We start from the raw sequence: 111,544 nt of genomic DNA on the forward strand, positions 1-111,544 counted from the left end.
ATATTTCCGCGATTGGCCGGGCAGCGATACGCATATATCGTTCAGCAGCTAAGCTATCTGCATGATGGAAACCGGGTGAATCCCATCATGCAGCCAGTGGCAGAAAAGCTGACAAACCGGCAAATGCAGGATGTGGCGGCTTATCTGTCCGGTCTGCATTGAGATCAATGAGATGCGGTGGAGGCGCAGATTCTGGCACGCCCGGTGTGGGCCATGTCAGGTCTGCCGCCATCTTATACCAGATGCTCCCCGGCCAGCTTGCAGGGATGGCCCGGATCGCCTGTTTCCACTTGCAAGGTAGGATGGACGATCTGAAAATGCGCGCGCAATTCCTCACCGATTTCATGGAGCAGCGCATCGCCGGGATAGCAGTCGGGCATGACCAGATGCGCAGTCAGCGCAGTTTCGGTGGTGCTCATGGCCCAGATATGCAGGTCGTGCACGGCCGTGACGTTGGGTATCCCAAGCAAATAAACCCGTACTGCGTCGATGTCGATACCCGGGGGACGCCGTGCAGCGCCAGATGGGCGGAGTCACGCAATAAACCCCAGGTAGCCATCACAATCAACGCGCTGATCAGCAGACTAGCTGCAGAGTCCAGCCAGAACCAGTGGGTGAACAGCATCACGATCCCCGCCACCACTACGCCCAAAGAGATCGCTGCGTCGCCTGCCATGTGCAAAAACGCCGCACGGATATTCAAGTCGCCTTTTCGTCCCGACATGAAGAGCAGGGCCGTCCCCGTGTTGATCACTACCCCGAAGGCCGCCACACCGATTACGACGACACTTGCTACGGAGGCCGGGTGCAGCAGCCGCTCAATGGCTTCCCAGGCGATGCCGCCGGTGACCACCAACAGAAAGACGGCGTTCGCCAGCGCCGCGAGAATGGACGAACTGCGTAGTCCATAGGTAAATCGCCCCGAAGGGGGCGGTTGGCGAGGGCACTCGCTCCCCAGGCCATGAGCAGCCCCAGAACGTCACTGAGGTTATGGCCGGCATCTGCCAGCAGCGCGAGGGAATGCCCAAGCACCCCGAACACCGCCTCGGTCAATACGAAGCTCAGATTGAGTCCAATGCCGATCGCAAAAGCACGGCCATTCACGGGGGCATGACCATGTGCTCCATGGCGGTGCCCGTGATCATGAGGGGGCGCATGGGTATGCGGGGATTCTGCATGATCGGTGTGGTTGTGTGCCATATGGCATTCCTCCGCGTTTTGGTTGAATATGACTCATTAAAAGCCCTGGCGCCACTGCCGGGATCTGGATATGCCTCTGGCCGATAGTCAGCGCCTTTTGCATCTGCTGGATCATCCTATGGAGGGAGACGTATGAAAAAATCAGGTTTCGTGGTCATGGTCGGCTTGCTTCTCGGGGCGGGCGCGGGTTGCGCCGTATACCCCACCGGCTATGATTATTATGCTTATGGGGGCCAAGGGTATTACAGCGGTTACCCTGCGGTTGGCTACTGGTATCCACCTGGTGCTTACGCTCGGTACTACACCCCGCAATTATATTTTCAGACCCAACTGTGGAACTACTATCCACGGTCCTATTATTACCGTTATTTTGCGGCGCCGCCGCCCCTGCGCCGCGGCATACCGCTGCCGCCCAGACCGCCCGTGGGTGTACCTTTGCCGCCGCCACCGCGCGTACCCATGGGTGCGCCGGGGGGATTCGTTTCACCTCCTCCGCAGGCTTTCCCAGGGTACAGGGCGCCGGGCCCGGAAGGGCAGCGGCCACGCTTCGCGCCACCTCCACAGCGCCCCGGGCAGCATTCAGATCGGGGGCCTCCGGACAAGTCGCGGCGGCCACAAGGCGGTCCCTGATGTCCTTCTGGATAGCCCAGTGCTTTGTCTGGACATGGCCGTCACCATTTGTCACTCGTAATGGGTAATCTGTTCTGTTAGAGTGCGCTTGCCGTCATGCCTCAGTCTGCATGACGCGCGTCGCACTGGTCCCTACCTTTATGAAGCGTCTGCCATAGACTGGCGCCCTTGTGGCGAGGCCGGTGTTTTCGGAGTAAAACTTATGTCGTCTTTTGAATCTCTGGGTCTTTCTGAGCCTATCTGGCGTGCGGCTGCCGAACGTGGCTACACCAGTCCCACCCCTATTCAGGAACAGGCCATCCCGGTAGTCATGTCCGGTGTCGACCTGCTGGCGGGCGCACAGACGGGTACCGGCAAGACTGCCGCGTTTGCCATGCCCATCCTGCACAAACTGGCGGCTACTTCAGGTAGCGCGTCATGCGCTCCTTCCAGTGTGCGTGCGCTGATTCTGGTTCCCACCCGCGAACTGGCGGCGCAGGTGGAGGCGAGCGTGCAATTGTACGGGCGCTATCTTCCCCTGCGCTCCCTGGTGCTCATCGGTGGGGTCAAGATCAATCCCCAGATGCAGAAACTGCGCCGCAGCGTGGATGTCCTGGTAGCCACCCCCGGTCGCCTGCTGGATCATATCCAGCAGCGCAGTGTCGACCTCTCTCACGTCGAAATTCTGGTGCTTGACGAAGCCGATCGCATGCTCGACATGGGCTTTATTCGTGATATCCGGCGCATCCTTGCGGTATTGCCGAAAAAACGCCAGAACCTGCTGTTCTCGGCGACGTTCTCGCCGGAAATCCGTGGGCTGGCCGATGGCCTGCTGAACAACCCGACCAGTGTTGAGGTCGCGGCGCGCAATGCTACTGCCGATAATGTCGCCCAGCGGGTTTTTGCCGTCGATCAGGACCGCAAACGCGAGCTTCTTTCCCATCTGATCGAAGAACATCAATGGGGGCAGGTGCTGGTTTTCACTCGCACCAAGCATGGTGCCGACCGCCTTGCCAGGCACTTATCGCAGGATGGCATGCAGGCTATGGCAATCCATGGCGATAAGAGCCAGGGCGCCCGTACCCGCGCCCTGGCGGAGTTCAAGGAAGGCAAAGTGCAGGTCCTGGTGGCGACGGATATCGCTGCCCGCGGTATCGACATCAGCGAGCTGCCCCACGTGGTGAACTTTGAACTTCCCCATGTGCCGGAAGATTATGTCCATCGTATCGGGCGGACCGGTCGCGCCGGTAACAACGGCCAGGCCGTATCGCTGGTGAGCAGCGAGGAGCGTAAGCAGTTACAGGATGTGGAGAAGCTCCTGCGTCGCTCCTTTGACCGGGAGATCGTCGTCGGTTTCGAGCCGCGACAGTCTTTCTCCGGTCATGCACCGTCAGGGGTGCCGCGTCGTCCGGCTCAGGCCGCAGGGCGGGGTCGGCCCGGTTCAGGAGCGGTGCCTTCGGGTCGTGCCCGCCGCACCTGAGAACATGATTCTTCCCATCCTGTACTGACGGGGTTATTTTGGTGTGCAACGCCTTGGCATTCCGCCAGGGCTTGCGCCACAATAAGCGGACGATGGGCGTGTCCGGGCAAAAGGCAGGTATGGACGAAGACAAGGTATCCTCCCGTGTCCTGGTAGTGGAGGATGAGGAAGGCATTCAGGAACTTCTGCGCGTTACCTTGGAGCGTAATGGCTTTGACGTTCGCTGTGAGGGCAGCGTCGAATCGGCGGAAGCGGTACTCCAGACCTGGGGGCCGCAGTTGCTGGTGCTCGACTGGATGCTTCCCGGCAAAAATGGCTTGGTATGGTGCCGTATGCTGCGCCGTCGTGAAGAGACCCGGAAGCTGCCCATCATCCTCCTTACCGCACGCGGTGAAGAGGGTGACAGGGTGCATGGTCTGGAGTCAGGTGCGGATGATTATCTGGCCAAACCCTTTTCTCCGCGGGAACTGGTGGCGCGGGTCAATGCCCTGCTGCGGCGCAGTTACGGTGGCACGGCGGCGGGCCGGGTACGGCTTGGCGATCTGCAGGTGGATCTGCGCGCGCATCGGGTCTACGCCGGTGAGGTACAGGTTCATCTCGGGCCTACCGAGTTTCGTCTTTTGCGTCTTTTTGTGACCAACCCGGAACGGGTCTTTTCGCGGGATATGCTACTCGATCAGATCTGGGGGCGGCAGAGTTTTGTCGAAGAGCGTACGGTCGACGTCCACATTCGCCGCTTGCGTCGGGGGCTGGAGCACCACGGTTACGCCCAGATCATCGAAACTGTCAGGGGCGAAGGCTATCGCTGTAGCGCCTTGGGTTTTCAGCGAGAAGTGGTGGACGAGCGATGACTGGTGTGGCGGCTTTCGCGCATTCAGCAGGCCGCAGCACACCCCGGCATATCTTTCCGGCGTGAAGTACCTCCGTGCCTGGTTTTACCCCTTGGCGCTCTGGGCGTTGATTCCGATTTTTCTGGCCGCCGATGATCTGCACGCCTGGTCCTACCTCCCACTGGTGATCATCGCTTTCTTGCTAGCGCTCTGGGTCGGCTGGCATCGCCAGCAATCCCTGAATTTCAGCGCTTGGTTCCGTAACCCGTATACCTCGTTGCCACCGCTGGCGGGGGGGATATGGGAGGAGACCTTTGCCGAGGGCTACCACTGGCGGCGTGATCAGGAGGCGCAGCACCGCCAGCTCAGTGCCCAGATCGTACAGTTGCGTGACGCCTTGCAGGCGATGCCCGACGTTGTGGTATTGATGGACGAGCGTGGCCAATTGCTCTGGGTGAATCCTTCGGGTATCCGCTTGCTGCAACTGCAATGGCCCGATGACGCGGGTAAGCCGCTGGCTTTCTGGCTGCGAACTCCGCATCTGCGCGCCTTTCTCGCCGGCGAAGGGCCACCCAGCCTGCAGCTCCCGGCCCCGGCAGATGCACAACAGATTTTGGAGGGCATGCGCTATCCCCTCGCCGATGCGGGTGCTTTGGTTATCTTCCGGGATGTGACCCGTATCCGTCAGCTTGAACAGGTCCGTCAGGACTTCGTAGCCAATGTCTCCCATGAGTTGCGCAGCCCGCTGACGGTAGTGCGCGGTTTCCTGGAAAACATGCTGGACAGTCCTATCGCTGCCGACGATGAGGTGAGTAGTCAACTCCGTCTCATGGAACAGCAGACGCTGCGCATGCAGTCTTTGGTCGAAGACTTGCTGTCTCTGGCACGTATGGAGGCCGCCGAGGCGAATCCGGAACACTGCGAAACGCTCATGATCGCGACTATGATACACAACACGCTGGATACCCTGGCGCCCGCCATAGTGCAAAAACGGTTGCAGATCGACACGGCGCTGGATGGCGACTTGGGCATTTTCGCAGAAACCATCGATCTGACCAGTATCATCCGAAACTTGTTGGAAAACGCCATCAAATATACCCCGGCAGACCGCGCCGTCAACGTGCGCTGGGAGCGTCGCTCGGGCGATCTGCGTTTGGTGGTGCAGGATACCGGTGATGGTATCGCTGCCGAGCACTTGCAGCGTATCACCGAGCGTTTTTATCGGGTGGACAAAGGTCGCTCCCGACGCATGGGAGGTACGGGGCTGGGATTGGCCATTGTCCGTCACGCTGTCGAGCGTTATCAGGGGCATCTGGAAGTGACTAGTGAAGTGGGTAAGGGAACCACTTTTACTGCGCATTTTCCGCCCCATCTCGCCCGCAGTTTTCCCTCCGACTCCGCAGTGTCATAAAACGGTAATAAAACCTTGCTATAGTCCCTATGCAGCTTTTAACTAAACCTGTATAGGGGGCGTGATATGATGAAGACCAAGGGTGTGGCTTTTGTGTTGGGCGTGATGAGCCTGGGTGTAGCAGGGCTGGCGCAGGCGGAGACCATTTCCGCCGCAGGTGGCACGGCCATTTATCCCGTCCTGTCCAAATGGGCGGAAACTTACAAACAGAAAACCGGCATCATGGTGAATTATCAGGCCATCGGTTCTGGTGGCGGGATTGCCCAAATCAAGGCAAAAACCGTCGCTTTCGCCAACAGCGACATGCCTCTCCAGCCTGAATACCTCAACAAAGACCATCTCGTCCAGTTTCCGGCTGTGATTATTGGCATTACCCCCGTCGTGAATGTCCCCGGTATAAAGCCCGGTGAACTGACCTTCAACGGCACCGTGCTCACCGGTATTTACCTGGGCAAGATCAAGAAATGGAACGACGCAGCCATTGCCGACCTCAATAAGGGCGTTAAGCTGCCGGATATGAATATCACGGTGGTCCATCGTTCTGACGGTTCCGGCACCACCTTCAACTTTACCAATTATCTAGCCAAGGTCAGCCCGGAATGGAAGCAACGTGTAGGTGATAACACGGCTGTTTCCTGGCCCGTCGGTGTGGGTGGCAAGGGTAATGCGGGCGTCGCTGCATATGTACAACGGATTCCTGGTGCCATCGGCTACGTGGAATATGCCTACGCCAAGGAAAACCACCTGGCTTACGGCAAAATGATCAATGCCGCGGGCAAAGTGGTGGCCCCTGATCTGGCTACTTTCCAGGCCGCTGCGGCGAATGCGGACTTTACCAAGGTGGAGGATTTCTACATGATTCTCACCAACCAGGCGGGTGCCCAGAGTTGGCCCATTTCCGCTGCGACTTACATCCTGATGCGCCAGGATGCCGATAAGGCGGTCAATGCCGGAGTCCTGGCGTTTTCGCGCTGGTTCCTGACAGCCCCGCAGGCGCAAGCGGAAGCCAGGAGCCTGGATTATGTGCCATTACCAAAAACTACGGTGACGCAGATTGAGACGTACTGGAAAAGGAATCTGGGCCAGTGAGCTGAGATATGGAAGATACCCGCGACGCAGAGTTGGGAGTGCGGATGGTGGTGCCGTCCCCCGCTGTGCCACCTCGCCATAGTCCTGCGCGACCGCGACGCTTGCATGCCATGGATCGGAGCTTCCGCGGACTGACGGCCGGACTCGCCTTTTTGGTCCTGCTCCTGCTGGTCGGGGTGGCATTGTCCCTTTTTTTGCGCGGGTGGGAAGCTTTTCATCGGTTTGGCTTCGCTTTTTTCTGGAGTGACACCTGGGATCCGGTTACCGAGAACTTCGGCGCTCTGGTACCGATTTATGGAACTTTGGTCAGCTCCGTGATCGCCCTGCTGATCGCCGTGCCCATCAGTTTCGGCATCGCGTTATTTATCAGTGAACTCGCACCCGAATGGTTACGCCAACCGGTCGGCAGCGCCATTGAACTGCTGGCGGGTATCCCCAGTATCATCTTCGGCATGTGGGGTCTTTTCGTCTTTGCACCGGTTTTGGGCAGTGCAGAGCCTTGGCTCAATGACCATCTGGGTGCTCTGCCCGGTATCGGGACACTGTTTCGCGGTCCGCCGATGGGCATTGGTATGCTGACTGCCGGTATTATTCTGGCCATCATGGTGATCCCCTTTATTTCCGCGATCATGCGCGATGTTTTTCTGGTTGTGCCAGAGATGCTCAAAGAGTCGGCCTATGGCCTGGGTGCCACGACTTGGGAAGTGGCACGCCATGTGGTTCTCCCTTATACCCGTACGGCGGTAGTCGGCGGGGTGTTCCTTGGTCTGGGTCGTGCCCTTGGTGAAACTATGGCGGTAACCTTTGTGATCGGTAATGCCCACGACCTCCATATCTCTTTGCTCGACGCCGGAAACTCCATCGCCGCCGCGCTGGCAAACGAGTTTGCGGAGGCCTTTTCACCCATGTACAAGTCGGCGCTCATGGCCTTGGGTTTCATTCTCTTCATCATTACCTTCGTGGTGCTGGTGCTGGCCAAACTGATGCTCTGGCGTCTCGGTCGGGGACAAGGGAAGGTGGGTTTATGAATACGGCCAGGAGCGCCCATTATCTGCGCCGTCGCTTCTGGAATATCTTCAATCTGGGTATGGCCATGGCAACGACGCTGTTTGGCCTCTTCTGGCTGGTCTGGATTCTTTGGACCACTCTCGCTTATGGTGCTGGCGCCCTCAACCTGGAACTGTTTACAGGTGACACGCCGGCGCCTGGCAGTATCGGGGGCTTGCGCAATGCCTTCGTGGGCAGCCTGCTAATGATCGGCGTGGCGGTGATGATTGGCACCCCTGTGGGAATCCTGGCCGGCACCTATCTCGCGGAGTTTGCGCAAGGCAGCCGACTTGCGGCAGTCATCCGTTTTTTTAATGACATTCTGCTCAGTGCACCATCCATCGTGATCGGTCTGTTTATTTACGCAGTGGTGGTGGTGCCCATGGGGAGTTTCTCGGGTCTTGCCGGGGCCTTGTCGCTGGCTATTTTGCTTTTACCGGTCGTCCTGCGCACTACGGATGAGATGCTGGGCATGGTCCCCGGCACCATGCGCGAGGCGGCTCTGGCCCTGGGGGCGCCTCACTGGAAGATGATCGTTCAGGTGAGTTATCGGGCCGCACGTTCTGGTATACTCACCGGGGTTCTGCTGGCGGTGGCGAGAATCAGTGGCGAGACCGCACCACTGCTGTTCACGGCGCTTAGTAATCAGTTTTTCAGCACGAATCTGGACAAGCCGATCGCCAATGTCCCGGTAGTCATTTTTCAATTTGCCATGAGTCCCTATCCAGAATGGCAGCATCTGGCCTGGGCGGGCGCGTTGATAGCTGCCATGGCTGTGCTAGTCTTGAGCCTTGTGTCCCGCTTCCTTATCAAAGACAGGAGCCCGCGTTGATGTCGGAACCCCAGAAAACCAAAATATCCGTCCGCCACCTGGACTTTTTTTATGGGAGCAACAAGGCCCTCATAGATATCAATCTGGAAATACCCGAGAATCAGGTGACCGCGTTCATCGGGCCGTCGGGCTGCGGCAAGTCGACGCTTCTGCGGGTATTTAATCGCATGTATTCTCTATACCCTGGGCAACGGGCGACCGGCGAAGTACTGCTGGATGGTGAGAATATTCTCGCTCCCGGCATGGATGTGAACATGCTGCGCGCTAAAATCGGCATGGTATTTCAGAAACCAACGCCTTTCCCCATGTCCATCTATGACAATATCGCCTTTGGCATCAAACTTTATGAAAAATTACGCAAGGTGGAGATGGACGAGCGGGTGGAGCAGGCGTTGCGTCAGGCCGCTCTCTGGGAAGAGGTGAAGGACAAACTCAAGACGAGCGGGCTGGGGTTGTCCGGTGGGCAGCAGCAACGCCTGTGTATCGCGCGCGCGGTGGCGGTGAAACCGGAGGTGATCCTGCTCGATGAACCGACCTCCGCACTGGACCCCATCGCCACCCTCAAGATTGAAGAACTGGTGAGCGAACTGCAGAAACAGTTTACCATCCTGATCGTCACCCACAACATGCAACAGGCAGGGCGAGTATCTGATTATACAGCATTTATGTATATGGGCGAGATGGTGGAATTTGATTCCACCCATCAGTTATTCACTAATCCCGGCAAGAAGCAGACCGAAGACTACATCACGGGTCGCTACGGTTAAGGAGCGCAGCTATGGACAAAGAACCACATATTTCCCAGCGTTTTGAAGAAGAACTCCATGAGGTCCACGCCCTGGTGCTCGCCATGGGTGGGGTGGTGGAGGAGCAGATCACGAATGCCATCAAGGCACTGCAGGAGTCAGATGCCGAACTGGCCCGTGAAGTGATCGGGCGTGACCACGAGGTGAATGGTTACGAGGTGCGTATTGAAGAGGAGTGCATCAATATTCTGGCTACGCGTCAGCCTGCCGCCAGCGATCTGCGTCTGGTGATGACCCTGATCAAGACTATCGCGGATCTGGAGCGTATGGGCGACAAGGCCAGCAAGATTGCCGATATGGCCTTGGCTATGGGACATGGCGCGCGTAACGACAATCCGGCCTTTCTCAGAGACGTGGGCGTGATGGCCGACTATGCCTTGAATATGTTGCGCCGCGCCATGGATGCCCTGGCCCGTGCGGATGCGGAGGAAGCCATTGCCGTCGCCAAAGGCGATGAGGTGCTCAATCAGGAATACCGCTCTGCCTTGCGCCGTCTGATTACCTACATGATGGAAGATCCGCGCACCATCACCCCGGCCATCGATGCGCTCTTTATCGCCAAAGCCATCGAGCGTATTGGAGATCATGCTCGGAACATTTGCGAATACGTCATTTATCTTGCCAAAGGGAAAAGTGTCCGGCATCTTCCGTTGGACGAGGTAGAACAAAGCATCCAGGGGAAATAGCGGTGGCAGAATCCGCAGCCACAGCAGGGCTCGAAAATTTTCTGGCGGCGGTGGACCTGGGTTCCAACTCTTTTCATATGGTGGTAGCAGAAGAAGTCGGCTCTGATATCCGTCTGCATGATCGTTTGCGCGAAGGCGTTCGGCTGGCGGAGGGCTTACGCGACGACGGCAGTCTCGATCCGGAAGTCGAAAAACGCGCGCTGGATTGTCTGGCCCGCTTCGGGCAGCGTCTACGGGGCATTCGTCCGGAGCGGGTACGGGTAATCGGCACCAATACCCTGCGTCAGGCGAGCGCTACGGAAGGCTTCATCCGTGCTATTGAAAACACCCTCGGCTATCCGCTGGAAATCGTGGCCGGCCGTGAAGAAGCCCGTCTGGTCTATCTGGGCGTTGCGCACAGTCTTGCGGTGGACGCCCGTGAACGACGTCTGGTAGTGGATATTGGAGGGGGCAGCACCGAGTTGATCGCGGGCCAAGGGTTTATCCCTGACCTGCGGGAGAGTCTGCATTTCGGCTGCGTGGCCTCCACCCGAGCCTATTTCCCCGATGAGCAGATTACGGCGCCTGCCTGTGAGCGCCTGGAAAAGCGGGTACGCATGGCGGTGGAACCCATGCTGGAGGATTTTGCCAGCCACGGCTGGGATCAGGCGGTGGGTTCATCAGGCACGATCAAGTCGATTGGCCGTATCCTTGCCGAGGGCGGTCAGGGCCCGCGCATCACCCGCGCAGGCCTACATTGGCTGCGTGAACAGATGATGCGTCTTGGTTCGGTGCGTGCGCTGACCCGGTTGAAAGGCCTGAAGCCCGATCGTGCTGCAGTCTTCCCAGGCGGCTTCATCATCCTTTTTGCGCTCTTCGAGTCATTGGGCCTGCAGGAAATGCGCTTTTCCGAGGGGGCATTGCGCGAGGGGGCCATTTACGATCTGCTTGGCCGCATCCATCAGGAAGATACCCGAGAGATGAGCATCTGCAGCCTGCAGGAACGTTTTCACAGCCAGGTATTGCGTAATCAGAGCGTGGCGCGGTGGGCGGAACGCTTTTTTACCTCTGCGACCCGGACCTGGCCGCTCCACGGAGGGCATCAGCAATGGCTGCACTGGGCGGCCTTAACCCACGATATCGGTCTGGACATCGCCCATTCAGGATTTCACAAGCATGGTGAATATGTCTGGCGGAACGCGGATATCGCGGGTTTTTCGCGTCGTGAGCAGGGTGTCGTTGCGGCGTTGCTCCGTGCCCAGCGTAAACGCTTGCCTGGTCTTGCCCAGTTGCGTTCTTTGGGAGTCGCTGCCGAGGATGTGGCGCCTCTTCAGCAGTTAGCGATCCTGCTCCGCATGGCCATCCTTTTTCATCGGGGCGCGCTCCCGCTGGCGGTTCCGCCGGAGTTGACGGTGACTGGTCGGCATGTCGTTCTGCACCTGCCAGCGCGCTGGCTGACGGATATGCCGCTACTGGCCGCTGATCTCGAACAGGAGCAGGAATGGATCACGCCGGATTTCCACCTGCAGTGGTAACCGCTGGCGGCAAGTCCGACCTGGCGGCAATTGGCGAGTTTTTCGCTGGAGGCCATGGCCAGCACCTTGCCGGTACCGGCCTACGATACCGCTGGAGTCAATGAACATTCTAGCGGATGGCGACGCAGTCTTGATGGCGTTGATTGATCGGCCCCCGAACCAATTTGCGTCTGTCGGCACCTTTGTTATTGTTGCCCATGCCGGAGACGCTCCCGGCCGATCGGGGAGGATGCAACCATCGATGTGATCAACGAGATGCTGAGCTGGCTGCGTCTTCAACCCATTACCCTGGAGATGATCGTCACCTTTCTGCGCCAGTATGGTTACTGGATTCTCTTCATTGGTACGCTGCTCGAGGGGGAGGCGGTCGTGATTATCGCTGGTGCCCTGGCCCATGCCGGAGTGCTGGATCTCCCCCTGGTGATATTTGTCTCCTGGTTGGGCAGTACTCTCAATGATCAGGTGCTTTATCAGCTTGGTTACCGGTATGGCGGACGCCTGCTGAATATGTTGCCGCGCTTTCTGCGCCGCCACGTGGATCAGGCCGAGGGTTTGATCCGCCGCTTTGGTGACTGGGTGACGCTGTTTTTCCGTTTTATCTATGGCACCCGCACCATTACCCCCATCCTGCTGGGGGTGCATCGCTATCCAGCGCAGCGCTATCTGTGGATGAACCCGGCTGCCGCAGCGGTGTGGGCGGCCGCCATCGCCGGGATCGGGTATGCCCTTGGTGCCTCGCTGCGGAGTCTGCTGAAAAGTGTTCAACATGTGCAGATTGTGCTCCTGCTGCTGTTGATCGCGGTAGCGTTGGCGTACTGGTGGTGGCATCGGCGCCATGGTGAATGAAGCGCCGCGGTCGTACCAGCGGGGCAGGGCAGATGCTTGATTCGCATACCTCGGATGATTTGCCAGAGCCCCCGGTTTTATGCTAAAAAGCGCTGGGCTTAGGCCTAATACTCACACGTGCCAATACAGGGCAGCCGGGTGTCCGTAAGGATGGCTGCATGGGGCGCGTGGCGGATCATAACCCTGAATACTGGAGAAAACCTATGAGCAGCAATGTTACCATGCGCGCCCTGTTGGAAGCCGGCGTCCACTTTGGTCACCAATCCCGTTACTGGCACCCGAAAATGGCACCGTACCTTTTCGGTGAGCGTAATCGCATTCACATCATCAATCTCGAACACACTTTGCCCATGCTGCGCACGGCGCTCAGCTTTGTCGAACAGATTTCCCGCAAGCACGGCCGCATCCTTTTTGTCGGTACCAAACGCCAGGCGCGCGAGGCCGTCGAGCAGGAAGCTCGACGCAGCGGCGCCTTCTTTGTGAATCAGCGCTGGCTGGGTGGTACCCTGACCAATTTCAAGACCATCCGCCAGTCCATTCGCCGTCTTGATGAACTGGATCAGATGACGGCTGATGGCACTATGGAAAAACTCACCAAAAAAGAGGGGCTCACCCTGACCCGCGAGCGCGACAAGCTGGAGCGCAGCCTCGGTGGCATCAAGGATATGAATGGTCTGCCGGATGCCATCTTCGTCATCGATGTTGGTCATGAAAATATCGCAGTTCTGGAAGCTCGAAAGCTGGGTATCCCGGTGATCGGTGTGGTGGATAGCAACTGTGATCCGTTGCTCATCGACTTCCCCATCCCCGGTAATGATGATGCCACCCGCGCCATTCGCCTGTACGCCTCGCTGGTAGCCGATGCCATTCTCGATGGTCGTCAGGGTGGAGAGTCCGGGCTGCTTGACGAGTTTGTCGAGGTGGACGAAGAAACCATCGAAATCGACGCAGACTAACCCATTCATCATAACCAAGGAGCATTCATGGCTATCAGTGCACAACAAGTCAAGGAACTGCGTGAGCGCAGCGGCGCCGGCATGATGGAATGTAAAACGGTGCTGACCGAAGCCAATGGCGATATGGAGGTGGCTATCGACCTTTTGCGCGCACGCGGTCTGGCCAAGGCCGATAAAAAGGCGAACCGGGTGGCCGCAGAGGGCGTCATCGTCACCGCCCTCAGCGAGGATCAAAAGCGGGGTGTCGTTCTCGAGGTCAACTGCGAAACGGATTTTGTCGCCAAAAATGAAGATTTCCTGGCGCTGGCGAAGGACTGCGTCGGGCAGGCCTTGGCGCAGGGGCTCAAAGATGCCGAAGCCCTGCTCGCGGATGCCGGAGTGGAAGAGCGGCGTAAAAGTCTGGTCAGCAAACTGGGCGAGAATATCAGTCTGCGTCGCCTGCAGCACCTACAGGTCATGGATGGTGTGATCGGTGCCTATGTTCACGGCAGTCGCATCGGTGTGCTCGTGGCCCTGGAGGGCCGGGCGGCCACCAGTGAACTTGGCCGCGATGTGGCCATGCATGTGGCTGCGGCGCGCCCCGAAGTGATTCATCCCGGCGAAGTATCCCCGGAACGTCTGAATCGTGAAAAGGAAATTTTGATCACCCAGGCGGCAGCCAGCGGCAAGCCGGCAGACATCATTGAAAAGATGATCTCCGGACGTCTGAACAAACTGCTCAACGAAATCGCCCTTACCGGACAGCCGTTTGTCAAAGACCCTGACCGCAGTGTCGGCCAGTTGATACAGAGCTTTCCTGGCGTCGAGGTGCTGGAGTTCGTCCGCTTTGAAGTGGGGGAGGGGATAGAAAAGGCCCCCACCGCAGATTTTGCGACCGAGGTCATGGCGCAGGTCCGGGGGTCCTGAGTGGCGGCGCCCTTGTATTCCCGCATTCTCCTCAAGCTTAGCGGCGAGGCGCTCATGGGCGATGGTCAGTACGGTGTGGACCGTGAGGTCGTACAGCGCATAGCCAGGGAAGTCAAGGATGTCTCCGACACCGGAGTACAGATCGCCATCGTGATCGGTGGCGGTAATATTTTCCGGGGTATGGCCAAGGCGGCCGAAGGTATGGACCGCGCCACCGCCGACTACATGGGTATGCTGGCGACGGTCATGAATGCCCTCGCCGTGCAGGATGCCCTGGAGCACCTCGGTCTGCCGACCCGGGTGCTGTCGGCGCTGCATATCGAACAGGTCGCGGAGCCTTATATCCGGCGGCGTGCTATCCGCCATCTGGAAAAGGGACGGGTAGTCATCTTCGGCGCTGGTACCGGGAATCCCTTTTTTACCACCGATACGGCGGCCAGCCTGCGCGCGGTGGAAATCAATGCCGAACTAGTGCTCAAGGGGACCAAGGTAGACGGTGTTTACACCGACGATCCCGTCAGCCACCCCGAGGCCATGCGCTACCGGGAACTGTCCTATAGCCAGGTGTTGGAGCAAAACTTACAGGTTATGGATGCGACGGCTATCACCCTCTGCCGCGATAATGACATGCCGATCATCGTTTTTTCCATCAACAAATCCGGCGCATTGATGCGGGTGATGCTGGGTGAAGAGGAAGGCACTTCCGTGCGCAGAGAGATTGCATGACTATTCAAGGGATCAAGAAAGATTCAGAAGCCCGGATGAAGAAGAGCATTGAGTCGCTGAAGGGCGAGCTTACCCGGCTGCGTACTGGCCGGGCCAGTGCCGGTCTGCTGGATCACGTACAATTGGACTACTACGGGGCGCCGACGCCACTGGCGCAGGTCGCCTCGGTTTCGGTGGCGGATGCTCGTTCACTGCTGGTGACTCCGTGGGAAAAGAACCTGATTCCCAAAATTGACAAGGCCATTCGTGACGCCGGTCTGGGGCTCAATCCGGTGGCGGGTTCGGATAATGTTCGCGTGCCCTTGCCAGCGCTTTCAGAGGAACGTCGTAAGGAAATGGTAAAGGTGGTCCGGCAGGAAGGGGAGGGCGCACGCGTGGCGATTCGGAACATCCGTCGCGACAGCATTTCTCAGGTCAAGGAACTCCATAAGCAGAAGACCATCTCCGAAGATGAAGAGCGACGGGCTGAGGAAGAGTTTCAGAAGCTGACGGACCGTTATATTGACGAGGTGGATGCTGTGGTGGAGGCCAAGGAAGCTGACCTCATGGAGGTCTGAGCCATGCCTTCCGCCGACCTGACCCCGCCTGCCATGCCCCGCCACATTGCCGTCATCATGGATGGCAATGGTCGGTGGGCGTACCGTCGGCACTTGCCACGGGTGGCCGGTCATCGCCGCGGTGCCGAGGTGGTCCGGGAGATGGTGCAGTCCTGCGCGGATCTCGGTATTCCCTACCTGACGCTTTTCGCTTTCAGCACCGAGAACTGGCGACGTCCAGCCATTGAGGTTCGTTTGCTGATGAATCTGTTCCGTCTTTTGCTGCGGCGGGAAGCACGCAAGTTGCATGAGAATGGCGTTCGTCTGCATATCATCGGTGATCGCAGCGCACTGGATCCGGAGATATGCCAGCTCATCGATGAGGCGGAGACGCTCACCCGCAACAATCAGCGACTCCAGCTCAATCTGGCGGTGAATTATGGCGGACGTTGGGATATTGCACAGGCAGCACGAGCGGCGATGGCGGCGGTACAGGCGGGGGATCTCTCCCTTGAAGATTTCTCCGCCGCACATATTGCCCGGCATCTTTGTCTGGCAGACATCCCCGAGCCCGACCTGCTGATCCGTACCGGTGGCGAGGAGCGTATCAGTAACTTTCTGCTTTGGCAGTTGGCTTATACCGAGTTTTACTTCAGCGATACGCTGTGGCCGGATTTCAACCGCGCAGCTCTGGAGCATGCGCTGCATTCTTTCGCGCATCGGCAACGGCGCTTCGGACGGACGGGCGATCAGGTGCTGGAGGGCGATTGCTCCGTCAGCGACTGATTACCGCTTCTTTGTTATTCCTGCTGGTTCTTGTGCTGATCTTTTGGGCACCTTTCCTCGTTTTCCTCGTTTTCCTCATGTTGCTGGCGTTCCTGGCAGGACAGGAGTGGGGTCATCTCAGTCTGATAGCCTGGCCAAACGGGCTGGCGCTGGTATTGGCAGCACTGCCTGCGATGCTCATCTTCTCGCAGCATCTTCCCTGGTACACCCTGGCACAGGGCAGCGTGATCTGGTGGGTGTTACTCGCGGTGTTGCTGATGCTGATGCCGCCCTCTCTGTTACGCGGGGCCGCGGCCTGGCAGCGTCCGGTGAGCGCTATGGCGGTCTTTCCTGTGCTTTTGCCTGCTTTGTTATTCAGTCTGTCCTTGCAGCAGCGTGCTCCACAGTTTTTGTTATGGGTGATTCTGGTCATCAGTGCGGATGATGTAGGTGCGATGACATTTGGTAAAATCTGGGGGCGTCACCGATTAGTGCCACGTATCAGCCCTGGCAAGACTTGGGAGGGCTTACTGGGCGGCTTGCTTGGCAGCGCCATTATGGGCACACTGGGCGCGTGGATATGGGTAGGTGCGGCCACGCCGATACTCCTTTCCGGCACCTTCTTGGGTTTGATTACGGGTGCTTTCGCGATCTTGGGAGATCTTTCCGAGAGTTTTTTGAAACGCCGCGCCGATTGCAAGGATAGTGGCCAGTTGTTGCCGGGGCATGGCGGCCTGCTGGATCGCTTGGACAGCATGAGCGCAGGCATCCCGGTGTTTGTCGCCGGGCTTTATTATCTGGATTGGTGGAAATGACACGAGGCATCTGCATACTCGGGGCTACGGGCTCCATTGGCAAAAGCACCCTGGATGTGGTGTCGCGCCACCCGGACCAATTCCGGATCGTCGCGCTTACCGGCAATCACCGTGTGGCAGAGATGCAGTTGCTTTGTCAGCAACATCATCCCGAGTTGGTGGTTATGGCTGCCCCGGAAGCGGCGCAGCAGTTGCGGATGGGGCTAGGCGATGCTGGCCTCAAGAACATCCAGGTGGAGAGTGGCCCGGAGGCGCTTGCCGAAGCGGCGCGCATGTCCGGCGTCGATGAGGTGATGGCAGCCATTGTGGGCGCTGCCGGTCTGTTACCGACCCTGGCCGCCGTAGAAGCCGGGAAAAAGGTCTATTTGGCTAACAAGGAATGTCTGGTGATGGCGGGCAACCTCTTCATGGAGCGCGTGCGACAGCATCAGGTGACGTTGCTTCCCATCGATAGTGAGCATAATGCTGTATTCCAGTGCTTTGCAGATGGCAAAGGCGTGCGCCGTATTCTGCTGACGGCTTCCGGAGGACCGTTCAGGACCTGGTCGGCGGAGCATCTGGCGGTGGTGACGCCGGACCAGGCCTGTGCCCATCCCAACTGGGTCATGGGCCGAAAAATCTCCGTAGACTCTGCAACCATGATGAATAAGGGGCTGGAGGTCATCGAGGCGCATTGGCTCTTTGACCTCCCCGCCTCCCGGATCGACGTGCTGATTCATCCTCAGAGCATTATCCATTCCATGGTGGAATATGTGGATGGTTCCGTGCTGGCGCAATTGGGCAACCCCGATATGCGCACTCCCATTGCCCATGCTCTGGCTTTTCCAGAGCGCATGGAAAGTGGGGTTTCGTCTCTGGATCTGGCGCATGGGCCGGACCTTCAGTTCGAGACACCAGACTTACAGCGGTTCCCTTGCCTGGCCCTCGCCTTTGATGCCCTGCAGGCAGGGGGAGCCGCAGCGACGGTGCTGAACGCGGCGAATGAGATTGCCGTACACGCCTTTCTGGAAGGATACCTGCCGTTTCTGCGAATTGCGGCCGTCGTTGAAGATACCCTTGGTGAATTGCAGCCCGCCGCCCCGAACTGTCTGGACGATGTGCTGGCTATCGACCAACTGGCACGGGAGGTGGCGCTCCGCCACCTGGCCCGGCATGGATCGGGTATGCAGTGATTCCTCTGACCGCGCATGCAGATTCTTGAGACCATAGGGGCCTTTATTCTGGCTATCGGCACCCTTGTGCTGATTCATGAGTCGGGCCATTTCATCGTCGCCAAAACAATGGGCGTCAAGGTGCTCAGGTTCAGCATCGGTTTTGGACCGGCCCTGATTAGCCATCGCTGGGGAAGGGATCAGACGGAGTATGTGATTGCCGCGCTTCCCCTCGGTGGCTACGTCAAAATGCTCGGTGAGCAGGAGCAGGAAGGTGAACCGGTTTCGGCGGAGGACAGCAAACGGGCCTTTGTCAACCTTGCTCCCGGCAAACGTTTTCTGATTGCGCTGGCGGGACCGTTGGCCAATCTGCTTTTTGCCGTGGTTGCTTATGCGGGTGTGGCGTGGCTCGGCATTCCGGGTTTGGCGCCCATTGTCGGTCTGGTACAGGATCATTCTCCGGCGGCCCACGCGCAGTTGCAGCCCGGCGAACGCATCGCGACGCTCAACGGACAGGCCGTACATACCTGGGAGGATGTGCGTCTGGGACTGCTGTCTGCGGCTATTGCGCGTACCCCGGTGACCCTGCAGACGATAGGTGGCAACGGCGCCCGGCTCAACCATGTGCTGCGCCTGCAGACCCTTACCGCAGATAGTGTCGGACCGGATTTTGTCAGTAAAGTCATTGGCATGGAGCCATACCTGCCGGCCGTCATCGGCGCCGTGCAGCCCCATAGTCCGGCGCAGCAGGCCGGGTTGGCGGCGGGAGATCGCATCCTTGCGGTCGATGCGCAGGAGATTTTCAGTTGGGAGGGGTTGGCGCGGCAGGTCGAGTCCCATCCTGGCAAGGCCATCCAGTTGCGTTATCTGACCGCGCAGGGTCTCGCGAAAACGGTGCATCTCACTCCACAGATGTTTCTCGACAAGTCCGGAAAGCCCGTTGGTCGTATTGGTATCCTCATGGCGCCGTTGCCCGAAAACCTGATCGTTCTGCGGCAACGCGGCCCTCTGGAGGGGTTCATCTACGGGGCGCGAACGACCTGGCAAATGTCGCTGATGACTGTCGTGATGATCGTGCGAATGGTGCAGGGCTTTGTTTCTCCGTCCAATATCAGTGGACCCATCACCATCGCGGAGTATGCCGGGCAGTCGGCGCATGCCGGTCTCGCGCCGTTTTTATCCTTTCTCGGGTTGGTCAGTATCAGTCTGGGGGTGCTCAACCTTCTCCCTATTCCGATTCTGGATGGCGGGCATCTGATGTTTTACGCCGTGGAGATGGTGCGCGGCAAGGCGCTCCCTGCGGTAGTGGTGCAAAAAGCGCAGCAGATCGGTATAGTGCTGCTTCTGATGCTCATGTCCTTCGCCTTCTACAATGATATTATGAGATTGCTGACACCGTGAAAAAATTCAGCCTCAGCTCCGCCCCCGTCATCCTCCTTTCCGCCGGAGTGGCTTGTGTCACCGCCGCATGGGCAGCACCGGCCTGGGCATTTACGCCCTTTACGGTCAGGAATATAGAAATTCGTGGTCTGGAGCATATCGCACCGGGCACGGTCTACAACTACCTGCCCATTCACATCGGCGAGCAGGTGGATGATCAGAAGGCGCAGCAGGCCATCAAGGATCTCTATTCCACGGGATTCTTCAAGGATGTGACCATCGCCCGTTCTGACAACAATCTGCTGGTCATCGTGCAGGAGCGACCCATCATCTCCAGCATCAAGATGACGGGCATCAAGGCTTTTTCCAAAAGCGAAGTGAACGGCACGCTCAAGGGCGTCGGTCTGGTGGATAGACACATCTTCAATCATTCGATCCTGGATCAGGTGATTCATGGTCTGCAGGAACAATATGAGGGCATGGGCTATTACAACGCCCGGATTCATGCGCGGGTGGAAAAATTGCCGCGCAATCGGGTGGCCATCCATATCGACGCTAAGGAAGGCGAGCAGGCGACCATTAAGCAAGTGACCATTGTTGGTAATCATGCCTTCAGTGAAAGCCGTTTGCGTGGCCTTTTTAGTATCGGTGCGCCGGATGCTTTTTCCTTCTTCACCAAAAATGATCGTTATTCGCGTGAAAAACTCATGAAGGGTCTGGAGAAACTGCATAATTTTTATCTGGACCGGGGCTATCTCAACTTCGATGTTGAATCCACTCAGGTGCAGGTGACGCCGGATCGCCGCTTTGTGTATATCACCGTTAACGTGCATGAGGGTAGTCTCTATCATATCCAGTCGGTGGGCCTGACGGGTAACCTGATCGTGCCGAGGCCGGAACTGGAAAAACTGGTGGAGATCAAACCTGGCGAAGTGTTTTCCCGGGCTAAAATCAACGACACCAATAATGCCATTGCAGATAAGCTTGGAAACCTGGGTTACGCGTTCGCCAATACCACACCGGTGCCCAAGGTGAATGAAAAAACGCATGAGGTGGCGCTGAACTTCGAGGTGGATCCCGGTCGCAAGGTCTATATCCGCCGCATCGAGATCACCGGCAATGACAAAAGCCGGGACTATGTGGTCAGGCGCCAATTCCGGCAGATGGAGGGTGCGCTTTATGACGGCTCGCTGATCCGGCGTTCCAAGATGCGTCTGCAGCAGACGGGTTTTTACGACAAGATCGATACAAAAACCGTACCGGTCCCGGGGCATCCTGACCAACTGGACCTGGATGTTCACGTGAGCGAAAGGCCTACAGGCAGTTTCAGCATCGGTGTCGGCTATTCCAATGCCCAGGGTATCCTATTCAACGGCTCGATCAGCCAGAACAACTTTATGGGTACGGGTAACGCCCTGGCGTTCTCGGCTAACGTAGGCGGTCTGGGGACGGCGTATAACCTGTCTTTTACCGATCCGTATTTTACGCCGGACGGCATCAGTCTGGGCGTTAATCTGTATCGCAACGATACCAACCTCTCTACCCTGATGGTGGCACCATATCAGGAGATCGATTACGGCGCGACCGTTACCCTGGGTATTCCGGTGATGCAGTATGTCTATGATTACATGTCGTTGGGGTTCAGTAATACGAATATCAATCTGACTTCTGGAAGTCCACAAATATATACTGACTATGTAAACACGTTTGGCAATACCGCCACTGCGGTGACGGTTGGCAACGATCTTACCTATGACAGCCGTAACTCACCGATTTTTCCCACCAAAGGGGTTTATGGGACTTTATCGCTGAGGGCTGCAGTACCTCCTGCAAAGCTCCGCTGGTATAAGGCGGAGATCAAAGGGGAATATTATCATCCCATTACCTCCTGGCTGACGGGCGGATTGAGCGGGCGTTATGGTTTTATCAACGGTTATGGCGGGCTAAAGGTGCCATTCTTTAATAACTTCTATCTGGGTGGTCCGACCACCTTGCCGGGTTATCAGACCTACTCGTTGGGCCCACAGATAGGTGGTTATCCAGTGGGTGGCACGCGCGAGCTACTTTTTAACGCCAATCTGTATTTCCCGCTGCCGGGTCTGGCGGATAATAACAACTTCCGGATGTCGGTATTTCTCGCAAGTGGTTGGGTCTATGGCGTGAATTCCAACACGAGTGGTTCAATATATAATTATAGCAATAATTACTTCCCGAATTTAAGCGAAATGCGGACCACAGCGGGCATCGGCTTCATGTGGATCAGCCCGATGGGGCCGCTGCGCCTGTCTTTGGCCGTCCCGCTGGACAAGAAGCCGGGTGACCTGACCCAGCCCTTGCAGTTTACTGTGGGTAACAACTTTTGACGGTGTGGTGTCGGGGTATGGGTATGAAATGGCGACTGCGTCTCGGGGTGGTTCTCCTGTTTACGCTGACGTCTGTTGCAGCGTGGGCGGACCCGCTGAAGATCGGTTTTGTGGATCTCGACCGCGCGTTGCGCGAATTGCCTGAGGCACAGGCTGGCGCAGCCAGCCTCAACAAGCAGGTAGAGGCGAAGCAGAAAGAGATGGAGGCCAGGCGCCAGCAGATCGACGCATTGCAAAAGACCCTGGAAAAAGATTTTCCACATTTGACGAATGCACAGCGGCAGGAAAGGGAGGCGCAATTGCAGGGCATGATTCTCCATTTGCAGCAGTTCCAGCGCCAAGCCCAGGATAGCCTCAATTATCAGCGTAATCAGATTCTGAAAAGCATTCAGGACCGGTTGGTCAAAGTGGTGAGCAGGATCGGGCGCGCCGGGCATTATACGGTGATCCTCAATGACAAGTCTGTGCTTTATGTCAATGGCGCCATCGATATCACTCCGCAGGTGGTGGCAGCGATGGAGAACAAACTTGCCACCGGTAAAATGAACGGTGGTAAATAGGGTGGCGCGCGGGGTGTATCTCCTAGGTGATCTTGCGCAGGTGGCGGGCGCTGAATTGCGCGGCGACGCCGGGTATCAGATCAGCGCTGTGGCGCCGCTCGATACAGCCGGCAGTGGAGATCTCACTTTTTATCACGACATGCATTTGCGAGGTCTGTTAAAATCGAGCAAAGCAGGCGCCATACTGATTGCTCCCCAGGATGCGGAGCAGTTTTCCGGAAACTGCCTTTTGACGGACAATCCCTACGCGGCATTTGCGCGAGTCATGCAGCACATCTATCCGCAGGTCGCCCCTCGGCCCGGATTGCATCATACGGCACAACTGGCGCGTGACGCCCAGGTGGATCCGGACGCGCGCATCGATGCGTATGTACAGATCGGAGCCGGGGCGGTGATAGCGAAAGGTGTCTGGCTGGAGGCTGGTACCTTTGTTGGCGCGGGTGCGGAGGTGGGGCAGGGGTCGCATCTTTATCCCGGCGTGAAGATTTATGGGGGCTGCAAAGTGGGCGCCGACTGCGTCCTGCATGCGGGTGTGGTGATTGGCGCCGATGGTTTTGGTTTTGCGGAGGCAGACGGCCGCTTTTTGAAGATTCCCCAGGTGGGTCGGGTACTTATTGGAAATAACGTGGAGGTTGGCGCCAACTCCTGTATCGACCGCGGTGCGCTGGCAGATACGGTGATCGAAGACGGGGTGAAAATAGACAATCTGGTGCAGATCGGACACAACGTCCAGATCGGCGCCCATACGGTGGTCGCCGGACAGACAGGAATTGCGGGGAGCGCGCGGATTGGCCGGCACTGCCGTATCGGCGGCCAGGTGGGTATTGCCGGTCACCTGGAAATCGCCGATGGCTGTGTGATCGCCGGGCAGAGCGCGGTGACCCATTCCTTGCGTCGCGCTGGTGTCTATTCGGGGGTGATCCCGGTACAGGAGGCAAGCCACTGGAGACGTATCGCCGCGCGTCTCGACGGACTGGACACCCTGTTCCGCCGAATGAAGCGCGTCGAGCATACACTTGAACAGGATTTATCTACCAACGGAGAGCCCCCTGACCGTGAATGAGCTGAATATTCAGGATATTCTTAAACGCTTGCCACATCGCTACCCATTTCTGCTGGTGGATCGTGTCGTTGAAATGGAGATAGGAAAACGTTTGCGCGCACTGAAAAACGTCACCATGAACGAACCGCATTTTCAGGGGCATTTTCCGGGATTTCCGGTGATGCCGGGCGTACTCATCATTGAAGCGCTTGCCCAGGCGGCGGCGATCCTTGCCTTTGTTTCCGAGGATAAGTACGGAGACAATGCGGCTGTTTATTTTGCCGGGATCGACAAGGCCCGCTTCCGCAGACCGGTGACGCCGGGTGATCAACTGGAGCTCATCGCCAACGTGAGCCGCCGGCGTTCCGGCATGTGGCAGATGGAAACGGCGGCGCTGGTCGACGGGGAGGAAGTCGCCTCTGCATTGCTGATGGCCACCTTGCGCGAGCATGTCCAATGACGGTGCAGATTCATCCACAGGCCATCGTCGACCCCTCGGTTCAGATTGGAGAAGGATGCGCCATCGGACCTTTTGCCGTCATTGGGGCTGGAGTGGAAATCGGCGATCACTGCAGGATCGGCGCGAATACGGTCATCGAAGGCCCTTGCCGCATCGGTGCCCATAACCAAATTTTTCAGTTTGCGTCCGTCGGCACGGCTCCACAGGATCTGGGCTACGCGGGTGAACCTACGATACTCGAAATTGGATCGCATAATACGATACGCGAGTTTGTGACCATCAATCGCGGCACTGTGAAGGGTGGCGGGATAACACGGATCGGTCATCACAACCTCCTCATGGCTTACTGCCATGTGGCGCACGACTGTTCTATTGGCGATCAGGTGGTAATGGCCAATGCCGCAACGCTTGCTGGTCATGTCCGTGTCGAAGATCACGCCATCCTCGGCGGCCTGTCGGCGGTACATCAGTATGCTCGGGTGGGGGCGCACGCGATATTGGGCGGCGGGACCATGGCACCTTTGGATATTCCACCTTTTATGATGGCAGCAGGCAACCATGCCAGCCTGCATGGGATCAATGTACGCGGCCTCGCACGTCGCGGTATTCCCCGGGAGACCATCTTGCAGATCAAACGGGCGTATCGCCTGCTTTTCCGTTCCGGGCTGAGACTGGAGGATGCCATGGATGAGGTGTCGCAACGTGGTCTGAATGCGCCGGAAGTCGCCTATCTCCTGGACTTTATTCGTAATAGCCGACGCGGGATTACCCGGCCATGATCCATATGAGAACCGGAGTCATCGGTGTGGGCCATCTGGGGCGCTTTCACGCGCAGAAATATGCCGCAATCTCACAACTCGCAGGGGTTTTTGACGAGAACGCGGAACGGGCCACAGAGGTTGCCGCCGAATTGAGGTGCCGTGCTTTCCCGAGCGTTGATGCGTTACTGGCTGAAGTGGATGCGGTGTCCATTGTCACCCCCACCTCCACCCACTTCGCGGTAGCGGAAGTGGCGATGCAGGCAGGGGTGCATTGTCTGATCGAAAAACCCTTTACCCTGGATACCGAAGAAGCAGATGCCCTGATTGGTATGGCGCAGGAGCGCCATCTGGTGCTGGCGATTGGTCATATCAAGCGGGTACACCCAGCCATTCAGTACTTGCGGCAGGCGAGCTTTGGTGCGCCCCGCTACCTGGAGGCGGAGCGCCTGGCGCCTTTCAAGCCACGCTCGCTGGATATCGACGTAATCATGGATCTGATGATTCATGATCTGGACCTGACATTGCTGCTGACCGGTGCCGAACCCGTGGACGTGCGTGCCGTGGGGGTCGCGGCGGTAACGGACAAGGCGGACATGGCCAACACCTGGATGACCCTGAACAACGGTACCGTGGCCAACCTGGCGGCCTCTCGGGTAGTGCGGGAGCCTGCGCGGCGCATGCGTATCTTTTGGCAGGATCGTTATGCTTCGGTGGATTTCCTCAACAATACCCTGCATATCTACCATCGCGGTGCGGGAACCGTGCCGGGAATTCCCGGCGTACGTGATGAGGCTGTGGACCTGCCCAAACGCGATGCCCTGGCGGCGGAGATCGAGGATTTCCTGAACGCCATCGTAGCGCACCGGCCGGTGTTTTGCGATGGCGTCGCGGGTCGGCGGGTGCTGGCCGCGGCGCTGCAGGTGCGGGTAGCCGTGGAGGCCTTTCTGCAGCATTGAGCGTATGCCGGTGCGGGTTTTGACGTTTCTTTCGGACGGTGATGCATGACTCAAAATACAGCAATTCCCATGGTCGATTTGCGTGCGCATTTTGCGCCGCTGCGGGATGAAATATTGACGGGGATAGGGAAAATTCTCGACGATGCTAGTTTTATCCTGGGAAATCAGGGGCGTGCGCTGGAGGCGGAGGTGGCGGGTCTTTCCGGTGTTGCCCACGGTGTGGGCTGTGCTTCCGGTACGGACGCCCTGACGCTGGCCCTGCGTGCCCTGGAAATCGGTCCCGGCGACGAGGTGATCGTCCCCACCTTCACCTTCATTGCGACTGCGGAAGCGGTTCTTTATGTGGGTGCCACGCCGGTTTTTGTGGATGTGGATGATCGTTTTTACGCCATGACAGTGGCCGGTATCGAGGCCGCCATTACGCCGCGGACCAAAGCGATCATCCCTGTACATCTCTACGGATTACCGGCAGATATGCCCGGCATCATGGCGCTTGCTCACAAGCATGGCTTGCGGGTGATTGAGGATTGTGCCCAGGCTATTGGTGCCCAAATTAACGGACAAGGGGTGGGCAGCTTTGGCGACATCGGTTGTTTTTCTTTTTTCCCCAGCAAAAATCTTGGCGCTGCCGGAGACGGCGGCATGGTGGTAACGGCGGATGCGGAGCTGGAACGCAAATTGCGCGGGCTGCGCAACCATGGTTCCTGGCAGACCTACCATCATGACGTATTGGGCTATAACAGTCGTCTCGACGAAATGCAGGCGATGATTCTTCGGGCGGAGTTTCCACATCTCGCAGCCTATAACGACGGACGGCGGCAGGCGGCAGGGTGGTACGCCGAGCATCTGGTGGGTCTCGACCTGCAATTGCCGGAAGCTCCAGCAGGTTATCACCACGTATTCCATCAGTTCACCATTCAGTTGAATGCGCGGGATGCGGTGAAGACCGCCCTCCATGCCGAAGGCATTGCCAGCGCCATTTACTATCCGATTCCAGGACACCAGCAAAAGATGTTTGCACACCAGGCCCAAACCCATTGTCCGGTGGCAGAGCATCTGGCGGAGCGGGTGCTCTCCCTGCCCATGTTCCCGGAACTGCGTGAGGAGCAGATAGCCAGGATCGCTACCGTGATCCGTCGCACCCTGCACGGCTAGGGCCTTGAGCAAGGCCTTTATCCTCGCGGTAGAGCGTTCCGGCGAAAATCTCGGGCTGGAAATCATGGCGAATGCCGCGCAGGCGGGACTTGATCTGCAATGGTCCGGGGTGGTCGGGTCCCGTCTACAGGCGGCGGGCGTGCAAAATATTGCCAATGGTGAAGTGCTGGCGATGATCGGGTTGGTCGAAGTCTTGCGGCACTACGGTCGCTTGCGCAGGCTTTATGGGCAAATTCGGCAGCATCTGCAGGCGGAGCGGCCGGCTTGCGTGGTGCTGATTGACCATCCTGCTTTCAATCTGCACGTTGCCAAGATGGCTAAGCAGATGGGCATTCGAGTGCTCTATGTGGTGGGTCCACAGATCTGGGCCTGGCGCTCGCAGCGAATTCATCAGATCAAGCGCGTCGTGGACCACATGCTGGTGCTTTTTCCTTTTGAGGTGCCCATTTATGCACAGGCGGGGGTGCCGGTGCATGTGCTGGCCCATCCCTTGCTGGCGCAGACTGCGACGGCGCAGTATGGGATGGATGCGCGGGCAGCACTGGGACTGACGGCAGGGGGGCCGGTGCTGGCGCTCCTGCCGGGCAGTCGCCGCGGCGAGCTGGAACGTCTGACTCTACGCTATGCGGAAACGGCGCGACGTTTGCGCAACCAAATGCCGGAACTGCGGATTCTGGTGGCCTTGGCGAGGGAGGAGTTGCGCCCCCTCTGGGAGCGACTCTGGAAACAGGGTGCGGGGCCGGAAGATGCGCAGTTGGTGGTCGCTCAGACGCAAACCGTGCTGGCAGCCGCTGATGTGGTGCTGGTCGCCTCCGGTACCGCCACACTGGAAACGGCACTCATGCGGCGCCCGGCGGTTGTCGTTTATATTTTGAACGCACTCACCTTTGCTGTCGTCCGAAGACTGGTGAAAACTCCCTTCGTGGCCATGCCCAATATTTTGCTCAAAGAGGCCGTATATCCGGAATTCCTCCAGGACGCCTTCGAGCCCGCCCAAGTGGCTGGTGCACTGGCGGCGCTTTTGGGGCCGGCGGGTTCCGAGCAGGTGGCGAAATTGCAGAAACTGCGTGGCCTGCTGGAAGGCAATCCCCCCGAGCAGTTGCAGCAGGTGCTCCGAGAGATGCTGGCATGAAAACGGTAACGCCATGAAAAGCGCCCCCATCCTGGAACACTATGGACCCTGGTGCGCGGGTGTGGATGAGGTGGGGCGAGGGCCCTTGGCGGGTCCGGTGGTGGCAGCGGCGGTGATTCTGCGCGTACCTCTTCACGGTCTGGACGATTCCAAGAAAATGACGGCAGCCGCACGGACATATTGGGCCGCACGTATCCGCCATGAGGCCCTGGCCTGGTCGGTAGCCCGGGCTGCAGTCTGGGAGATCGAGCGCTACAATATTCTCCAGGCGTCGTTGCGTGCCATGGCGAGGGCTATCGTCGGCCTGCCCAGGCAGCCTCGGCGGATTCTCGTCGATGGCAATCAATCGCCTCCCGGTTGGCAGGTAGAGACGCTGGTGGGCGGCGATGGCCGGGTGGACGCCATCGCTGCCGCAGGTATTCTGGCCAAAGTGACACGGGATGAGGAGATGCAGTTGCTCGACCGATATTATCCTCAATATGGGCTGGCGCGGCATATGGGTTACGGCACGGCGGTGCATCTCCAGGCATTGTGGCGCTGGGGTCCCTGTGCCCTGCATCGGCGCGGCTTCAGACCTGTCGACCAGGCCTGGGAGGCGCAATGATGGGTGCGCCGCAGTTTGTCCATCTGCACGTACACTCCGAATATTCCCTGGAAGACGGAATCATTCCGGTCAAGGCACTGGCCAGACGCTGCGCGGAGCGGGGCATGCCAGCCGTGGCGATCACGGATCACGGCAACCTTTTTGCCCTGGTGAAATTTTATAATGCGGCCCGGGCACAGGGCGTCAAGCCATTGATTGGCAGTGAAGTCTGGGTGCATGACGGGGCAGAACCGGAACAGCCGGTCGGCCTTATCCTGCTGTGCATGGACAAAACCGGCTATCGTAATCTCAGCCGCCTGCTCAGCCGGGCTTACCTGGAGGGCAGTCGCCACGGCCGTCCGCAGATCGACGCGGCATGGCTGGAAGGGGCGAGCGACGGTCTCATTGCCCTGTCTGCGGCTGGGCAAGGGGAGATCGGGCGTGCCCTGCAGCGCCATCCGCAACAGGCGGAAAGCCGGGCGCGATACTACGCAAGGCTTTTCCCGGAACGTTTTTATCTGGAAGTGCAGCGCAACGGTGAGGCGGGGCAGGAGGCCCTGGTCCAGGCCACGGTGGCGTTGGCGGAAAAACTGGATTTACCGTTGGTGGCCACCAACAATGCCCACTTTCTCGATGCGGCGGACTTTGCGGCCTTCGATGCGCGACAGTGTATTTCTGCAGGTGTTACCCTGGACGACCCGCGCCGTCCACGGCGTTTTACGCCGGAGCACCGCCTGCCGGACCCCGAAGAAATGCGAGAGCGTTTTGCGGACCTGCCGGAAGCTTGCGACAACACCGTCGAAATTGCGCGACGCTGTAATATGGAGCTGGTGCTCGGGCGTTATGCGCTACCAGACTATCCCATTCCCGCCAGCCAGTCCGTGGATGAATATTTGCACGACGCGGCGCAAAATGGTCTGCAGGAACGCTTGCGGGAGCTGCGTATCAGTGGCGACGCCACGCTGCCTTATCACGAGCGCCTGTTGCGTGAGGTCGGCGTCATTCAGCAGATGGGCTTCCCCGGTTATTTTCTCATCGTCGCGGATTTCATCCAGTGGGCAAAAAATAATGGCGTGCCGGTGGGACCTGGGCGTGGTTCCGGCGCCGGATCGCTGGTGGCCTACGCCCTGCGGATCACCGATCTCGATCCCATCGGCAATGGCCTGTTGTTCGAGCGCTTTCTCAACCCCGAACGCGTTTCCATGCCTGACTTTGACGTGGATTTCTGCATGGATCAGCGTGACCGTGTCATTCAGTATGTGGCCGACAAATATGGTCGTGACCGGGTCGGCCAGATCATCACCTTCGGGACGATGAAGGCGCGGGCGGTAGTGCGTGATGTCGGCCGGGTGCTGGGTCTACCTTATGGCTTTGTCGACCAGTTGGCCAAGCTGGTGCCGGGTGATCTGGGAATGACCCTGGCGAAGGCCCTGGAGGAATCGGAGGAGCTGCGGCGACGCCAGGCTGAGGAAGACGACGTCCGCGACCTGCTGGACATCGCCCTGCGCCTGGAGGGTTTGCCACGTCACGCCTCGACCCATGCGGGTGGCGTAGTGATCTCTCCGGAGCCGCTGGCCGACCGTCTGCCGCTCTTTAACGACGGCTCTGAAGGGGGTGGTAATGTCACCCAGCTCGATAAGGACGATGTCGAAAAGATGGGGTTGGTGAAGTTCGATTTTCTCGGTCTGCGTACCTTGACCATCATCGATATGGCGGTCAAGCTCATCAACGCCGATGCGGCAGCGGCGGGTCGTGAAGCCGTGAATATTCAGCAATTGCCTTTGGACGATGCGGCGACTTTTGCCCTGCTCAAGTCCACCGAGACGGCGGCGGTCTTCCAACTGGAATCATCGGGTATGCGCGATCTGGTGCGGCGCCTGCAGCCGGATACCTTTGAAGATATTGTTGCCCTCGTCGCCTTGTTTCGGCCGGGACCGCTACAGTCGGGTATGGTGGATGATTTCATCGCCCGCAAACACGGCAAGGCGCAGGTAACCTATCTGCATCCGGATCTGGCACCGATTCTCCGGGAAACCTATGGGGTGATTGTCTATCAGGAACAGGTCATGCAGTCCGCCCAGGTGCTGGCGGGTTATTCCCTCGGCGGTGCCGATTTACTGCGGCGGGCCATGGGCAAGAAAAAGCCGGAGGAAATGGCCAAACAGCGCAGCATTTTTCTGGAGGGAGCCCACAAGAACGGTTTGGTCGCGGACCAGGCCGGGGCCATCTTCGACCTCATGGAAAAGTTTGCCGAATATGGCTTTAACAAATCCCACTCGGCAGCCTATGCCCTGGTGTCCTACCAAACCGCTTATCTGAAGGCCCACTATCCACAATTTTTTATGTCTGCCGTGCTGACCGCAGATATGGACCACACCGACAAAGTGGTGGCGATGATTGCCGAGTGCGCGCGCATGGGCCTGCGCATCGCTCCACCGAGCGTTCAGCACAGTGTGCTGGAGTTTCGTCCGGAGGGGGATGGTGACATCCGCTTTGGTCTGGGTGCCATCAAGGGCTTGGGACGGGCGGCCATTCAGGCGATTCTCGACGCCCGTAAGGGGGGCGCCTTCCTGAATCTTTTCGATCTGCTCTGCCGGGTGGATACCCAGAAAATCAATCGTCGTGCCCTGGAGGCATTGATTCGCGCCGGAGCCATGGATGACTGGGGCGTGTCGCGGGCCAGCCTGATCGCGTCCGTGGACCGTTGTATGGAAGCAGCAGCGCAGTTTCAGAGCAGTCAGGCGAGCCTGCAGGAATCATTGTTTAGCGGACAGGAGGCGTTGCGGGTAGCGCCGCCGCTGGTGTCGGCCGAGGCATGGAGTCTCACTGAAACCCTGCGTCAGGAACGGGAAACTCTGGGTTTTTATCTCAGTGGTCACCCCATGGACAGTCTGCGGGATGATCTGGCGGCGCTGGGAACGATGCCTCTTGGAGACGTCTGTGTCGGGGCCACGGTATTGGTGGCGGGGTTGGTGGTAGCGCGGCGCAGCACCCGGACCAAGCGCGGTGATCGTATCTATTTCCTGACCCTCGATGATGGTCGGGGGCGGCTGGAGGTCGTCGTCTTTGGCGAAGTCTGGGCGCAGGCCGGCAAGATCCGAGAGGGCGAGGAGCCGGTGCTGGTTCTGGGTGAGGTGGGCGAGGACAGCTATTCCGGTGGCCTGCGGCTCAGTGCCATGCGTCTGCTGGATATGGCACAGGCGCGGGAGGAATTGGCTGCACAATTGACCTTGGAACTGGGACTTACGGCAGATATGGCTCCGCAAGATCTGCTTGCCGTGCTCCGTAAATACCCCGGCCAAACAGCCTTGCGCCTGCGTTTGCGGGTCGCAGACGACATTATCGCGCAATTGCGGGTGACGGAAAACCTGAGCTTTGCGGCGAGTCCCGCCGCCATTGCCGCCCTGACGGCGTTAGCACCCACGGCACACTGGCACTGGAGCTATCGGCCGGTGACCCTTCTCGTCAATAATGTCGTCCCCCTGGAGCGTGCGCGGCACGCGGCGCGACGCCCGGCCTGAGCGCCGGCCCTGTTCGGAATGGTAAGGAGTGAACATGAAGATCAGTTATCTGGACTTTGAACAATCGGTGGCGGAGCTGGATGCCAAGGTGGAGGAACTCCATGCCCTGAATCAGCCGGGTATCGCCGATGACATCAGTCGTCTGGAAGTCAAGGCGCGCAAGGAGTTGCAGCGTATTTACAGCAAGCTAGGTGCCTGGCAGACGGTACAGGTGGCCCGTCATCCACAGCGGCCCTACACCCTGGATTACGTGCAGGCCCTGTTCACGGAAGTACAGGTGCTGGCAGGCGACCGTGCCTTCGCTGATGATCAGGCTATTATCGGCGGCCTGGCCCGCTTCAACGGACAGCCTATCGTCTGGATGGGACATCAGAAGGGCCGCGACACCAAGGAAAAGATTCAGCGCAACTTTGGGATGCCGCGTCCGGAAGGTTATCGTAAGGCCTTGCGTCTGCTTCGCCTTGCCGAGCGTTTTGCCTTGCCGGTATTTACGTTCATCGATACGCCCGGAGCCTACCCGGGTATTGGTGCCGAAGAGCGCGGCCAGAGTGAGGCCATAGCCCGTAATCTCGCAGTGATGTCTGACCTGGCGGTACCCATTATCTGCACGGTCATTGGTGAAGGTGGCTCCGGCGGGGCCCTGGCGATTGGCGTGGGTGACCGGATGCTGATGCTGGAGTATGGAGTGTACTCCGTCATTTCGCCGGAAGGCTGCGCCTCCATCCTCTGGAAGAACGCGGCTATGGCCGCCGAGGCAGCGGAAACTCTGGGTATCACCGCACGTCGTTTGCAAGGAATGGGTCTGGTCGATGAAGTGCTGGCCGAACCCCTCGGTGGCGCGCATCGAGATCCGGAAGCGGTCTTTGCGCTGGCACGCGAGCGTTTCGCCCATCACCTGCAGGAGTTGCAGGCGATGGATATCAGCAAGTTGCTGACCACCCGTTACGAACGTCTGATGCACTATGGAGTCGTCGGCGCTGCCTGAACTGGAGCGGCGTCTCCAGGCACGTCTGCAGGGGGATCTGCGCCCACCGTGGGGACGCACCCTCTATGTGGCTTACAGTGGCGGCGGGGACTCCACGGCGCTGCTCGTGGCACTGCTTTCTTTAGGGTACGAGATCCAGGCCTTGCATGTGGATCACGGCTGGCACCCGGACAGCGCTCAATGGGCCCGGTTCTGTCAGCAGCGGGCCAAGGCTCTGGGGGTTCCTTTCACCCTGCTGCATCTGGCTGCAGATACACCGGGCGAGGGGCCGGAGGATCAGGCCCGGCGTGCCCGCTATGCCCTCATGGCGGCGCAGCTGCGGCAGGGGGACTGGCTGTTCACGGCGCAGCACCTCGAAGATCAGGCGGAAACCGTGCTTTTGCAACTGTTGCGCGGTACCGGCGTGGCGGGGCTGGCGGCCATGCCCCGGCAGCGCCCGCTGGGAGCCGGGCTTCTGGTTCGGCCCCTGCTGGACGTACCCCGGCAGGTGTTGCGGGATTATCTGGAACAGCGGCACTTACTCTTTCTGAATGATCCGGCCAATGCCGATATGCGCTACGACAGGGTGCGGATACGTCGCATCCTGCTCCCGCAACTGCAGGAACTGGGTTGGCCCCACGCGGCGATCAGTATCGCCCGCGCTGCGGACAATCTCGCCGACATGGGGGAAATTGCGGCGGACTGGTTTGACCTGCGTTGGCAACAGTATCGGGTAGACCATCCGGATCTCTCTGCCGAGGTGCTCCCTCTGGGGTATCTCCATACGCTTTCTGTTGCGGCACAGCGGGTTTTTTTGCGCGGCTGGCTTCAGCATCTGCGGATACCCGTGCCGGGCCGGGAGCGTCTGGAGGTGCTGCGGAACGCGGTGACGCAGGGACGCGGGGGCACGAGGATTCAGTGGGAAGGGGGACAGGCTTGGCTGCAGGGTGGAATACTGCGCGCCTGGCCACAACCGCGCGCTACGGCGGAAAGGGAATGGCAAGCAGGCCCCTGGTGTGCCGCTCCGGGAAAACCGCTGCCGATCCCCGGCTGGGAGTGTGCCATCCGGGCCACGCCACCGGCCGACCTGCATCACCCATTGGCTGAGCGTTTTACAGGGACGACGCTGTACTGGCGCCGTCGCCGCCAGGGGGAACTCACCCTGAACGGACAGGGGCAGCATCGGTCGCTGAAGAAACTGCTGCTGGAGGCGGGGGTCCCACCGGATCTGCGTGCGGATGTACCCCTGCTCTGGGACGAAACGGGGCATTTGCTAGTTATTCTGGGCTACTATACCGCACCCTGGGCGAGTGCCCCCCGCGGAGAGCCGGCACTCTGCCTCTGGAATACCGGCAGTCAGTCTACCGCCGGCAGTGGCGTCGGCTCGATATAGCGCAGCGGCTGCCCGTGGGCATTGGGGAGAATTTCACCTTTGTCGAAAACCACCCGGCCGCCGACAATGGTGGTAACGGGCCAACCCGTCAGGACCCAGCCATTGAAGGGACTCCAGCCCACTCTGGTAAACATCTCCTCATTGCGGACGGGCCTTTCATGGACCATATCGACCAGGGTGAGATCGGCATCCCAGCCGATGGCAATACGCCCCTTGTTTGCCACGCCATAGAGGCGCGCCGGGTTATAGCACATCCAGCGCTGCAATTCGGCGAGACTGCAATGACCGTCGCGCATGGCGGTGAGCATCAGGGGTAGGCTGGTTTCCACGCCGGGCATACCGGAGGGTGCGCGGGGATACCCCAAGGCCTTGTCCGTCAGCAGATGCGGGGCGTGATCCGTAGCGATACAATCGATTACACCGCTGCGCAGCCCTTCCCAGAGGACCAGACGATCCTGCTCACTGCGGATGGGGGGATTCATCTGCGCCAGGGGACCCATTTTGGCATAGGCATCGGTCGTCAGGAAAAGATGGTTGGGAATCGCCTCACAACTGATGTAAGGCGTCTTCTCCTGCCGTAAGAATTCGGTCTCCACGCCTGTGGAGAGATGCAGGATGTGTAGACGGCGCTGATATTTTTTGGACAACCGGACGGCTCGCCGGGTAGCCATCAGTGCCGATTCTTCGTCGCGGATACGGGAATGATCTGCGGGTTCGCAACTGCCGCTGAACTGGGCGCGCCGCTCGCGGATGCGAGCCTCGTCTTCCGCATGGACCGCTATCAGTTTGCGGCCATGCGCGAAAATACGGTCCAGGTCCTTTTCCTGGTCCACCAGCAGGTTGCCGGTACTGGCGCCCATAAAAATCTTGATGCCGCAGGCGGCGTCGGCCGCCAGAAGACTGTCGAGGTTATCCGGGGTGGCCCCGATAAAAAACCCGTAGTTGACCACGGATTTTTCGGCTCCGCGCGCCAGTTTGTCCGCCAGAGCGGCGGGGCTGGTGGTGGACGGATTGGTGTTGGGCATTTCCAGAAAACTGGTGACGCCGCCCTTGGCCGCTGCCCGCGAGCCACTGGAAATATCTTCCTTTTGTTCATTGCCGGGTTCGCGGAAATGTACCTGCGGGTCCATAACGCCAGGCATCAGCATATGGCCTTTGGCGTCAATCACCGTATCGGCAGTGCGGTCTATATCCCGACCGATGGCAACGATACGGCCATCTTCGGAAAAAAGATCCCCGTGATACAGTTCACCGGAGGGCAGTGCGATGCGCGCGTTACGGATCAGCAGGCGCATGGCATCAGTCTTGCGCCATCTGCTTCTCGCGTTTTTCTTCCAGCGTTTTGCAATCGATGCACAGGGTGGCGGTAGGGCGGGCTTCGAGGCGGCGCAGACCAATCTCCACACCACAGCTTTCGCAGTAGCCATATTCGCCGGCCTTGATGCGGTCGAGAGCCTGGGTGATCTTGCGGATCAGCTTGCGTTCCCTGTCGCGGGCGCGCAACTCCAGACCCATATCGGTCTCCAGGCTGGCCCGGTCGTTGGGGTCGGAATAGTTGACGTTTTCCATCTGCATGTGCTGCACGGTACGGTCGACTTCCGCCATCAGTTCACCGCGCCAGTCTTCCAGAATCTTCTGGAAATGGGCGATCTGCGCCGGGCTCATGTATTCTTCGCCGGGAACGGGCTCGTAGGGAGTGAACGCGGTGAACTGCTGGGCGGCGCCGGGCGCTACTGGCGTTGGCGGGAGCATGCTTTGGTCCATGGAAGCTTCCTGTCTTTGCGATAAATCCGGTTACGTTTAACAGAGAAAAGCCGTTTTGGCAATCCATGACATGCTGGGTACAATGGTCCGGCCAGACTGCGGGGATTTTGCGGATTGCGGATGGTTTTGGTGGTTTTCCTTATAAACTCAGGGGATAACGATTTATGCCTTTGCGCGCGCTGATCTTTGATGTGGATGGTACCCTCGCCGATACCGAGAGGGATGCCCATCGGGTGGCCTTCAACCGGGCTTTTGCAGAAATGAGCCTTCCTTTTCGCTGGGATGTGCCGACCTACGGACACTATCTGAAGGTTACCGGCGGCAAGGAGCGCCTCAGGGCTTTCCTGAACGATCATCCCCAGTTGCCGCAACTGAGCGATGCTGATATTGCCTCTATCCACCGTCAAAAGACGGGGCATTACGTGGAGATGATGAATGCCGGGCTATTACCGCTACGCCCCGGGGTGGAGCGTTTGCTGAACGCGGCGCGGGATCATGGTCTGCTTCTGGCCATCGCCACGACCACCACGCCAGCCAATGTCGAGTCGCTGTTAAAGAGCACCCTGGGCGCGGAGGCGCCGCAGCGCTTTCATACCATCGGTGCCGGAGATATCGTTCCCCACAAAAAGCCGGCACCGGACATTTATACCCATGTGCTGGGTCAATTGGGTTTGTCTGCCGCAGACTGCCTCGCGATCGAAGATTCGGCGAACGGGCTGCAATCAGCCTGCGGCGCGGGGCTCGCCACCGTTATTACCCAGACAGAATATACCCAAGGACAGGACTTCAGCGCAGCGCTGAGGGTGCTGGATCATCTGGGAGAAAAGGCATCCCCTGCGCAGGTCTTGCAGGGTCGTTCCGCCGGGGAACGGGTGATCGTGGATATTCCCACCCTGCGAGAGTGGTGGGCAGAGAGCCGTGAACATTGAGTATGTGGGAACAATGACGGGCCTCCGACCGGACTTTTGGGTACCGTCAGGGAAGGCGCACCGGGTATCTGTCGGGTACCCGTCAGTTTTTGGGGGGCGGTGCCTTGCCGCAGTGGGCGCAGACCCCGTTGACCACCAGTTCCATTTCAATCATGGAATAGTCGGCTGGCAAGCGGGGCGCCGGGACACTGCTCTCAGGCAGGCAGAACACCCGACCGCAGGAGACACAATGAAAATGCGGGTGTTGGGTGGCCATCTCTTCACGGCGGGCGCTGAAACGCCATACCCGGTCGTCTGCCGTGATCCGGTGGGCCAGCCCGATCTGTACCAGCCATTCCAGATTACGGTAGAGACTGACGCGATCCACCCCCCCTGTTTCCGAGGCTTCCAGGCGCTGCTGGAGCTCGGGGTGACTGAGGGGTTGCTCGGCTTCCAGAAGCGTCTTGAACACCACCACCCGTAAACGCGTGACACGTTGTCCGGCAGCGCGGAGACGCTGCGCCGCGTCAGTATCGGAAACTGTTGCAGCGAGGGGGTAAGGGACTGATGAATGCGCCATGGAGTCATGCTAGAGCAGAAGATGGGAAGCGCGCAAGCAAGGGTTCTACCGGGCTTCTCTGGACAGCGCCCCACCCGCCGCGCTAGATTTTCAGTCAGGCCCACTCAGGAGTTCCCCATGTCTTCAGAAACCATTACCGTCGGTCAACCTGCACCCCGGTTTCATGCCGCCGCCTATGGTAAGGCGGCTTCCATCAGCCTCGATGACCTGCGCGGAAAGGTTGTGGTGCTCTATTTTTACCCCAAGGATGACACACCGGGTTGTACGACAGAGGGCCAGGAGTTCACGGCGCTCTACCCGGAATTCCAGGACGCTGGCGCGGAAATTCTGGGGGTTTCCCGAGATACCCTCGCCAGCCATGAAAAGTTTTCCTGCAAGTTCAATTTCCCGTTCCCGCTCTTGGCAGATACCGACGAAGCACTTTGCAACGCCTTTGATGTGCTCAAAAAAAAGAACAATTACGGCAAAGTCAGTATCGGTGTCGAACGCAGCACTTTCGTGATCGACCGGGAGGGCAAGATTGCCTACATCGGGCGCAAGGTAAAGGCCGCCGGACATGCGGCCGCCATTCTGCAAATCGTCAAGCAGCTACCATGAGTCCCCGGGAAGTGGCAGCCTCACAGGAGGTAAAGGCACGCCTTTATATTCTGGACACCAACGTGCTGATGCACGACCCCTCAGCACTGTTCCGTTTCCAGGAACATGACATCCTGCTGCCGATGGTCGTGCTGGAGGAATTGGATCAGCACAAAAAGGGCCTGAGTGAACAGGCGCGCAACGTGCGCCAGGTCAGCCGTTATCTGGATGAGATGCTGACAGATACCGCTGATCTGGATCGAGGTTTGGTGCTGCCTTATGCTCAGGGACGACTTTATTTCCAGACGGCTGCGCATCAGCAGGCGCTGCCGGAAGACCTGGCCAGCGGCAAGGCGGATAATGAAATCCTCGCGGTGACTCTGGCCTTACAGAATCGCCATCCCGAAAAGGATGTGATTCTGGTCAGCAAAGACATCAATTTACGCATCAAGGGGCGCACCCTTGGCATCCGGGTGGAGGATTATCAGAACGATCGCGCCCTGGACGACGTGGATCTGCTCTACACCGGCGCAGAGACCCTGAGCGCGGATTTCTGGGACTTGCACAGCCGCGATCTGGATGCCTGGCAGGAAAGCGGGCGCAGCTACTACAAGATCAGCGGGCCGGCCATTCAGCGCTGGCATTCCAACCAGTTTATCGCCATCAATATGGAGGAGGAGGCCACCGAGGACTTCGCGGCGATCGTCCGGGAAGTACATCCGGAACACGCCATCATCGAACGCATTACCGACTATCGGAGCGACCGGCACGCCGTATGGGGCATCCTGGCGCGTAATCCGGAGCAGAATTTTGCCTTGAATCTGCTCATGGATCCGGACATCGATTTTGTCACCCTGCTGGGTCATGCGGGCACGGGCAAGACGCTGCTGACGCTGGCGGCGGCGCTGCATCAGATTTTCGAACAGAAGCGCTACTCGGAGGTCATCATCACCCGTGCGACGGTGCCTGTGGGTGACGAGATCGGTTTTCTGCCTGGTACGGAAGAAGAGAAAATGCTGCCGTGGATGGGGGCGCTGGAGGACAACCTGGAAATTCTGGCGCGTGGCAGCGATGAGGGCGGCAGTTGGGGGCGCAGCGCGACGCAGGACCTGATCAACAAGCGGATTCGCATCAAATCCATGAGTTTTATGCGTGGGCGTACCTTTCTGGAGAAATTCGTCATCATTGACGAGGCGCAGAATCTGACTTCCAAGGAAATGAAGACCCTGATCACCCGTGCCGGTCCGGGGACCAAAATCGTCTGCCTGGGTAATATTGCCCAGATCGACACGCCCTATCTGACCGAAACCACCTCCGGTCTGACCTATGTGGTGGATCGCTTCAAGGACTGGGCCTACAGCGGACATATCACCCTGCGTCGTGGGGAGCGTTCGCGTCTGGCGGATTTTGCCAATGATGCCTTGTGATCCCCTTGTCTCCTGACCCGCTGAGCCCGTAGACTGCGCGCAGGGCATCGGGGGGAGTGAGCGCATGACATGGTCGGTCGCGGATAGTCGCCATCTGTATAACCTGCCGCATTGGGGTGAAGGGTATTTCGACGTGGGGGCGGACGGGCAGATCATCGTCCGTCCCGACGCCAACCCGCAGGGTGCGGCCATCGGGCTGGCCGATGTTGCGGCGGTACTGGGTGAGCATTCCCTCGGTTTGCCCTGCCTCCTGCGTTTCCCGCAGATTCTTGGGGATCGGGTTGCGCGTTTGCACGGCGCCTTTGGTGATGCCATCCGCGCCCTCGATTACAAGGGCAGCTACACCCCCGTTTATCCGATCAAGGTCAATCAGCAGCGGCGCGTCGTGGAGGAGATTTTGCGGACCGGTGCGGGCAGCGTCGGTCTGGAGGCAGGTAGCAAACCGGAGCTGTTGGCGGTCATCGGGCTGATGCCGGTAGGCGGTACCATCATCTGCAATGGTTACAAAGACAACGAGTATATTCGTCTGGCTCTGACGGGTGAGAAGTTGGGCATGCAGGTCTACCTGGTGGTGGAAAAACCATCGGAATTGCCCCTGATCCTGAATGAGGCCCGCAAGCTTGGCGTCAAACCCCGGATCGGGGTGCGCGCGCGGCTGGCATCCGCCGGTTCCGGAAAGTGGCAGAATACCGGTGGCGAAAAGTCCAAATTTGGCCTGTCTACGGCGGACATCCTGGAACTCGTCCACCGCCTGCGGGCAGAAAATGCGCTGGATAGCCTGCAATTACTGCACTTCCATCTCGGCTCCCAGATTCCCAATATTCAGTTCATCAAGGGCGGTATGCGCGAATGCGCTCGCCTCTATGCCGAACTGCGGCGCCTGGGCGCGGCCCTGGAGGTGGTGGATGTGGGCGGCGGGCTCGGTGTGGACTATGAAGGGACGCACTCCCGCGCCTACTGCTCCACGAACTATCATGTCTCGGACTATGCCCATGCCATCGTCGCCACGCTGGCCGATGTATCACGCCAGGAAGGTCTGCCGGAGCCGCGTATCATCTCTGAATCGGGACGGGCGCTGACGGCTCATCACGCCGTCTTGCTGGCGAATGTCAGCGATGTGGAGATGGCGGCGGGAGAGCATCCGCCGTCAACCCCTTCCGCCGACTTGATGGAGGGCGAATGGGGCCGTCTGCTCACCCGGCTGGATCATGGTAACGCCGCTGCCGCGCTGGAAGTCTATCAGGAGGCCCTCTATCTGCTGGCGGAGATTCACCAGCAATTCAACCTCGGTATCATTCACATTGAAGGGCGGGCCGAAGCCGAAGGCGTTTACGCCCAACTGCTCTGGCGGGTGCGCGGCTTTCTTGACCCGCACAATCGCGCGCATCGTGACATCCTTGACGAACTCGACGAAAAGTTGGTGGACAAATATTTCGTTAACTTTTCCCTGTTTCAGTCGCTGCCCGATGTTTGGGCCATTGATCAGATTTTCCCGATATTGCCCATACAGCGGCTGAATGAAGAGCCGACCCGGCGGGCTCGTCTCGAAGATATCACTTGTGACTCCGATGGCAGAATCGATGCGTACGTCACGGCCGAAGGCCTGACGCCGGCGCTGCCGGTACATGCGCTACAGGAGGGGAGGCCTTATCTCCTCGGGATTTTTCTGGTGGGCGCTTATCAGGAAATCCTCGGGGATATGCATAATCTGTTCGGCGACACGGACTCGGTGAATGTGCTCTGTGATGCCTCGGGCGCCATGCGTCTGGAGCAGCCGCTGGCGGGGGATACGGTGGAATCCGTCCTGCAATACGTACAATTTTCCGCCATCGACCTGCTGGCCCGTTATCAGAAAAAAGTGGAAGCCTGCAGCCATCTCGACGATGTGGAGCGTCGTGAGTTTCTACAGCAGTTTGCGGATGGGCTGCATGGTTATACCTATTTAACCGCCCAGAATCAGATCGAAGACCTGACGTAGCAGCGCCAACTCCGTCGTCGGCAGGCGCCGCAGCTCACTGATGGGCTTGAAAACGCCATCGTGGGGAGCGATGGCCTCGTGTGGGGCTTCAAATGTCGTGAAGCGCGCGAGGTGGATCTGAATTGGACCGGTGTCGGTAGACAGCCAAGCCTCGAAACCGTCGTCCAGATCTATCTGGCTGGGATTTATGTTCAATTTCTCCAATACCGCATGCAGTACGTCAGTGGGCGTATCGCCGATCTCCGTGGGTGTCGCAACCATACTGGTGTTCTCCGGCAGTGGCGCTGGCAGCATCACACTGTCGTTGATGCGAACAAAACGCAGGGCAGCACTGTAGCTGTCGAAGTGACAGAAGATCAGGCGATTGCGTTCGAGGAGATCGGATGTGGGCATTGGGTTATTCCTGTTTCGGTTGGGGGGTGATCGGCTTAGCCGATGGTGATGGTCAGCGGTTCAAGCCCGGCAACAGCAGCCTCGATTACGTCGCCTTTCACCACGGGACCCACGCCGGCGGGGGTGCCGGTGAAGATGATGTCTCCGGGAAAGAGTTCGATCTGATTAGACAGGAAATGGACGATCTGCGGAATTTTCCAGAGCATGTCACCGACATCGGCGCTCTGGCGGATTTGACCATTCACCTTGAGTTCGATCTTACCGCGGGCGATGGTTCCCGAATAAAACTCGGGCGTGATGGCCGTGCAGGGCGCCGAATGGTCGAATGCTTTGGCCATCTCCCAGGGCTGGCCCTTTTCGCGGGCCACGCGTTGCAGGTCGCGGCGGGTCATGTCCAGACCCACGGCATAGCCGAACACATAGTCATAATCGACCTTGTCCATGGGGATATTTTTGCCACCCTTATGTAGCGCCACCACCAGTTCTACCTCGGGCTGCAGGTCGGTAGTGCCGGGCGGGTAGGGCAGCACTGAATTATTCTGCAGGATGGCGCTGGCCGGTTTCATGAAAAAGAGGGGTTCGGTATCGGGCGCGCTGCCCATTTCCCGGACGTGATCAGCGTAGTTCTGCCCGACGCAAAAAATACGGCGCACCGGGAAAGGGTTGCTGGACATGGCGTCCAGAGTCACGACAGGGGCGGGCGGGAAGGCGTAGTTCATGGACGGACTCCTGTGCCGGGTGAAATGGAGGGATAACAGGTATCTGCTCCCATTTCTTGATAACTGATCCTGAAGCGGAATTCAATGTGCTTTTCATCGAGGATTCGGTCGCGGCACTCGGGGTAACGTTGTACCAGACGGTTTCGGTGCACCTGCCAAGCGTGGAGCAGGGCGCGGCGGGCCGCCTCCCGATCCTCGCCGGTGCCCTGAAAGGTGAAATGATGGGTGCGCATTTCCGCCAGAACAAAGCAGTTTGCGCTTTCCGTTGTCATCGATAGCCTTCCTCGCGCAGTACGCGCTGCACGGCAGGCCTGGTCCGCAGGCGTTGGTAGTGGGCGTCGCAATGTTCAGGTAGCGGGATGCCCAGCCGGTCTGCCCAGAACTCCACGTAAAACAGTGCCGCATCGGCGATGGAGAAGCCGCCGGTGACATAATCCAAGCCGGCAAGGGCGTCATTCAGGATGGCGAATCCTTGATTGACGATTTCCCGTCCGCGCGCCTGCACGGCTGCGTGATCGGCGACGTTGGGGGTGAAGGTGTCCGTAATGAAAATGCGGGCGAAGCCCTGGCCGTGCAGGGTGCCGACAACATAGTCCATGACTTCCAGCACGCGCGCCTCGCCGTCGGGATACTCTGGCAGCAGTTTCGCCTTGGGGTGGGCGCGTGCCAGCCACCAGGCGATGGCCTGGAATTCAGTCAGCGCCGTGCCGTCCTGACGCACCAGGGTGGGGATGGTGGACTTCGGATTGATGGCGCGGTACTCGGGCTTGTGGTGCTCGCCGGCTGGCAGATTGACGATCCAGGCCTCGAAGGGGAGATCCAGTTCTTCCAGCAGAATATGGATGCCGGTGGAGCACGATCCGGGGGTCATATAGAAGCGCATTGCCATCAGTTGTCCTCTTTAAACCATTCCGGCTGGTTTTTGCGGTATACCCGCAGCCACATCAAGGTATCTGGTGCCAGCGCGCGCACCGCGAGCCAAAGCAGGGTGTCCTCTGCTTTATCACTGGTTGCGAGGCGCTGGTCGAGGGCGCGCCAGCCTTCCCAGTCTATTTCCACCAACAGGGCGTGGATCTCTGGCGACAGGAGCAGGGCGGACTTGCTCATGAGGCGAAGCTGGCGTCGAGTTTCTGCGCGGGTGAGGCGCGACGCGAGAAACTCTTCCTCCTCCAGCCCTTCAGTCAGCGTGAGTACGGCAATCCCCGCCTCTTCAATCGCGTTAAAGAGCGAGATGCTCAGCATGGGGGTGTCCCGGGAGGGTATTCCATCTTGTATGCCACACCGCCAGACTCAATGCGCCGTCAGACCATCGGCATAGGCGCGGATGACGGAGGCCCCTATCAGATCGTGGGGGTCCAGTTCGCCGATCTTTTCCAGAACCTCGCGGCATTCGTCCAGTCGCTTGCGGCGTAACAGGATGAAACTCAGGGCCTTCAGGGTGAAGAGATAAAAATGGGCAGGGCTGTGAATCATGGACCAGTCTGCCGTATTTGGAGCGAGGTGCTGCCAGTTGGGCGGGAAGCCGCCCAGTCGCGCTCCTCTATCCATGGCGTTGCGCGCTATCTCTTCGGCTTCTGCCAATCGGGACTGACGAAACAATAACTTGTATAGGGCAAAATAAGCAGGTAGATAATCCGGTTCATTCAGGAGATGATGCCTCAGCAGTTTTTCCACCTCGGTCGGGTGTGTGCTACTGGCCAGTGCGGCCTCCAGCAGCGAAGCCGCCTGCCCGGCAGGGTCGGCAAAGGGCAGGATGATCTCGCCGAGGGTACCGTCAGGGCTCATTGGACCAAGCCTCCGGTGTCGGGTAGAGGCGGGTGACGGGGGTGCCGCCGATCAGATGTTCGTCGATAATGACGTCGATATCATCCTGACGTACTCCCGCGTAAAGGATGCCTTCGGGATAAACCAGCACATTGGGACCCTCGCCGCAGGGTCCCAGACAACCGCACTGCGTCAGGGCGAAACGCCCCCAGAGTTTGCGTGCTTCAAAGGTGTCTTGAAAAGCACGGAGTAGATCCGCAGAGCCTTGGGCGCCGCAGGAGCCCTTGGGATGGCTCGGCGGCCTGGACTGGACGCAGACAAAGACGTGGCGTTCTGGTTTGCTCATGAAATGCCCCCACTTAACCGAACTTGAAGAGGATGCCGTGACCGCCCCGTGGATAAGACCAGTCCACGTTGTGATGTTCGGTACAAATGATCCGACAGGTGCCGCACTCCAGACAGCCGTCCGTGGTCAGGACCACACCACCGCCCTCGTCTTTGGCGTAACAGGCCGCAGGACAGGCGAAAGTGCAGGACTGTGTTTTACAATCATCGGCGCAGACCTGAGGGTCGCTGATCCGGATATGCGGCCGACCTTCATCGACCCGGTAGCGGTTTTGAAACAGTTTCTCTTCGATCTTGATCATCGTGTTGCCCTCCACATGCGGTAAGCGTCTCCCACCAAACCCCACAACGAGCGTTGCTGTATAAAGCTGCCACGAATGGTCTTCTCCTTGCTGTGCTTATCCTGACCATCGACCATCAGCATGGTATGCGCGGCGCGGTTGAGGAGTTGCGGATACACCGAAAAGAAATGCGGATTGCCGTGCAGGATATCGGGCAACTCCTTGTACTTCCGCAAGTCTTTCATGACGAAACTGTCGTCCAGCGCGGTTTTGTAACGGGCAAGATGGGAGGCCGTACAGGGGAGCTTCATTTCTTTCAGCGCAATAACCGTTTCTGCGGCCAACCGGCCACTGGTCATCGCCAGGTTGGAGCCTTCACGGTGGACTGCATTTACCAGTCCGGCGCTGTCCCCCGCAATCATCCAGCCCTCGCCGTAGAGGGTCGGAACCGCCTTGTAGCCCCCTTCGGGAATCAGGTGGGCGGCATATTCCTTCATTTCGCCCCCCTCGATCAACGGGGCAATGGCCGGATGTGTCTTGAGTTCTTCGAGGAGGGTATAGGGCGCGATGCCCCCTTTTTTGAAGTCGGACAAGAGGCAACCGATGCCCAGCGTGATGGATTCCTTGTTGGTATAGAGGAAGGCGGTGCCGACCATGCCGTGGGTGACGGCACCGGCGATCTCAATGACCACCCCTTCGTTGCCCTTGATGTTGAAACGGCTTTGCACGACCTCCTCGGGCAGAAAGTGAATTTCCTTGACCGCAAGCGCGACGTTTTTGGCGTCGAGTTCGCCATGGAACCCGGCTTTTTTGGCTAACAGCGAATTGACGCCATCCGCCAGGATCACCACATCGGCATAAATGTCGCCTCCCTCACGGTCGGTACGGACGCCGATGACCTTTTTGCCTTCCTGGATGAGCTCGGTGACCGTCGTCTCGCAGATGACCAATGCCCCCGCCTCCTTGACCTTCCCGGAGAACCACTTGTCGAAAGGCGCCCGGAGGATGGTATAACGATTGGGCTGGTCGCTGTTAAAGGCATCCGAGCGATAGTTGGTACCGATGAAGGATTTGTCATCCAGCACCCACATGCGCTGTTCGATGATATGGCGTTCCAACGGGGCATCGTCGCGGAAATCGGGAATGATGCGCTCCAGCGCGTCGGCGTAGAGAATGGCCCCCTGGACATTTTTGGTACCAGGGGTTTCACCGCGTTCCAGTTGCAATACGCTCAGACCTGCCTTGGCCATGGTATACGCGGCTGCATTACCGGCGGGGCCGGCACCTACCACAATGGCATCAAATTTTTCGGCCATGTCATGACTCCTGTAATTAACCGGCCCGGCGGTTCACAGCCAGACGGCTGCGAAAGGCGTCGGTGAGGACGGGAAGGATCTGCACGGCGTCGCCGACAATGCCATAAGTGGCAAAATCGAAGATGGGCGCATGGGGATCGTTGTTGATGGCGATGATGACGTCGGAGGCTTCCATGCCGACGCGGTGCTGAATCGCCCCGGAGATGCCCGCGGCAATATAAAGCTTGGGACGCACGGTCTTGCCCGATTGCCCGACCTGACGATCTGCGGGCAGCCAGCCGGCATGAGTCACTGGACGCGATCCGCCCACTTCGGCGCCGAGCACGGCCGCCAGGTCCCAGATCAGACGAAAGTTTTCGGCTTTGCCCATGCCCCGGCCGCCCGCCACGATAACGTCGGCATAGGCGAGTTGCGCCTGCTCCTGGGCCTCGTCGGGGATGAACTCCAGGACTTTGGCGATAATGTCATCTTCCTGCATCTGCAGGTTTTCAGAAATGATACGACCACTGCGTTCTGGCAGGGGGTCGGGCATGGCCATGACCCGGGGGCGAATGGTCGCCATCTGCGGGCGGTAGTTCAGGGTCTGGATGGTGCAGAGCAGGCTGCCGCCAAAGGTCGGACGGGTGGCGAGGAGTCCGCGGTTGTCCGGATCAATGGCGAGTTCGGTACAGTCTGCGGTCAAACCCGTGAGCAGAGTGGTCGCCACACTGCCGGCGAGATCGCGGCCCAGGGTGGTGGCGCCCAGCAGCAGAATCTCCGGCTGGTACTTATTGACCAGGTCCGTCATGGCCTTGGTGTAGGGCTCGTTGCGATAGTCTGTGAGAATGGGATCGGCCACGATATAGGCCACATCCGCGCCATAGGTGAAAGCGCTGCGGGCAGCGGCGGCAAGTTCATCGCTGCTGCCGCCGAGGATGACGGCGCTCAGTTCGACCTTCAGAATATCGGCCAGCTTGCGCCCTTCGCCCAGTAGCTCCCAGGATACCTGGTGTACCTGGCCCCGTTCCATTTCGACAAACACCCAGATTCCCTTGTAGGCCGCCAGGCGGGGGTCCAGCTCCAGGCGCTTTTTGCCTTTGGGCTTTGCGGGTGCGGTAGTGTTCTCGCTCATGCGGATGCTCCTTGTGCGTTTATACGGTGATCAGGCCGAGTTCCTGCGCCAGGCGCGGGTGCTGGCTGCTGAGAATATCCAGGATGGCGTTGGCGGTGCCACCGGCGTCCAGATCGGCGCCGATCATCTGTGCCTTCACGGCCCTGGGCTTGGGGGTGAATATCTTGCTGACCACTGTAGGCGAGCCCTTGAGGCCGATTTTGCTCACATCCTCAATACCGGCGCGCTCTTTATTCCATTTCGGCACCTCAAAGCGGGCCGAGCGGAACATATCACCCATGCTCGCAAAACGAATCTGGTTGCTGCCTTCCAGCATGGTGATCAGGGCGGGCAGGCGGGTCTGGATCACCTGTACACCACCTTCAGAACGGCGTTGTACGGTGATGCTGCGCTGCGCAAGGTCCAGAGAGTCGATAGCCGATACGTAGGTGAGGAGTTGCAGGCCCAGGCGCTTGGCAATGCCCGGCCCGACCTGCGCGGTATCGCCGTCAATGGTCTGCTTGCCAGTAAACACCAGATCAACGGGATGTTCCTCACCAATTTTACGGATGGTCTGTGCCAGGGCGAAGGAGGTCGCCAGGGTGTCGGCGCCGGCGAAGGCGCGGTCGGTCAGGAGTATCACGTCGTCGGCACCATAGGCGACGGCCTTGCGCAGTGCGTCTTCCGCTTGGGGCGGCCCCATGGTCAGCACGGTGACGCGCCCGCCGAAACGGTCTTTGAGGCGCAAGGCTTCTTCGATGGCGAAAACGTCGAAGGGATTGATGATGGCGGGTACGCCCTGCCGCATGATGGTATTGGTGACTGGATGCACCCGGATCTGGGCGCTGTCGGGAACCTGTTTGATACAGACGACAATGTGCATGGTGTACTCCTGTTACCGACCTGTCGGTGATCTGAAGAAGCTGTTGCAGTGATCTAAGCAATCTTCATTCCAGATACGCAGGTCTTGTTAATCTCAAGATAAACAGTCTGTTGGATAAAATGCACCAGAAAAGCAACGCAAGCAGCGGATGTAGGCTTTGCGACAAAATGCATGCTTTATCACGGTAAACTCCATGCATCCGCTGGCGCTCTGCGGCGGGATTGGGGAGTGCGCAGGAACTACGGTGGAAGACGAGGGCCTCACTGACCAGCGTCTGATGAACGGTTGCGAAAGGTGCATGGTTGGAGAGGTTCTTGTTGATGGGACCAGGTCCACAAGAAGGTAACAAAGCGTACAAGATGTTCAATCTCTTACGGGACGATAAAAAATAACCATATGATAATATTGCGGTTACATTTTGGCGCGGATATTGCCTGCCAAAATGTTGTTGCTGTCCCTATCGAACAACGCTATATTCCGATAAACATATCATATTCGGGGCAGGCTTCTGCGGGTCTCGGTTCGGTTTCGCTGGGGAGGTGCGCGTCGTGCGTCATATCCGGCCATATATGGAGAGGGAGAAAATGAATATGGAACAGGAAAGATCTGTCGTCCTGAAGTTGTCCGTTCACAATGACGCTGTCCTCTCGGTACAGGGTCCGCACTGCCCCGGTTCGGAGACGCTGGATATCCGCCGTTTTGGCGATGAGGATTCCATAGTGCGTCCTGCCATCACCGATATGCATTTCCCCGAAGTGATTTTTCCCACCCGCCGGGTAGGCCGGGTAGCCGGGGTGGAAAAGGTCCGGGAACTGGTCGTGGAGCACCATCGCCTCATCTGGCATAGCCCGCTACAACCCATCTTCGGCAACAACGAAAAGCATTTCTGGAAGGCCGTGGAATTGACGGCGGATTTTCATGCAGAAGTCTGCGGCGGCCCCAAGCTCTATACGGAGCGGCGGGGGCGTCCCCATCTGCGCGAACGGCACTTTCCCTTCACCATCCGGGAGAAGGATCGTGAACTCTGGCTGGATCTCTATGTGCAGGCCCTGCGCAACGTCGCCTTCCCGCTGGAAGTGGCGGAGGAGTACTGGCGCTGGGTGGAATCTCTGTCCATCCGCATGATCAACCGCCGCACCACCTTCGCGGAACCGGTGCGGGTGCCTTACAGCCAAATCGCCGCACAGTTGGCCTGAGGAGAGAGTCATGCAACATTTAGCGCGCACTGCATTATATATGTCCATAGCCAGCGTGTTGGCCTGCATCCCGTCTACCGATGCCGACGCCGATGGCGCCCTGCCAAAACTCGGTACCGTAACCGTGGAGGGGCATCAGAAAAATACCCTGGAAAGCCCTGCCAGCGGCGCTGAGCAGGGGGCCACCATCAGCGGCCATGCATTGGACATTCTCGGTGGAGCAGGGCAGACCAATCCTTACGCCGCCATCTCCCTTCTGCCGTCGGTCATGGCCCAGAACCCGGATCCCTATGGTCTGGCCAACGTACCCGGCGGCAACAAGGGTGTGCGCATCCGGGGCGAGCGCAATCCCCACGGAGGGATTGGCACGGTAGAGGGATTACCCTTGTCCGCCGTCAACCCCGGCCCCGGCGAGCAGTTTCTGTTCGACATGGAAAACATCCGCAGTATCACGCTGTTGGCACCGCCCTTTTCGCCGGACAAACTGGCCGTATTCACCACCCAGGGCTATCTCAACAGCCATGTGCTGTGGCCCCGGGCCAAGTTTGGCGGCGAAGTGGATCAGAGCTTTGGATCCTATGATTTTCATCGCAGCTTCATCCGCCTGGACTCCGGCACCTTACCCACCGGCACCCGCGTCTTCATCTCCGGGTCGTATACCCATGCGGATCAGTGGCGCGGCCCGGGCGCATCGCCGGACTATCGCTATAACGGCGAGATCGGGATCAGCCAGGATTTAGGCCGCACCCTGAGCGCCAAGGTTTATGCAGCCTATGGTTCCATGAAGGAGAACAATTATCTGCCTCTGACCTATACCCAGGCCAGTAATCTGGGGCAGTACTACAATCTCGGCTATAACAGCACACTCACCGGGAATGTCGCCAACGACGTGAATTATTACGGATATAACCGGCAGAAATTCCAGGATTACGCGGTATTCGGGGAACTCAACTGGCATCCCGATGATCAGAACACACTCGTTATCAAGCCCTTCTACAGTCAGGAAAACGGCTATTACCTGCAGGGATTGAGTAATCTGGGAGGAAAGCCGGGCATACGGGACTGGATCATCGACCATTCCCTCTATGGCGTGGTGGCCCAATACGACACCCAATGGCATGGTAATCACTTTTCAGTCGGTTACTGGTTTGAAAATCTAACCCCTCCCGGCCCCCCTACGGATTTCAAGATTTATCGCATGGTCAACGGCCAGCTCGTTTTTGGTGGTTATGGCCTATTGGCCCGCGCTACGGCGAACCACGTCTTCAACAGTCCCTATTTCCAATGGCGGCGGAAGGTCGGTCCGGTAACGTTTACGGCAGGCGCTCGTTATCTGATGGAGCAAACGCCATCCTTCAGCGTCTACAATACCGCGGGGATTCCTGACGCATCCTATGCCAATGCCTTGAATCTGGCCACCTCCATCAATTCAGCCCGCAGTGTGGAAGGTAGAACCTTCTATCAGTGGCTACCTTATTTTTCGGCGGTTTATGCCGTCAACCCAGATCTGGACACGGTCTTTGCCTATGGTCGCAATAATGGTGCTCCTGCCTTCAATAGTTGGCCCTCCGTACAAATGAACTTTGCCGCTTTTCAAAAGGCTGGGGTGACCGCGCAGCGTGCCTGGGATCAACTGGCGCCGGAAACCTCCAACAGTTTCAGTCTGGGGCTCAAATGGCACGAAGCGGCGTGGTATGTGAATCCCACCTTCTTTTACGCCACCTATCGCAATAAATATGTGAATGCCTACGACCCGTTGGTGGGTATCAGTTACGATCAGAACGCAGGCATGGGTCGCGCCTGGGGCTTTGAACTGGCGGCCGGAGCCAAGCTCTGGCATCGGCTATCCGTGTTCAGCAACCTGGCCTATGACCGCGCCTATTTCACTCAGGATCTGCGTACCGGCAGCGGCGCGTTCTTGCCTGTTACCGGCTTGCAGTTTCCTGATACCCCACGCTTCATTGGTAGTCTGGGTGCATTATACGAATATGGCCGGTTCAGTATTGCGCCCACGTTGCAGTATATGGGCAGCCGCTATGCGGATACCCTGCATACCCAACCCGTGCCGGGCTATCTGCTGGCGAACCTGAACATGGGTTATCACTGGCGGATTACCCATGTGGGCGAGCTGACGGTGAATCTGAGTATCCTGAACCTCTTCAACCGCCACTATATCGGCCTCATCGACAGTAGTTATTTGAGCACTGCGGCATCTGGCGGTGCCAGTTTCTATCCCGGCGCGCCCATCACCGTCGCAGGGACGATAGGGCTACGTTTTTAGAAGCGCGTTATGGTTCAACTATACCAACCGCGTGGCTCTACAAAAACCGTCCCTTTCATAGATATCCAGGATAGATGCAGCAGGAGGCATTATGAAAATTAAGGCCGTCATGCGTTACACCGTGTACACGCTCATAATGGCCGCAACGGTGAAGTCGAGCCTCGCGTGGGCGGAAGATGGCGCAAACGCCCCAAAGCTCCAAGCCATTACCGTAACGGGGAGTGGTCAGACGCCCCTCGTGCTGCCGTCCCTGGGTGCAGGCACAGGTGCCACCATCCCCAACTCCAGCTTCGATCTCTTTCAAAGCCCCGGTGGGACCAATGCCTATAGCATCGTCAGTGGACTACCCTCGGTCATGGTGCAGACCACGGACCCATACGGCTTGTCCAGTAGCGGCCCTGTAGGCATCAGCATCCGTGGTGAAACGAGCATCAAAGGGGCCATCGGCACCGTGGAAGGCATTCCCATCTCCGCCATCGATCCGGGAGCGGGCCAACAATTTTTATTCGATAGCGAAAACTTGCGGAGCGTCAGCCTCCTGACTCCTCCTTTCGCGCCAGAGCATATTTCCGTATTCACGCAGGAAGGATATCTCAACCGGAACATTCGCTGGGCTGCGGATCATTTCGGCGGCGAAGTCTCCCAAAGCGCCGGTTCCTTCGGTTTTCACAAGACCTTTCTGCGTTTGGACTCTGGGCTGCTGGCCACCGGCACCAAGTTTTTCATTTCATCCTCCTATGCCCATGCCGACGCCTGGCGCGGGAATGGAGCCGCTCCGGATTATCGGTATAACGGGACATTTGGGGTCACCCAGCGGATCACCCGTCGGCTCACGGCAAAACTCTTTGCCGTCTACGACGACATGAAGGGCGCCAGCTACCTTCCCCTCAGCTATGCTCAGGCATCCAATCTTGGTGCCAATTATAACCTGGGGTACAACGCGAACCCGCAAAGCCTCAATTATTCCGGATACAACCAGCAAAAATTTCAGGACTATGCCTTGATGGGTGAAATTCGCTGGCGCACGAGTTCCCATGGCACATTGCTCATAAAGCCTTTTTACATTCAGGAAAACGGTTACACCATGGGTACGGGACTTCCGGGAGTAAAACCCAATCAAATTGGTTATTGGAGTATCAATCACCATCTGTATGGCGTTCTGGCCAAATATGATTTTCATTATGCCCAGACGAAATTTTCCCTGGGGTACTGGTACGAAAACATTCAGCCGCCAGGGCCCCCCACTGCGGTCAAGGCGTTCAATATTGCTCCTGACGGCTTGCAATTTAGCAACTGGACGCCGTTGCTGGTTAATCCTGTATCCAACAATGTTTTCAACAGCCCATATTTTCAGGCGAAGCGAGCATTCGGTCCGGTGACGGTCACCGCAGGTGTCCGCTATTTAACGGAACAAATCCCCACGCTCAGTGTTTATAACGGCAGCGGGGTGGGAGATGTGTCACCCAGCCAGGCGATCCGTGATGCGGCATTTAAATACACCATCAATGGCCATACGGATTATCAATGGCTCCCCTATATCGGTGCACTCTACCGATTCACGCCGCATGTCAGCCTTACCGCTGCGTATGGCCGGGACAATGGGGGCCCTGCTCTGGAGATGTGGCCGAAACTGGTGCTGTCCGGAATGCCGGCAGCGGCTGCCCAAAACGCCTGGAACACCACGCGGCCAGGTACGTCCAACGCTTTTTCCCTGGGTCTGGCCATTACTCATACGCGCTGGTATCTGCGCCCGGATGTGTTTTACACCACCTACAATCATAAGGACATCCCCATCAATGTACCGGGAACGTCCGCATTTTATAATCAGAACCTCGGCGTAGGGAAGGCTTGGGGTCTGGAAATCCAGGGCGCCGTCCAGCCGTTGGATGATCTTCAGGTTTTCGGCTCTGCCGCTTACGATCGCGCCTACTTCACTCAAAATATCCCCGACGGCCAAACCATCCTTCCAGTCAGCGGATTGCAATTCCCCGATGTTCCAAAATTCCTGGCCACCCTGGGACTTCGTTATCGTTATCACCGATTCACGGTCAGCCCGGTTATTCAATACACGGGCCTGCGTTATGCAGATTCATTGCACACTCAGCCGGTGCCGGCCTATTGCATTACCAATCTGAATTTCGCCTATCATCAGCCGCTACGGCATGTCGGCGAACTAACCGCAAGGCTGCAGTTCCTGAATCTATTCAATCGTCATTATATTGGCCTCATCAGCCAAAACTATGTGCAAACCGGAGCCAGTGCGGCGACTTTCTATCCCGGCGCGCCACTGACCGTGGTCGGTTCCTTGGCATTACGATTCTAAAGGGAGCATGTCATGGAGGTTTTATTCCACCTTGCCGCCGTATCCGGGGGTATTCTTTATCTGATGCCGCTTCTGTTGCTGGCGGTACTTTTCGTGGCCTTGGAGCGAGGCTGGGCGTTGGCCATGATCCGGCGCAAGGGCGACGATCTGTTACGCGATCTGCAAAACAGAAAAGGCCGAGAATCCCTGGAAACGGAACTGGCCAAGACGCCGTTCTGCCCGCAACAGGCCGTATTCGCAGCGGTTCTCGCATCCCATGATCTGGCAAGTGGCGAAGCCTACGCCGAGGAGGCGATGCTGGCCCAGGCGACCTTGCTGGACCGGGGCTTATGGATTCTGGATACGGCAGTCACCCTGGCACCTCTACTCGGCCTGCTAGGTACCATCATCGGGATGTTCAATGCCTTTCAGATATTGGGTAATCCGGATACCGCGCCAACGGCCATTACCGGTCATGTGGCGGAAGCCCTGGTGGCCACGGCAACGGGTTTGGCCATTGCCATTGTGGGCCTGGTGTTTTTTAACGGACTTCAGCAACGGGTCCGTCTGGTGCTGCATCAGATGGAAAGGATCGAGGTGAGCACCCTGAATCGTCTCTACCGACAGCCTGTCAGGACCCATGGAGATGCCTCTGTCAGCCTGCTGGCACGGCGAGGGGAGGTCTGAGATGCGTTATTTCGAGGCCCGCAAGGGGCGTATCGAGATCATTCCCATGATCGACATCATGCTTTTTCTGCTGGTGTTCTTCATCATGATCACCTTGCGCATGATTCCCGCGACAGGGATCAGCACCCGCTTGCCGACCAGCAGCAACGCCCAGGTTTTGCCCAAAACGCCTCTGGTGGTGGAGTTGCGCAGCGACGGCCGTCTGCTTTTTCACGATAAAGCGGTGACGCTGACCCAACTGGAGCAGCAGTTGGCCCAAAACTACGCCAATCACCCGCAGGTCATCCTGGCGGGCGCGAAAAATGTGACTCTGCAGCAGTTGGTGACCGTCATGGACGCCTGCCGCCACGCCGGCATCAGCCAGATGGGCATCGCTACCCGTGCGGGGCGGCCGTGAGCACTCTGGCGCTCCCCTCCAGCCCGCAGCCGCCCAGGGCCGTGGTTTTTCTGCTGGCCCTGATCCTGGAGTCGGGCATTCTGGCGGTTCTGGCCGTCTGGATGCGGGCATCTCCTCTACCCACGCCGGTGATCACCCCGCCCATGGCGGTCCAACTGGTTTCCTGGCCGCAGCCCAGCGCCACCCCACAACCCACCCCTCACCCGCCAGCACCCCGGACCGCCGCGTCGATACCGCGAAAACCCGTTCCCACCCCGCCCAAGCTGTCGCCAAGACCGCCGCGAGAGGCCAAAGTGCCGGTCCGCACCCCGCTCTCGGCACCGAGTGCGCTGGCGGCAACTGCAGCCCCATCCACAATCTCCCGGATGCCCGCACCGGTGACATCTGCCGCAGCCACGCCTGCCACACCCGCTTTACCTCCATCCGCTCCCGCTCCGGCGGCGGAAACCCGCCCCAGCATCCCTGCCTATGTCCACAACCCCGCACCGGAGTATCCCCAGTCGGCGCGTTGGGATGGGGAAGAGGGCACCGTACTGCTGCGGGTGCTGGTCAACGTGTCCGGCCTGCCGGAAAAAATAACGGTAGCCCACAGTTCCGGCTATACCAGCCTGGATCGCGCGGCCGAAAAGGCCGTGCGGCACTGGCGCTTCACCCCCGGCACCCGCGACGGGAAACCAGTGGCCATGCAGGTGGAAGTCCCGATTCGTTTTCGTCTGACGGACGCCAACCCATGATGCTGCGTGCTGCGCATTTGGCCTATGCCCATGGCCATCGCATGGTCCTGGAAGATGTCTCCCTGCAGTTGAATGCCGGAGAGTCGGTGGCCCTGCTTGGGGCAAACGGCAGCGGCAAAAGCACCCTCATTCGTCTGCTTCTCGGCATCCTGAAACCGCTGAGGGGCGAGATTCGCCTTCGCGATAGCGACTTGCATGCCCTATCGGCCAAAGAGCGGGCGCAACGACTGGCTTATGTACCCCAGGACCATGGCGTGGTCTTTCCCTTCCTGGTGCGAGACGTGGTGCTCATGGGCCGCCTGCCCCACCAATCCTGGCTGGGGGTTGCCAGTGCCCATGATCGGGAGCAGGCGGAAGCGGCGCTCGCCCGGCTGGGTATCAGCGGTCTTGCGGAGCGCTCCTACATGGAACTGAGCGGGGGTCAGCGGCAACTGGTCATCATCGCCCGCGCATTGGCCCAGGAGACACCGATACTGATTCTCGATGAGCCGGTAACCGGGCTGGATTATGGCAATCAACATCGCCTGATGGCGCAGATCCAGGACTTGGCGGACAGCGGTTATGCCATCCTTCAGAGCAGTCATTATCCGGAACACGCTCTTTCCACGGCAAACCGGGTCATTCTGCTGAAGGATGGGCGGGTGCTGGCTGACGGTCCTCCGATAGAGGTGCTTCATCCGCAACACCTACGCGCACTTTACGATATAGACACGGAGTGCCTCGAAACCAGCGACGGTCGCCGCGTTATCTTGCCTAAAGCGCTTTCTTCCGCCCTGTCCCAGAGCAGACGCGGAGCCTGTTTGAACCTGTCTTCTGAGGAATATCCCATGACCCATACTTTACACATTTTTGCCTCCCTCACATTGGCGGAACCTTTTCAGGAAATCATCCAGGGCTTTACCAGCGCCCACCCGGATGTCTCTGTGAAACCCACCTATGGTTTTTGCGGTGCGTTGATGGAACAAATGGCGGCGGGTGCGTCCGTCGATGTGTTTGCCCCCTCTTCGGAGCCCATGCTGGCAAAGGCTGCGGCGCAGGGGTTCGTGCAGACCGATACGGCGGTGAACTATGCACGGAATCGGCTCGTACTCGTCAGTTTGATGAGGGATTATCCGCTGGCGCCCAAGCTCGAAGCGCTCATGGAAGAGCGCTATGCGCGCATTGCCATTGGTGATCCAGAATCGGTTCCGCCCGGACGTTATGCGCGCATGGCGCTGGAAAAGGCTGGGTTGTGGCAAGACCTGGAAGCGCGCATGCAGAAATACCCCGATGGTCTCCAACCCCTGCAAGCGGTGCTGGAGGGAAATGCGGATGCGGCCTTTGTTTTTGCCTCGACGGCCAACAGCGCATCGGGAAAAGTCCATATCGTGGATATTCCAGTCGGCGTTTCCATGCATTATCCCGTGGCGGTGACGACCAAGAGCGCAGAACCAGAACTGGCCCGCGCTTTTGTCGTCTATCTGCAGACGGACGCTGCACAGAAAGTCCTGGAAATTACGGGTTTCGCGCCCGCCCTCAGCGCTCAGCCGCTGCTGAACGCTTTCTGAAAGTCAAGGAGAACACGACATGTTGAATACTTTGCCAGGCAAATGGCGTTTATCTATTGCGGCGTTGGGCGCCAGCCTCTTGCTCTCATTGCCCTCGTGGGCGGCCACGGCCCCTACCCAACTCCCGCCCCACAGTGTTTACGGCACCGCGCCGCCAGTGACCCTGCTGATTTACAGTCTCGCCCCGGATTTGCTGGCCGGGTGGAATTTCCCGCTGAATAAAATGGCGGGCCTGGGCATGAGTACGAATTCCAAGTACCTCTTGCCGGCTACGCGCAATCTGCCGGTACTGGGTGGCTGGGACCCCGGCGACAAACCGGAGCTGGAACGTGTGCTCGCCATTCATCCCAAGCTGGCCTTGCTCTGGGCGCCTTACCTGGATGATGCCCGCCTGCGTAGCGAGTTACAGCGCATCGATGTGCCCACGCTGACCGTCAATCTGCAAAGTCTGAACGACTATCCGGCCGCATACCGTCTGCTGGGAGATCAGTTGGGGCAAGGCGCGCGCGGTGAGGAACTGGCCACGGCCTTTCAAAATATTTTGAGTCGCCTTAAGGACTTGCGCAGCACCATTCCACAGGCACAGCGCCAGACAGTCTATTACGCGGAAGGCGTGGATGGCCTGATGACCGACACGGCGAATTCTCCCCATACCGAAGTGATCCGTGCCGCAGGCGGTGATAACGTCTTTACCGGCAAGGCGACGGCACTGAAGGGGATGGAACGGGTGAGTATGGGGCAGGTGCTGGCCTGGAATCCCGACGTGATTCTGGTGCAGGACCCGGTGTTTTACCGGCGCGTGTATAGCCTTCCGGCCTGGCAGGGCCTCCAGGCGGTAAAAGCACATCGGGTTTACCTGGTGCCCCGGCAGCCTTTTAACTGGATGGATCGTCCACCTTCCTTCATGCAGGGCTTGGGGGCTCTCTGGCTCGCGCACGTGTTGTATCCGCAGGCATTCAAAATCCATCTGAATCAGGAGATACAGGACTTCTTCAAGACATTTCTGCAGGTCAACGTGAGCAAGGCGCAGGCGCAGGCGCAGGCGATGTGGCGCCCGTGAGGATAACGGCACTACCAGAGTCGGCCAGGAGGCTGACTTTACCACTGTTGCTCTTGCTTCTGGCCGCCATGGCGGTGCTGGAGATGTCCTGGGGGCACTACCCGCTGTCCTGGCTGCAATTCTGGCAATGGCTGCGGGGCAGCCCTTTGTTGGCGCCGGACAAAGCCATGCAGATCCATTTGTTGATGGTGGAGATCCGCCTGCCGCGCCTCTCCGTGGCGATCCTCGTGGGTGCGGCGCTGGCGGCCAGTGGTACCGTCTTTCAGGCGGTGTTCCGCAACCCGCTGGCGGCCCCAGATATTCTGGGCGTCATGGCAGGAGCCGCCTTCGGGGGCGCCTTGGGCATCATCCTGGGCGGTCCCTGGTGGACGATACAGATGGCGGCCTTTGTTTTTGGGCTGATCGCCGTGGCGATGGCTTACCTGATCGCCCGCCATTTTCCGGGGCAGCCCACTCTGATGCTGGTGATTGGCGGCATCCTGGCCGGAGCCTTGTTTACCGCACTGCTTTCCCTGGTGAAATATGCCGCCGATCCGTACCAGCAGCTACCCAGTATCGTTTTCTGGTTGATGGGCAGTCTTTCCAACGTGCCCCTGCGCCAGATACCCTACTTCGCCCTGCCGGTTTTTGCCGGGATCGCGCTGTTGATGTTGCAAGGGCATCGCCTCGATGCCCTCAGTCTGGGGGACGAGGAAGCACACAGTCTTGGTCTGCCAGTGCGCCAGATCCGTTTGCTGGTCATCGTGCTCGCAACGTTGTTGGCGGCCATGGCGGTGATGATGGCGGGGATGATCGGCTGGATCGGGCTCATCATCCCCCATCTGGGACGTCTGCTGCTCGGGCCGGGCAACCGCCGTCTGTTGCTGGGAAGCAGTATTCTCGGTGCCGCGTACCTTTTGCTCGCAGACGCCCTGGCCCGCAATCTGTTCTCCGTGGATGTTCCGGTGGGCGTATTTGCGGAACTTCTGGGGGTGCCAGCGTTTTTGCTGGTGCTCCGGCAGATACGGAAGGCGTGGGTCTGAGTTTGCCCCGTTGCGTGGCACCGGGATTGGGGTTCCTGTGGCCAATGACTCCCGCATGGCTTTCACTCGGCGTGCGCTGGGAGAGGGAGGGGCTCGTCAATCACCAGTGTCACTCCCGCCGCCGAGAGCAATGCCTCCAGGGCCGGTTCCAACTGCCCGGCGCGCATGTGAATTTCGTCCGCCCCCTGGGCGATGAGCCATGCCGCCAGCCGTATGCCGCGCCCTTTTTCGGCGCCGGGTACGGGGTTGTTCAGGGTTTGGGTATTCACCAGGACACCTTCGTGGTTTTCGTCCTCAAAACGAATACGCTGCGCCATGCCAAAGCGCGTGGCCAGCGCCGATCCCTCCTCGGTCAGAAGGAATGCCCGCCTTTTATAGGGCTTGAAGGGCGGCTCATAATGAAGCGTGATGTTTTCCAGCTCGGGGAACGCCTCTTGCAGACGTTGCTGGGCGCGGTCGGCTACTTCATGGGCGTGCGCGAAGTTCGCCGCGGCGATACCGATGGTGGCGTCCGCGAACAGGACACTCCCGGCATGGCGCAGACGCAGTCCCTCCACGGTTTCCACTTCCGGCGTGGTCAGCAGCAGATTTTTCGCCTTCGCGTACAGTTCGGATTCCACCGAGGCGTCCAGCAGGGAGAGGATGGCGTTTTTCAGCACCCCCCAGGTGCCCTCCAGAATCAGGAAGAGGATGATGAGGACGGCAATCTCCTGGGCAAAGGGTATCCGCAAGAGATGCCCGCCGATTCCGGCGATGACCACGACACCGGCGCCGATATCGCCCAGCCAGTTGACCACATCGCTTTGTAGTCCGGGGGAGTGGAGGCGGGCGGCGGCGCGTCGTTCGAAAACATAAAAAATCCCCTCGGCCACCAGAACGACCGTCATGAACCCCATGGTGGCCAAGGGATTGTCAGGTGGCCGCGCACCGCCGGAGAAAAACACCGCGCGGGCGATCTCATAGGCGGCAATGACGACCAGCAAGGCACCGCCCAGGGCAGCCATGTCCTCCACCTTATGGAGACCGTACGGAAACCGCAAGGAGCGGTGGCGGGAAAAGCGGATGGCCGCAAGGATGAGCAGGGCGCCCAATACATCGGAAATGCTATGCACGGCGTCGGCGATGACGACGGTGCTGCCGGAATAAACGCCCCAGCCGATTTTTGCTATGGAAAGCAGGCCATTGAGCCCCGTCGATGCCATCATCCAACGGGATTTCTGCCGTTCCGCCAGGTCAGAGGGGGTGGTTTTTTTCGGTGTATCCATCGCCTCCATGGTCCCCGTCTGCCCAGCCTCCGGCAATGATACCTTAATGCAGTCCATCTTCCACGCATCATCTATGATCGGCGCTAAAACTTGTACGTCATCATCACTCGGTTGTACACAAAGGAGTGTTGTCCTGAGCCCGGAAACAGTCCGACCGCACCACCATTCCCCACCTCCACCTGATCCCGTAAACACAGTCCCTTAAACATGCCTTGGGGGAAATAGCTCACGTTAAAGTGGGTCCAGTTGCTGTTCCCCGAAAAATAGGTAGTGAATTGTGAGTAGCCTGCAGTCAGTTGGACTTGCTCAGGCAGCACCCAGTAAGCGGCCCGCACCCGCCAGCCATGACCCGGACCCACGCCGACCAGGCCCTGCATCATGCTATTCACATACAGCGGGTCTGCTGTATAGCCGATGGTATAGGGAGAAATAATGGCGCCGCCGCCCAAGGCGTGAGCATGCAATTCTGTAGCATCATAACCCCACCACAGACTTCCGTGAGGAAATGCGATGCCGGTCTTGATACCCCAGTTGGTACTGTTGACGCCCTGGCCCGGTTGCCCGAAAAGCGTAGTGGCGGTATTGGCAAAGGTCTCTCCGGCACCCCATTCCCGGGTGAATTGCGCATCCACAAAGGGCTTGAGGACGAAGGATGTCGGCAGGGCGTAGTGACCGTTCCAGTAGAACATGTTGGCGAATTGATCAAACTGATAAAACCAGGCGGCGGTTTCTGCGTGATATGCGTGATATTGGGCGCCAAAGGCGAGCGCTCCGTTGGTGGGTGGGGTACCGGCGGGTAGCACGTTGGGTCCGCCATAGAGGGAGTCACCCTCATAGTGGCCGGGATAATAGAGGTTATCCCGGTAGAACTGGTCGGTGGTGCGGTCTTTCCAGCGGAAAATCCGCAGCGCGCTGAGTTGCACGCCGCGGAAGGGATGGGCCTCCAGGGTTACTCCCTGATAGGTGACGGGGATCACCCGCCCACCGACCCGGTTTAGCCAGGGGGTATCTACCAACTGATTGCCTGCCTTGGCGGTGATCCATTTGTCCTGATATTCCAGATAGGCCTGACCCAGTGCATTGACGGAAGGACTGGTACCCATGAGGGTCTTGTCGATCCGGGCCGGATTGCTGGGCTGTGTGCCGAGAGCATTGGCGGTGTAAAAACTGACGCCGATACGGAAGCCCGAGAGAAAGGGCGCGGTGACGACGTTGATGCGTCCGGCCAGGGAGTAGGCATACGCATTGACGGTGTTGGGGGTGCCATAGAGGCGACTGAAGTAATAGGAACGGATTTGTCCATCAATATGACTTTTCGCAAAAAACTGGGACAGGGTTTCGGCGTGGGCACTGGCGTTGAAGGCACCCATCAGGCTGGCTGCTGTCATCAGATGAAGGATGTTTTTCTGCATGGGAATAGCTCCTGCGAATCAAGTATGGTGGTTTTCATTGCGGTAATTTAAATATAACGCGGCATGATTAGCCGGGTCGTGGAGGAATACCTCACCCCAACGGACCGGCAAACTGTCTGCTGAACTATTTGCGCCAGGCGCGGAACGCGCCGGCGCGGAGCCGCTTTATTTCAGTACGTCACCCTTGGGTGGGTTGTAGCCGGTCTCTTTGAACATGGTCTGTCCCTGGGGACTGGTCATGAAGTGGATAAAGGCCATGCCCAGTTGGGGATCGGGCGCGTCCACAGGTACTGCCGCATAAAAGACCAGCGGCTGGGTGTGGACGGTTTTGGGTTTGCCATCCACATTCAGGGTGAAGTGGACTTTGCTGTACCAGTCTTTGACCATGGCCGGATTGCTGAGATTGATCTGATCGGGCAGAGTGATATAAGGCAGATGCAGGGATTTTACCGCGCTGAGATAACCCGATGAGGCGGCCATCTGCCCACTCTTGAGGCGGGAAAGCAACGACGCCTCCGTGAATATCTGCCGGGGGTTCTCGACCGCTCCGAGGACTTTGTTCACTAGATCCGGTTGGTGGTAATACCTTTCCGCCAGCATGAAGGTGAAGACGATATTTTGCCCTTGGGGGTCGGTTTTGGGATCGGTGCGGCCGAAGACCACCCCCGGCTTCTGCAGGATTTTATACCACGGCACCTTGCCCTCCGCAGCTTCCTTGAAATCTTTGGCGTAGGGGCTGCTGGGACTATAAGCGATGCACATGGCTGTACTGGCGACCGGGAAGGCCTCCTTGACCAGGCCGGCCTTGATCAGCACCTCGATGGGGCCGGGGGTGATGGAGACAAAAACGTCAGTGCGCAGTTTGTGGGCGGCGATGAGCCGGGCGAGGCCATAAGCGCCCTGGCCCTCCCCCTGATATTGCACATTATGGGCTTTGGCGAAGGCCGGTCCAAGATGCAGGTCCATGACGGTACCCATGGAGCCTGCGTAAGCGACATGCAGGTCTTTGGCCATGGCCTGGAGCGATAAACCCAGCAGGCTGGCGGCGACGATCAGCGCAAGGGAACTTTGATGGTGACGGTGTTTCACGTGCTCTACTCCTGTGGTTTGCGAAATATATGGATGAATATACCGGCAACTATTTTTTGCTGTCAACAGGTTTTTTAAGCTGGTTATACCCCGATGTGTCATGAATATGGCATCTTTTTTGCTGCATCTTCCACGCGGTCCCATTACCCACTTATTTGTTCGATTTATGACAATAATGTGTATTTATTGACATTTTAAGGAGAGGCTTTGTGAACCTGCGGATACGGCGGGCGCATGTCGAGGCGATGGTGCAGGAGTTCCCGCATCTGGCGAGCTTGCGGGAACAGCTTCGTTTCGGGGATGTTGCCGAATTGTCTTTTCAGCAATTGGCATATTCTGAACTTGGTTTTCTCGCCACGCTGTATCAGGCAGCGGGACCAGAGTTGCATGCACAGTCCGCCATATTACTTGCCCTGCAAAAATCCAGGCAGGGTAATGATCTGCGTTTTGGACCGGATGATGACCTCGAACTGTTATTGCCAGCGCTGGCTAGCCTGCTGATTGAAGACGCCATCCGGGGCTGGCTGTTCAGTATCAATGTGGATGGTAAAGCCCTGGCTTACGTCATCACCAGACTGGACTTTGTGGCACCGGGAAATGACGAAACTGGCAAGATCGTCGTAGAACTGAAAGCGAACGCTAAAGGCGTCATTGCAAGCCCGACCATTCGTATTTCCGCGGGCGATATGGCCAATCGTTCAGTAAGGGAAATACTCGCTGCAAAGGGATTTTTGAAAGAAACTCCGGAGCTGATTGCTGCCTATGACGCAGAAGTCTCCCGTTATTTTGAATGGCGGGGACATTATGGCGCACAGTATTCGGCGCTCGGGGTCGGCTTCTATGCCGAAGATCCCAGTGCGACACATCGGGATACCGACTGGTCACGAAAAGACGTGATCATTTTGTCGGCGGGAGAGGGCAGGGCACGTCTGGTCAATGATGAGGGTATTCTGACCGCCAGGGTCACAGCACTGGAAGTGACGGGGGATATTCTCGGCCCCTATTTGCGCAAAGCGGCAAAAAGCAATCGCTATAGCGCCGAAGAAGAGATGGGGCAATTCCAGTCTGTTATCGAGAATGGGTTGTTCACGAAAATCCCCGTGCATCCCTATTTATTCATGTTTCACCTGGAGCTTCATCATTACCTCTGGGTGCATGTCAGCGATATCGCGCCTTACGCTTACCAGCCCACATTGAAGCAAAAGCTGATTTTACCCGCTGAACAGACAGATCTTATTGATATTTTGACGGCCGAGATGGATGTCCTGATGGACGATATCATTACCGGGAAGTCCGGCGGGACCACAGTGCTCTGCGCCGGACCCGCCGGTGTAGGAAAAACGCTCACCGCCGAGGTGTATTCTGAAATTATTCAGCGACCGCTGTATCGGGTGCATTCAGGACAACTCGGACTGAATGTGGCCAGTATGGAGACCGCGCTGAAGGAGATACTGACCCGCGCCCAACGCTGGGGCGCCGTTATGCTGATTGATGAAGCGGATGTCTATATCAAGCGCCGGGACGACAATATGACGATGAACGCGGTGGTGGGCGTTTTTCTGCGGGTGCTGGAGTATTTTAATGGTTTGTTGTTTTTGACCACGAACCGGGTGGATGACATTGATGAAGCCATTATCTCCCGTTGCATCGCCCTGATTAAATACAATCCCCCGGATGGCAATGGACGCCGACAAATCTGGCAGGTGATGTGCGATCAGTTTTGTCTCGATATCTCCATGTCGGCCATTGACGAATTGGTGGATATTTTTCCTGTAGCCACTGGCAGGGATATTAAGGGACTGGCCAAACTGGTGGCCAAATACTGTAAACAGAAACAGGTGCTGCCGACTGTGGAGGTCTTTAAACGCTGTTCGGTATTTCGCGGGCTGGAACCAGTCGCTGCGTGACCTTGGAGATACCAGTCCAGGATGTGGGATTGGTGAGTGAAAACGATATGGCCCTCGCCATACAGGCGGCTGAGGAAGTTTTTACACAGCATGGGATTGACCCTATGGCTTGCGAAGTGGCCAATCAGAGCAGTGTGCTACAGCAGATGGCATGGATGTCCTAACAGCATAATCTTCTGATGGTTTTCTGGATTGAAAAGGAGTTTTCACCATGTTTGGTAAAGCCTGTGATTTTAATGAGCTGCGACAAGGAAAATATGAAGTAGCGGTGGTTAACCGGATACTGCACATGATTGTGTGGCCCACCCGGGGTGAACCCCGGGCTTTTCATGGGATGTGTCCCCACGCCAATGAACCACTGGCCGATGCCCGTTTCGATGGGGAGACTCTGACCTGTGCACACCATGACTGGGCGTTCAGCAGTGAAACCGGCGCGTGCATCAAGGGCCAGCCCTGTACCCTCAGGGAGTTTCCGCTGAAGATTGAAAACGATGAAGTGTTGGTGGATATCGGCGATTTTGCACCCAATGGACCCTGCTAAAGCCATTGGCAAATAGAGGCTAACTAAAACCCGTCCCTCTTGCTTCCCCAGGGATGAGAGCCGGGAACCACTTCCGCTTTGATTCCGGCTTTTTCAACATCGGTGAGGGTTTTATAGAGGGTCGCTTCATGGGCTAATATACTGCCCTGCATTACTGCGACATAGCGTGCTGGCAGGTCGACATCGCAAACGTAACCGCCTCCCGGATCCTCAACGCTGCGTAAATTGCCATCCCAATCCATGAAAAAACCACTCATGATAAATCCTCGCTGCTGTTGTTCCAAAAGTCGGTGGGGGTGAAACGATGCCTCTCGAGTCAGCGTGATTTGCGCTCGGCGGGCGAAAAATTGCTCAGGTGTCCCTCTTTCGCCGCTTGCGCACGAGTACGCGCCATCAGTCCGGCGCTGCGACCAGGTGCGGCCACCCGCGAAAGCTGCTTTTCCAGGTGTTGGCTGCCACATTGCGGGCAGTTTGGGATGGTTGAGCCCATGACCAGTAATTCAAAGTCGGCGTCGCAATCGCAACAATGGTAATCGAAAATAGGCATTTTTGTTCCTTTGTCAGGTTATGGCCAAAACCGCATCTGTTACCCGGTACAGCAATAATGATGCCTGTTCAGGTGACGGCTTTTATCCGCCTCGGTGTTTCGCGCAACAAATTCAGACATTCCAGATTGGCCGCCATATCCAGTGCGGTGAAATCATCGAGCGAAAGGAGGCTCCGGTGCGCACCGAATGCCAGCAAACGCGCCACTACCGACGTCTTGCCAGCGGATGCAGCATACATCAGGCAAGTGGCGCCATTGTCATTCTGGTGGTTGAGGTTGGCGCCAACCGCGACCAGCAGGTCCAGTATGTCCAGATTCTCACTGACACATGCGAACCAGAGGGCCTGATTGCCGTCGTTATTGCGTTGGTGCGGGTCGGCACCGGCGGCGAGCAATTCAGCCACCCGTTCAGGATTGCCTTCGCCGGCAGCACGCATCAAGGGCGTCACCCCGTCGCGGGTACCGGCATGGATGTCTGCAGTAGGGAAGCCCTGCTCCGTCAGCCAGCGTTGCAGCGCTTCGGTGAGCTGCGGATTTTGGGGTGCATGCACCCTGCGCCAGGCTTCGTAACCGCCATCCAGGCTGTATACCTCCGCAAAACCAAAATCGGCAAAGAGTTGGGCACGCATCTGGCTGGCGTTGCCATGGTAGCAATAGATCAGCACGGGACGATGTTTGGCCATGTTCAATACATAGTCATCGGCGTTGTAATCGCCCAGGGGAGAAGCTCCGGCAATATGTCCGGCCTGGAAGTCGCTGGGATGGCGGCAGTCCAGTAACATGGTGTCCTGCCTTTGCAGGAGTTCGCGGGCCCTGTGCACATCAATACGCTGAAAGGAACGGGTATTCATGAGGTTTCTCCGGTGTGGATGTCCAGTTCCCGGTGGGCATAGGGCGGGAGGGTGCTGATCCGAGTGTCCGTCAGGGCATGACCCACGGTGAAGTGGTAGAGGGATTGCAGGCGGTTATCCTTGATCCCCAATATTTCATGCACGGCATCATCAAAAAAACAGCCGATGCCGGTGCCGTTCAGACCCAGGGATTCGGCTTCCAGGTACAATATTTGCCCGAGCAGCCCGGCTTCCTGGTAGAGCAAGCGATAATGCCAGGCACCGTTCTTCAGGGGGTCGGCATACTCCGCCAGAAAGGCCACGGCAAAGCAGCTATCGGCGGCAATGGCCTGATGACAGGACAGGGTCCGGGCGACGCTACGCACGTCGCCACTATAGAGTCGCCGCAGGGGCAGGTGTGCGGGTGCGCCGGCTACGGTTTCCCAGGAGAAGTCGGGATGGAGGGTCATGCGTAGCACTTGTTCGCCCTCCCCGGTGCGCGGCAGGGCGTAGAGACCGCTGTGCAGCCCTTCGACGCGATGCACAAAAAGTATCGGATGGATGTGCGGGGTAAAGGGCCAGGCATCCCAGGGCAGGTCGGAACGGGGCAGCAACGCATCCAGGAGGGTAAAGAAATCATCAGCCGCCATGACCGTCTTCGGGTCGAAGCGCTGGGCGCTGCGCCGACGGCGGATCAGGGTGCTGGCGGCTACCTGACCGGATTTTTTGCGTGCCGGCCAGGGATCAGGCGGAAGCGGGCCGGGAGCGAGTACCGGCATCCTGCTGGCGATGGTCGTTTCGGCGATGACCGGCCACTGGTACAGGGGGTGGGGGTCCAGGCGGTTGGCCTGACCTCGCCATTGTCCCGGCAGCGCAGCGGGACTAGCGATGGCGGAGGACATTGTATTGGCTGGGAGGATTTCCAGTAGTAGCTCCGCATCCTCGCCTTCGGCATGCGCGAAATCGCCGCAACGGTCCAGGCCCAGGAGGCTGCGCAGTCGGGTATCATCCACATCCCCGCGCAGGCGAAGGTGCCAACCCAGGGTACCCGCAGCGTAGCGCAGGGCACCCAGCGCATGGCCAATATCCAGTTGGCAATAGCGTAGTGCCCGTTCGCCGTATTTCCATGCTTCGCGCCACGCTATGGACGTCAGCCCAACATATATTCCTGAGTCGTGCTGTTCGGTATCGGGAGACCAGCGCTGTTCGAGCAGGTGATCTCTGCTCAGGTAGTGATACAGTCCGTCCTCCAGATCCGGTACCCTGAAGGCGAGAAGATAGGCCTCGGTAGGATGCAGGTTGCCGCTGGAGGGATTGCAACGCAACGCCCAGCGATCCGGGCCATATTCCTTCCAGGCCGCCAGCCCGAAGGAAAGCTCCAAAAACTGGGCGACCGCCTGGAGCGTGAAGGGTTGGGGTGTGGCGGCGGACAACCCGGCGAAAGTGGCGGCAGTTTCTTCCGCCAGCAACGGCAAGATGCGCCTTGGGCTTCCGGTGAACTCGCGGAAGGGGTTGGGTTGTGCATCCCAGTCCAGCGCTTCCGGCCCGGCGGCATAGCGATTCAGGTGATGCTTGGACCGTTCATGGTAGGCCATCACCACTTGCACCGCTTCGCTGTCATTGCCTGTCGCCATGATGTGCGCCGTTCCGTTAGTCAGCCTTGGTCGTGGCATTTTATTCCGGCGCGGCAACCGCCTGTCAACGTGCTTTCGGCGCGCTGACCGCCACCTTTTCGAGAGAGACATGACTCACGCCCATGGCCTGATGAAAGACTTTGAACACCTTTTCGGAGACCGCATCAGATACCACAAAATCCTGATACGATTGGCTGAGCAATTTCACATAAAGCGTTTGCAGCGCCTGATCATCCAGGGCGTCCGTATTCCCCTCTCTTTTCAGATAGTCATGAAAACGTTTGAGGATATGGAGACGATTGATATGGACCACCGTCTCATCATAGTCGATGTTCAGAAACTTCAGGAAATCCTCAGCGGAGGACAAACTCGCCAGTGTTTTACGCAGGTCACTCATGGTGTCATCCTTGGAAGTCGTCAGAAGGGAGGGGGCTAAAGTGCCGGGTTGCTGTTTGGCCCACACAGATTGGGATCGGAATCCGGACAGCTGTTGCAGTCTTTTTCCGTCAGTTGCGCAGTACGCCCGACGGACTGGGCCTGCAATTCCAGTTGGGAAATCCGTTCCATCAGGCACTGAATGGCCTTGCCCACCGGGTCCGGCATGAGATGGTGATCCAGATCGATACCGTGGGCGTTGATGCGGCGGCGTTCCGCAGGCAGCACGACGCGGCCGGGGATGCCCACGACCGTCATACCCGGCGCCACATCGTTAATGACCACTGCATTGGCACCCACCTGACCGTCATGACCGATAGTGACGGGTCCGAGGATCTTCGCACCCGCACCCACCATGACCCGATCCTGCAATGTCGGGTGACGCTTGCCCGGATTCCAGCTTGTTCCCCCCAAGGTTACGCCGTGGTAGATGGTGCAATCGTCGCCGATCTCGGCCGTTTCGCCAATCACCACGCCCATGCCGTGGTCAATAAAAAAACGCCGCCCGATCTGCGCCCCCGGGTGAATGTCGATACCGGTCGAGAATCGCGCCACGGCGCTCAATACCCGGGCTGGATATCTCCATCCCCGCTGCCAGCAGCGATGGGCCACGCGATGCGCCAGCAGCGCATGCACCCCAGGATAGGTGGTGAGAACTTCCAGGGTGTTGCGCGCCGCCGGATCACGTTCAAAAACGCAGTGAATATCGTCGCGCAGGTTGCGCCACAGACCGGACTTGCGGGATTCTTCCTTGCCGAGCAGCGTGGCAGCCATGGTTTTCTCCTTTATTCAGGAATGGACGTGCGGGGATTCCATGCTTTCCAGAAGAAAGCGATGCATATCTTCGACCGGCGGCGTTACTTTATGCTGAAGTACATAGACGCGAATCTGTCTGAGGATGCTTTGTGCCTGTGATTCGGTAATAATGCTCCCCAGTTCAGCATAGGCGCGCATGATAGCCTTGGTGCCGGAATGCTTACCCAGTACCAGGTGATGCTGGCGCCCCAGCTCCTCCGGGTCGAAGCTTTGGTAATTCCGGGGATTTTTGAGTAATCCATCGACATGGATACCGGACTCGTGGCTGAAAATGGCATCTCCGACGATGCTTTTCCCGGCGGGGACGGGTCGGGCGGATGCCAGCGCCACCAGTTGCGAAATCGCTTTGAACTGCCGCACGTCGATACCTGTCTCGATGCCATGCAGATGGTGCAGGCACATCACGACTTCCTCCAGCGCGGCATTGCCGGCGCGCTCGCCCAGGCCGTTCACCGTCGTGTTTACATGGGTGGCACCAAAACGCAGGGCAGCGATGGAGTTGGCAGTGGCCAGACCCAGATCGTTATGGGCATGGATTTCAATTTCCATGTCCGTGACCGCCCTTAAGCGCCGCATGATATGGGCGGTATTAAAGGGTTCCAGAATGCCCAGGGTGTCGGCATAACGAAAGCGGCGGGCCCCGGCTCGTTGCGCGACTTCCATGACCCGCAGAACAAAGTCCAACGGTGCCCGGGAGGCGTCTTCGCCGCCTACCGCCACGTCCATGCCGCTGTCCAGTACCTGCTTTACCCGGCGATCCACCTGCTGCAGGACCCACTGACGATCTTTGCCCAGCTTGCCCCGAATCTGGATATCTGACACCGGCACTGAGGCATTGACCATGTCCACGGCACAACGCTTTGCCGCGGCAAGATCCGTATCGTGCATCCGGCACCAGACCACCAGGCGGGCGGACAGACCCATCTGAGCAATGCCCCGGATGGTTTCCTCCTCTTCGCTCCCCATGGCCGGGATGCCGATCTCCAGTTCCGGAATCCCGGCATTGGCCAGATTCTCGGCGATGGTGAGTTTTTCGTCCGGGCGGAACGCGACCCCGGCGGTCTGTTCGCCATCGCGCAGGGTGGTGTCGTGAATTACCGCAAAGTCGCGGGAGAGGGGGCTGAGCTCATGCATATACGGGTGCAAAGGCGTTATCGGTGAGAATAGGGCCATTGGTGCCCCAGTAAGGGGACAAACGCCGCAGTTGTTCGACGATGGGTGGTGTCTGCGCAATCACCCAGTCCACCTCCGTTTCCGTAGTCTCCCGGGACAGGGAGAAACGAATGGTGCCGTGCGCAGCGGTATAGGGAATATCCATGGCGCGCAACACGTGGGACGGCTCCAGTGACCCGGAGGTGCAGGCGGAACCCGAGGAGGCGGCGATGCCGACCCGGCTCAGGAGCATCAGAATGGCTTCGCCCTCGATGTATTCAAAAGAGATGCTGGACGTATTGGGCAGGCGGTGTTCCGGATCGCCATTGGCGAAAGCATAGGGCACCTGCGCCAGTATCCCGGCCTCCAGACGATCCCTTAAAGCGCGCACCACAGTGTTTTCATACTCCATATGCTCCAGCGCCATGTCTGCCGCCAGCCCCAGGGCGATAATGCCCGTGGTGTTTTCCGTTCCGGCCCGGCGTCCACGTTCCTGGTGACCACCGCGCAGCATGGGTCGGTAGCGGGTGCCCCGGCGCACATAGAGCGCACCGACGCCTTTCGGGGCATGCAGCTTATGGCCGGAGAGGGAGAGCATGTCGATGGCCGATTCCTGCATGTTCAGGGCAATTTTGCCCACCGCCTGCACGGCGTCCGTATGAAAGAGTACGCCCTTCTCCTTGGCCATCCGTGCCATGCTTTCGACGGGAAAGATCGTTCCCGTCTCGTTGTTGGCATACATTATGGAGACGACGGCGACCTGCTCGCTGAGCGCTGCGGCATACGCCTCCATGGAGATGCGCCCAAGCCGGTCCACGGGAATGTAGTGGACTTTATAGCCTTCATGACGTTCGAGATGGTCACAGAGAGACAGAATGGCCGGGTGTTCCACCACGCTGGTGATGATTTCCCGGCGGCTGGGCTGAATGGCCAGGGCCGAGAGGATGGCGGTGTTATCGGACTCCGTACCGCAGGAGGTAAAAATGATTTCCGAGTCGTGTTCCGCCCCCAGCAGCGCCCGTACGGAGGCGCGCGCTTCTTCCAGACGTTTGCCCACATCGCCGCCGAAGCTGTGCATGGAGGAGGGGTTGCCGTAATACTCGCTGAAATAGGGAAGAATAGTCTCCAGCACCCGCGGATCTACCCGAGTGGTGGCATTGTTGTCCATATAGGCGCTGCTCATGGCTATGCCCCCACGGCTTGCGGCATGCCGGCCGGAACTACCCGTACCGGACGGCCCAGAGTCAGCATCAGGCGTTCCTGGATGCCGGAAATGGTGATCCCGGAAGACTGGCAGTTCATGCACGAGCCACTCATGGCCACCATGACCGTATCACCATCCACATCGACCAGTTCGATATTGCCGCCATCCATTTGGAATTGTGGGCGCATTTCATCGATCACGGCAGATATTTTCTGGATTTTCTGCACCATGGTCATGGGTGCCGGGGCGGCTTTGGCGGCGGGTTTTGCTGCCACCACCGGTAGCGGTGCGCTGCCGTTTACTGCCGCGAGGATATCTTCGATCTGCTCATGGCAACTCTGGCAACCGCCGCCCGCCTTGGTATAGAAAGTGATCTCTTCGACCGTCGACAAATGGTTTTCCCTGGCCACCTTCTCAATGAGGGCCGAGTCGATGGCGAAGCATTTACATACCAGCGCACCTTCTTCGTGATCATCTGCCCATTCTTCGCCGCGGTAATTGGCGATGGCGGCGTGTAGCGCCTCGGCGCCCATGACGGAACAATGCATTTTCTCCGGAGGAAGGCCGCCCAAAAACTCGGCGATGTCCTGATTGGTGATTTTGAGCGCTTCATCGAGCGTCTTGCCCTTGATCAATTCGGTCAACGCCGATGACGAGGCGATGGCGGAGCCGCAGCCAAACGTCTGGAAGCGAGCATCCAGAATGACATCCGTATCCGGGTCTACCTTGAGCATCAGGCGCAGGGCATCCCCGCAACTGATGGAGCCTACCTCGCCGACCGCATTGGCCTCTTCGAGGACCCCGGTATTCTTGGGGTTGAAAAAGTAATCCTTGACTTTATCGGTATAATCCCACATGGCGTCAGCTCCGATGTCCGCAGGAGGAGGCTGAGGAAGCGGAGGCTTCGTCTCCCGTGGTGAATGACGACCCGCAGCCGCAGGTCCCCGTAGCATTGGGGTTTTCGAAACGGAAGCCGCTGCCGCTGAGTTCATCCACATAGTCGATGACGACCCCGTTCAGCAGTGCGGCGCTGGCGTTGTCCACGTAAACCGCCACGCCCTCTATCGCCACGACAGTGTCTTCTGCGCTTGCCCCGGCCTCCAGCCCCATTCCATATTGATAACCGGAACAACCGCCTCCGGTTACCGCAACCCGTAATCCGCTCGCTTCAGGATTCTCGGCAAGCAGATTCTTTACGACATCAATGGCCTTTTCCGTCAACATCAGCATGGCATACTCCTTACGCGACAAGGGTTCCTGTATGCTTCTTTGCAAGACTCGGGCCAGCTTTGGGTTTTGTTATTAACTTATTGTTATTTTGATGATTTACAATGGATGTGAAGGTGTCATTCGTGCGGTTTTGTTGGTTTCTAGACATCTCCCAGGATGGTTTTGCAAGAAAACGAACATCACAGGGCGGGGCAGAATGGCAAAAACCCGGAGATCGCTGGTGTCCGGGTTTTCGCTAAATCAATGGCAAAAGCGTCTATACGGGCCGGTTTTCGCCGGGATCACGTACCGGACCCATGCCCGCCAGGCAGTCTGCATAGCTGATCTCGGGGAATACGGCATTGTATTGCAACGCGCTCTCGGCGATGCGGTTGATCTTGCCTGCCGTGGCGAGCTTTTTGAGATCGTTGCGTTCCAGCCCGAACAACTCCAGCAATTCATTGTAGACCGTCGCCTCATCCAGCGGCAGGATATAAAATGGGATACCTTTATATTCCAGATGGTAACGCTTGCTGAAATCAATATTATTGCAGTAAATAAAATATTTACCAGAGGGCTCCAGGTACTCGGCCAGTACCGTTACGAGTGCATCCAGATAACCAAAAGACAGAAGATAGCAGGATAAAAAAGAAATTTTTTGGGCGCCAGGTTCTGCCGAACTGATGACTTGCTGCGCAACGAGCTCGGGTGGGCGTGCTTCATCGGCCACTGCGGTGGCGAATTTGATAGCCAGTTCGCCGCGAAAACCGAAGCGCCCCTGCGCATTCAATTCTCCCTTGAATACCTGATTCACCAGTCTTTTCTGAGTGTCGAGCCCTGCGAATGCGCTTTGTTCGATGCTGATGGACATAAATGACTCCATATTGAGTAGAGGTAAAATATTGCATCCTGATCGGATTGGGGATGCTTATAGGTTTTCAGCCCTGAGCAGCCAGCAGGTTCCAACCACTGTCTTCTTCCGGGCCGAAGCACTGGGCATAGTCATTACAAACATTGCAACTGGGTGCCTGGCAGAGGTGGACTTCAGCCTGTTCACACAACTGCTTATAAAAGAACTTCTTCCATTTCATGTTGCCGGTATTTTTGAGGTACAGTGCCGGAAAATGGCGTTTGATAATGTCACTGAGGTCCTCACGATTCGTCAGGCCCAGGTCCTGCCACAAGTGATCATCGCCCCGGCAGCCCGCGGCGAGAATGGCCGCTACCCACTCTGTGGCCTGATTCACGCTGGCGCGGTGATCCAGCAAGAGCTTGACCAGATCGCCAGTTTCCTCATCGCGCGCGGGCGCTTTGTTTTCTTTGCCCAGGCATTGGCACAGAAAGGTCCCGCCTGCAGCGTTATGGAGATAGACCTTCGTGCATTGCGCGGTCGAACGCGATTCCGCTATCCGCGGGAAATAACGAGCAAACAGATGGCTCAGTTGCCTGATTTCCAGGCCAAGCGCCATGCTGATGTTGCCCTTGCGTTCCGTGGCGCGAAGGCTGATACATAGCGCAAAAAAACGCGCGTCAGGGAATGCCTCATCGGGGTTGCGACCGGACATCAGAATGTCATATATGGCAGTCTTCATGGATGCACTCCCTCTTGAGGCACTATGCAGAGACGCTGGCCGCTAGGGACATGGATGCATGGGTATAGCAGTTTTTGGGGCAAACCCGGGAGCAGGCCTCGCAGCCGATGCATTTTTCCGGATGCGCAATCGTCATGAATTTGCGCTCTGCCTCGTCATCGTCCGCCGCCACCCGTTCCCCCTCTTCGGTAATACCAATAAGGTTCAGCACATCCCGACCGCAGGCGCGGAAACAGCGCCCGCAGCCGATGCACTTTTCTTCATTGATATATTCGACAAACTGGGGTGTCCAGCCGAGCCCGCCCTTGGTGATGCCGGTGATGTCGCGCATGCCGTCATCCCCCGGGGAAGGATGCGAGCCGTGCCCTGGCGGCCGTCAGATCGCGGTAGGCGGCGTAGGTACGATTCGCCAGTTCCAGAATATTCTCCCAGCCGATGGGTAAATCTTCAGCCAGATCGTGAAGATCCATTTTGGCCTGGGTGGCCTGGGCATTGAGCCGTTTGATTTCTGTTTTCAATGCGTCCTTTTCGTCCACAATCGACTCCCAGTGATTGGTCTGTTCCTCTACTACCGGTAACATCTCCATGAATACAGACATGACGTCATACTCCTATGCGCTGATGAACCATAAGCGTGAGCTACGCTGAGTTCAAGGGTCAAAAGCGGGCCACCTCCGGAAATTTTTCGATCATTTCCAGGGCACCTGCCACCAGTTTGTCACCTTCTTCGGCCAGTTTTTCCATGCTGGGGAAGCCAAAACGATGCACATCGCGCAACTGTTTGTTGACCACGATCAGCCGTCCGGCAATCAGCACCATGCGGCCAAAGCCTTCATGACTCATTTTCATCATGGGCGACACCATGACTCCGGAAGCACGCTCCGTAGCCAGCCCCACGGCGTTATAAAAAAGTTCCAGCCGCCACAATATTTCGGGATCAGGATCGCCGATGATGGGAATCGCCCGACGCTGCTCCTTATCCAGCACGTAGGGCGCCAGCAGCTCCATGTCGGACTTTTTTTCCCAGGCACCATAGCTATCCTGTGCCCGCCACTGCTTGACCAGTTCGCGGAAAAACGCGGATTCATCCGGTAACACCACCGCCACTGCAGTATTGTCAGGCATGACTTAATTCCTCTTCGTCATCAAAATTAAACGCTTTTTCTGCACCCTTGTTCATGACTTTGCGGAGCCAGGGGGGTGGAGTTCCCTGTAACACGACCTGCAGCTTGTCGAGTATTCCATGGATGGATTCCGGTTCATTCACTTTGATGGGGTGAATTTTCATGGCCACCACCCGCGCCGCACCGGAGCCGCCAATGGCGGCCACATACAAAATGGCGCAGTCCCTGATGGCTTCCAGCTTGGGAGCCAGCTTGTCTTCGTTGCCGTCCTCGGCAAGTTCTCCGTCAAATTGCACGGCCTCCAGAAAATGGTGACCTTCTGGACTGAGTTCATAAATGGCGATGTTTTTTGCCCAGCCAAAATGGGCATCCACTCTCTGCATATCCTGAGTTGCAAATGCGACTTTCATGGTGCCTCCTGGGCGTTGACCAGATAACAAGTGACTACTACGTTCTGCATCCTTAACCAACCGCAAACGACGCATGTGCATCGTGATCCTCCATAGGTAGTGGCCAACTATCCGGGCGATTTTCTTCCTCCCGTGCCATTAACAGGTTGCCGATCTCGAAGGTCAGATCGCGAGCACCGCGATAGCCAAGAGACAGGCGATGGGCGGCGCCGAGCCGGTCAAAAATAGGCAGTCCCATGCGCAGGAAAGCGATATCCAGCCGCGCCGCCGCCTGCCGTCCATGGGAGTGGGTGATGAGCAAGTCACAGCCGGCAGCCCGCGCCTCGAGATCCTCCAGATCACCGATAAGCACCTCTTCACAAGGCATCTGTTCGAGTAGCGGCGAGTGGGTGGAGGTCACCGCAGTAGTAACTGTCGCCCCCATTTCGGTGAGCCACGATCCGATATTCCAGAGCAGGTCAGGTTCAGCGCCGATGGCGATTTTCTTGCCTCCGAAAAAGAAGTGTCCATCCAGCATGGCATCCATGAGCTGGCTGCGTTGGCGGCGATATTTGTTGGCCACGGGTTGTCCGCTCAACTGGCTCAGACAGTCCAATAATTGGTCATTGGCCTCCAGGCCGGTGACCCGGTCGAACAAGACGTAAGGCTGACCCGTCTTGGCCATTAAAGCTTCGGCGGCGGGACGCATCTGTTCGCCCAAGGCAATGGTCAGTTCCGCTTCGCCCATGGCGCGGATCTCCTCCAAACCGGTTCCACCCAGCGTAGTGGAGGAAAAATCTTCCGGCACGTGGCCGTCCAAAGATCCGGACAGGTCGGGCAGGAAGGTCGGCTGTAAGCCGAAAGACTCGCTGATCTCGCGCAGCTCTTCGATATCGGCGACGGTCAGGTGGGAACCCACCAGGAAATTGACGGCGCCGTCTAGCCGTACACTGGTCGGCTCCACCAAGGTGTCGACAATATTCCTGACCGCTTTGCCCCACCCGTCCTGAAAGGCATCCTTGAAATCGGGCGTGGAGACGTAGACTACGGCGAGGTCTCCCAGCTCCGGATGATCTGCCAGAAAGGTCTTGAGATAGCCGTCCACGTCATCTCCCTTGGTTTCGGTGACTCCGGTGGAGCAGATGCCGACGATGCGGGGATGGGTACGCTGGTAAATGCTGATGAGGGCGCTGCCGATGTTATCCAGACCGCCCATGACCGTGGCCACCTCGTTCATGGCGGTGGTCTGCATGGGGATGGTCTCCCGGAAATGGCGCTGGAAGAGCACCACGCCAAAGGCCGTGCAACCCTGGGAACCATGCAGCAGGGGCATGGATTGGGCGAGCCCCAGAAAGGCCAGGGCACCGCCGATGGGCTGGCTCATCTTGAGGGGATTGACCGCGCAGGACTTGTGGCTGACGGTTACGGTAGCCATGATGCGGCCTCCTGTGCTTCCCAGGGTGCCGGCTTGCGCAATTGCGACCAGATGGGGTTGTAGAGGGCGCGGTCGATCTGCTCCACCAATCCCACCATGCCTTCGTAGCCGGCATAGGCGTGGTGGCGCTCCTGATTGATGTCCAGCCACGGCATCTTGGCCTTGAGGGCGGCGAACTGGGAACGGGGCCCGGAGAGCATGATGTCGGCCTGGGAGGCCCGCAGCATCTGGTACATCTCTCCTTGTGTCAGATTCTCGATCATGTGGGCGTCCTCCCCCATGATCTCCTTGATGCGTTCCTTATCTTCCCTGGTGGACTTTTTGACGCTGGTGCCCACAATATCCATCCCGACTTCCTGCAGGGCGGCGAGAACGGACCACGACTTGACGCCGCCGGTGATCAGCAGCACCCGCTTGCCGCGCAGACGCGGCTTATAGGCCTCCAGGCGCTCCCAGGCGCGCGCCTCCTCCCGTTGAATGAGGGCTTCGGTGCGCTCCAGTAGTTCGGCGGGGGCACCCCTTACCACCAGCAGTCGGGAGATCTCCCGCAGGGAGTCGCTGGTATCGGAGATGCCGTAGAAGGAGCCCTCGAAAAACGGAATCTGATAGCGCTCTTCCATCTTGCGGGCAATGTTGATCATCGCCTTGGAACACACCATCATGTTGGCGCGGGCGCGATGGGACTGGGCGATCTCATGATATTTTGCGTCACCGCTGATGCACGAGATGACACGTATTCCCAAATGATCGAGGAGCGGTTTGACCTGCCATAGTTCGCCGTTGAGGTTGTACTCACCGATGATGTTGATGTCATAGGGCGTAGTGCATTCCGGTTCTTCTGTGCCGATGACGTAATCCAGCAGGGCTTCGCCGGCCAGTTTGTTGCCGAGGTTCTTTACCCCGACAAAACCGGGGGCGTTAATCGGGATAACGGGCTTGGCGAATTTGGCGCTGGCGGCCTTGCAGACGACCTCGATATCGTCACCGATCATCGCCGGGACGCAGGTCTGGTACACGAAAACAGCGGGGGGATCGTATTTGTCGATGATCTCCTTGATGGATTTGAAGAGGTGCTTTTCCCCGCCGTACACCACATCCATTTCGTTGATGTCGGTGGTGAATCCGGTACGAAAAAGTTGCGATCCAGAGGATTTGGCACTGCGGTTGTCCCAGGAGTTGCCCTCGCAGGCAATGGGGCCATGGACCAGATGGGCGACGTCGGTGATGGGCTGCAGCGCGATCTTGGCGCCGTCGAAGGCGCAGCCTCCGGCGGCTCCACCAGGCTGCAACTGCTTGGTGCAGCCCTTTTTACGCTCCTTGTCAGACTTCGTCTGGTTCTTGGCGCAACCCGGTTCGTTGAAGACTTCCTGGATCTTGTTCTGCAACATGGAACACCTCCCGGTACGTCAAAATGCCACAAAGAATTGATCGCTGGTTTCCATTATGCACTGGCACGCCAGCCGCCAGCGCGGCCCTTTCCAGGCCGCCGTGTCCTCGTCCCCATCGGCGAGCGGAATCTTCCCCACAGCGCGCAGCGTCCGCTTTTCAAAGGAGCCGAGACGGCGATACGGCGCTCCGCGGCGGAGAACCACCTGCACCGCGCAGGTCCCGCACAGTCCCTGCGCGCAATCGACCGGCAAAGGCACATGGCAGAGGCGCGCAATGGTTAACAGGGAGACTGGCTGGTTGCTGCGACAAGAGATCGACCAGTCGCCACCGATACGCGGTGAGATGAATTGCACCTCTCCCATCTCTCGCTCCTTATGCAGTGGGAAACTTACAGTTTCACCAGAATATCTTCATCACGGACGATGTACTGGCACGCCAGCCGCCATGGCGGTGGGATATCCCGCAGTTCCGTGTCCTCGATCTGTCCCTTGCTGATCTTTCCGGACAGGAGCAGAACGATTTTCTCCTTTTCCGTCAGATGCTGGCCCAAAGGCTCTTTCCTTTCCAAAATAGTTACCTGCACTGCGCAGGAACCGCACTCACCGTTTTCGCATTCGAATTGAATGGGTATCCTGTTTGCCTTGGCCAGTCCCAGCAGGGTTTGCCGGGCACCGGCGGTGGCGTATACCGTGATATCCTTGGCCATCGCGGGGGAAGTGAAGGTGATATCAGCCATGTTTCTCTCTCCAGCCAGACGGGCAGCGAAGCTCGGCAGCGCCGCCCGTGAGGATTAGCGCACCAGGTCGTAGCTGAAATCGGTCGTGCCGATACCCATGCTGTTGCGGTCCAGTTCCAGGTGGATACGGTCCAGTATCCAGACCAGCACATTCAGCGCCCCCTGGTAGCCCCAGATGGGGTAGCGGTGATGGTGGTGCCGGTCATGGATGGGAAAGCCGATATGAATCATGGGCGTCCCGGTATCGCGCTCCAGGTATTTGCTGTAGCTGTTGCCGATCAGGAAATCCACCGGCTCCGTGAACAGCAGGCTGCGCATATGCCACAGATCCTTGCCGGGATAGGCATGGCAGCCGCTGCCGAAGGGCGAGCTGGCAAATAGGGCATTCATCTTCTCCGCCCAGTCCTTGTTGCCGTTGGTGCAGACCACATGCACCGGCTCGGCGCCCAGTTCCAGCAAAAATCCTGCCATTCCGAGGCAGAAATCCGGATCGCCGTTGATCGCGAATTTCTTGCCGTGCAGGTAGGAGATCGAGTCGCCGATGGCGTCCACCAAACGGCCGCGCTCTTTTTTCAGCTCTTCAGAGATGGGCTTGCCACTGATGCGAGAAACCTCCTGGAGGAAGTGATCGGTGCCGCTCACGCCGATGGGGCAGTGGAGCGCCACCACTTCCTGGCCCTTCTCCTGGATATAGGCCATGGTCTTTTCGGTGCTGATCCCCTGCATACACACCGTCGCCTTGGCATTCAGCGCAGCTTCGGCTTCGGCGAAGGTGGTGCCGCCGTCGTACATGCGAAATTCGCCGTCGGCGGGCGTATCCCACACATCGCTGCCATCGCCCAGAATCGTGTAATCGACATTCATCAGGCTGAACAGGCGCTTGATCTCGCGCATGTTGCCGACGGTATAGCCGTCGAAGCCGCCAATGAAATTGATCTTCTCATCCGGCTTGCGCTCCAGGGCGGGCACAGTGCCGGCCTTGCCGTCCCAGAAGTGGGTCAGGATGCCCTTCATCATGTTGTCATAGCCGGTGATGTGGCTGCCGACGAAGGAGGGTGTGTGTGCGAAGGGCACATCGAACGACTCAGGAACACTGCCCTTTTCCTTGGCGGTCTTGATGAAGGCGTTCAGGTCGTCGCCGATCACTTCCGCCATACAGGTGGTCGAGACCGCGATCATCTTCGGCTTATACAGGCTATAGGAATTGGCCAGGCCGTCGATCATGTTGTTGAGACCACCGAACACCGCCGCATCCTCGGTCATGGATGACGACACGCAGGAACTGGGTTCCTTGAAGTGACGGTTGAAGTGGGAGCGGAAATACGCCACGCAGCCCTGCGAACCGTGCACGAAGGGCAGGGTGCCGTCAAAGCCCACGGCGGCGAAAATCGCCCCCAAGGGCTGACAGGCCTTGTCGGGATTGACCGACAGCGCCTCACGGGCGAAGTTCTTTTCGCGGTACTCCCAGGTCTTGGTCCATTCCTGGCCGCGTGCAACCTCGTCTGCGGGCAGTCGGTTTTCGAACGTTTTCTGCTTGTTCTTGAACATCTCCTGATAATCAGGCTGTTTGAACAGGTTGAAGTGGTCGACGATTTTATCTGCATTCTGACTCATGATGTTTCTCCTTTGATTCAGTGAGGAGTACGGATTCGGAGCGGGGAAGGGAAAACGGATAAAAGCATGTTTCGCCCCTCCTCGCTCCTCTTCCTTACTTCCAGGGCGCCTGGGTCAGGCCCCATACCGGGTTGTTGACCGCCATGTCCATGTCGCGGGCGAAGATGGCGAACCCGTCCGGACCGTGATAGGGACCGGAATAGTCCCACGAGTGCATCTGGCGGAAGGGAAAGCCCATCTTCTGGAAGATGTATTTTTCCTTGACCCCAGAGGCGACCAGGTCGGGACGCAGCTTCTCGGCGAATTTTTCGAACTCGTAGCCGGTCACGTCGTCATAGATCAAGGTGCTGCCCTTGATTTCATGAGTGGTGCGCTGGTAGTCGTCGTTGTGGCCAAACTCATAGCCTGTGCCGATGACCTCCATGCCGAGATCCTCGAAGGCGCCGATGGTGTGGCGCGGACGCAGGCCACCGACAAACAGCATGACCTTCTTGCCTTCGAGCCGGGGCCGGAATTTCTCCACCACGGCGTCCCACTGCGGCTGATACTTGGCGATCGCCTTCTCAGCTTTTTCCTGGATGGACTCGTCGAAGAACGCGGCAATCTCGCGCAGCGATTCCTTGATCTTGGTGGGGCCGAAGAAGTTGAACTCGATATACGGGATGCCGTATTTCTCCTCCATGTGCCGGGTGATGTAGTTCACCGAGCGATAGCAGTGCAGCAGGTTGAGCTTGCTCTTGGAACTCGCCTCGAACTCCTTGAGGGTGCCGTCGCCGGACCACTGGGCGATCACGCGCAGGCCCATCTCTTCGAGGATGATGCGCGAGCCCCAGGCGTCGCCGCCGATGTTGTAGTCGCCCAGCAGGGTGACGTCGTAAGGCGTGCTTTCGAAATCCGGGTGCTTGTCTGCGGCGGGGTCCAGCACCCAGTCGCGGATACTATCGTTGGCGATGTGGTGGCCAAGCGACTGCGACACACCACGGAAACCCTCACAGCGATTGGGTACCACCGGCTTGCCGAATTCCGCGGCCTTTTTCTTGGAAACCGCCTCGATATCGTCGCCGATCAGCCCGATCGGACATTCTGATTGCACCGTGATGCCCTTGGACATTGGAAACAGATCTTCCAACTCGTCCATCAGCTTGGCGAGTTTCTTGTCGCCGCCGAAAACGATGTCCTTCTCCTGGAAGTCCGAGGTGAAGTGCATGGTCGTGTAGGTGTCCACCCCGGTGGTGCCGATGTAGTAGGCGCGCCGTCCAGCGCGCGCGTAGTGGCCGCAGCCGACCGGACCATGGCTGATATGGATCATGTCCTTGACTGGGCTCCAGACCACGCCGTAAGAACCGGCGTAGGCGCAGCCGCGGATGGTCATCACGCCGGGAACGGATTTGATGTTGGACTTGACGTCGCACTCGCTCTTGCCCTCTTCATAGACATTGAGGTGCTTGGCGCGCCGCTTGGCGAACTTCTCTGGATAGGCCTTGAGCGTCTCATCGATCAGTTCGCGATTTCTGGCAGTTTTCTCCGCTGTGCGCTGTGTGCTGAGATCTTCCGCTGATATACTCATTTTGGTGTACTCCTTGCTTCAATTAGGTGCCACATCCTGGTGGGCACGGTGAACAACCCGCGCCCACCCGTTCCATTACATTCCCGCAGCCGCCAATTCGGCAGCAGTCTTGCCGATGATGCTGGTGTCTTCCTTCTGCATGATGCCGAAGTCCATAAGCAGATCTTCCAACTCGTCCATGGTGATCGGGGTGGGGATAGCGCCGTTGCCGGCATTGGCATGAATTTTTTCCGCCAGAGTCCGGTATTCTTGCGCCTGCTTGGATTCCGGTGCGTATTCCAGCACCGTCATGCGCCGCAATTCGGCATGCTGCACGATGTTGTCGCGGGGTACGAAATGAATGAGCTTGGTGCCCAGTTTGCCGGCCAATGCCTCGGCCAGTTCCAGTTCCTTGTCGGTCTGACGCTCGTTACAGATGAGGCCGCCCAGACGTACGCCGCCGGAGTTGGCATACTTGAGCACGCCCTTGGAGATGTTGTTGGCCGCGTACATGGCCATCATTTCGCCGGACATGACGATGTAGATCTCCTGCGCCTTGTTTTCCCGGATGGGCATGGCAAAGCCGCCGCAGACCACGTCTCCCAACACGTCGTAGGAGACATAGTTGGCGCCATCATAGGCCCCGTTTTCTTCCAGGAAGTTGATGGAGGTGATCACACCACGACCTGCGCAACCCACGCCCGGCTCAGGGCCACCGGACTCGACGCAGCGGATGTCGCGATACCCCACCTTCATGACATCTTCAAGCTCGAGATCCTCCACACTGCCGGCTTCGGCCGCCAGACTAAGCACGGTGTCTTGCGCCTTGGAATGCAGGATCAGTCGGGTGGAGTCGGCCTTGGGATCGCAGCCGACGATGAGAATTTTCTGTCCCATTTCCGCCAGTGCCGCCAGGGTGTTCTGCGAGGTCGTGGACTTGCCAATGCCCCCTTTACCATAAAAGGCGATTTGTCTTAGTTTGTCACTCATTGCCATGTCTCCTATTTAAAAATGACTAGCTTGCCAGATGGAAGCCCCCGAAAAGGGGACGAGTCGCGTTCCGTCCTCGCTGTTGCAAGGGCCGTGCCAAGTTCATCATGGCCTATTTAACACTATGAAAATCATGAAGAATGCCGCCTTATGAGTGAACTTCGGCAGACTGTTTGAAAGCCTACAAAATGCAGTTTCCATGTCAGGAACCCCACAGCGCAGACCTACAACGGCAAAGGACCGCACCCGCTCATAGGCGGTGGAGACGAATTGGCGGAATCCAAACAAAGCCAGTTTCATTTGAACGGGTTAGCGCCGTTATTCGAAAGGGGAATGGTGAAAGGGGAATCGTTTTGGGGGCTCCGGTTAGCACCCGTGCCGGGCGTGAACAAGGGGCTGGAACCTCATGGCATAAAACCTGCTTTAGTTATGTCATCCAAACGGGAAGTCTTGCTCAGTTTTGGGAGGATGATATGCAGATTGGTGTGGATTGTAATCTCGCGGTGGGTAATTGGCGCATTTTTGTGCTCGATACGGACGAAATCGGGCGCATGGCCGTGCAATTCATGCTTCATGATGAATATGAAACTCACGAAATCGCCAGTCTCCAGGCCGCTGTCGCCAAGGCTCGGGATTGGCCGCCGGACCTGATCATTCTCGGGGAGGCGCTGCTGGATGACGGCACATTGACCGTGAAGATGTTGAGCGAACAATTTCCCAATGCACGACTGATGCTCGTGGTGGGGGAAGCGCGTTCCGCTCTGAGCCAGCCTGTAATCGGTAAAGGATTCGTGTTCCTCCATAAGCCTCTGCGGCTCGAAGAGGTTCGCGCCAAGGTGGCTGCCGTGTTGCAGAACTAGTCACCGCAAGGACGTTTTTTGTCAGCAGCGAATCTACCGGAGGAGCAGCGCCCGGCCCGTCCACCATCCGCCAATCCCGGTAGCAATCTGACCGGAGTCCCGTCCGGGCTGTTGATCAGTGCGGAATTCCATGCGTTCCCGATGCCGCTACATATCGCCGGGGTGCGTGATGGGCACCCGGCACTTTTCCAGAGATTGTCTCTGGTACGGGAACAGTGCGAGGCGGGGCAGGTCTTCCAGACGTACATGGACGAGATTTTTGCTGGCGGGTCTGACCAGACGAAGGGTCGACGCTTCAGGGCCAGCTATTTACGCTTGCTCAAGGGTTGGGGATATGACAGCAACTCACCGGAAGGTGCGGTCATGAAGGGCTGGGTGGAGAGCCGGTTCGGAATCGCACCAAATTTTCACCGGCAGGTGATCGGCCGTGTGGGTGACGCCGCCTGGATTCAGTATATGACCGACAAAATGTCAGGGCGATTTGATAATAATGCGATCTGGTTGCAGCTTGACCTTTTGTTTGAATTTGCACAATGGTCAGCGCGGCGTTTTCTGGCCTCTGGACAACGGCACTTGCGCTTATTCCGGGGGACCAATGATTTTGCCGAACATCCCATTCTCTGGAAAGCCGGAGCGCGGCAGGGGGTGATCCGGCTGAACAACCTGGTGTCTTTCAGCAGTGATCGGGACGTGGCCAGCGTATTCGGCGATTGCATACTGGAGGTGAATGTGCCCTTGGTAAAGCTGCTCTTCTTCAAGGGGCTGCTGCCATGTCGCGCCCTCCAGGCGGAGAGTGAGTATCTGGTGATCGGCGGTGAATACGCGGCACATATGCACTATTACTGAGGACGAGAAATGGGCTATGACTTGCGGGAAAGAGCGTTAGGTGCCTACCTGGGATTGGCGGTCGGTGATGCCCTGGGCGCGACGGTGGAGTTCATGAGTCCCAGCGAAATCCGGGAGGAATATGGTGTTCACCGCAATATGACCGGCGGCGGCTGGCTGCATTTACGCCCCGGACAAGTGACCGACGATACCCAGATGTGTCTGGTGTTGGGGCGGAGCATCCTTGCCGATGAACAATGGTCCATCACCCGCTTTGGCGAGGGGATGGTGCAGTGGTTGCGCAGTCATCCCGTGGATGTGGGCAATACCTGCCGCCGGGGAATCCGGCGCTTTATGCTCAACGGCAGTACCGCCGCGGAACCGGCGGAATGGGATGCGGGCAATGGCGCATGTGTGCGCAACCTCCCCGTGGTGCTGGCCACCCTGAACGCCCCCGCGGCCTTCCGGCGGATGAGTGTGGAACAGGCGCACCTGACCCACCATCACCCGCTGTCGGATGTCGCGACCCTGACGTTGGGAGAGATGTTGCGCTGCGCGCTGCGCGGTGAAGGTGTTTCATCGGTGCGCCGTCTGGCGGATGCACTGCTGGCACGGTATCCGGAATTCAAATTCAAAAAAATTCCCCAGGCGCCTACGCCCTATATTGTGGATACGGTGCGTGCCGTCCTGTATGCGCTGCTTCATACCGATAATTTTAAAGACTGCCTGATTACGGTGGTCAACCAGGGTGGGGATGCCGACACCACGGGCGCCCTCGCGGGCATGCTGGCGGGAGGTCTGTACGGGACTTACGGGCTTCCCGGCACTTGGCTGCAGCGTCTGGATCCCGCGGTTCAGAAAGAAATCGCAGCGCAGGTGGATCAGCTTCTGACCCGGGGTGAGCGAACGGATCATGAGCAGTTGCCGGCCAGCATGCCGCCGCGTATCTTGTTTTACGGAAAACCAGGCTGCACCAATAATGCGCGGCAGATTGCACTGTTGACGGCTGCCGGCTGTGCCGTGGAGGTGCATGACTTATTGCAGACCGCCTGGACGGCGGCAACCCTGCGTCCATTTTTTGCGGATCGGCCCGTCGCCGAGTGGTTCAACCCGGCCTCGCCGCGGGTAAAGTCGGGTGAGATCGTTCCGGAGGCGTTTACAGAAGCCGAGGCACTCGCCGCGATGCTGTTGGACCCGCTTCTCATTCGTCGCCCGCTCATGGAAGCGGGAGGCGCCAAAATCGCCGGCTTTTCCGAGGATCAATTACGCCTGTGGACGTCCGTATCTCTTGACGTGTATGCTGAAGGCACCGGCGCCGCTACAGACAATTGTCGACGGTCGGTCCCTTGCCCAAGCGTCAGGCAGGGCCGCAGTCTCACCAAAACTCCAGCCGCCTCGTCCCACGCCAACGCCTCCTGAGCGCTGTAGAGAAGAGGACCCTATCATGAAAGATCGCGTAACACCCAACCATTTTCAGGAGCTGACGACCATCTATGAGGTGAGTAAGGTGCTCAGCTCTTCCATGGATCTTGAACACACCCTGAACGATGTGCTGAAGACGCTGGAAAGTCATCTGCATATCTCGCCGTCCATGATCGTATTGCGCATGAACGAGGAAATAGTGGGGGTAATCGCGGCCACAGGGTTGTCCGTTGCCGAAATAGAACGGGGGCGTTATCGGTTAGGGGAGGGGATGATCGGCAAGATCATGCGTGCCGGTATGCCGGTGGTGATCCCGGATGTCTCTCAGGAACCGGCTTTTCTGCACCGCGCCTTTGAACCGGAGATCAGCCAGCGCTTGCATGCTTTTGTAGGGGTGCCGATCAAGGTGGGCTACGAGTGTATCGGTGTGCTCGCCATCTATCGCAGTGAGCGGCACAAGGGCGTGAGTTTCCGTTCCGATGTCCGCTTGTTACAGATGATCGCCAATCTGGTGGGACAGACCGTCAATTTGCATCAGGGTATCTCGGCGGAAAGAAATCGCCTCCTGCAGGAAAAGCATCGTCTGCAGAAGGAACTCCAGAAACGTTACAGCATCAAGAATGTCATCGGCAACAGCCGGGCCATGCAGGCGGTATTCGCCGATGTGCATCAGGCGGCACCGGGCAAGGCGACCATATTGCTGCGCGGCGAATCGGGCACCGGCAAGGAAGTTATCGCCCGCGCCATTCACTACCTCAGCCCCCGTCGCGACAAGGCCTTTGTTTCGCTCAATTGCGCGGCGCTCCCGGAAAGCATTCTCGAATCGGAACTCTTCGGACATGAGCGCGGTGCGTTTACCGGCGCTACCCAGGAGCGCAAAGGACGTTTTGAACTGGCAGATGGCGGCACGTTGTTTCTCGATGAGATCGGCGATATCTCTCCGGCTTTTCAGGCCAAGCTCTTACGGGTGTTACAGGAGCGCGAATTCGAGCGGGTGGGTGGCAGCCAGACCCGGCGCGTTAATGTGCGCATCATCACTGCCACCAACCGCAATCTCGAAGAGGCGGTGAGCAAGGGCGAGTTCCGTGCCGATCTCTACTACCGGATCAACGTCGTCAGTATCTTCCTGCCTCCACTGCGGGAACGTCGTGAGGATATCCCCGCCCTGATCGAATATTTCCTCGCCCGTTATAACGCCGAGAATCAGCGCAAACTGACCCTTACCCCGGAAGCCTTGCAAACCATGGTGTCCTGCTACTGGCCGGGCAACGTGCGGGAACTGGAAAACTGCGTCGAACGTACCGCCACCATGATGCGCGGAGATATCATCCGCAGTCTCGATGTGCCCTGTCAGCGTAATCAGTGCCTCTCCATGGCCTTGCGACCGCTGGAAGGGAGCCATCCCATCGTCACCATGAAGGTTTCAGGCAATAGTAGTATGCCGCTGCCCGTAATGCCCGAACCAGCGGAGCAAGTAGCGGATGGGGCGGCGGCAAGTGATGTGGAGGGTTCTACTCCCTTGTCAGAACGGGATCGTCTGATTCAGGCTATGGATCGTTGTGGTTGGGTACAAGCCAAAGCGGCTCGTTTGTTAGGGACGACTACCCGCAAACTCGGCTATGCCCTCAATAAACATGGCATAGAAGTTAAAAAGCTCTAATCGGAAACGTGCCAACGGGGGTGGCGAACGCCCCACTCATCCTCACTGTGCCCAGCCTTTCGTGCTTGCTCTGCGATTTTTTGATCCCACCCCATTTGTCCGGTTTTCGACAATTTTCGCCGCAGTGCGGGAAACACATGTAACGTTACCGACAAAGCACGGAATGGCTTGTCCCAACATCCTGAAAAACAAAGGGCGCATATGCTGGCATCACTTTTGCTAAAGAACATACAAGCGTCAGCTTCTTAGGAGCAAGCCGATACATCCACGAGGCGCGCGGTTTTCCATCGTTTACTGAAGACCCGTATGGAGGATTACGCCCATGGCATCCCAAATAATTTCTCTTTCCAGTATTGCCACACCCAATAACGGGGTGGATCTGGAGGAGATCATGCAGCAAAAGGCAGAACACCAAGGTTGTGGTACGAGCGGCGGTTCCGGCAAGGCCAGTTGCGGCAGCGGAGCGGGGCAGGGAGATCTGGCACCAGAGATCTGGGAAAAGGTCAAGAATCACCCCTGCTATAGTGAAGAAGCGCATCATCATTACGCCCGTATGCACGTTGCGGTGGCGCCCGCCTGCAATATCCAGTGCAATTACTGTAACCGCAAATATGACTGCGCCAACGAAAGTCGTCCCGGTGTCGTCAGTGAAAAACTGACGCCGGAGCAAGCGGCTAAAAAGGTGCTGGCCGTGGCCTCCACCATTCCGCAAATGACGGTGTTGGGTATTGCTGGTCCGGGTGATCCTCTGGCCAATCCCGAAAAAACTTTCAAGACCTTTGAACTGATCTCGAAAACAGCGCCGGATATCAAACTCTGCCTGTCTACCAATGGGCTGACCCTCCCCGACCATGTCGATACCATTGCCAGCTTTAATGTGGATCATGTCACCATTACCATCAATATGGTGGATGCGGATATAGGCGCCCAGATCTATCCCTGGATTTATTACAAGAACAAGCGGTACAAGGGGCGTGAAGCGGCGCAGATACTCACCGACCGGCAAATGCTGGGACTGGAAATGCTGACCGAGCGCGGCATTCTCTGTAAGGTGAATTCGGTCATGATCCCTGGCATCAATGATCATCATCTGGTGGAAGTCAACCGGGCCGTCAAAAGCCGCGGAGCTTTTCTTCACAACATCATGCCCCTGATTTCCGCCCCTGAACATGGCACCGTTTTCGGCTTGAACGGCCAGCGCGGCCCGACCGCACAGGAACTCAAAGCCTTGCAGGACAGTTGCGAAGGCGAAATGAACATGATGCGCCACTGTCGGCAATGCCGGGCGGACGCGGTGGGTCTGCTGGGCGAGGACCGTTCGGCGGAGTTCACGACCGAAGCCGTCATGGCGATGGATGTGGAATATGACCTCGAATCGCGCAAGGCCTACCAGTCGCTGGTGGAGCAGGAACGGCAGGCGAAAGCGGATGCCAAGCAGGCGGAACTGGAAACCCTGGCCGGCGAGCAATCCGATATCAAAATCCTCATCGCGGTGGCGACGAAAGGCAGCGGGCGGGTCAACGAGCACTTCGGCCATGCCACCGAGTTTCAGATTTATGAGGCGAGTGCGTCCGGGGCAAAATTTGTCGGCCACCGTCGCGTGGACCTCTATTGCCAAGGCGGTTATGGCGAAGAGGAAGCCCTGGAAACCACCGTCATCCGCGCGATCAACGATTGTACGGCAGTTTTTGTGGCCAAGATCGGTGGCTGTCCGAAAGCCTCGCTGGAGGCGGCCGGAATCGATGCGGTGGATCGTTACGCTTTTGAATATATCGAGCAGTCCATCATTGCCTATTATCGGGATTATCTCGATAACATCCGTAGTGGGGCCATTGTCCATGGCCAGCGTGGAGATGCGGAGATCCGGCAAGGGGCGTATGTAGCTGCATAAGGTTATCGGGGGAGATATCCTCCCCCCTTTTTGAAAAAGGAGAAGCCTCATGGCTTATAAAATCGTCAGTTCCCAATGCACCAGTTGTTCGGCCTGTGAACCGGAATGTCCGAATATGGCCATTTCCGAAAAGAATGGCACGTTTGTGATCAATGCAGCCAAGTGTACGGAATGCATAAATTATTTCGATGAACCTCAGTGTGTGGCGGTATGCCCGGTGGATGACACCTGCATCATTGACAACAACTATCCCCGTTATGTCGCTTAGGAGTCTGTCATGGAACTCACCTTTACGCCGAAAGCGGAACGCTTTATCCAGCGGATGATCACCTTTGGCGGTGGAAATGCCTCCAGTGCTTTCCGCCTTGCGGTAAAGCCGGGCGGATGCTCCGGCCTTTCTTACGATTTTCACATTGTCGACGCTGCGGAACCCGGCGATGTGGCCATCAACAGTCATGGCATCCCGGTGCTGCTGGAACAGAAGAGTATCCCTTTTCTCAACGGAGTCGTCGTCGATTGCGAGGACAGTCTGATGAATACCGGGTTGGTCTTTACCAATCCCAATGCGGCGGCCAGTTGTGGCTGCGGAACGTCATTTACACCCAAGGAATAAAGGCGGGTCCCGGAAACGGTGAGATGGGAGGGAGGAAAACATGGAAACCTGGATTGTTCATCATACGAATACGACCATCCATCGTTGCGCAGCGAATACGGCGGCACTTCCCCCGCATCTCGACGATATCGATTTCCGCGGTGCGGAGATCTTTACGCGCATACCTGCGAAGGAGCAGCGTCATCTCGCACAGGCTTACAGCAGTTATGCCTGTTGTGAGGAATGCGAGGCGGCTCTGCTCCATCCCCTGAAGCGTAAAGGTGCGGCATGAACAATATATGGGACGATGAATGGTTGAAACGCCGTTACTATGAGGGCCTCCTGCCAGAGGCGGCGGAACGGCATCTGCATCTTGCTGCGCGCTCTTATGCGGACGAAGTCTGTGCCGAAGATCACTTGATGGATGCCATCGCCATCGCGCCCGAACACATGGTCGTTTACCTGGGTTTATACAAGTTTTATTTCTATAAAGGCCGACTGCGCGAGGCGCTGGCTACGGCCCGCATCTGTCTGCAGCTCAGCGCTACGGAGTTGGGCATTGATCGGGACTGGCGCAAGGTAATGAGGCGACAGGCGGAATTCGGCAACTTTGATGCGCCGCGGGCACGCTTTTATATGTTCGTGTTGAAAGCCTATGGTTACCTGCATTTACGCCTCGGTTATCTGGCTACGGGCAGAAAAATCATGGACAAACTCATTGACCTGGATCCGACGGATAAAATTCAGGCCCGGGTGTTGCTGGAAGTCCTGCTAAAAAAAGAGGAAGGCGAAGATGAGTGATCCCGATGAGGCCATTGACTGGCAGGGGAATGCTGTCGTCTGTGAGGCTTGTTCCGAGCGCGGAATTTCTGGTCTGCGCTGTGAACCGCTGCATGCCTGCATGCATGATCGCTACGCTAAAAGGGTGGACCGCTTTTTTCGCTGGAATCCGCAGATCGCCAAGGATTATCTGCAACACGGTTACTTTGAGGTGCGGGCTTGTGCCGCACGTTATGCGGATATTTTTCATCTGCCCGCGCTCATGAACGATCCCGACGAAACGGTACGCTGGGCGGTAGCGCAACGGCTTCCGCAACGCTATCTGCTGCGGATGATCCACGACCCGCATCGGGAGGTGCGTATCCGCGTAGCCGCGCGGCTGGAGGAACGTAACCTGCCTGCCATGATGCACGATGCGGATTATTACGTGCGTCTGGAGGTGGCGCGTCGCCTGCCCAAAGGCCTGTTGCCACTCATGATGCATGATGCCGACGTCGAGGTCCGGCGGGTTGTGGCCAAACGTATCGGCGTGGATGCCCTGGTCAAAATGCTGCAGGACGATGATCCCGGAGTCCGTTTGGATGCTATTCAGCGCGTACCGGTGTCCATCTTGTCCGTATTGGTTGATGATTCGGATTGGCGAATTCGCTATGAGGTGGCCGCACGGGGAGACAAGGAAGCGGTAATCCGCTTGTTGGCGGATGAAGATGATGAGGTGCGCCGTTGCGCTGCGGCGCGTTTGGGGAAGGGTGAACTGGTTTCCAGACAACGATTACCAGCGGAGGGTGGAATATGGCCGGAATAAGCAGGGACAGCGAAACGGTAGAGTTGACCGCAGAGCCAAGTTTCAATTATGGCGATAAAGTGCGTTCACGTAAGTACGTGCGTAACGATGGCACCTTTCCCGGCAAGGAAGTCGGTGAGGTACTTATTGACAAGGGCGATATAGGCTATGTCGCCAGTATCGGTACGTATCTTCAACAGTTTTATATTTACGGGGTTGATTTTTACGAAAGAGGTTACAAGGTCGGCATGAAGGGCCGTGAGTTGGATCTTGTGGACGACGGTCAGGCTACGGAGGAGGAAATCTCATGATGGATTTGCGTCCCCCCCGATTTGATTGGGGCCTCAGTGTATTGGCTCGAGATGATATCTTAAATGATGGAACTTATCCGGGAGAAGCAGAACAGGCCGTGTTGGTGCCCAAAGATAGTCCGGGGGAAATCGTTCGGGTAGGTCATCACGAGGAGAGCAATATGCCACTCTACCTGGTAGAGTTTGCCAACGGCAAGGTGGTAGGTTGCCTGGAAGAGGAAATCGTACCTTCAGGGAAGCCGAGGGCATGAGTATGATGCGCAGCATTTATCTCGATAATAATGCGACTACGGCCTTGGCGCCGGTGGTGCTGGATGCCATGCTGCCTTATTTGTTCTCGGAGCATGCTAATCCTTCCAGCGCTTCTGAAGCGGGTGTACGCGTCAAGAAGGCGTTGGGTGATGCGCGGATCGCTGTCGCCCATTTTATGGGCGCCACCCCTGCAGAGTTGATTTTTACCAGTGGCGCGACGGAGAGTAATCAGACGGCAATTATGGGTGCGCTTTCTCTGAGCAAAGGTAAACGTCATCTCATCACCAGTCAGGTAGAACATCCTTCAGTATTACTCATGTGTCAGCATTTGGAGCGCTTAGGGATTGAAGTGACTTACCTGCCGGTGGATGAAGAGGGGCGTCTAAGCCTGGAGGACCTGCACGCTGCTTTACGTTCAGATACGGCTCTGGTTTCCCTGATGTGGGCCAATAATGAAACGGGTGTGGTCTTTCCCATTGCTGAAGCTACGGCTATTGCGCATGCTGCAGGGGCTCTTTTTCATACGGATGCAACTCAGGCGATCGGCAAGGTATCGGTGAACGCAGTTGCCTCGGGTGTCGATTTTTTGTCCTGCTCGGCACATAAGATTCACGGTCCCAAGGGCGTGGGGGCATTGTTCGTCCGCAAAGGCATTGCCTTACCACCCTTGTTTCATGGTCATCAGGAACGGGGACGGCGGGGCGGAACCGAGAATGTTCCTGCCATTATCGGTTTTGGGGCTGCCATTCGTTTGGTCACCGATGTCGAAAGCGACGCGTGTTACTTGCGGGGATTGCGTGATCATTTTGAACAAGGTCTATTGGCTTTCATGCCCTGTGCACGCATCCACGGACAGGAAGCCGAACGGTTACCCAATACCAGTAATATCGGATTTATTGCTATCGACGCGGAAGAGTTGCTCTATCGCCTGGAACAGAAAGGGATTACGGCTGCCGCCGGTGCCGCCTGTGCGGCCGGTCGGCAGGAGCCTTCTCATGTGCTCACGGCAATGGGCATCTCCAAAACGGCGGTACTGTCCTCGCTTCGGTTCTCCTTCGGGCGTATGAACCAGTTGGAGGATGTGGAACAGCTGCTTCGCGTATTACCGTCCCTCCTGCTGGATATGATGGATATGCCGCCCATCACGGCCGCACCATTGATTTCCTGTGCACACTCACAATAAGGAACAATCCCATGAAGCTGATGATTCGTAAAAATAACAACGGCGCGTTGATGGCGTATGTGCCCAAGAAAGATCTTGAAGTAGCCATTACGGAGTCCGAAAAGCCGGAGCTGTGGGGCGGAGTGGTGACGCTGGCGAACGGCTGGCGCCTGGAATTACCGGAGATGCCCGGTGATACCCGCCTACCTATTACCATAGAAGCGCGTCGTCTGGAGGGCTGAGAGGATGAATCTCACCGACGAAGATCTCGCGGGGCTTTTTGATCTGGGCCGGGAAGTCTGCCGGTCTGGTGAAGGCATCCTGCCTGTTTTGCGTACCCGCTTCCCCGGACTCCCCATTACCCAATGTCCCGCCGGCGATATCAGCGACGAGCCTTTTCGTGCCGGTGAATATTTTGACCTGCATCTGCTCGATACCCGCGACCACTGCTGGAAAGTCACGTCTGATCCCCTGGCAGCGACGGGTCTGTTGCTCGCCATACATCGGGGTACGAGATGACCGCGCTCGAAATCCCGCTCTCAGACCCGGACATCAGCACCGGCGAACTGGAAGCCGTAGAGGCGGTGTTGCGTTCCACCCGCATCAGCGCGGGGGAACAAGTGGAGGCCTTCGAAGCGGCGTTTGCTGCCTATCACGGGCGGCGCTACGCCATCGCCGTCGCCAGTCCGACCCTGGCGTTGATGCTCTGTCTGCGTGCCTACGAACTCAGGGCGGGCGACGAAGTCATCCTCTCCCCCTATAGCTGGTGGCAGATCGGGCATGCCCTGGCATGGTACGGGGTGCAGCCGGTGTTCGCCGATATCGACTACTACTCCGGCACGATCTCCCCCAAAGGGGCTGAGGCTCTGATCACGGAGAAAACCCGGGCGATCCTCGCCGGTAATACCAAGGGGCATCCCGCCTTCTGGCAGGAGCTGCGCGCGATGGCCAACGAAAATGGCCTGATTCTGTTGGAAGATTCGACGGAGGCCATCGGCTCCCGTTATCAGGACAAATTGGTCGGCAGCTTCGGGGATAGCGCTATTTTCGCCTTTGCCCAGCCCTCCGCCCTAGTCTGCGGTGAAGGAGCCATGATCGTCACGGACGATACCGGAACCCTCAGCCGTCTGCGCCAGTACCGCGCGCGGGGCATCAGTGAGCGGGGCTCGGTGGTGGCGGCTACCCGTCCACCTCTGCAGGCAGAAATGAGCGATATTCAAGCAGCAATAGGATTGGTCCAGCTCAACCGCCTGGACGGTATTTTGCAACGCCGACAGCAGGTGGAAGCGCTTTACTTTGAGTATATGAAGTCCTTTGAAGGGATCAAGGATCCTTACCACGGGCCGGATGCCACCGCCGTGCACTGGTTTGTGTATGAAGTACACCTTGGTACGCGCTTTAGCCGCAGCAGTCGGGACGCCATCGTCACCGATCTCCGCGCCCAAGGTATCGAGGCGGCCTCTTACTGCCTGCCCATGCATACCCAATCCTATTATCGCGAGAGGGGTGGCGGTCACTGTCCGACCGCCGTGCGGGTGTCCGACCGCACCCTGGTCCTGCCTTTTCACCCCCGTCTGGGCGAAGAGGAAATCGCATTTATCGTTGAAACCCTGAAGGATGCATCCGTCAATGTGGGTGCTGGCGCCGCCATTTATTAGTATGTTGTGTTTTATGTCTATTTTTATATAGGAGAAGCTTGAATGCCCATTATCACCATCCAACCCAGCGGTAAGACTGTCGAAATGCCTGTGGGTGCCAGTCTCGCCGCCGCAGTGATCGCCGCCGGTGAACCCATGGTCCTGAAGTGCGAAGGCAAAGGCGAATGCGATAGCTGCCATATTTTCGTCCAGGAAGGGCGGAAGAGTATTTCGAAAATCCAGCGCCTGGAAAATGAACGCCTGGATAGCATCGTTGGGGTTGGCAGCAAATCCCGTCTGGCCTGTCAGGCTATGATCGGCGAGGAAGATGTCGTTATAGAACTTTTGGGTTTTTCTTCCGGCCTATAAGGAGATAGTTATGGAGCAAACGCTCGTCGTGATCCATGTACGTTTTGCCAGCGATGGCAGTGTGCGAGAAATTGGCGAGCTTCCCAGCGGGACCAGTCCTCAGGACTGGTTCAATGCGCTGAGCAGACACTCTGCCAATAGTTATGAATCTTTCGCCGGGGGAAGGGGCATTTTTCGCCTCGAACCAGCGATCATCGAACAGATCAAGGCTGCAGTTCTTTCCCTCGCTACATAAGGAAGCATGACTATGGACAAGGATCTTTCGGAAATCTTCAATGGCCTTGCGGAAGGGCGCATCATTCCGTATCTCGGTCCCGGCCTGTTGCCGGAGGCCGGGGCCACCCTGCCCAGCGGGTTGTCGGCATTGGCGGAAGTGCTCAGCGGCCAGGTGACAGTGCCTCACAAGGTCCGGCGCAACCTTACCGGGGCCGCGCAGTATATTGAGAACTTCAAGCACCGCAAGACCCTCGTGGGCATGATGGACAAGACCTTTGCCGGGGATCCGCCGATTCATCCCTTGCAGCGCGACCTGGCCGCGCGAAAACTCCCGTTGATCGTCCACCTCTGGTACGACAACGGTATGGCCAAAGCGTTGGCCGAACAGGGTACACGCTGGGGCCGTATCCAGGGGCTCAGTCAGACCGAGCATTACGGCCACTGGACGGGATATATGGATGCCGAGGGCCAGTCGGTTGAAGCCGCAGTAGCTGCCCAATGGGACACGATCCTGTATGAGCCTTGGGGTTCACAAAGCCCGGCCAACAATTACCTCGTTTCTGATACGGATTTTGTCGAAGTGCTGACGGAAATTGACATTCAGACGCCTATTCCGGAGATCGTCCAACAAATCCGCACGGGGCGTCATTTTCTGTTTGTCGGATGCCGTTTCAATGACCAGTTGCAGCGCAATTTCGCCCGCCAGATCATGAAGCGTTCATCGGATCGTCATTGGGCGCTGATAGAGGCGCCGCTGACTCGGAACGAAGCGCGCTTTGTTCGCGAGCAGGGGATTCGGGTACTCCAGCTACCCACTGGCGTCTTGTCTGGTAGTGGGGCCGCCGTGGCCAAGGCAGGTTAGGAGGGCGCCCCACGTTCGTCACCATCCTGTGACACAGGGGGCACGGTCTTATACGGGGCGAATCTCCACACCGATATCGGTCGGTGCGGCGTGATAGACGGCGCTGGTCACGAGGGCATCCATACCGGTTGCCGCATAGGCCTGAATATTCGCAAGGGTAATCCCGCCCGCCGCAAACAATGTTACCTCCGGCGCCACGGCACGCAGCTTCGCAGCGATTTCCGCCAGGGGTCCGGGCGTCATTTTGTCAAACTGAATCCCGGCGACTCCGGCCTGTGCCAGTGCCAGTGCGTCCGTCAGGGTGTGATCCGTCTTTTGCACTTCCACCACGATCTTGCTGGAGGGGACTCGTCTCCGGTATTGCGCCAACTGTTGCAAGAAAGGCGATATACCACCTAAAAAGGCCAGGTGCTGGTCGAATACCAGAACACTTTCTGAAATGCCCAGCCGGTGCGGCATGACTCCCCCTGCGAGAGCTGCCATGACGGCAAAGCGCCGTATTCCGGGAATATTCTTACGCGTCGCAACCACGGATACTCGGGGATTGATCTGACGTGCCTGGTGTACCAATTGCGCGGAGTAGGTCGCGATGCCACACGCGTACTCCAACACGTTTTGCGCTACTTTCCAGGCAGAATGGGCAGCGCTTGCGGAACCTTCCGCCGCCAGCAGGGTGGTTCCTGTTGCGACCAATGCGCCCGACGGTTGACTTTCGGTCACGGTAAGGCCGCAGGCGTCCAATATCTTCATGGCGAGTTCCGTACCGGCGACAGTAATATCCTGACGGCAGCGAAAACGCATGTTGGCAGCTTGGTCACCAATGCCCAGCATCCGGGTGGTGAGGTCCAGGAAAGGCTGATCTTCCTGGATGAGTGCGGCAATTTCCTGCGGAGAGAAGAACATGGCGTAGCCCGTAATAACAATGGACCACCCGCAATGGCAGATGGTCCGTGACAGCGGTTGCAGAACAACCGGGCAGCGATGCGTTCTGTTCCGCCGAACGGTTGATCACCTGGAACAGCCGCTTCAGGGTTTTTCGATACTAACTTCGCTGGCCTTGATTGCCGCGAAAACCTCGTCACCTACCTTCAGCCCGAGTCGTTCCACGCTCCGTGTGGTAATCACGGAGGTGATTATACCGGCGGAAGTTTCCACCTCGACTTCCGAAACCGCCCCACCTTTGATGATCTCAATCACTTTACCCTTCAGATGATTACGCAGACTGGATTCCATGACCGCCCCCTGATTAACTGAATTAGAGTATGGCAGTATATCCTACCTGGATGGCCAGGGACTAGAGAATTGTTATGGCAATTGGATGGAAACGTAGTGCAATTGTAAATATTCCTCCAACCCCCATTTGCCACCCTCGGCGCCCAGTCCGGAGAGCTTACTGCCGCCGAAGGGCGCCTGTGGAGTGGCGGGAGCCCCGTCATTGACGCCGACGATGCCGCATTGCAGCGCTTCCGCGATGCGGTATGCGCGCCCGAGATCGCGGGTCCATAGATAAGCAGCCAAGCCATAGGGGGTGTCATTGGCACGGGCGACAGCTTCCGCTTCGCTACGAAACCCCTGTATGGGCAGCAGAGGGCTGAAGCTTTCTTCGTGGAAGATACGGCTCTGCGGATCGAGGTCGGCGAGGAGGGTCGGGGAGCACCACAGGCCTTGTGCATCCCCTCCGCATAGGAGTCTTGCACCCCGGGCCATGGCATCCTGCAATTGTGCTTTGAACTTCTGGACAGCGACTTCGGAAATCAGCGGCCCGATGTCGGTGTCCTCGGCAAAAGGGTCTCCGACCTTGAGGTGACTCATAGCTTCAAGGTAGTGTGCCGTAAATTCCGGCAGGATCGCCTCATCCACATACAAACGGTTGGCTGCGACGCAGGACTGGCCGGCATAGCGGAATTTGGCATGGATGGTCATGGCCACCGCCGCATCGATGTCCGCATCGGCAAAAATCAGTACAGGGGCATGCCCGCCCAGTTCCAGAGAAAGCCGTTTGATGGTCGACGATCCCTGCGCATAAAGCTTCTGCCCGACCACCGTAGAGCCGGTAAAACTCAACTTGGCTATGCGCGGGTCGGCCATCAATCGCTCCGCCAGTGGCGCAGGATCAGAACTGGGGAGTACCTGCAGGGTGCCAGCGGGTCCCTCCGCTTCCGCCCAGAGTTCGGCAAGCCTTAATGCGGAGAGCGGCGTTTGCTCATCGGGCTTGAGGATGACCGTACAGCCGGCTGCCAGAGCCGGCGCTATCTTGCGAACGACCATGGAGATTGGACTGTTCCACGGCGTAATGGCGAATACCGGTCCAACCGGCACTTTCCAGATCTGCAAGCGCTTGTTTGGAAACTGGGAAGGGATACTTTCGCCGGTGATGCGCTTGCATTCTTCGGCGTACCAGCGCGCCAGGGCGACTGCGGTTTTGATTTCCGCACGGCTCTGGCGTATGGGTTTGCCCATCTCCCAGGTGATGAGATGGGCGAGGTCTTCTGCGTGAACCTGGATGAGCTCCGCCCAACGGCTGAGGATGGCCGCGCGCTGGTAGACGGTGTTTTGCCGCCAGGTTGCAAAAGCGACCGTTGCCGCCTGCACCGCGGCTTCAGCCTCCCGAGTTCCACAATCGGACACTTCGGCGAGCGTCTGTTGATTGACCGGGCTCCGTACCACAAAGCGTGTATTGAGGTCTGTCCAGCATCCATCGATGAATGCGGCTGTCGGTGCAAGGGGCATGAAGTTTTCCTGTATGCGGTGGGCGGTAGCCGGGACGTTGCCGAACAACATCCAAAGAAGGTACTCTTGCGGGGCGGGTTGTATCGGGCTGACTGTAGCGCATGCATGGATAAAGCGCAAAAGGGCCATATCCGCGCGGCATGCATTATAAACAAAGCGGCCGCCAATACACCTAAACCTGGAGCGAGACCATTAATGTCTGAACCTGAAAACACGCCCTACGCCCGTCTTGGTGGTGAGGAGGCCGTTCGCAATCTCGTCAACCGGTTTTATGACCTTATGGACGGCGAGACGCAATGGCAAACTCCGTTGCGGGATATCCACCCGACAGACCTTTCCGAGTCCAGAGAGAAGCTCTTTCTGTTTCTTTCCGGCTGGCTGGGGGGGCCTGATCTATATGTGCAGCGTTATGGACACCCCCGCTTGCGCGCACGGCATGCTTCTGTCCCGGTGGATGACCAGGCACGGGATCAGTGGATGGCCTGTATGCTGCAGGCCATGCACGAGGTAGGGATAGAGCCCGAACTCTATACCCACCTGCAGGGAGCCTTTCAACGCACGGCTGATTTCATGCGGAATCGCTAGGCCTGCGCTTTCTGCACTGCAGAATCATCGTGGATGGCCGCCGGCGCAGCGTCGGGGGTTTGTAATCCATGCCCCGTCAGCCAGCCGAGCAGGATGCCGACCAGAGCTATGGCGGACAGGGATGAGTAGCCGATGAACTGTACCAGCGGACCGCCCAGAAAGGTACCCACTACCGTGGCTACTGCGCCGCTGGCGTTAAAAAGTCCCATCGCCTCGCCCTGACTGAATGGCGTGAGCCGCGCTGTCAGACTGGTTCCGGAAATGCTCTGCAGGGGCCAGGCGATAACAATCAGGACGAAGCCAGCCAAGGCAATCAGCGCCCGGGATACGGGCAGGAAAAATACCAGTAGTAGCAGGGCAAATCCCAAAAAGCGAAGCATCAAAGACCAGCGATATACCCTTCCGGCGCCAAAACGCCCGGATAGCTGCCCACCCACGGAGTACAGCACCAACGCTATGGCGGCGGTCATGGCGTAGACGCTGGAGGTCAATGCCGGGGCCACGTTATAAGCCTTTTGCATCGCTACCGGGAAATAGGCGAAAAATGCCGCTACGCCAAAGGCCACCGCAAACCAGGAAAATAGAAAGCGGCCAAAACGCGTATGTAGCATATCGCCAAACCGGCGCGCGCCCTGCAGAGAAAGGTGATGCGAAAACCGGAGCAGGCCACCCCCCAGCAGTTCCGGGCGCCCGAAATTGGCGAGGAAGCGCCAGTCCAGATCGCGCCGCATATGATTGCCGATCTCCACCGTCCAGTCATAACTTTTGGCGCCGGCAGGCAAGCCTTTGGCACCCAACCAGATGGCGGGAATCAATGCCAAGGCTGAGCAGATCAGGCCGAGTTTAAAATTGCTGACGAAAATGCCGGCCAAAAAAAGTCCGCCGACCTGCCCGCCGCCGTTAAAAGTTTGCAGCCAGCCCAGCCGAGGTTCCCATTCATTTTGGGGGTCGAACTCGACGATGAACAGGCTGGCCATGGTCGCCACGGCAGAGGTTCCCGCGCCGGCGAGCAGCGAGAGCCCGCTCCAGGTGAGAATGCCCGGCAGAAATGGCATGGCGGCCAGCGCCATCAGCAATACCAGAAAGCCACAGAAAAAAATGGGGCGATGCAGATGTTTGCTGTCGGCCAGGTTTCCCCACAAGGGAGAGGTCAGCAGTCCGAGGTTGAATCCGCCCATGACGTAGGCAACCCAACTGAGATGATGGGTGAGGGCGACAATCATCAAGGGCAGGAGAATAGGCAACAGCCCGGAGGAGACTGCCCCCAGCAGGGCATAGGCCAAAAACCAGACGGACACCCAGCGGTCGGGTTCCTTCAGGATGGCGCGCAAGCGATCGAGGTGTTCGCGGGCCAGATGCATGCGGGCGGCGATCGCTTTCTCGCCCATGATGGTGCCGGGATTCCTAGTGTCTGCCATGATCTCTCCTCTGTCGCCTATCGGGCCGCTCTTTACGGTATCGCGCGGGGCATACCCTTATCTGATAAGCCTTTTCTCTGTTGGTTCCCTGACAAATGGATTGCCTTACGCCCGTAAAGCGCGGATTTGCCCGTCTGCGTTCGCTACGTTATGGTAAAACCAACAGCAGAGGGAGTGATGTATGGGCACAATTTTCCATGGGCTGACGACAGACCCCGAATGGTTGTTACACCGGTCGATGTATACCCTGCTGATCGTGGCGGGTAGCTATCTGATATTACGTTGGTATGGCAATGTAGTTGTGCATCTCATGGACTTTCTCGGCCGACGACGGGCCTTGTCACGCGGCTATGGTGTGATGTTCCAGAGAATCACCACATGGTTTCTCTGGCTCATTGTCTGGGTTGTCGTATTGCGGGTCTGGGGTGTCGATGTCACAGCCGTCTGGACCACCTTCGTCAGCTTGTTGGCGGTGATTGGCGTCGGTATGCTGGCGGTATGGGCCATGGTCAGCAATATTACGGCACGCTTCTTTATCTGGTTCTGGCAGCCATTACAGTTAGGGCAACGTGTCGAGATATTGCCGGAATCCCTGACTGGTGAGGTGATCGAAGAGAATCTCATGTTTACCGAGTTGCGCCAGGACGATGGCCAGATTGTGGTGATACCCAACAATCTCTTTTTCCAGCGCGTTATTCGTCGCTTGCCCGATGTCGAAAAAAAAGCCCGCCCGGATGAGAAGGCTGCACCATGAATGCTGACGTACCCCCCGGCGTAATTTTCGGCGAATGTCTGGTCGACGATTTTGGAGAGGTGCAACGACTCGGCGGCGCACCCTTCAATGTTGCGCAACACCTCCATGCGCTGGGGGTGGCATCCGTCTTTGTCAGCAGGGTAGGGCGGGATGCCTCGGGGCAACACATTTTGCAGCACATGCGGGACTGGGGGATGTCCACGAATGAAGTGACAGTGGACGCGTCGCTTCCCACCGGCCGGGTACTGGTGACGGCGGATGTCCGACAGGGGCACCACTTCGAGATTCTGCCGCATCAGGCCTACGACGCCATTGGTATGCCCTCCAGTGTGATCGCCCCCATTCCCTGGCTCTATCACGGTAGCCTCGCCTTGCGGGAAGACGGGCCATCACGGGCGACCTGGCGCCAGTTGCGCGCCCGTGCCCGGTGGCGCTTGGTGGACATCAATCTGCGCGATCCCTGGTGGAATCCGGAATTGCTGGCCGAGGTCATACGGGGTTCGTCTATACTAAAATGCAATGAGGAGGAGCTGGAGCAGATTATTCGCACTTACGAACTTCCCCCAGCCTCGACCCTGCGGGAAGCGATGCAGATGGTGGCAGGATATTTTCATGTGCAAGCCGTCTTGCTGACCCGCGGTACTGCGGGTGCCGCTTATGGGGACGGGACCAATTTTTATGAGGCGGAAGCTACCCCTACGGTAGTCCTGGATACCGTAGGAGCTGGGGATGCTTTCGTCGCAGGCTGGTTCTGGAGCCTGTTTCGCGGTGATGCCATTGCGCGGCGATTGCAAAGGGCAGGAGAATTGGCAGCGGCCATTTGTGCGATATCCGGCGCCATCCCGGATCAACCCGAGTTTTACCGGACCATAATGGCGCGATGGGCTAGGGAGGATTGACTTGGCGGATCACCAAGGTCTTTACGTTCTGATGCTGAGTATCCATGGCCGCATTTGCGGTACTCCGGAGCTCGGGATCGATGCAGATACCGGCGGCCAGATTGGCTATGTACTCGACGAAATCCAGGCGCTGGCACGGGACCCGCGCGTTTCTCGGATCGACCTTCTCACCCGTCGCTTTGATGATCCCGATACAAATCCCATTTATGGAACGCCGCGCGAGCTATTGGAATCCGGCGCGCGGATTATCCGTCTGCCTGCCGGTCCAGCGCACAAATATCTGCAAAAAGAGCGGCTCTGGGATTACCTGGATACCTTCGTGGACGGCGCGCTGCAGTTTATCCGCAGTGAAGACTGTATTCCCGATGTCATCCACAGCCACTATGCGGATGCCGGTTACGTAGGGGTGCGCCTCTCCCGCCTGCTGGGTATTCCGCTCATGCACACCGGCCATTCCCTGGGGCGGGATAAGCGGGAAAGACTGATTGCTGCCGGCCGTAAGGCGGAAAGTATCGACCGGCAATTTCATTTCCCGCGACGTATTGCCGCCGAAGAGTCCGTACTCAGTGAAGCGTCCGTGATCCTGGCCAGCACCCGTCAGGAAGTGGACGAGCAGTATGGCCTGTACGAGAACGCCGCGCGGGCGCATTTCAAGATCCTGCCGCCCGGTGTGGACTTGCGACGATTTTCCCGACCAGGGCGGCAGCGTTCTTCACCGCTGCTGTCCGGCTTACACCGCTTTTTGGAGGCACCGCGCAGGCCTCCCATTCTGGCCATTGCCCGCCCCGATGAGCGTAAAAATTTTCAGCGTCTGGTGGAAGCCTATGCCACGGACCCGGTTTTGCGGGAGCAGGCTAACCTGGTTCTGGTCATGGGCCAGCGTGACCGCCTTGGGCAGCTCCCGCACGGGGCGAAAAGGGTGATTCAGAGCATCCTGCATACCGTTGATGATTACGACCTGTATGGACGAGTCGCCCTTCCCAAGCACCACGAGCCCGAAGACATTCCCGAATATTATCGCTATGCGGCCATCTATAAGGGTGTTTTCGTCAATCCGGCGCTCACCGAACCCTTTGGTTTGACCCTGCTGGAAGCAGCGGCTTCAGGTTTGCCGGTCGTTGCCACCCGGCATGGTGGCCCGCAGGACATCATCCGCTACTGCCGCAATGGCATTCTGGTGGATCCGCTGGATATCGGAGAGATGCAAGACGCCCTCAGACAAATGCTGTTTGATCGCCAACGCTGGCAGCGTGCGAGCCGGGCAGGCTTGCTAGGGGTGCGCCGGGTCTATAGCTGGGAGGCCCATGCACGCCGTTATCTGGCAGAAGTGGAACGCATTCTCCGGCGTCAGCGCAAACAGTTGCGGCGGGAATCCGCCGCCCGCCAGGGGGTACGCCGCGCCTTACCGACGGCGGATCATCTGCTCATATCCGACATCGACAATACCTTGATTGGCGACCCGGCGGGGCTTGCCACGCTGATGGAATGGCTGAGGGAACACCCCCGGGTGGCATTTGGTGTGGCCACCGGCCGGAATCTCAAACAAACCATGGAGATACTGGCGGAAAACCAGGTCCCTCGCCCGGATATCTGCATCACCGACGTGGGTACGCGTATCATCTATGGCAGCAAGCTGCGCGAGGATCAGGACTGGGCCGCTCACCTGCACTATCGCTGGTGGCGTGAAGGGGTATTACAGGCACTGGCCAAGATACCCGGCCTGCGCCTGCAGGAAAAATTCACCCAGAGCGCATTCAAGGTAAGCTACTACGTAGACCCCAAGCGCCCGCCAACGGCGAAGGATCTGCAGCATCGCTTGCGTGAGCGGCAGATCGCCGCCCATGTGGTGCTTTCCCATAACCGCTTTCTGGATGTGTTGCCCATCCGGGCGTCCAAAGGCCACGCTATTCGTTTCCTGGCCTTTCGCTGGGGATTGCCCTTGCGTGCAGTGCTGACCGCGGGAGACTCCGGCAATGACGCCGATATGATGGGTGGCGAAATTTGTGGAGTTATTGTCGGCAACCACAGCCCGGAACTACACGGGCTAAGGGATAAGCATCACATCTATTTTGCCAGTGCTCACCATGCCTGGGGCATTCTCGAAGGCATCCAGCACTACCGTTTTCCAGGACAAGCCCATGCCTGACCATCTGCGTCGCTGTATCAACCAAAATCCCCATTGCGTTGCCGGGCTGTTGCGACATCTGTTCAATCTGCAACGCCCATTTCTGCTTTTTACCGACTTGCAAGAGACCATCGACGACTTTGCTGCAGATTACGGCAGTGATGTAGACCTCGCGGTATTGCAGGCGTTTTTCTCCAGACTACAAGAGGCGGTGCTGGCGGAGCCTTGGATTTATCTGGCCTGGCGTCCCGGCCCTGGGCGCTGGACTTATCTGCGCCTGCATCGGGAGCAGCTTCAACTGGAGACACTCACGCCGGGTGATTATCTGGCTTTTAAAGAAAGACAGGTGCTCCCCGCAAATGATCAGGAGCCGATACTCACCGTGGATTTTGAGGATTTCCGCGCTGCCCCCTATCACCTACAAGATGAGGACACCATCGGACAAGGACTCATCTATATGAACCGCCGCCTGGCTGGGCAACTGTTCGGGAACATCAAGACGGGGCGCCAGAGCATTCTCGACTTTTTGGCCGTGCACAAGCTCAACGGGCAATCGCTGATGGTGCATGGGCAGCCGCCGGATTTTGAAGATCTACGCCAGACCGTGCAGTATCTGGCGACGCTCCCCAAGACCAAACCTTGGATGGAGTTTGCGGCGGAGATGACCCGTCGCGGCTTCGCCCCCGGCTGGGGAGATACCGCCGGACGAGTGCGCGAGACCATGCGTCTGCTGATGGATGTCTTGGATGCCCCCTCGGGAGAGAGTCTGCAAGCATTCATCGACCGTATCCCCATGATCTCCAAGATACTGATCGTGTCCATTCATGGCTGGTTCGCGCAGGACAAGGTGCTTGGACGTCCGGACACCGGCGGGCAGGTCGTTTACATTCTCGATCAGGCGCGGGCGCTGGAACAGGAAATGCGCCAGCGCCTGACCCGCCAGGGGGTGGATATCGTACCCCGTATTCTGATCGCCACTCGCCTGATTCCCAATGCCGATGGCACCTCCTGCGATCAGCGTCTGGAGCCCGTCCAGGGCGCCGATAACGTGCAGATTCTCCGCGTGCCGTTCCGGTACCCCAATGGCGAAATACTGCCCCAGTGGATCTCCCGCTTCAATGTCTGGCCCTGGTTGGAACGCTATGCCGATGACCTCGAACGGGAAACCCTGGCGGAATTTGGCCGTCGTCCCGACCTGATTATCGGCAATTACTCCGATGGTAATCTGGTGGCCACTATCCTTAGTGCGCGGCTGAATGTCACCCAATGCAACATCGCCCACGCGTTGGAGAAGAGCAAATACCTCTATAGTGACCTCTATTGGCGCGATCACGACGCCAGCCATCATTTTGCGTGCCAGTTCACCGCGGACCTCATCGCCATGAATTCTTCCGACATTATCGTTACCAGCACCTATCAGGAAATCGCTGGAAACGACCGCGAGGTGGGCCAGTACGAAGGATATCAGAATTACAGCCTCCCCGGACTGTATCGGGTGGAAAACGGGGTTGACGTCTTCGATACCAAATTCAATATCGTCTCTCCGGGGGCCGACGCCCGCTATTATTTTCCCTACTCCGCCAGCGAAGCACGTCTGCGTTATCTGCACGACGATATTGATGCACTGCTCTTTGACCAGGAGCCCGCCGCGGACCGGCGCGGCGTACTCAAGGAGCGGGATAAACCCATCATTTTCAGTATGGCGCGCATGGACCACATCAAAAATCTCAGCGGACTGGCGGAGATTTTTGGTGCTTCGCAGCGCCTGCGCAAACTGGCCAATCTGGTGATCATCGGCGGTCATATTGATCCGCGGAATTCTCAGGACGAGGAAGAGGGGGTGCAGATCCAACGGATGCACGATGTTATGGATGCGTATCAACTCGATGGCCAGATGCGCTGGATAGGCACTTTACTCGACAAAAATGTGGCGGGAGAGCTCTATCGAGTTATTGGTGATTCCCGTGGATGCTTCGTCCAGCCCGCACTCTTTGAAGCCTTCGGACTGACGGTGATTGAAGCCATGAGTTCGGGGCTGCCGGTTTTTGCCACCCGCTTCGGTGGGCCCTTGGAAATCATCGAAGACGGTGTTTCCGGCTTTCATATCAACCCCAATAACCAACAGGAGACGGCGGAAAAACTGGCGGATTTCCTGGAAGCGGCTGCTGCTGATATCCGTGTCTGGGAGACCATTTCCGACGGCGCGTTGGCACGGGTCAGCGCGCATTATACCTGGAGCAATTACGCCATGCAGATGATGACGCTCGCGCGAATTTTCGGCTTCTGGCGCTTCATGCTCAAAACCGATCGTCACGCCGCCCGTCGCTATTTGCAGATGTTTCAGCACTTGCAATGGCGGCCTCTGGCCCATGCGGTGCCGTTGGGGGAATCATGAGGTACAACAGTGCCAACGCTGAGATGCCCGGTGGGCACGCGGTTACTGTCCTTCTCGATCCGTGTCCTCCGTCACATGCGCTGGCCACCCGTCAGGCGCCAACCCCTGATGATGTGGATTTGCTTTTGCACTACGGACGTTACCCTAGAAATCGCCGCCCTCATGCCGCAACAACCAGCGTTTGCGCTCTATTCCGCCCGCGTATCCGGTCAAAGCGCCATCGGCGCCAATCACGCGATGGCAGGGAATGACAATACCAATGGGATTCGCGCCGTTGGCACGCCCCACGGCACGTACCGCCGATACCCGGCCCATACCCCTCGCCTGTTCCCGGTAGCTGCGGGTTTCTCCGGCGGGAATGCTGCGCAACCAAGCCCAGGCCTTCCGCTGAAACTCGGTGCCTGCGGTTTCTACGGAAATGGCGGAGACGGCGTTGAGATCCCCCGCCCAGTAGGCTTCCAGACCGTTGCGAACCGGCTGCGGAGCAGTCCCCGATGTTAGCGTTACCCTGTCGGAGCCGTAGAGCAGGCGGAGTCGATCCAGCATGCGGGCCTCGCTGTCCGCCCAGTCCAGTGCACGTAGGGAGTTTTGCGCGTCGGTGACCAGCAGCATGACACCCAACGGTGTAGTGACACGATCCAACTGCCATCGAAGCGCTTGGTTCAGCATGAAAATCTCCCCAATATGAACTCTGGAATGATGTTCTACCTAGGCGCTGGAGAAATGGCAGGAAGGGATTCGCCAACTATTCGTTTCCTGCCTGCCATTGGGCTTATGATGACCACCTGACGCCTGTACAGATGCTTTAGCAATTGCGTGCTCAGGGCGACACATGGATGATCATGGCAGCCAGCACGATAGTGATACTCAGCAGAATAACTCCGTAGAGGCCGTAGAGAAATTTGTGGACATGATAAGTGCCCTCGTCCACTTTTTTGACCGTGCGAATGAAGTTGATGCCACCGATGACCAGGTTGGTGACCCCGAGAAGAATGAAAACGATGCCCATCCCGGAAAAGCCTGCGCCCATCACGAGTCTAGTATGGAGCATGATGGAGAGCTGCTCCAGGAAAAAGTCGAATTTTTCGATCACGAAACCAAAGGCAATCAGGCCTATGCCGGTGCGTACCCAGGCGAGGAAGGTACGCTCGGCGGCCATGTAAACGCGCGGATCAATGATTTCTTTCTCAGCCACGGGAGATCCTTCTTGGATATATTCCAGGTCCGACATAAAACGAAATGTTACCACAAAAATCAGGGCGATGGCGGGCCAGCTCAGCCAGTAGAAAAGCTCGGTGAAAAAGTGGCCCAGGGCGGCGTAGTGGAGAGCCTTGAAGAGAATGGCCAGGCGTGCGGAAATCAGGCCGGTGCCGATCGACAGGAAGAGGAGTTTGAAATAACCCAGGTAGGTGCGTTCCAACGCCATGTAAAGCCGGGGTTCCTGTACCGTCGGCAGGTATTTCAGAAACATCATGGATGGGGGTGACCGTCCGCGCTTGAGCGTCTGCTGGTATGGAGTTGCGAGAGCTGGCAGTTTAACGGGAAACAAACCATGTGAGAAGGTGGGAAAATGGTTGACCCTGATGCCGTTGATTGGTATTTTGTCCCCTCTCTAGGTGAGCCCGCTCACCTTGGGGCGGTTAGCTCAGCGGTAGAGCACTGCCTTCACACGGCAGGGGTCGCAGGTTCGAACCCTGCACCGCCCACCAAATAAATCAAGTAGTTATATCATATGCCCAGGGCCGGTTTTTTGTTGAGTGCATTGTTGAGTGCATTTTCTGAAAAAGCACGTTCCAAGGCGATGGATTGCGCGTCGGTTTGCAGGTGCGCGTAACGCTCTGTCATCTTGGTGGATGAGTGACCTAGGATACGGCTGATGGTGTACAGGTCTGCTCCTGATGCTAGCAAAATTGATGCGCAAGAGTGCCGTAGATCGTGAAAGTGCAAGTGTGGCAATCCGGCCTTCTCGCGGGCGCGACGAAATCCAGACTTAAGCCCTTCGGCGTTGATGGGGAGAGGGATGAATGGTAGCCAGAGGCGCATCGGTCCGATGATGGGTACGGTACGCGTTTTAAGCGTTTTAGTGTTCCCAGCGCGGATGGTGATCGTCGTTTCCCCTACGTCCTCGGCCTTGAGCTTCGTAATTTCGCCGCGACGGCAGCCGGTAAATAGAGCAATCCAAATCGCGGCAGCGACCGGATCGGATGCGTGGCTGGCGAGTTCGTTGACCTGCTCCAGCGTTAGGTAGATATGCCGCTCGTTGTGCTCCGGCAGGCGCTTGATCCTGGCACCGTAGTTCTCTGGGGTCAGTTCCTGTTCCCAGGCCAGCGTGAGGGCCTTCTTGAGCGCGCCCAGACTGCGGTTGATCGTTGCGGGGGCATAGGCTCCGGTCATGTCGCGGATAATCATCGCGGCGCATTTTGGGGCCTCTGAG

120 protein-coding genes, 1 tRNA gene and 1 pseudogene (2 of these 122 cut by a window edge) are annotated in these 111,544 nt (G+C 58.0%); 73 read left to right on the forward strand and 49 right to left on the reverse strand.

From position 1 onward, the window contains the following. Positions 1-162: the end of a c-type cytochrome gene (locus AFERRID_RS11230; protein WP_126605216.1), read on the forward strand. It extends 480 nt beyond the left edge of the window; 162 of the gene's 642 nt are visible here — the last part of the coding sequence; its start codon lies beyond the left edge, outside the window; it ends in the stop codon at positions 160-162. Between the two features lie 71 nt (positions 163-233). On the opposite strand, the gene AFERRID_RS16370 is transcribed toward AFERRID_RS11230, so the two are convergent. Together AFERRID_RS16370 and AFERRID_RS16240 are read right to left on the reverse strand one after the other, a co-directional pair. Then, positions 234-470 (reverse strand): cation transporter dimerization domain-containing protein, encoded by a 237-nt coding sequence (locus tag AFERRID_RS16370; RefSeq protein ID WP_456263957.1) that lies wholly within the window; start codon positions 468-470, stop codon positions 234-236. Then, positions 416-1,200 (reverse strand): annotated as a pseudogene (locus AFERRID_RS16240) (cation diffusion facilitator family transporter). Before AFERRID_RS16240 ends, AFERRID_RS16370 begins: the two are co-directional and overlap by 55 nt. A gap of 132 nt (positions 1,201-1,332) precedes the next feature. On the opposite strand from AFERRID_RS16240, the gene AFERRID_RS11245 reads away from it, so the two are divergent. From AFERRID_RS11245 to tilS, 31 genes are all read left to right on the forward strand, one after another. After that, complete coding sequence (locus AFERRID_RS11245; protein WP_126605217.1) at positions 1,333-1,830, forward strand: hypothetical protein; 498 nt, start codon at positions 1,333-1,335, stop codon at positions 1,828-1,830. Between the two features lie 202 nt (positions 1,831-2,032). Then, the gene (locus AFERRID_RS11250; protein ID WP_126605218.1) at positions 2,033-3,289 is read left to right on the forward strand and encodes a DEAD/DEAH box helicase; all 1,257 of its coding nucleotides are present in this window, start codon (positions 2,033-2,035) and stop codon (positions 3,287-3,289) included. A gap of 41 nt (positions 3,290-3,330) precedes the next feature. Next, on the forward strand, positions 3,331-4,140 hold the full coding sequence (gene phoB / locus AFERRID_RS11255) for a phosphate regulon transcriptional regulator PhoB (protein WP_225981980.1): 810 nt from the start codon (positions 3,331-3,333) through the stop codon (positions 4,138-4,140). A gap of 61 nt (positions 4,141-4,201) precedes the next feature. Beyond that, the gene (gene phoR, locus AFERRID_RS11260; RefSeq protein ID WP_113525726.1) at positions 4,202-5,530 is read left to right on the forward strand and encodes a phosphate regulon sensor histidine kinase PhoR; all 1,329 of its coding nucleotides are present in this window, start codon (positions 4,202-4,204) and stop codon (positions 5,528-5,530) included. 66 nt (positions 5,531-5,596) lie between these two features. Further along, complete coding sequence (gene pstS, locus AFERRID_RS11265) at positions 5,597-6,619, forward strand: phosphate ABC transporter substrate-binding protein PstS (protein ID WP_225981981.1); 1,023 nt, start codon at positions 5,597-5,599, stop codon at positions 6,617-6,619. An 8-nt stretch (positions 6,620-6,627) separates the two neighbouring features. Further along, positions 6,628-7,647, forward strand: coding sequence for a phosphate ABC transporter permease subunit PstC (gene pstC / locus AFERRID_RS11270; protein WP_172959372.1), 1,020 nt, complete (start codon positions 6,628-6,630; stop codon positions 7,645-7,647). Further along, positions 7,644-8,498: a phosphate ABC transporter permease PstA gene (pstA, locus tag AFERRID_RS11275; protein ID WP_126605219.1), complete on the forward strand. Its 855-nt coding sequence runs from the start codon at positions 7,644-7,646 to the stop codon at positions 8,496-8,498. The genes pstC and pstA overlap by 4 nt, the downstream gene beginning before the upstream one ends. Then, entirely contained in the window at positions 8,498-9,265 is a 768-nt protein-coding gene (gene pstB, locus AFERRID_RS11280) for a phosphate ABC transporter ATP-binding protein PstB (protein WP_113525728.1), read from the forward strand. Before pstA ends, pstB begins: the two co-directional genes overlap by 1 nt. An 11-nt stretch (positions 9,266-9,276) precedes the next feature. Next, positions 9,277-9,990 carry a phosphate signaling complex protein PhoU gene (gene phoU / locus AFERRID_RS11285; RefSeq protein WP_113525729.1) on the forward strand — a complete coding sequence of 238 codons (714 nt, stop codon included), beginning with the start codon at positions 9,277-9,279 and terminating at the stop codon, positions 9,988-9,990. A 2-nt stretch (positions 9,991-9,992) separates the two neighbouring features. Beyond that, positions 9,993-11,504: a Ppx/GppA phosphatase family protein gene (locus tag AFERRID_RS11290; protein WP_113525730.1), complete on the forward strand. Its 1,512-nt coding sequence runs from the start codon at positions 9,993-9,995 to the stop codon at positions 11,502-11,504. A 243-nt stretch (positions 11,505-11,747) separates the two neighbouring features. After that, positions 11,748-12,350, forward strand: coding sequence for a DedA family protein (locus AFERRID_RS11295; protein WP_225981982.1), 603 nt, complete (start codon positions 11,748-11,750; stop codon positions 12,348-12,350). A gap of 203 nt (positions 12,351-12,553) precedes the next feature. Next, positions 12,554-13,306, forward strand: a complete 753-nt coding sequence (gene rpsB / locus AFERRID_RS11300; protein ID WP_009564727.1) for a 30S ribosomal protein S2 — start codon at positions 12,554-12,556, stop codon at positions 13,304-13,306. 27 nt (positions 13,307-13,333) lie between these two features. Further along, positions 13,334-14,212, forward strand: a complete 879-nt coding sequence (tsf, locus tag AFERRID_RS11305) for a translation elongation factor Ts (protein WP_113525731.1) — start codon at positions 13,334-13,336, stop codon at positions 14,210-14,212. Next, complete coding sequence (pyrH, locus tag AFERRID_RS11310) at positions 14,213-14,938, forward strand: UMP kinase (protein WP_113525732.1); 726 nt, start codon at positions 14,213-14,215, stop codon at positions 14,936-14,938. It begins immediately after the preceding gene. Between the two features lie 35 nt (positions 14,939-14,973). Then, entirely contained in the window at positions 14,974-15,495 is a 522-nt protein-coding gene (gene frr / locus AFERRID_RS11315) for a ribosome recycling factor (RefSeq protein WP_427963608.1), read from the forward strand. A gap of 3 nt (positions 15,496-15,498) precedes the next feature. Further along, the gene (locus tag AFERRID_RS11320; protein WP_113525734.1) at positions 15,499-16,260 is read left to right on the forward strand and encodes an isoprenyl transferase; all 762 of its coding nucleotides are present in this window, start codon (positions 15,499-15,501) and stop codon (positions 16,258-16,260) included. Continuing rightward, a complete protein-coding gene (locus AFERRID_RS11325; RefSeq protein WP_113525735.1) occupies positions 16,242-17,054 on the forward strand; it encodes a phosphatidate cytidylyltransferase in 813 nt (270 codons plus the stop codon). The genes AFERRID_RS11320 and AFERRID_RS11325 overlap by 19 nt, the downstream gene beginning before the upstream one ends. Further along, positions 17,051-18,226, forward strand: coding sequence for a 1-deoxy-D-xylulose-5-phosphate reductoisomerase (gene ispC / locus AFERRID_RS11330; RefSeq protein WP_113525736.1), 1,176 nt, complete (start codon positions 17,051-17,053; stop codon positions 18,224-18,226). Before AFERRID_RS11325 ends, ispC begins: the two co-directional genes overlap by 4 nt. Positions 18,227-18,241: 15 nt before the next feature. Beyond that, positions 18,242-19,606, forward strand: coding sequence for an RIP metalloprotease RseP (rseP, locus tag AFERRID_RS11335; protein ID WP_113525737.1), 1,365 nt, complete (start codon positions 18,242-18,244; stop codon positions 19,604-19,606). Next, complete coding sequence (gene bamA, locus AFERRID_RS11340; protein WP_113525738.1) at positions 19,603-21,948, forward strand: outer membrane protein assembly factor BamA; 2,346 nt, start codon at positions 19,603-19,605, stop codon at positions 21,946-21,948. Before rseP ends, bamA begins: the two co-directional genes overlap by 4 nt. A gap of 17 nt (positions 21,949-21,965) precedes the next feature. Continuing rightward, the gene (locus AFERRID_RS11345) at positions 21,966-22,508 is read left to right on the forward strand and encodes an OmpH family outer membrane protein (protein ID WP_225981983.1); all 543 of its coding nucleotides are present in this window, start codon (positions 21,966-21,968) and stop codon (positions 22,506-22,508) included. Position 22,509: 1 nt separating this feature from the next. Continuing rightward, the gene (lpxD, locus tag AFERRID_RS11350) at positions 22,510-23,571 is read left to right on the forward strand and encodes a UDP-3-O-(3-hydroxymyristoyl)glucosamine N-acyltransferase (RefSeq protein ID WP_113525739.1); all 1,062 of its coding nucleotides are present in this window, start codon (positions 22,510-22,512) and stop codon (positions 23,569-23,571) included. After that, a complete protein-coding gene (fabZ, locus tag AFERRID_RS11355; RefSeq protein WP_113525740.1) occupies positions 23,564-24,010 on the forward strand; it encodes a 3-hydroxyacyl-ACP dehydratase FabZ in 447 nt (148 codons plus the stop codon). Before lpxD ends, fabZ begins: the two co-directional genes overlap by 8 nt. Next, positions 24,007-24,789, forward strand: a complete 783-nt coding sequence (gene lpxA, locus AFERRID_RS11360; protein WP_113525741.1) for an acyl-ACP--UDP-N-acetylglucosamine O-acyltransferase — start codon at positions 24,007-24,009, stop codon at positions 24,787-24,789. Before fabZ ends, lpxA begins: the two co-directional genes overlap by 4 nt. Then, positions 24,786-25,727, forward strand: a complete 942-nt coding sequence (locus AFERRID_RS11365) for a Gfo/Idh/MocA family protein (RefSeq protein WP_113525742.1) — start codon at positions 24,786-24,788, stop codon at positions 25,725-25,727. Before lpxA ends, AFERRID_RS11365 begins: the two co-directional genes overlap by 4 nt. Before the next feature lie 45 nt (positions 25,728-25,772). After that, positions 25,773-26,882 carry a DegT/DnrJ/EryC1/StrS family aminotransferase gene (locus AFERRID_RS11370; RefSeq protein WP_113525743.1) on the forward strand — a complete coding sequence of 370 codons (1,110 nt, stop codon included), beginning with the start codon at positions 25,773-25,775 and terminating at the stop codon, positions 26,880-26,882. A gap of 4 nt (positions 26,883-26,886) precedes the next feature. Beyond that, the gene (gene lpxB / locus AFERRID_RS11375) at positions 26,887-28,014 is read left to right on the forward strand and encodes a lipid-A-disaccharide synthase (protein ID WP_113525744.1); all 1,128 of its coding nucleotides are present in this window, start codon (positions 26,887-26,889) and stop codon (positions 28,012-28,014) included. 13 nt (positions 28,015-28,027) lie between these two features. Beyond that, positions 28,028-28,618: a ribonuclease HII gene (locus AFERRID_RS11380; protein WP_126605221.1), complete on the forward strand. Its 591-nt coding sequence runs from the start codon at positions 28,028-28,030 to the stop codon at positions 28,616-28,618. Then, positions 28,618-32,118: a DNA polymerase III subunit alpha gene (dnaE, locus tag AFERRID_RS11385; RefSeq protein ID WP_126605716.1), complete on the forward strand. Its 3,501-nt coding sequence runs from the start codon at positions 28,618-28,620 to the stop codon at positions 32,116-32,118. Before AFERRID_RS11380 ends, dnaE begins: the two co-directional genes overlap by 1 nt. 34 nt (positions 32,119-32,152) lie before the next feature. After that, complete coding sequence (locus tag AFERRID_RS11390) at positions 32,153-33,103, forward strand: acetyl-CoA carboxylase carboxyltransferase subunit alpha (RefSeq protein WP_126605222.1); 951 nt, start codon at positions 32,153-32,155, stop codon at positions 33,101-33,103. Beyond that, a complete protein-coding gene (gene tilS / locus AFERRID_RS11395) occupies positions 33,081-34,475 on the forward strand; it encodes a tRNA lysidine(34) synthetase TilS (protein ID WP_126605223.1) in 1,395 nt (464 codons plus the stop codon). Before AFERRID_RS11390 ends, tilS begins: the two co-directional genes overlap by 23 nt. Here tilS and AFERRID_RS11400 read toward each other — a convergent pair. Both AFERRID_RS11400 and dksA read right to left on the reverse strand, forming a co-directional pair. Then, complete coding sequence (locus tag AFERRID_RS11400) at positions 34,439-35,770, reverse strand: dihydroorotase (RefSeq protein WP_126605224.1); 1,332 nt, start codon at positions 35,768-35,770, stop codon at positions 34,439-34,441. The two genes, tilS and AFERRID_RS11400, sit on opposite strands and share 37 nt — an antisense overlap. Positions 35,771-35,774: 4 nt before the next feature. Beyond that, positions 35,775-36,239 carry an RNA polymerase-binding protein DksA gene (dksA, locus tag AFERRID_RS11405; protein WP_113525749.1) on the reverse strand — a complete coding sequence of 155 codons (465 nt, stop codon included), beginning with the start codon at positions 36,237-36,239 and terminating at the stop codon, positions 35,775-35,777. 164 nt (positions 36,240-36,403) lie between these two features. Between dksA and AFERRID_RS11410 the strand changes: the two genes are divergently transcribed. Then, complete coding sequence (locus AFERRID_RS11410) at positions 36,404-37,168, forward strand: HAD family hydrolase (RefSeq protein WP_113525750.1); 765 nt, start codon at positions 36,404-36,406, stop codon at positions 37,166-37,168. An 82-nt stretch (positions 37,169-37,250) separates the two neighbouring features. Here the strand turns inward: AFERRID_RS11410 and AFERRID_RS11415 are convergent, their stop codons facing one another. Continuing rightward, the gene (locus AFERRID_RS11415; protein WP_126605225.1) at positions 37,251-37,727 is read right to left on the reverse strand and encodes a Fur family transcriptional regulator; all 477 of its coding nucleotides are present in this window, start codon (positions 37,725-37,727) and stop codon (positions 37,251-37,253) included. A gap of 117 nt (positions 37,728-37,844) precedes the next feature. On the opposite strand from AFERRID_RS11415, the gene AFERRID_RS11420 reads away from it, so the two are divergent. From AFERRID_RS11420 to speA, 3 genes are all read left to right on the forward strand, one after another. Next, positions 37,845-38,324, forward strand: a complete 480-nt coding sequence (locus tag AFERRID_RS11420; protein WP_113525752.1) for a peroxiredoxin — start codon at positions 37,845-37,847, stop codon at positions 38,322-38,324. Continuing rightward, positions 38,321-39,730 (forward strand): PhoH family protein, encoded by a 1,410-nt coding sequence (locus tag AFERRID_RS11425; protein ID WP_126605226.1) that lies wholly within the window; start codon positions 38,321-38,323, stop codon positions 39,728-39,730. Before AFERRID_RS11420 ends, AFERRID_RS11425 begins: the two co-directional genes overlap by 4 nt. Before the next feature lie 64 nt (positions 39,731-39,794). Further along, positions 39,795-41,708: a biosynthetic arginine decarboxylase gene (gene speA, locus AFERRID_RS11430; RefSeq protein ID WP_126605227.1), complete on the forward strand. Its 1,914-nt coding sequence runs from the start codon at positions 39,795-39,797 to the stop codon at positions 41,706-41,708. On the opposite strand, the gene AFERRID_RS11435 is transcribed toward speA, so the two are convergent. The 11 genes from AFERRID_RS11435 to AFERRID_RS11485 are packed head-to-tail and all read right to left on the reverse strand — an operon-like array spanning position 41,673 to position 48,499. Beyond that, positions 41,673-42,101 (reverse strand): hypothetical protein, encoded by a 429-nt coding sequence (locus AFERRID_RS11435; RefSeq protein ID WP_113525755.1) that lies wholly within the window; start codon positions 42,099-42,101, stop codon positions 41,673-41,675. The two genes, speA and AFERRID_RS11435, sit on opposite strands and share 36 nt — an antisense overlap. Positions 42,102-42,136: 35 nt before the next feature. Then, complete coding sequence (locus AFERRID_RS11440) at positions 42,137-42,820, reverse strand: fumarylacetoacetate hydrolase family protein (RefSeq protein WP_113525756.1); 684 nt, start codon at positions 42,818-42,820, stop codon at positions 42,137-42,139. Continuing rightward, positions 42,817-43,092, reverse strand: a complete 276-nt coding sequence (locus AFERRID_RS11445) for a hypothetical protein (protein ID WP_126605228.1) — start codon at positions 43,090-43,092, stop codon at positions 42,817-42,819. The genes AFERRID_RS11440 and AFERRID_RS11445 overlap by 4 nt, the downstream gene beginning before the upstream one ends. Beyond that, entirely contained in the window at positions 43,089-43,709 is a 621-nt protein-coding gene (locus AFERRID_RS11450) for a glutathione S-transferase family protein (RefSeq protein WP_113525758.1), read from the reverse strand. Before AFERRID_RS11450 ends, AFERRID_RS11445 begins: the two co-directional genes overlap by 4 nt. Beyond that, positions 43,709-44,062, reverse strand: a complete 354-nt coding sequence (locus tag AFERRID_RS11455; RefSeq protein WP_113525759.1) for a hypothetical protein — start codon at positions 44,060-44,062, stop codon at positions 43,709-43,711. The genes AFERRID_RS11450 and AFERRID_RS11455 overlap by 1 nt, the downstream gene beginning before the upstream one ends. 48 nt (positions 44,063-44,110) lie before the next feature. After that, positions 44,111-44,605: a hypothetical protein gene (locus AFERRID_RS11460; protein ID WP_113525760.1), complete on the reverse strand. Its 495-nt coding sequence runs from the start codon at positions 44,603-44,605 to the stop codon at positions 44,111-44,113. Then, positions 44,595-44,930 (reverse strand): (2Fe-2S) ferredoxin domain-containing protein, encoded by a 336-nt coding sequence (locus AFERRID_RS11465; RefSeq protein ID WP_014029006.1) that lies wholly within the window; start codon positions 44,928-44,930, stop codon positions 44,595-44,597. Before AFERRID_RS11465 ends, AFERRID_RS11460 begins: the two co-directional genes overlap by 11 nt. Before the next feature lie 13 nt (positions 44,931-44,943). Next, positions 44,944-45,231: a ferredoxin family protein gene (locus AFERRID_RS11470; protein WP_113525761.1), complete on the reverse strand. Its 288-nt coding sequence runs from the start codon at positions 45,229-45,231 to the stop codon at positions 44,944-44,946. Further along, positions 45,228-46,526, reverse strand: a complete 1,299-nt coding sequence (locus AFERRID_RS11475) for an FAD-dependent monooxygenase (protein ID WP_113525762.1) — start codon at positions 46,524-46,526, stop codon at positions 45,228-45,230. The genes AFERRID_RS11470 and AFERRID_RS11475 overlap by 4 nt, the downstream gene beginning before the upstream one ends. Positions 46,527-46,542: 16 nt before the next feature. Next, entirely contained in the window at positions 46,543-47,637 is a 1,095-nt protein-coding gene (locus tag AFERRID_RS11480) for an electron transfer flavoprotein subunit alpha/FixB family protein (protein WP_113525763.1), read from the reverse strand. A gap of 19 nt (positions 47,638-47,656) precedes the next feature. After that, positions 47,657-48,499 (reverse strand): electron transfer flavoprotein subunit beta/FixA family protein, encoded by an 843-nt coding sequence (locus tag AFERRID_RS11485; RefSeq protein ID WP_126605229.1) that lies wholly within the window; start codon positions 48,497-48,499, stop codon positions 47,657-47,659. Between the two features lie 584 nt (positions 48,500-49,083). Between AFERRID_RS11485 and AFERRID_RS11495 the strand changes: the two genes are divergently transcribed. The 9 genes from AFERRID_RS11495 to AFERRID_RS11540 all read left to right on the forward strand — a co-directional run bounded on the left by AFERRID_RS11495 (position 49,084) and on the right by AFERRID_RS11540 (position 59,725). Next, complete coding sequence (locus AFERRID_RS11495; RefSeq protein ID WP_126605230.1) at positions 49,084-49,695, forward strand: globin domain-containing protein; 612 nt, start codon at positions 49,084-49,086, stop codon at positions 49,693-49,695. A gap of 10 nt (positions 49,696-49,705) precedes the next feature. Further along, positions 49,706-51,976: a TonB-dependent receptor gene (locus AFERRID_RS11500; RefSeq protein WP_113525767.1), complete on the forward strand. Its 2,271-nt coding sequence runs from the start codon at positions 49,706-49,708 to the stop codon at positions 51,974-51,976. A gap of 91 nt (positions 51,977-52,067) precedes the next feature. Then, entirely contained in the window at positions 52,068-54,299 is a 2,232-nt protein-coding gene (locus AFERRID_RS11505; RefSeq protein WP_126605231.1) for a TonB-dependent receptor, read from the forward strand. Positions 54,300-54,311: 12 nt separating this feature from the next. After that, a complete protein-coding gene (locus tag AFERRID_RS11510) occupies positions 54,312-54,965 on the forward strand; it encodes a MotA/TolQ/ExbB proton channel family protein (protein WP_126605232.1) in 654 nt (217 codons plus the stop codon). 1 nt (position 54,966) lies between these two features. Continuing rightward, complete coding sequence (locus tag AFERRID_RS11515) at positions 54,967-55,362, forward strand: ExbD/TolR family protein (protein WP_113525770.1); 396 nt, start codon at positions 54,967-54,969, stop codon at positions 55,360-55,362. After that, positions 55,359-56,096, forward strand: coding sequence for an energy transducer TonB (locus AFERRID_RS11520; RefSeq protein WP_113525771.1), 738 nt, complete (start codon positions 55,359-55,361; stop codon positions 56,094-56,096). Before AFERRID_RS11515 ends, AFERRID_RS11520 begins: the two co-directional genes overlap by 4 nt. Then, a complete protein-coding gene (modA, locus tag AFERRID_RS15725; RefSeq protein ID WP_225981986.1) occupies positions 56,093-57,643 on the forward strand; it encodes a molybdate ABC transporter substrate-binding protein in 1,551 nt (516 codons plus the stop codon). The genes AFERRID_RS11520 and modA overlap by 4 nt, the downstream gene beginning before the upstream one ends. Before the next feature lie 19 nt (positions 57,644-57,662). Next, on the forward strand, positions 57,663-58,703 hold the full coding sequence (locus tag AFERRID_RS11535) for an ABC transporter substrate-binding protein (protein ID WP_126605233.1): 1,041 nt from the start codon (positions 57,663-57,665) through the stop codon (positions 58,701-58,703). Next, positions 58,700-59,725, forward strand: a complete 1,026-nt coding sequence (locus AFERRID_RS11540) for a FecCD family ABC transporter permease (protein WP_113525896.1) — start codon at positions 58,700-58,702, stop codon at positions 59,723-59,725. The genes AFERRID_RS11535 and AFERRID_RS11540 overlap by 4 nt, the downstream gene beginning before the upstream one ends. A 62-nt stretch (positions 59,726-59,787) precedes the next feature. Here AFERRID_RS11540 and AFERRID_RS11545 read toward each other — a convergent pair whose 3' ends face one another. The 3 genes from AFERRID_RS11545 to AFERRID_RS11555 form a co-directional block, all read right to left on the reverse strand. Further along, positions 59,788-60,990: a cation diffusion facilitator family transporter gene (locus AFERRID_RS11545; protein ID WP_113525773.1), complete on the reverse strand. Its 1,203-nt coding sequence runs from the start codon at positions 60,988-60,990 to the stop codon at positions 59,788-59,790. A gap of 83 nt (positions 60,991-61,073) precedes the next feature. Continuing rightward, positions 61,074-62,402 carry an OprD family outer membrane porin gene (locus AFERRID_RS11550; protein ID WP_126605234.1) on the reverse strand — a complete coding sequence of 443 codons (1,329 nt, stop codon included), beginning with the start codon at positions 62,400-62,402 and terminating at the stop codon, positions 61,074-61,076. A 165-nt stretch (positions 62,403-62,567) separates the two neighbouring features. Next, positions 62,568-63,491, reverse strand: coding sequence for an extracellular solute-binding protein (locus tag AFERRID_RS11555; protein ID WP_126605235.1), 924 nt, complete (start codon positions 63,489-63,491; stop codon positions 62,568-62,570). 209 nt (positions 63,492-63,700) lie between these two features. Between AFERRID_RS11555 and AFERRID_RS11560 the strand changes: the two genes are divergently transcribed. From AFERRID_RS11560 to AFERRID_RS11565, 3 genes are read left to right on the forward strand one after another with little or no spacing between them, the layout of a single operon-like run. Then, on the forward strand, positions 63,701-65,398 hold the full coding sequence (locus AFERRID_RS11560; protein WP_197722435.1) for an AAA family ATPase: 1,698 nt from the start codon (positions 63,701-63,703) through the stop codon (positions 65,396-65,398). Positions 65,399-65,430: 32 nt separating this feature from the next. Further along, the gene (locus tag AFERRID_RS16015; protein WP_264158143.1) at positions 65,431-65,562 is read left to right on the forward strand and encodes a hypothetical protein; all 132 of its coding nucleotides are present in this window, start codon (positions 65,431-65,433) and stop codon (positions 65,560-65,562) included. A 47-nt stretch (positions 65,563-65,609) separates the two neighbouring features. Beyond that, entirely contained in the window at positions 65,610-65,939 is a 330-nt protein-coding gene (locus AFERRID_RS11565) for a Rieske 2Fe-2S domain-containing protein (protein WP_126605236.1), read from the forward strand. A gap of 23 nt (positions 65,940-65,962) precedes the next feature. Here the strand turns inward: AFERRID_RS11565 and AFERRID_RS11570 are convergent, their stop codons facing one another. The 23 genes from AFERRID_RS11570 to nifH form a co-directional block, all read right to left on the reverse strand. Beyond that, a complete protein-coding gene (locus AFERRID_RS11570) occupies positions 65,963-66,196 on the reverse strand; it encodes a hypothetical protein (RefSeq protein WP_126605237.1) in 234 nt (77 codons plus the stop codon). Between the two features lie 59 nt (positions 66,197-66,255). After that, positions 66,256-66,486, reverse strand: a complete 231-nt coding sequence (locus AFERRID_RS11575; RefSeq protein WP_126605238.1) for an FmdB family zinc ribbon protein — start codon at positions 66,484-66,486, stop codon at positions 66,256-66,258. Between the two features lie 68 nt (positions 66,487-66,554). Further along, positions 66,555-67,337 carry an ankyrin repeat domain-containing protein gene (locus tag AFERRID_RS11580; protein WP_126605239.1) on the reverse strand — a complete coding sequence of 261 codons (783 nt, stop codon included), beginning with the start codon at positions 67,335-67,337 and terminating at the stop codon, positions 66,555-66,557. Continuing rightward, the gene (locus AFERRID_RS11585; RefSeq protein ID WP_126605240.1) at positions 67,334-68,950 is read right to left on the reverse strand and encodes a SagB/ThcOx family dehydrogenase; all 1,617 of its coding nucleotides are present in this window, start codon (positions 68,948-68,950) and stop codon (positions 67,334-67,336) included. Before AFERRID_RS11585 ends, AFERRID_RS11580 begins: the two co-directional genes overlap by 4 nt. Positions 68,951-69,014: 64 nt before the next feature. Further along, entirely contained in the window at positions 69,015-69,347 is a 333-nt protein-coding gene (gene nifW, locus AFERRID_RS11590; protein WP_126605241.1) for a nitrogenase-stabilizing/protective protein NifW, read from the reverse strand. Positions 69,348-69,382: 35 nt separating this feature from the next. Beyond that, positions 69,383-70,159 (reverse strand): serine O-acetyltransferase, encoded by a 777-nt coding sequence (cysE, locus tag AFERRID_RS11595; RefSeq protein WP_113525782.1) that lies wholly within the window; start codon positions 70,157-70,159, stop codon positions 69,383-69,385. Between the two features lie 15 nt (positions 70,160-70,174). Next, a complete protein-coding gene (gene nifV, locus AFERRID_RS11600; RefSeq protein ID WP_113525783.1) occupies positions 70,175-71,335 on the reverse strand; it encodes a homocitrate synthase in 1,161 nt (386 codons plus the stop codon). Then, on the reverse strand, positions 71,328-72,536 hold the full coding sequence (nifS, locus tag AFERRID_RS11605; protein WP_126605242.1) for a cysteine desulfurase NifS: 1,209 nt from the start codon (positions 72,534-72,536) through the stop codon (positions 71,328-71,330). Before nifS ends, nifV begins: the two co-directional genes overlap by 8 nt. Before the next feature lie 2 nt (positions 72,537-72,538). Beyond that, entirely contained in the window at positions 72,539-73,414 is an 876-nt protein-coding gene (gene nifU / locus AFERRID_RS11610; protein ID WP_126605243.1) for a Fe-S cluster assembly protein NifU, read from the reverse strand. Between the two features lie 4 nt (positions 73,415-73,418). After that, on the reverse strand, positions 73,419-73,787 hold the full coding sequence (locus tag AFERRID_RS11615; RefSeq protein WP_113525786.1) for a HesB/IscA family protein: 369 nt from the start codon (positions 73,785-73,787) through the stop codon (positions 73,419-73,421). A gap of 256 nt (positions 73,788-74,043) precedes the next feature. Then, the gene (locus tag AFERRID_RS11620; RefSeq protein WP_113525787.1) at positions 74,044-74,637 is read right to left on the reverse strand and encodes a hypothetical protein; all 594 of its coding nucleotides are present in this window, start codon (positions 74,635-74,637) and stop codon (positions 74,044-74,046) included. A gap of 67 nt (positions 74,638-74,704) precedes the next feature. Continuing rightward, the gene (locus tag AFERRID_RS11625) at positions 74,705-75,358 is read right to left on the reverse strand and encodes a nitrogen fixation protein NifQ (protein ID WP_113525788.1); all 654 of its coding nucleotides are present in this window, start codon (positions 75,356-75,358) and stop codon (positions 74,705-74,707) included. A 22-nt stretch (positions 75,359-75,380) separates the two neighbouring features. Continuing rightward, positions 75,381-75,689, reverse strand: coding sequence for a ferredoxin III, nif-specific (fdxB, locus tag AFERRID_RS11630; RefSeq protein WP_113525789.1), 309 nt, complete (start codon positions 75,687-75,689; stop codon positions 75,381-75,383). Positions 75,690-75,693: 4 nt separating this feature from the next. Next, positions 75,694-75,957, reverse strand: a complete 264-nt coding sequence (locus AFERRID_RS11635; RefSeq protein WP_126605244.1) for a CCE_0567 family metalloprotein — start codon at positions 75,955-75,957, stop codon at positions 75,694-75,696. Positions 75,958-76,015: 58 nt separating this feature from the next. Next, on the reverse strand, positions 76,016-76,483 hold the full coding sequence (locus AFERRID_RS11640; protein WP_113525791.1) for a NifX-associated nitrogen fixation protein: 468 nt from the start codon (positions 76,481-76,483) through the stop codon (positions 76,016-76,018). Continuing rightward, positions 76,476-76,892 carry a nitrogen fixation protein NifX gene (gene nifX, locus AFERRID_RS11645; protein ID WP_126605245.1) on the reverse strand — a complete coding sequence of 139 codons (417 nt, stop codon included), beginning with the start codon at positions 76,890-76,892 and terminating at the stop codon, positions 76,476-76,478. Before nifX ends, AFERRID_RS11640 begins: the two co-directional genes overlap by 8 nt. A 52-nt stretch (positions 76,893-76,944) precedes the next feature. After that, positions 76,945-78,306 (reverse strand): nitrogenase iron-molybdenum cofactor biosynthesis protein NifN, encoded by a 1,362-nt coding sequence (nifN, locus tag AFERRID_RS11650; protein WP_126605246.1) that lies wholly within the window; start codon positions 78,304-78,306, stop codon positions 76,945-76,947. Next, positions 78,294-79,694 (reverse strand): nitrogenase iron-molybdenum cofactor biosynthesis protein NifE, encoded by a 1,401-nt coding sequence (nifE, locus tag AFERRID_RS11655; protein ID WP_113525794.1) that lies wholly within the window; start codon positions 79,692-79,694, stop codon positions 78,294-78,296. The genes nifN and nifE overlap by 13 nt, the downstream gene beginning before the upstream one ends. A gap of 18 nt (positions 79,695-79,712) precedes the next feature. Further along, the gene (locus AFERRID_RS11660) at positions 79,713-80,057 is read right to left on the reverse strand and encodes a 2Fe-2S iron-sulfur cluster-binding protein (protein WP_113525795.1); all 345 of its coding nucleotides are present in this window, start codon (positions 80,055-80,057) and stop codon (positions 79,713-79,715) included. Positions 80,058-80,083: 26 nt separating this feature from the next. Next, entirely contained in the window at positions 80,084-80,431 is a 348-nt protein-coding gene (locus AFERRID_RS11665; protein ID WP_126605247.1) for a 2Fe-2S iron-sulfur cluster-binding protein, read from the reverse strand. 54 nt (positions 80,432-80,485) lie between these two features. Further along, entirely contained in the window at positions 80,486-82,045 is a 1,560-nt protein-coding gene (nifK, locus tag AFERRID_RS11670) for a nitrogenase molybdenum-iron protein subunit beta (protein WP_126605248.1), read from the reverse strand. A 94-nt stretch (positions 82,046-82,139) separates the two neighbouring features. Continuing rightward, complete coding sequence (gene nifD, locus AFERRID_RS11675; protein ID WP_126605249.1) at positions 82,140-83,612, reverse strand: nitrogenase molybdenum-iron protein alpha chain; 1,473 nt, start codon at positions 83,610-83,612, stop codon at positions 82,140-82,142. Positions 83,613-83,687: 75 nt separating this feature from the next. Further along, positions 83,688-84,581, reverse strand: coding sequence for a nitrogenase iron protein (nifH, locus tag AFERRID_RS11680; protein WP_113525799.1), 894 nt, complete (start codon positions 84,579-84,581; stop codon positions 83,688-83,690). A 473-nt stretch (positions 84,582-85,054) separates the two neighbouring features. Between nifH and AFERRID_RS11685 the strand changes: the two genes are divergently transcribed. From AFERRID_RS11685 to AFERRID_RS11775, 19 genes are all read left to right on the forward strand, one after another. After that, entirely contained in the window at positions 85,055-85,441 is a 387-nt protein-coding gene (locus tag AFERRID_RS11685; RefSeq protein WP_113525800.1) for a DNA-binding transcriptional response regulator, read from the forward strand. Between the two features lie 18 nt (positions 85,442-85,459). Continuing rightward, complete coding sequence (locus AFERRID_RS11690; RefSeq protein ID WP_113525801.1) at positions 85,460-86,287, forward strand: NAD(+)--dinitrogen-reductase ADP-D-ribosyltransferase; 828 nt, start codon at positions 85,460-85,462, stop codon at positions 86,285-86,287. Positions 86,288-86,296: 9 nt separating this feature from the next. After that, a complete protein-coding gene (gene draG / locus AFERRID_RS11695) occupies positions 86,297-87,685 on the forward strand; it encodes an ADP-ribosyl-[dinitrogen reductase] hydrolase (protein WP_126605250.1) in 1,389 nt (462 codons plus the stop codon). 25 nt (positions 87,686-87,710) lie between these two features. Further along, positions 87,711-89,348 carry a nif-specific transcriptional activator NifA gene (gene nifA / locus AFERRID_RS11700; protein WP_113525803.1) on the forward strand — a complete coding sequence of 546 codons (1,638 nt, stop codon included), beginning with the start codon at positions 87,711-87,713 and terminating at the stop codon, positions 89,346-89,348. A gap of 322 nt (positions 89,349-89,670) precedes the next feature. Next, positions 89,671-91,239: a nitrogenase cofactor biosynthesis protein NifB gene (gene nifB, locus AFERRID_RS11705; RefSeq protein WP_113525804.1), complete on the forward strand. Its 1,569-nt coding sequence runs from the start codon at positions 89,671-89,673 to the stop codon at positions 91,237-91,239. A gap of 49 nt (positions 91,240-91,288) precedes the next feature. Continuing rightward, complete coding sequence (locus AFERRID_RS11710) at positions 91,289-91,507, forward strand: 4Fe-4S binding protein (protein WP_113525805.1); 219 nt, start codon at positions 91,289-91,291, stop codon at positions 91,505-91,507. A 9-nt stretch (positions 91,508-91,516) separates the two neighbouring features. Then, entirely contained in the window at positions 91,517-91,852 is a 336-nt protein-coding gene (locus AFERRID_RS11715) for a HesB/IscA family protein (RefSeq protein ID WP_113525806.1), read from the forward strand. Positions 91,853-91,892: 40 nt separating this feature from the next. Beyond that, on the forward strand, positions 91,893-92,123 hold the full coding sequence (locus AFERRID_RS11720; protein WP_113525807.1) for a hypothetical protein: 231 nt from the start codon (positions 91,893-91,895) through the stop codon (positions 92,121-92,123). Beyond that, on the forward strand, positions 92,120-92,632 hold the full coding sequence (locus AFERRID_RS11725; RefSeq protein ID WP_113525808.1) for a hypothetical protein: 513 nt from the start codon (positions 92,120-92,122) through the stop codon (positions 92,630-92,632). The genes AFERRID_RS11720 and AFERRID_RS11725 overlap by 4 nt, the downstream gene beginning before the upstream one ends. Further along, a complete protein-coding gene (locus tag AFERRID_RS11730; RefSeq protein ID WP_126605251.1) occupies positions 92,625-93,416 on the forward strand; it encodes a 4Fe4S-binding leucine-rich repeat protein in 792 nt (263 codons plus the stop codon). The genes AFERRID_RS11725 and AFERRID_RS11730 overlap by 8 nt, the downstream gene beginning before the upstream one ends. Beyond that, positions 93,404-93,706, forward strand: a complete 303-nt coding sequence (locus tag AFERRID_RS11735; protein WP_113525810.1) for a nitrogen fixation protein NifZ — start codon at positions 93,404-93,406, stop codon at positions 93,704-93,706. Before AFERRID_RS11730 ends, AFERRID_RS11735 begins: the two co-directional genes overlap by 13 nt. Continuing rightward, on the forward strand, positions 93,703-93,957 hold the full coding sequence (locus AFERRID_RS11740; protein ID WP_113525811.1) for a nitrogen fixation protein NifZ: 255 nt from the start codon (positions 93,703-93,705) through the stop codon (positions 93,955-93,957). Before AFERRID_RS11735 ends, AFERRID_RS11740 begins: the two co-directional genes overlap by 4 nt. Then, positions 93,954-95,141 carry a cysteine desulfurase family protein gene (locus AFERRID_RS11745; RefSeq protein WP_126605252.1) on the forward strand — a complete coding sequence of 396 codons (1,188 nt, stop codon included), beginning with the start codon at positions 93,954-93,956 and terminating at the stop codon, positions 95,139-95,141. Before AFERRID_RS11740 ends, AFERRID_RS11745 begins: the two co-directional genes overlap by 4 nt. Positions 95,142-95,152: 11 nt before the next feature. Next, complete coding sequence (gene nifT / locus AFERRID_RS11750) at positions 95,153-95,362, forward strand: putative nitrogen fixation protein NifT (protein WP_113525813.1); 210 nt, start codon at positions 95,153-95,155, stop codon at positions 95,360-95,362. A 4-nt stretch (positions 95,363-95,366) separates the two neighbouring features. Further along, entirely contained in the window at positions 95,367-95,639 is a 273-nt protein-coding gene (locus tag AFERRID_RS11755) for a hypothetical protein (RefSeq protein ID WP_126605253.1), read from the forward strand. After that, positions 95,636-96,778: a DegT/DnrJ/EryC1/StrS family aminotransferase gene (locus AFERRID_RS11760; RefSeq protein ID WP_113525815.1), complete on the forward strand. Its 1,143-nt coding sequence runs from the start codon at positions 95,636-95,638 to the stop codon at positions 96,776-96,778. The genes AFERRID_RS11755 and AFERRID_RS11760 overlap by 4 nt, the downstream gene beginning before the upstream one ends. 42 nt (positions 96,779-96,820) lie before the next feature. Further along, positions 96,821-97,126 (forward strand): 2Fe-2S iron-sulfur cluster-binding protein, encoded by a 306-nt coding sequence (locus AFERRID_RS11765; RefSeq protein WP_126605254.1) that lies wholly within the window; start codon positions 96,821-96,823, stop codon positions 97,124-97,126. Between the two features lie 10 nt (positions 97,127-97,136). Beyond that, positions 97,137-97,361: a hypothetical protein gene (locus AFERRID_RS11770; protein WP_126605255.1), complete on the forward strand. Its 225-nt coding sequence runs from the start codon at positions 97,137-97,139 to the stop codon at positions 97,359-97,361. Positions 97,362-97,367: 6 nt separating this feature from the next. Beyond that, complete coding sequence (locus tag AFERRID_RS11775) at positions 97,368-98,204, forward strand: SIR2 family NAD-dependent protein deacylase (protein ID WP_225981988.1); 837 nt, start codon at positions 97,368-97,370, stop codon at positions 98,202-98,204. 48 nt (positions 98,205-98,252) lie between these two features. On the opposite strand, the gene modD is transcribed toward AFERRID_RS11775, so the two are convergent. The 3 genes from modD to AFERRID_RS11790 form a co-directional block, all read right to left on the reverse strand. Continuing rightward, the gene (gene modD / locus AFERRID_RS11780) at positions 98,253-99,107 is read right to left on the reverse strand and encodes a ModD protein (RefSeq protein WP_126605256.1); all 855 of its coding nucleotides are present in this window, start codon (positions 99,105-99,107) and stop codon (positions 98,253-98,255) included. A gap of 123 nt (positions 99,108-99,230) precedes the next feature. Further along, positions 99,231-99,437, reverse strand: coding sequence for a TOBE domain-containing protein (locus AFERRID_RS11785; protein ID WP_009560719.1), 207 nt, complete (start codon positions 99,435-99,437; stop codon positions 99,231-99,233). Between the two features lie 72 nt (positions 99,438-99,509). After that, positions 99,510-100,934 carry an NAD-dependent succinate-semialdehyde dehydrogenase gene (locus tag AFERRID_RS11790; RefSeq protein ID WP_113525898.1) on the reverse strand — a complete coding sequence of 475 codons (1,425 nt, stop codon included), beginning with the start codon at positions 100,932-100,934 and terminating at the stop codon, positions 99,510-99,512. Between the two features lie 195 nt (positions 100,935-101,129). Between AFERRID_RS11790 and AFERRID_RS11795 the strand changes: the two genes are divergently transcribed. Further along, positions 101,130-101,519: a group II truncated hemoglobin gene (locus AFERRID_RS11795; protein ID WP_113525820.1), complete on the forward strand. Its 390-nt coding sequence runs from the start codon at positions 101,130-101,132 to the stop codon at positions 101,517-101,519. Here AFERRID_RS11795 and AFERRID_RS11800 read toward each other — a convergent pair. After that, positions 101,516-102,937, reverse strand: a complete 1,422-nt coding sequence (locus AFERRID_RS11800) for an MFS transporter (RefSeq protein WP_126605257.1) — start codon at positions 102,935-102,937, stop codon at positions 101,516-101,518. The two genes, AFERRID_RS11795 and AFERRID_RS11800, sit on opposite strands and share 4 nt — an antisense overlap. Positions 102,938-103,118: 181 nt before the next feature. Here AFERRID_RS11800 and AFERRID_RS11805 point away from each other — a divergent pair, with 181 nt between their 5' ends. The 4 genes from AFERRID_RS11805 to AFERRID_RS11820 are packed head-to-tail and all read left to right on the forward strand — an operon-like array spanning position 103,119 to position 109,110. Beyond that, positions 103,119-103,691, forward strand: a complete 573-nt coding sequence (locus AFERRID_RS11805) for a mechanosensitive ion channel family protein (RefSeq protein WP_113525822.1) — start codon at positions 103,119-103,121, stop codon at positions 103,689-103,691. After that, positions 103,688-104,590 (forward strand): PfkB family carbohydrate kinase, encoded by a 903-nt coding sequence (locus AFERRID_RS11810; protein ID WP_126605258.1) that lies wholly within the window; start codon positions 103,688-103,690, stop codon positions 104,588-104,590. Before AFERRID_RS11805 ends, AFERRID_RS11810 begins: the two co-directional genes overlap by 4 nt. Position 104,591: 1 nt before the next feature. Continuing rightward, a complete protein-coding gene (locus tag AFERRID_RS11815; protein ID WP_126605259.1) occupies positions 104,592-106,736 on the forward strand; it encodes an HAD-IIB family hydrolase in 2,145 nt (714 codons plus the stop codon). After that, positions 106,729-109,110, forward strand: coding sequence for a sucrose synthase (locus AFERRID_RS11820; RefSeq protein WP_126605260.1), 2,382 nt, complete (start codon positions 106,729-106,731; stop codon positions 109,108-109,110). The genes AFERRID_RS11815 and AFERRID_RS11820 overlap by 8 nt, the downstream gene beginning before the upstream one ends. Positions 109,111-109,254: 144 nt before the next feature. Here AFERRID_RS11820 and AFERRID_RS11825 read toward each other — a convergent pair whose 3' ends face one another. Together AFERRID_RS11825 and AFERRID_RS11830 are read right to left on the reverse strand one after the other, a co-directional pair. Further along, positions 109,255-109,779 carry a methylated-DNA--[protein]-cysteine S-methyltransferase gene (locus AFERRID_RS11825; protein WP_126605261.1) on the reverse strand — a complete coding sequence of 175 codons (525 nt, stop codon included), beginning with the start codon at positions 109,777-109,779 and terminating at the stop codon, positions 109,255-109,257. 151 nt (positions 109,780-109,930) lie between these two features. After that, positions 109,931-110,584, reverse strand: a complete 654-nt coding sequence (locus tag AFERRID_RS11830) for a YidH family protein (RefSeq protein WP_126605262.1) — start codon at positions 110,582-110,584, stop codon at positions 109,931-109,933. Between the two features lie 160 nt (positions 110,585-110,744). Here AFERRID_RS11830 and AFERRID_RS11835 point away from each other — a divergent pair. Continuing rightward, positions 110,745-110,819 (forward strand) — tRNA-Val (locus AFERRID_RS11835). 19 nt (positions 110,820-110,838) lie between these two features. On the opposite strand, the gene AFERRID_RS11840 is transcribed toward AFERRID_RS11835, so the two are convergent. Further along, a protein-coding gene (locus AFERRID_RS11840; RefSeq protein ID WP_126605263.1) for a tyrosine-type recombinase/integrase crosses the window boundary here: on the reverse strand, positions 110,839-111,544 show its 3' portion. Its footprint extends 290 nt past the window's final position; only the last 706 of its 996 coding nucleotides appear in the window; its start codon lies beyond the right edge, outside the window; it ends in the stop codon at positions 110,839-110,841.

The sequence above is a fragment of the Acidithiobacillus ferridurans genome, from assembly GCF_003966655.1.
GTDB lineage: Bacteria > Pseudomonadota > Gammaproteobacteria > Acidithiobacillales > Acidithiobacillaceae > Acidithiobacillus > Acidithiobacillus ferridurans.

What these genes read in the sequence shown, in the direction of transcription:
- AFERRID_RS11565 (WP_126605236.1), top strand. Translation starts at nt 65,610, where the DNA reads ATGTTTGGTAAAGCCTGTGATTTTAATGAGCTGCGACAAGGAAAATAT.
- AFERRID_RS11345 (WP_225981983.1), top strand. Translation starts at nt 21,966, where the DNA reads ATGGGTATGAAATGGCGACTGCGTCTCGGGGTGGTTCTCCTGTTTACG.
- AFERRID_RS11365 (WP_113525742.1), top strand. Translation starts at nt 24,786, where the DNA reads ATGATCCATATGAGAACCGGAGTCATCGGTGTGGGCCATCTGGGGCGC.
- AFERRID_RS11775 (WP_225981988.1), top strand. Translation starts at nt 97,368, where the DNA reads ATGACTATGGACAAGGATCTTTCGGAAATCTTCAATGGCCTTGCGGAA.
- AFERRID_RS11710 (WP_113525805.1), top strand. Translation starts at nt 91,289, where the DNA reads ATGGCTTATAAAATCGTCAGTTCCCAATGCACCAGTTGTTCGGCCTGT.
- AFERRID_RS11615 (WP_113525786.1), bottom strand. Translation starts at nt 73,787, where the DNA reads ATGCTGATGTTGACGGAAAAGGCCATTGATGTCGTAAAGAATCTGCTT.
- nifS (WP_126605242.1), bottom strand. Translation starts at nt 72,536, where the DNA reads ATGAGCAGCGCCTATATGGACAACAATGCCACCACTCGGGTAGATCCG.
- AFERRID_RS11390 (WP_126605222.1), top strand. Translation starts at nt 32,153, where the DNA reads ATGAAGATCAGTTATCTGGACTTTGAACAATCGGTGGCGGAGCTGGAT.
- dnaE (WP_126605716.1), top strand. Translation starts at nt 28,618, where the DNA reads ATGGGTGCGCCGCAGTTTGTCCATCTGCACGTACACTCCGAATATTCC.
- AFERRID_RS11740 (WP_113525811.1), top strand. Translation starts at nt 93,703, where the DNA reads ATGATGGATTTGCGTCCCCCCCGATTTGATTGGGGCCTCAGTGTATTG.
- AFERRID_RS11545 (WP_113525773.1), bottom strand. Translation starts at nt 60,990, where the DNA reads ATGGATACACCGAAAAAAACCACCCCCTCTGACCTGGCGGAACGGCAG.
- AFERRID_RS11410 (WP_113525750.1), top strand. Translation starts at nt 36,404, where the DNA reads ATGCCTTTGCGCGCGCTGATCTTTGATGTGGATGGTACCCTCGCCGAT.
- AFERRID_RS11435 (WP_113525755.1), bottom strand. Translation starts at nt 42,101, where the DNA reads ATGCCCACATCCGATCTCCTCGAACGCAATCGCCTGATCTTCTGTCAC.
- nifA (WP_113525803.1), top strand. Translation starts at nt 87,711, where the DNA reads ATGAAAGATCGCGTAACACCCAACCATTTTCAGGAGCTGACGACCATC.
- lpxA (WP_113525741.1), top strand. Translation starts at nt 24,007, where the DNA reads ATGACGGTGCAGATTCATCCACAGGCCATCGTCGACCCCTCGGTTCAG.
- AFERRID_RS11440 (WP_113525756.1), bottom strand. Translation starts at nt 42,820, where the DNA reads ATGAACTACGCCTTCCCGCCCGCCCCTGTCGTGACTCTGGACGCCATG.
- AFERRID_RS11445 (WP_126605228.1), bottom strand. Translation starts at nt 43,092, where the DNA reads ATGACAACGGAAAGCGCAAACTGCTTTGTTCTGGCGGAAATGCGCACC.
- nifV (WP_113525783.1), bottom strand. Translation starts at nt 71,335, where the DNA reads ATGCATGAGCTCAGCCCCCTCTCCCGCGACTTTGCGGTAATTCACGAC.
- AFERRID_RS11510 (WP_126605232.1), top strand. Translation starts at nt 54,312, where the DNA reads ATGGAGGTTTTATTCCACCTTGCCGCCGTATCCGGGGGTATTCTTTAT.
- AFERRID_RS11535 (WP_126605233.1), top strand. Translation starts at nt 57,663, where the DNA reads ATGTTGAATACTTTGCCAGGCAAATGGCGTTTATCTATTGCGGCGTTG.
- AFERRID_RS11685 (WP_113525800.1), top strand. Translation starts at nt 85,055, where the DNA reads ATGCAGATTGGTGTGGATTGTAATCTCGCGGTGGGTAATTGGCGCATT.
- AFERRID_RS11725 (WP_113525808.1), top strand. Translation starts at nt 92,120, where the DNA reads ATGAACAATATATGGGACGATGAATGGTTGAAACGCCGTTACTATGAG.
- AFERRID_RS11800 (WP_126605257.1), bottom strand. Translation starts at nt 102,937, where the DNA reads ATGGCAGACACTAGGAATCCCGGCACCATCATGGGCGAGAAAGCGATC.
- pstA (WP_126605219.1), top strand. Translation starts at nt 7,644, where the DNA reads ATGAATACGGCCAGGAGCGCCCATTATCTGCGCCGTCGCTTCTGGAAT.
- AFERRID_RS11480 (WP_113525763.1), bottom strand. Translation starts at nt 47,637, where the DNA reads ATGAGCGAGAACACTACCGCACCCGCAAAGCCCAAAGGCAAAAAGCGC.
- ispC (WP_113525736.1), top strand. Translation starts at nt 17,051, where the DNA reads ATGACACGAGGCATCTGCATACTCGGGGCTACGGGCTCCATTGGCAAA.
- AFERRID_RS11810 (WP_126605258.1), top strand. Translation starts at nt 103,688, where the DNA reads ATGAATGCTGACGTACCCCCCGGCGTAATTTTCGGCGAATGTCTGGTC.
- AFERRID_RS11760 (WP_113525815.1), top strand. Translation starts at nt 95,636, where the DNA reads ATGACCGCGCTCGAAATCCCGCTCTCAGACCCGGACATCAGCACCGGC.
- AFERRID_RS11380 (WP_126605221.1), top strand. Translation starts at nt 28,028, where the DNA reads ATGAAAAGCGCCCCCATCCTGGAACACTATGGACCCTGGTGCGCGGGT.
- AFERRID_RS11665 (WP_126605247.1), bottom strand. Translation starts at nt 80,431, where the DNA reads ATGGCTGATATCACCTTCACTTCCCCCGCGATGGCCAAGGATATCACG.
- AFERRID_RS11575 (WP_126605238.1), bottom strand. Translation starts at nt 66,486, where the DNA reads ATGCCTATTTTCGATTACCATTGTTGCGATTGCGACGCCGACTTTGAA.
- AFERRID_RS11820 (WP_126605260.1), top strand. Translation starts at nt 106,729, where the DNA reads ATGCCTGACCATCTGCGTCGCTGTATCAACCAAAATCCCCATTGCGTT.
- tsf (WP_113525731.1), top strand. Translation starts at nt 13,334, where the DNA reads ATGGCTATCAGTGCACAACAAGTCAAGGAACTGCGTGAGCGCAGCGGC.
- nifW (WP_126605241.1), bottom strand. Translation starts at nt 69,347, where the DNA reads ATGAGTGACCTGCGTAAAACACTGGCGAGTTTGTCCTCCGCTGAGGAT.
- AFERRID_RS11765 (WP_126605254.1), top strand. Translation starts at nt 96,821, where the DNA reads ATGCCCATTATCACCATCCAACCCAGCGGTAAGACTGTCGAAATGCCT.
- AFERRID_RS11745 (WP_126605252.1), top strand. Translation starts at nt 93,954, where the DNA reads ATGAGTATGATGCGCAGCATTTATCTCGATAATAATGCGACTACGGCC.
- AFERRID_RS11370 (WP_113525743.1), top strand. Translation starts at nt 25,773, where the DNA reads ATGACTCAAAATACAGCAATTCCCATGGTCGATTTGCGTGCGCATTTT.
- AFERRID_RS11550 (WP_126605234.1), bottom strand. Translation starts at nt 62,402, where the DNA reads ATGCAGAAAAACATCCTTCATCTGATGACAGCAGCCAGCCTGATGGGT.
- AFERRID_RS11500 (WP_113525767.1), top strand. Translation starts at nt 49,706, where the DNA reads ATGCAACATTTAGCGCGCACTGCATTATATATGTCCATAGCCAGCGTG.
- AFERRID_RS11720 (WP_113525807.1), top strand. Translation starts at nt 91,893, where the DNA reads ATGGAAACCTGGATTGTTCATCATACGAATACGACCATCCATCGTTGC.
- AFERRID_RS11475 (WP_113525762.1), bottom strand. Translation starts at nt 46,526, where the DNA reads ATGGCCGAAAAATTTGATGCCATTGTGGTAGGTGCCGGCCCCGCCGGT.
- pstB (WP_113525728.1), top strand. Translation starts at nt 8,498, where the DNA reads ATGTCGGAACCCCAGAAAACCAAAATATCCGTCCGCCACCTGGACTTT.
- AFERRID_RS11580 (WP_126605239.1), bottom strand. Translation starts at nt 67,337, where the DNA reads ATGAATACCCGTTCCTTTCAGCGTATTGATGTGCACAGGGCCCGCGAA.
- AFERRID_RS11450 (WP_113525758.1), bottom strand. Translation starts at nt 43,709, where the DNA reads ATGGCAATGCGCTTCTATATGACCCCCGGATCGTGCTCCACCGGCATC.
- nifE (WP_113525794.1), bottom strand. Translation starts at nt 79,694, where the DNA reads ATGTTGCAGAACAAGATCCAGGAAGTCTTCAACGAACCGGGTTGCGCC.
- nifD (WP_126605249.1), bottom strand. Translation starts at nt 83,612, where the DNA reads ATGAGTATATCAGCGGAAGATCTCAGCACACAGCGCACAGCGGAGAAA.
- AFERRID_RS11785 (WP_009560719.1), bottom strand. Translation starts at nt 99,437, where the DNA reads ATGGAATCCAGTCTGCGTAATCATCTGAAGGGTAAAGTGATTGAGATC.
- AFERRID_RS11660 (WP_113525795.1), bottom strand. Translation starts at nt 80,057, where the DNA reads ATGGGAGAGGTGCAATTCATCTCACCGCGTATCGGTGGCGACTGGTCG.
- AFERRID_RS11420 (WP_113525752.1), top strand. Translation starts at nt 37,845, where the DNA reads ATGTCTTCAGAAACCATTACCGTCGGTCAACCTGCACCCCGGTTTCAT.
- AFERRID_RS11830 (WP_126605262.1), bottom strand. Translation starts at nt 110,584, where the DNA reads ATGATGTTTCTGAAATACCTGCCGACGGTACAGGAACCCCGGCTTTAC.
- AFERRID_RS11455 (WP_113525759.1), bottom strand. Translation starts at nt 44,062, where the DNA reads ATGCTGAGCATCTCGCTCTTTAACGCGATTGAAGAGGCGGGGATTGCC.
- phoU (WP_113525729.1), top strand. Translation starts at nt 9,277, where the DNA reads ATGGACAAAGAACCACATATTTCCCAGCGTTTTGAAGAAGAACTCCAT.
- AFERRID_RS11625 (WP_113525788.1), bottom strand. Translation starts at nt 75,358, where the DNA reads ATGAAGACTGCCATATATGACATTCTGATGTCCGGTCGCAACCCCGAT.
- AFERRID_RS11585 (WP_126605240.1), bottom strand. Translation starts at nt 68,950, where the DNA reads ATGGCGACAGGCAATGACAGCGAAGCGGTGCAAGTGGTGATGGCCTAC.
- AFERRID_RS11415 (WP_126605225.1), bottom strand. Translation starts at nt 37,727, where the DNA reads ATGGCGCATTCATCAGTCCCTTACCCCCTCGCTGCAACAGTTTCCGAT.
- AFERRID_RS11250 (WP_126605218.1), top strand. Translation starts at nt 2,033, where the DNA reads ATGTCGTCTTTTGAATCTCTGGGTCTTTCTGAGCCTATCTGGCGTGCG.
- AFERRID_RS11470 (WP_113525761.1), bottom strand. Translation starts at nt 45,231, where the DNA reads ATGATCAAGATCGAAGAGAAACTGTTTCAAAACCGCTACCGGGTCGAT.
- AFERRID_RS11790 (WP_113525898.1), bottom strand. Translation starts at nt 100,934, where the DNA reads ATGCCCCTTGCACCGACAGCCGCATTCATCGATGGATGCTGGACAGAC.
- tilS (WP_126605223.1), top strand. Translation starts at nt 33,081, where the DNA reads ATGGAGTCGTCGGCGCTGCCTGAACTGGAGCGGCGTCTCCAGGCACGT.
- nifN (WP_126605246.1), bottom strand. Translation starts at nt 78,306, where the DNA reads ATGGCTACCGTAACCGTCAGCCACAAGTCCTGCGCGGTCAATCCCCTC.
- dksA (WP_113525749.1), bottom strand. Translation starts at nt 36,239, where the DNA reads ATGGACCAAAGCATGCTCCCGCCAACGCCAGTAGCGCCCGGCGCCGCC.
- AFERRID_RS11570 (WP_126605237.1), bottom strand. Translation starts at nt 66,196, where the DNA reads ATGAGTGGTTTTTTCATGGATTGGGATGGCAATTTACGCAGCGTTGAG.
- AFERRID_RS11460 (WP_113525760.1), bottom strand. Translation starts at nt 44,605, where the DNA reads ATGAGCCCTGACGGTACCCTCGGCGAGATCATCCTGCCCTTTGCCGAC.
- cysE (WP_113525782.1), bottom strand. Translation starts at nt 70,159, where the DNA reads ATGGCTGCCACGCTGCTCGGCAAGGAAGAATCCCGCAAGTCCGGTCTG.
- nifK (WP_126605248.1), bottom strand. Translation starts at nt 82,045, where the DNA reads ATGAGTCAGAATGCAGATAAAATCGTCGACCACTTCAACCTGTTCAAA.
- AFERRID_RS11320 (WP_113525734.1), top strand. Translation starts at nt 15,499, where the DNA reads ATGCCTTCCGCCGACCTGACCCCGCCTGCCATGCCCCGCCACATTGCC.
- AFERRID_RS11735 (WP_113525810.1), top strand. Translation starts at nt 93,404, where the DNA reads ATGGCCGGAATAAGCAGGGACAGCGAAACGGTAGAGTTGACCGCAGAG.
- AFERRID_RS11825 (WP_126605261.1), bottom strand. Translation starts at nt 109,779, where the DNA reads ATGCTGAACCAAGCGCTTCGATGGCAGTTGGATCGTGTCACTACACCG.
- AFERRID_RS11730 (WP_126605251.1), top strand. Translation starts at nt 92,625, where the DNA reads ATGAGTGATCCCGATGAGGCCATTGACTGGCAGGGGAATGCTGTCGTC.
- draG (WP_126605250.1), top strand. Translation starts at nt 86,297, where the DNA reads ATGGGCTATGACTTGCGGGAAAGAGCGTTAGGTGCCTACCTGGGATTG.
- AFERRID_RS11495 (WP_126605230.1), top strand. Translation starts at nt 49,084, where the DNA reads ATGAATATGGAACAGGAAAGATCTGTCGTCCTGAAGTTGTCCGTTCAC.
- AFERRID_RS11640 (WP_113525791.1), bottom strand. Translation starts at nt 76,483, where the DNA reads ATGCCTGACAATACTGCAGTGGCGGTGGTGTTACCGGATGAATCCGCG.
- rpsB (WP_009564727.1), top strand. Translation starts at nt 12,554, where the DNA reads ATGAGCAGCAATGTTACCATGCGCGCCCTGTTGGAAGCCGGCGTCCAC.
- modD (WP_126605256.1), bottom strand. Translation starts at nt 99,107, where the DNA reads ATGTTCTTCTCTCCGCAGGAAATTGCCGCACTCATCCAGGAAGATCAG.
- AFERRID_RS11795 (WP_113525820.1), top strand. Translation starts at nt 101,130, where the DNA reads ATGTCTGAACCTGAAAACACGCCCTACGCCCGTCTTGGTGGTGAGGAG.
- nifB (WP_113525804.1), top strand. Translation starts at nt 89,671, where the DNA reads ATGGCATCCCAAATAATTTCTCTTTCCAGTATTGCCACACCCAATAAC.
- AFERRID_RS11425 (WP_126605226.1), top strand. Translation starts at nt 38,321, where the DNA reads ATGAGTCCCCGGGAAGTGGCAGCCTCACAGGAGGTAAAGGCACGCCTT.
- AFERRID_RS11505 (WP_126605231.1), top strand. Translation starts at nt 52,068, where the DNA reads ATGAAAATTAAGGCCGTCATGCGTTACACCGTGTACACGCTCATAATG.
- AFERRID_RS11770 (WP_126605255.1), top strand. Translation starts at nt 97,137, where the DNA reads ATGGAGCAAACGCTCGTCGTGATCCATGTACGTTTTGCCAGCGATGGC.
- speA (WP_126605227.1), top strand. Translation starts at nt 39,795, where the DNA reads ATGACATGGTCGGTCGCGGATAGTCGCCATCTGTATAACCTGCCGCAT.
- AFERRID_RS11515 (WP_113525770.1), top strand. Translation starts at nt 54,967, where the DNA reads ATGCGTTATTTCGAGGCCCGCAAGGGGCGTATCGAGATCATTCCCATG.
- nifH (WP_113525799.1), bottom strand. Translation starts at nt 84,581, where the DNA reads ATGAGTGACAAACTAAGACAAATCGCCTTTTATGGTAAAGGGGGCATT.
- AFERRID_RS11620 (WP_113525787.1), bottom strand. Translation starts at nt 74,637, where the DNA reads ATGTCCATCAGCATCGAACAAAGCGCATTCGCAGGGCTCGACACTCAG.
- rseP (WP_113525737.1), top strand. Translation starts at nt 18,242, where the DNA reads ATGCAGATTCTTGAGACCATAGGGGCCTTTATTCTGGCTATCGGCACC.
- nifT (WP_113525813.1), top strand. Translation starts at nt 95,153, where the DNA reads ATGAAGCTGATGATTCGTAAAAATAACAACGGCGCGTTGATGGCGTAT.
- nifX (WP_126605245.1), bottom strand. Translation starts at nt 76,892, where the DNA reads ATGAAAGTCGCATTTGCAACTCAGGATATGCAGAGAGTGGATGCCCAT.
- fdxB (WP_113525789.1), bottom strand. Translation starts at nt 75,689, where the DNA reads ATGCGCGACATCACCGGCATCACCAAGGGCGGGCTCGGCTGGACACCC.
- nifU (WP_126605243.1), bottom strand. Translation starts at nt 73,414, where the DNA reads ATGTGGGATTATACCGATAAAGTCAAGGATTACTTTTTCAACCCCAAG.
- AFERRID_RS11465 (WP_014029006.1), bottom strand. Translation starts at nt 44,930, where the DNA reads ATGAGCAAACCAGAACGCCACGTCTTTGTCTGCGTCCAGTCCAGGCCG.
- frr (WP_427963608.1), top strand. Translation starts at nt 14,974, where the DNA reads ATGAAGAAGAGCATTGAGTCGCTGAAGGGCGAGCTTACCCGGCTGCGT.
- AFERRID_RS11715 (WP_113525806.1), top strand. Translation starts at nt 91,517, where the DNA reads ATGGAACTCACCTTTACGCCGAAAGCGGAACGCTTTATCCAGCGGATG.
- AFERRID_RS11805 (WP_113525822.1), top strand. Translation starts at nt 103,119, where the DNA reads ATGGGCACAATTTTCCATGGGCTGACGACAGACCCCGAATGGTTGTTA.
- modA (WP_225981986.1), top strand. Translation starts at nt 56,093, where the DNA reads ATGATGCTGCGTGCTGCGCATTTGGCCTATGCCCATGGCCATCGCATG.
- pstC (WP_172959372.1), top strand. Translation starts at nt 6,628, where the DNA reads ATGGAAGATACCCGCGACGCAGAGTTGGGAGTGCGGATGGTGGTGCCG.
- AFERRID_RS11755 (WP_126605253.1), top strand. Translation starts at nt 95,367, where the DNA reads ATGAATCTCACCGACGAAGATCTCGCGGGGCTTTTTGATCTGGGCCGG.
- AFERRID_RS11485 (WP_126605229.1), bottom strand. Translation starts at nt 48,499, where the DNA reads ATGCACATTGTCGTCTGTATCAAACAGGTTCCCGACAGCGCCCAGATC.
- AFERRID_RS11635 (WP_126605244.1), bottom strand. Translation starts at nt 75,957, where the DNA reads ATGTCTGTATTCATGGAGATGTTACCGGTAGTAGAGGAACAGACCAAT.
- AFERRID_RS11400 (WP_126605224.1), bottom strand. Translation starts at nt 35,770, where the DNA reads ATGCGCCTGCTGATCCGTAACGCGCGCATCGCACTGCCCTCCGGTGAA.
- pstS (WP_225981981.1), top strand. Translation starts at nt 5,597, where the DNA reads ATGATGAAGACCAAGGGTGTGGCTTTTGTGTTGGGCGTGATGAGCCTG.
- AFERRID_RS11245 (WP_126605217.1), top strand. Translation starts at nt 1,333, where the DNA reads ATGAAAAAATCAGGTTTCGTGGTCATGGTCGGCTTGCTTCTCGGGGCG.